Genomic DNA, 111,947 nt, shown 5'->3' on the forward strand with positions numbered 1-111,947 from the left:
GATGTTGATCTGCGACCGGATCGAGGTGCCGAGGATGATGGGCAGCACGATGAACAGCGGCAGCGAGGGGATCGCGTACAGCAGCGCGGAGGCGGTGCTGACGCCGCCGCGCAGCCAGCCCAGCGCCGTCGCGCCCTTCGCGATCGGCAGGGCGAGCAGGAAGGAGGCGAGGATCGGCGGCAGCGCCTGCGCGAGATGCGCAAGGGTGTGGGAGCCGATCAGGTCGATGTTGTCGAGGATCCAGCTCATGCGCCGCCCGCACCTGTCCCCGGATCGGAACCGGCGAGGACGCCGGCAGGACGGCCCGCGTCGTCCACGAGGATCTGCCTGCCGCCCTGCTCGACCAGACGCAGGCTGCGGCGTCCGCGCTCGGCACCGACGAACCGGGCGACGAAGTCGTCCTCGGGAGCGGCGAGGATCTCCGCGGCGGTCCCGACCTGTGCGATCGCCCCGCCGGGCCTCAGCAGCACGATGCGGTCCCCCAGCAGGAACGCCTCGTCGATGTCATGGGTGACGAAGACGATCGTCTTGCGCAGCTCGTGCTGGAGACGCTGCAGCTCTGCCTGCAGCTCGGCACGGACGATGGGGTCGACGGCACCGAAGGGCTCGTCCATGAGCAGGATGTTCGGATCGGCGGCGAGGGCCCGGGCGACGCCGACCCGCTGCTGCTGGCCCCCCGAGAGCTGCGCCGGGTAGCGCCGGGCGAGCTTCGCGTCCAGGCCCACGGTCCCCAGGAGCTCGAGCGCCCGCTCGCGGGCCGTCGCCTTCGCGGTCCCGCGCAGCAGGGGCACCGTCATGACGTTGTCGAGGACGGTGCGATGCGGCATCAGCCCGGAGGCCTGCATGACGTAGCCGATGCTGCGGCGCAGCGCGACCGGATCCAGGCCCGCGACGTCGTCTCCGTCGATGTGCACGCGGCCCGCGGTGGGCTCGACCATCCGGTTGATCATCCGCAGCAGCGTCGTCTTCCCCGACCCGGATGTCCCCACCAGCACGACCGATTCGTGGGAGGCGATCTCGAGGCTGAAGTCCTCGACCGCCACGGTCCCATCGGCGTATTCCTTGCGGACGTTCTCGAATCCGATCACGGTCCTGTCCCCTCGCTCGAGGTCGTCGGTGCGTTCGACCCTACGGCACGAGGCCGACGGACGAACGCGTCCCGGCGGTCGCCGCACCCGGAGATCGATCGCGGGTTGACAGACCGCCGTCGAGACCTGACCGGGACGCCGGCCGGTGATCGACCCCGCGCTCAGGCGCGCGCGGCCCGCTTCTGCATCCGCGCGTCCAGCAGCAGCGCCGCCCGCGTGAGCAGGAGGTTGATGACGATGTAGATCGCGGAGACCACCAGGTACGTCTGCACCAGGAAGCGGGTCAGGGAGACCATCGTCTTGCCCTGGAACTGCAGCTCGTTGTAGCTGACCACGTAGCCGAGCGTCGAGTCCTTCAGCAGGGACACGAGCGCCAGGATGAGGCTCGGCAGCACGAGGCGCACGGCCTGCGGCAGGATCACCGAGATCATCGTCTGAGATCCGCTCAGCCCGATCGCCGCGGCGGCCTCGTGCTGGCCGCGGTCCACCGCCCGGATGCCGGCGCGGAAGACCTCGGCGGTGGTCGCGGAGGACACGAGGATCATCGGCACGACGAGCATCCAGAAGCGGTCGAAGGTGACCCCGTAGGCGGGCAGCGCCAGCAGGAAGGCGTAGACCACCAGCAGCATGGGGATGCCGCGGAAGAACTCGATCCACGCCGTCGCGACCCAGCGCAGGAAGCCCACCCCGGACAGCCGCGCGAGCGCGAGGACCAGCCCGAAGGGGAAGGCGAACACGGCGGCGACCGCGGTCGCCCGCAGCGTCCCGCCGAGCCCCTCCAGGAGGAAGTCGATGTAGTCCCGTCGCAGGTAGGGCAGCCACTTCCCGGCATCGAGCTGGCCGTTCCTCGCGAACTGCCACAGCCCGGCGCCCAGCAGAGCCGCGATCGCCAGAACGCTGAGGATCGAGATCAGCAGGATGCGTCGCCGTCCCCGGGGGCCGGGGGCGTCGAAGAGGACCTGGGTCGCGGTGCTGCTCATGCCTGTGCTCCCATCGCCTGCGCGGTGGGGCTGGGCCGCGAGCGGCGCCCCGGGGCGATCGCCTTCTCGAGGGCGAGCCCGCCGTAGGCCGCGCCCAGCGACAGCACGAGGTAGACGGCTCCGGCCACGAGGAACAGCAGCACCGCCTCCGCCGTCTGGATGTTCAGCTTCTGGGTCACGTAGGTGATCTCCGCGACGGAGATCGCCGCGCACAGCGAGGAGCCCAGCAACGTCCCGATGAACACGTTGATCAGCGGGGAGATCATGGTGCGGAAGGCCTGCGGGAGCACCACGTAGCGGAGCACGCCGAAGAACCCCAGGCCGATCGACCTGGCCGCCTCGGCGTGCCCCACCGGCACGGTGTTGATGCCCGAGCGGACGTTCTCGCACACGAAGGCCGCGCTCGAGAGCGTCAGCGCGAGCACCCCGCACCAGAAGTACGGCAGCAGCAGGCCCGCATCCGGCAGCCCGAAGGCGATGAGGATCAGCAGGCTCAGCAGCGGGATGTTGCGGAAGATCTCCACGTAGACCGTCGCCGCCCCGCGCAGCGGCGGGATCGGGCTCACCCGGCACACCGCGAGCGCCGTGCCCAGGACGAGCGCGAACGCATAGGCGAGCAGGGTCAGGGCGATGGTCGTGCCGATGCCGCCCAGCAGCACCGCCCGGTTCTCGAGGATGATCTCCACGCGGATGCTCCGATCAGGCCGGCAGCTCGCCGATGGTCGGCGGGGAGGGGACCTCCCCGTCGATGACCTGGCCGATGGTCGCCTCGTACAGCTTCGCCCAGGTGCCGTCGTCGATGATCGCCTGCAGGAAGGCGTTGACGAACTCGAGGCCGTCCTTGTCCTTGTTCAGACCGATCCCGTAGGGGTCCTCGGTGAAGGGCTCGCCGACCACCGTCACGTCCGGGTCCGCCTTCGAGTTCCCCAGCAGCACGCCCTGGTCCAGCACGTAGGCGTCCACGCGCTTCTGCTTGAGAGCGGCGACGCAGGACTCGTTGTCCGCGAGGGTCTCGACGTTCCCCGGGTTCGGCACGTGCTCCTCGATCGCCTGGATCCCGGTCGAGTTCGACTGGGTGACGAGGTTCTTGCCGGAGAGGTCCTCGGGGCCCGAGATGCTCGAGGCGTCCTCGGTGCGGACCTGGATCGCGGTGCCGGAGAGGTAGTACGGGCCGGCGAACGCGATCTTCTCGAGGCGCTCGGGGGTGATCGAGTAGGTCGCGATGACGGCGTCGACGGTGTCGTTCTGGACCATCGTCTCGCGGGTCTCGACCGTGGTGTCGATGTACTCGACCTTGTCCTGTCCGCCGTCTCCGAGGATGTACCTCGCCAGCAGCTGGGTGATCCCGGCGTCGAAGCCGGTGACCTTCTCGGTGGCGGGGTCGATGATCGAGAAGACCTGGTTCGCGGTGGTGCCGCCGCGGGTGAACGTGCCCTTCTCCTTGATCGCGCTCGCCCACGCGCTGCCGGAGACGACGGACTCCTCGGCCACGGGGCCGGCGGCGATCACGGCGTCGTAGGCGGAGGTGCCGGCACCGCCTCCGTCGCTCGCGCCTCCGTCGCCGCCGAGGGAGGGCGCATCGCCCGTGTCGCTCGAGCAGGCGGCCAGGGCCGCGCCGACGGGCAGGGCGGAGGCGACGGCGAGGAGGGCCCGCCGTCCGGGGCGGTGGCTGGTGCTGGTCATCTGGGTTCTCCTGGGTTCAGATCCGGTGGACGGAGGTCCGATGGATGGGGCGGTGGATGGGAGGGAGTGCGGGCCGGTCCCCGGGCCCGCGGTCGGGAGCAGCGGAGCGTCCTGCGCCTCAGTGGGCGAGGATCTTGCCGAGGAAGTCCTTCGCGCGCTGGGAGCCCGGGTTCGTGAAGAAGGCCTCGGGCTCGGACGCCTCGACGATCTCGCCGGCGTCCATGAACACGACGCGGTCGCAGACGTGACGGGCGAAGCCCATCTCGTGGGTGACCACGAGCATCGTCATGCCCTGCTCGGCGAGCTCCGTCATGACATCGAGGACCTCCTTGATGACCTCGGGGTCCAGCGCGGAGGTCGGCTCGTCGAACAGCAGCGCCTTGGGGTGCATGGCCAGGGCCCGTGCGATCGCGACGCGCTGCTGCTGACCGCCCGAGAGCTGGGCCGGGAGGTTCATCTCCTTGCCCTGCAGCCCGACGCGGGCCAGCAGGTCCATGGCCTCCGCGCGGGCCTGCGCCTTGGGGACGCCGCGGACCTTCATCGGCCCCAGGGTCACGTTCTCGACGGCGCGCAGGTGCGGGAACAGGTTGAAGGACTGGAAGACCATGCCGACCTCGCTGCGCAGCCGCGCGAGGTCCTTGCCCTCCTCCGGCAGCAGCTCCCCGTCGATGCGGATCTCCCCGCGGGTGATGGTCTCGAGCCGGTTGATGCAGCGGCACAGGGTGGACTTCCCGGAGCCGGAGGCACCGATCAGCGCGACCACCTCGCCGCGATGGATGTCGAGGTCGATGCCCTTGAGGGCCTGGAAGTCGCCGAAGAGCTTGTCGACGCCCCGCACGGAGATGAGAGGCGCGCCGGAGCGGTCCGGGGCCGCGGTCCCCGCGGCGGGCTCGCGGCGTCCTGCGGGGGGCGTCTGCTCATCGCTCATGGACTTCACTATGGTTCCCTGCCCGGGCAGATGTCCACGCGGGCGGACATCTGCCCGGGCATCGGGACCCTTTCGTGACTCAGGGACGGTAGTTCCCCTGATAGACGGCGTCGAAGGGGGCGTGGCAGGGCTGGCGGTTCTCGATCGCGTCGGTGACCACGGCCTTCGCCGTGCGGGCGGCCTCGAGCGGGGTCGCGCCCTTGGCGAGCTCCGCGGTGACGGCGGCGGCGAGGGTGCAGCCGGCGCCGGAGACGCGCTCCTGGCCGACCTTGGGGCTGCGCAGCTCCACCACCTGCTCTCCGTCGTAGAACACGTCCACGGCCTCGTCCCCCGCGATGCCGACCCCGCCCTTGGCGAGGACGACCGCCCCGGAGGCGGCGTGGATCGCCTTCGCGGCCTCCGCGAGCTGCTCGACCGTCTCGATCGGGCGGATCCCGGAGAGGATCTCGGTCTCGGCGAGGTTCGGGGTCACGAAGGTCGCCTGCGGCAGGATCTGCGCCTTCAGGGCGGTGTCCGTGTCCAGGGCGAAGCCGCCCTCGGACTCGTCCTTGCAGATCAGCACCGGGTCCAGGACCACGTTCCGGAACTCGTGCTCCCGCAGGGCATCGGCGACCACGTCGATCGTCGCGGGGGTGCCCAGCATGCCGATCTTCACGGTGTCGATGTCATGGTTCGCGGTGGTCGCCTCGATCTGGTCGGCGATCACCTGCGGCTCGACGGGCACGAAGCGGTGGCCCCAGCTGTTCTTCGGGTCGAAGGAGACGATGCAGGTCAGCGCGACCGTGCCGAAGGTCCCCAGCTGGTGGAAGGTCTTGATGTCGGTCTGCGCGCCGGCGCCGCCGGTCGCCTCGGAGCCGGCGATGGACAGGGCGACATGCGTCATGGGGCATCTCCTCGAGAGGTGTCGGGAGCATCGGCCGATGGGTCCGATGCGCGTCCGAGCGCTCCCAGGACCGCCCTTCAGCGGGCAGGTCCGTCGCCACGGCGAGCATCGATCATACGCGGCATCCCGGGGCCCGTGCAGGGGCGGCCGGTAGAGTGCTCGGCGTGCTGCGCGGTCTGCTGAACCGCCACCTCGGTCCGAGCCTCAAGTTCCTGACCGTCGGTGGCCTCGTCTTCCTCCTCGACGCGGCCCTGTACAACCTCCTGGTGTTCTGGCAGCCCGGGCAGGGGTGGGGGCATGGCGTCCTGTTCGCGCACCCGATCTGGGCGAAGGTCATCACCGTCTCCGTCGCCTCATGCCTGACCTACCTGGGCAATCGGCTGTGGACCTTCGGGGATCGCGAGGTCCCCCGCACGACCCGCTCGGTCCTCGCGTTCGTCCTGGTCAACGTGATCACGACGCTCCTCCAGCTGGGTTGCCTCGCGTTCTCCCGCTATGTGCTGGGCCTGGACTCCCCGCTCGCGGACAACATCTCCGGCACGCTCATCGGGCAGGTCGTCTCGACCTCCTTCCGCTACGTGACCTACGGGCGCTTCGTCTTCCCCCACCAGGACGCCGTCGTGGAGCAGTCCCGGACCGCCGCCCCCACCACCGTCTGAGCACCGCCTAGAATCGGGCCGACGCCCCTCTCGTCCGCGCCGCCGGCGATCGGGGCCCGCTCCCCCGCGCAGCCCTGCCGCGCGCGGCCCATCGGGAAGGATCAGCGATGACCACCACGACCCAGGCCCGGCCGGGCTTCAGCCCCCGGGTCGCCCTGCAGAAGGTCGGCACGTCCCTGTCGAACATGGTGATGCCGAACATCCCGGCGCTCATCGCCTGGGGCATCCTGACCGCGTTCTTCATCCCGGACGGCTGGACCCCGAACGAGCCGCTCGCGAGCGTGGTCGGCCCGATGATCCACTACCTGCTCCCCCTGCTCATCGCGAACACCGGCGGGCGCATGGTGTACGAGGCGCGGGGCGCCGTGGTCGGCGTGATCGCGACGATGGGCGTGATCGGCGGCTCGGACTGGCTGATCGCGCAGGAGAACGCGCGCCTGCTCGAGGAGTGGGTCTCTCAGGGCAACGCCGCTGCGGACTACGCGGAGCTGGGCCAGGTGCACATGTTCATCGGCGCGATGATCATGGCCCCGCTCGCCGCCTGGGTCATGAAGAAGCTGGATGCGCTGTGGCAGGACCACATCCCCGCGGGCTTCGAGATGCTCGTGAACATGTTCTCCGCCGGGATCTTCGGGTTCATCATGCTGGTTCTCGGGTTCTTCGGGCTGGCCCCGGTGGTGAACGGTCTGATGAGCGCCCTGTCCGCGGGTGTGGAGGCGCTGGTGCTGGCGCACCTTCTGCCGCTCGTGTCGATCCTCATCGAGCCGGCGAAGATCTTCTTCCTCAACAACGCGATCAACCACGGCGTGCTCACCCCGCTGGGCCTGTCCGAGGCCAGCCAGCAGGGCAAGTCCGTGCTGTTCCTGCTCGAGGCGAACCCCGGCCCCGGCGTCGGCATCCTGCTCGCGTACACGATCTTCGGCCGCGGCGCCGCGCGCGCCTCCGCCCCCGGCGCCGCGATCATCCAGTTCTTCGGCGGCATCCACGAGATCTACTTCCCGTACGTGCTCATGAAGCCGATCCTCATCCTCGCCGCGATCGGCGGCGGCATGGCGGGCGTGGCCGTGAACGTCGCCTTCGGCACGGGCCTGATCGCCCCGGCCTCCCCCGGCTCGATCTTCGCGATCTTCGGCGTCGCCGCCCGTGACTCCTACCTCGGCATCGCCCTGGCGGTCCTGGCCGCCGCGGCCGTGAGCTTCGCGCTCTCCGCGATCCTGCTGCGCGTGGGCAAGCAGGACGACGGCGACATCGCCGCCGCGACCGCGAAGATGGAGCAGATGAAGGGCAAGAAGTCCTCGGTCGCCGGGGCCCTCACGGGCGCCGCGGCCGGCACCTCGGGCATCGCCGACTCCGGCCACACCGGCCCGATCTCCCGGATCGTCTTCGCCTGCGACGCCGGCATGGGCTCCTCCGCGATGGGGGCGACGGTGCTGCGCAAGAAGGTCCGCGCCGCGGGCTTCACGGACATCGAGGTCACGAACAAGGCGATCTCGAGCCTCGCCGACGAGTGGGACGTGGTCGTCACCCAGAAGGAGCTCGCCGACCGCGCCGCCGAGCGCACCGGCTCCGCGATACACGTCGCCGTCGACCAGTTCATGAACTCGCCGCGCTACGACGAGGTGGTCGAGCTGGTGACGGCCCGCAACTCCGGGGACGCCCCGGCCTCGGATGCCCCCGCGGCCGATGCCGCTCCCGCCGGAGCTGCCGCTGCGGGCGGCGCTGCGGGCGCTTCCGCAGCGGCCGCCTCCTCCTCGGGCTCCGCGGATGCGGCGCCGGAGATCATGCCGCTGTCCTCGATCCTCGTCGCGGGAACCGCGCGCGATGCGGGCTCCGCGATCGACGAGGCCGGGGCCCTGCTGGTCGCCGCCGGCGCGGTCGATGACGCCTACGTCGCGGCCATGCACGACCGCGAAGCCACGGTCTCGACGTTCATGGGCAACGGCCTGGCGATCCCCCACGGCACCAATGAGGCGAAGTCCTCGATCACCCGCTCGGGCATGTCCCTCGTGCGCTACCCCGAGCCGATCGACTGGAACGGCAACGAGGTCCGCTTCGTCGTCGGCATCGCGGGGGTCGGGAACGAGCACCTGGACCTGCTGCAGAAGGTCGCCATGATCTTCTCGGACCCGGCGCAGGTGCAGCGGCTCGAGGAGGCCGGATCCGCCCAGGAGATCCGCGCGATCTTCGAGACGAACTGATCACGGACCGCGAGGAGAAGGAGCATCTCATGAAGGCAGTGCATGTCGGAGCAGGCAACATCGGCCGCGGGTTCGTGGGCCTGCTGCTGCACGAGGCAGGATACGAGGTGGTCTTCGCCGATGTGCAGGAGGCCCTGATCGCCGCGCTCCAGCAGGCGGACTCGTACACGGTCCACGCGGTCGGCAGCGCCGGCAGCGACACCGTGGTCGACGGCTTCCGGGCCGTGAACTCCGCGAGCGAGAAGGACGCGGCGGTCGCGGAGATCGCCTCGGCCGACGTCGTCACGACCGCCGTCGGCGCGCACATCCTGCGCTTCGTCGCCCCTGTGATCGCCGAGGGCATCGCGGCCCGCCCGGCGGGCTCCCCCCGTCTGGCGGTGATGGCCTGCGAGAACGCCATCAACGCGACCGACATCCTCGAGGCAGAGGTGCGCAGGGCGTACACCGGGGAGGACCTCGACGCCAGGGCCGTGTTCGCGAACACGGCCGTGGATCGGATCGTCCCCGCCCAGGCGCCCGATGCGGGCCTCGATGTGACCGTCGAGACCTTCTTCGAATGGGCCGTGGACCGCACCCCCTTCGCGGGCGGCGAGCCGGACATCCCCGGGGTGACCTGGGTGGACGACCTCGAGCCGTACATCGAGCGGAAGCTGTTCACGGTCAACACGGGCCACGCGACGACAGCCTGGCACGGCTGGGCCGCGGGCATCGAGAAGATCGCCGACGCCATCTCTGATCCGGAGATCCGCGCGAAGGTCGCCGGGACCCTCGCCGAGACGGCGACCCTCCTCGTGGCCAAGCACGGCTTCTCCATGGAGCAGCAGCAGGCCTACGTCGCGAAGATCCTCGAGCGCTTCGCGAACCCGCATCTTCCCGACACCGTCGAGCGCGTGGGCCGCGCCCCGGAGCGGAAGCTCTCCCGCCACGAGCGCATCATCGCTCCCGCGGCGGAGCTCGCCGAGCGGGGGCTGGACCACGGCTCGCTCCTCCAGGCCCTGGCCGCGGCCCTGCGCTTCACCCCGGAGGGCGACGAGGAGGTCACGCGCGTCCAGGCCCTCCTCGCGGGCGGTGATGCCGATGTGACCACGGCGACCCTCACGGGCCTCGAGGAGGAGCATCCGCTCTACCCGGCGGCCCGCGCCGTCATCGCCGCCCGCATCGCCGAGCTCGCCTCCTGATCGGCGGGGGCCGCTCCCGATCGTCGGAGCACCTCTCCGGGCCCGGGTGGGGCGACTCGCCCGGGCCCTCTCGTCTCCGAGCGCGGCGCAGCGGGCTCCGGGCGGGACGAGTCCTGCCGACCTGCGCGCAGGGGCCGCATCGGCCGAGGTCCCGAGGTAGCGTTACCCCTACGACCATCGCTTCCGCCGCATCCCCCGGGGCGCGGCTCCGAGAAAGGCACTCACCATGGCAGAGCGCACCGTCAAGGTTGCCAGCGCATCCGGGCTCCACGCCCGCCCCGCCTCCATCTTCGCCAAGGCAGCGGGCGAGCAGCCCGCGCAGGTGACCATCGAGAAGGCCGGCGGCAACCCTGTCCAGGCCTCCAGCATCCTCATGCTCATGACCCTGGGCGCCGGCAACGGTGACGAGGTCACGCTGCGCGCCGAGGGCGAGGGTGCGGAGGAGTCGGTCGCCGCTCTCGCCGCCCTCCTCGAGAAGGACCTCGACGCCGAGGCCTGATCGGCCCCGCATCGGCATCCGCCGCATCGGGAGAGGGCGGTTCCGGTTCAGAACCTGCACGGTCTGACACGGAACCGCCCTCTCGCCATGTCGAGCGGGCCTGCGGCGGGGCCGATGGCGCGCCCGGCCGGCTCAGAGGCCCAGCGTCTCCAGGATCGGCAGACCCGCGCGGACGGCGTCCTTCGCCGCGGCGGCGGTGGGGGCGGCGACGGCCGCGGCCGCCAGGGCCTTGGCCTCCTCCAGCGACACCGACGCGAGCACCGTCGCGACCGCCGGCAGGGAGCGCGGCGTCATCGACAGGCTGTTCACGCCGAGGCCCACGAGGACCACGGCGAGGGCCGGGTCCCCGGCCGCCTCGCCGCACACCCCGACGGGACGGTTCGCGCTCTCCCCGTACGCCTCCGCGTCGCCGCCCGCGATCCGCGCGCCGCGGGCGGTGGCCTGCACGAGGGCGAGGACGGCCGGCTGCCACGGATCGTTGAGGTGGGCGAGGGAGCCCAGCTGCCGGTCCGCGGCCATCGTGTACTGGGTGAGGTCGTTGGTGCCGATCGAGGCGAAGGCCGCCGATCCCAGCAGCCGGTCCGCGGTGAGCGCCGCGGCAGGGGTCTCGACCATGATCCCCGCGGGGTCCAGACCCCGCTCGCGGCACTGCGCGACGACGTCCTCGGTCTCCTCGAGGGTCGCGATCATCGGCGCCATCACCCACGGCTTCGCCTCGGTCTGGGCGGCAGCGGCCGCGATCGCGTCCAGCTGGTGCGCGAGGACCTGCGGCTTCTCCCAGGAGGTGCGGTAGGCGCGCACACCGAGCGCGGGGTTGGGCTCATCGGCATCGGTGAGGAAGGGCAGCGGCTTGTCAGCACCCGCGTCGATCGTGCGCACGACGACCTTCTTGCCGGGGAAGTGCGCGAACACGTCGCGGTAGGCGGCGGTCTGCTCCTCGACGCTCGGCTCGTCCTCGCGGTCCAGGAACAGGAACTCGGTGCGGAACAGGCCCACGCCATCGGCATTCGCGGCGGCGGCCTTCTCCGCGTCCTTCGCGTTGCCGATGTTGGCGAGCAGCTGCATCCGCGTGCCGTCCTTCAGCACGGCGCCGCCGCCCTCGTAGGTGAGCGGGTTCTTCTGCAGCTCCGCCCAGGCCTCCGCCTGTCGGCGATGGTCATCGGTGACCTCCGTGGTGACGGTGCCGTGCGCGCCGTCGACGAAGACCTCGGTGCCGGAGGCGATCGCGTCCACGCCCCTGGCGGCGACGATCGCGGGCAGGCCCAGCTGGCGGGCGAGGATCGCGGTGTGGGACTGAGGGCCGCCGTCGGAGGTGATCAGCGCGATCACCCGCGCCGGGTCCAGGGTCGCGGTGTCCGCGGGGGCGAGGTCGACCGCCGCGAGGATGAACGGGGTCTCGTGCTCCGGGATGCCGGGGGCCTGCTCGCCGCGCAGCTCGGCGACGATGCGGGAGCGGACGTCGCGGACATCGGCCGCGCGCTCGGCCATGTAGCCGCCGAGCCCCTCGAGCATCGTCGCGACCTGGTCGCCGGCCTCCCAGACGGCGCGCTCGGCGCTGAGCCCGCCGGCCACGAGGGCCTGGGCGCTCTGCACGAGGGTCGGGTCCGATGCCATCTGCGCGGTCGCCTCGAGGACGGCCTTGCCGCCGCCGGTCGCGCGCTCGGCGCGCCGTTCGAGCTGGGCCTGCACCGATGCCGCCGCGGCGGGGATGCGCTCCGATTCGGAGGCGGCGTCCGCCCCCGCTGTCGGGGCCTGGCCTGCCGGCGGCTCCGCGACGGGCGGGGCCATGGTGAGCACCTCGCCCACGACCCGGCCGGCGCTGACGGCGACACCTGTGTATTCGGACATCGGGGTCCCTCCCTCGATCTGCAGGACGTGCTCCGGCCGCGGAGCCCCACCGGGGCCACCTCGGGCCGCAGCGGTGTGGCGCCGGAGCGCCCGGCCAGTCTAGCCGGGCGCGACCAGCCCGTCGGGCGGGCCGGCTCTCAGAGGAACTCGAGCGGATCGAACTCGTCGATCGGGATGATCCGGACGCGCGGCAGGCGGCTCGTGAACGCCTCGATGTCGTACTCGAGGTCGAAGATCTCGATGCCCGGCACGGCCCGCAGGCCCGCGGAGACGAACTCGCTGAAGCCGATCACCGCCGTGCGGCGCTCCGGGTCCTCGGCCAGGGCCGCCATCTGCGGGATGAAGTCGCCGTCGTGGCTGACCAGGGCGACATCGGCCGCGCGCTCCGTGAGCGCCTCGGCGGTGCGCTGGATCGCGATGTCGACGACCTTGCCCTCGCCCTGCAGAGGGATGGGCCGGTAGCCGATGGCCAGCAGCGCCTGCACGAAGGACACGGGGAGGTCCGCGCCGACCGCGAGGAAGAACAGGCCCGTGACGGGCTGCTGCCAGGACTCCTCCATGCGGGCCAGCAGCTTGTTCCAGCGGGGCCGCTCCTCGGGATGCGGGCGGCGGCCCAGCACGGATCCGCCGAGGGTCGCGTCGATGTTCTCGCCGTCGACGAGCAGGTAGGTGGCGCGTTCGCTCATGGGTCGACCCTACTGCGCATCGGCATCGTCCCCTACTCGCGCCGTCGCCCCCGCCGGGACGCCCGAGCAGGAAGGCCGACGCCCCGCCCCCGGCAGGACCGGGGGCGGGGCGTCGGGGCTGCGCTCTCAGCGCCTCACAGGGTGCTCGCGTAGGGGTCGAAGTCGACCGGCACCGGCGGGACCGGGGCGGAGATCGAGCTCTCGACGGTCACGAACTCGCCGGAGGCGGCGGACTCCTCCGCGGAGAGCATGACGTCCAGGACGTGGTAGCCCAGCTCGCCGCTGGCGACGTGCGGACGGTCCTCGGCGATCGCGCGGACCATGTCCAGCAGGCCCAGGCCGCGGCCGGCGACCGGACCCTCCTGCGGGACCTCGATCCACTCCTGCTCCGGCGGCCTCTCCCCGAAGGACTCGAAGGGGTGCACGTAGGCGATGCGGCCCTCGAACATGTTGGGGTCCGGGACGACGAGCGATCCCTTCGTGCCGTGGATCTCCACGACGCCCTGGCGGGCGAGCGGGGAGTCGAAGCTGAGCAGCGAGTTGCCCTGCTGCCCGCCCTCGAAGACGGTGAGGACGGAGATCGTCGAGGGGACCTCGACGGGGAAGGTCTCCCCCGCGTTCGGGCCGACCTGGATGGTGCGCTCCTCGGTCGCCTTGAGCCCGGTCGCGACGACCTTCTCGACCGTGCCGAAGAGGCTCACCAGGGTTGTGAAGTAGTACGGGCCGATGTCCAGCAGCGGGCCTGCGCCCTGGGCGAAGAGGAAGGCCGGGTTGGGGTGGAAGACCTCGGGGCCCTGCCACTGCATGGAGGTCTGCGCGAACAGGGGGCGGCCGATGGTGCCCTTGGCGATCTCCCGCTTGGCGGTCTGCACGCCGGCGCCGAGCACGGTGTCGGGAGCGCAGCCCACCCGCAGCCCGGCCTCCGCGGCCTGCTCCAGCAGGGCCGAGGTGGACTCGCGGTCCAGGCCCAGGGGCTTCTCCGTCCAGACGTGCTTGCCCGCGGCGATCGCGGCGGAGGAGATCTCCGCGTGGACGGCCGGGATCGTCAGGTTGACGACGACCTTCACGTCCGGGTGGTCCAGCACGTCCTGCGCGGAGCCCCAGGCGGGGACGCCGTGCTTCTCCGCCTGCGACTTCGCCCGGTCCTGGTCGAGGTCGCCGACGATCAGGACCTCGACGTCGGGGAAGGAGTTCAGGTTCTCGAGGTAGGTGTCGGAGATGACCCCGACGCCGATGAAGCCGACGCCGACGCTCATGCGGCGAGCCCGGAATCGATGAGGAAGCGGTAGCTGTCCTTGATGTCCTCGAACACGTCGCCGGGCACGTTGTCGTACTCGATGACGGCGTACTTGACGTTCGTCGCGGCCTTGAGCGCCTCGACGGTGGGGACGTCGCCCTCGCCCGCATGGCGCTGGTCGAGGTCCGAGGAGTTGAACTTGGGGGCGTCCGGCGCGAAGGGGTTCGAGGCCGGGGCGACGCCGTCCTTGACGTGGATGGCCACGAGGCGGTCGCCCAGCTCCTTGACCAGGCCCACGACGTCCTGACCGCCCACGAGCGCCCAGAACAGGTCGAGCTCGATCTCGACCGAGGGGTCGACGAGGGAGAGGAAGCGCTGGTAGGCGGTCTGCCCGTCGAAGTCCGCGAGGAACTCCTGGGCGTGGTTGTGGTAGCCGACGGCGAGGCCGAACTCCTTGGCCTTCTCGCTCGCGGCGTTCATGCGCTCGGCGATGTCCTTCACGCCGTCCTCGGTGAGCCAGCGCTCGGTGGGGACCATCGGGTCGATGACGGTCTTCATGCCGATCTGGGCGGCCGCCTCGAAGACGACCTCCTGGCTCGGGGTGGGGATGGAGCCGTCCGGGGTCCACAGCTCGTCGGAGAGCAGGGGGGCATGGCCGGTCGGCGAGCTCAGTCCGCTGGCATCGAGCGCGGCGCGGATCTCCGCGGGACGGCGCACGAAGTCGAAGGCCTCGACGTTCTTCAGCCCGATCGCGGCGAGCTTGTCGAGGGAGCCGTTCATGTCGGCGGTGAACTCCGCAGCCAGCGTGTACAGCTGGACGGATGCGATGGGGAGAGCCACGAGTGACCTGCTTTCGTACGTCGTCGTCAGGGTGAGGTCCGCACCCGCTTCGGGGTGCTGGGGGAAACGCTAGCACGAAGATTCCTCCATGTGGAGGTTTCCGTCTGATTAGATGGGGCCATGACAGCGACGCAGCATCCCGGACCCTCAGACGGCGCGGACACCGCCGAGCGCGATGCCGCCTCGCCGATCGGCCGGCTCGGCTCCTACTCCAAGGGCGTCGCCCGCCGCCAGGAGATCCTCGATCGGGCGATCGAGGTGTTCCGCGAGCGCGGTGCGGACGGCACCTCCCTGCGCCGCATCGCCGGCGCGATCGGAGTCTCCCACGCCGCGCTGCTGCACTACTTCGACTCGCGCGAGCAGCTTCTCGTCGCCGTGTACGAGCACGCCGAGGCGCAGCGGGGGACCCTCGCCTCGGACCCCTCCTCCGCCGTGGACGTCATGGTCCGCTCCGCGATCGCGAACGCCGAGGTCCCCGGCCTGGTCCAGCTCTACTCGACCCTCGTGGCCGCGTCCCTCGAGGCGGAGTCCGGACCGTCCAAGGAGTACTTCACCGGGCGTTTCGAACGGGTCCGCGGCGACCTCGAGAAGCGTCTGCGCGCCGAGCAGGCCGAGGGGCGGATCCGCGAGGACGTCGACCCCGAGCAGATCGCCGCCCTCATCGTCGCCGCCTCCGACGGCCTGCAGATCCAATGGCTGCTGGACCCCTCGATCGAGCTGCAGCGCTGCCTCGAGACGCTCTCCACGCTCCTGGCCCCCTGACCCGCCCGGCACCGGCGGACCCTCAGACGCGGCGGAGGTCGCGCGCATCGGCCTCACGGCGCATTCCGGCGCGGGCGTAGGCCGCGGGCGCCGGATCGTTGTCCGCCGGCGTGCCGACGAGCATCTCCGCCGCCCCCATTTCCCTCAGCTGGTCGGCGCAGGCACGGGTGATCGTCCTGCCATGGCCCAGCCCGCGGTGCTCGGCATGCACGCCCAGGGGCTCGATGATGCCGGGCAGGCCCGGACCCGCGGCCCAGATCCCGGCGGCGGCGACCGGACGGCCTTCCGCATCGCGCAGCAGCAGGAACCGCGAGCGCTCCGCCGCAGGGGCCGCGCACATCGCCGTCCATCGCTCCCGACGCTGCACCGCGCTGCGATCCGAGATCGCGAATGCCGAGTCGAGAACCGCCAGAAGGGCGTCGACGTCCGCGTCCCGGCGCGCGCCGGGCCGATGCCGGGACCCGGGCAGGATCACGGTGCAGGTGATACCGGCCTCCGGTCCGGTCCTCGTCCTCGGGGAACGCTCGAGCTCCTGGCGCAGGATCGCCCACGGCTCGTCCTCCTCCCACCCCCGCAGGCGCAGGAGCCGCGTCAGGGCGGGGGCGGCCCGCGCCTCGAGGGTCGCGGGGCCCGCGGGGAGCACCCCGTGCGCCGGATCGGCGAGGTGGTCCGCGATCGCCTCGGCGAGCAGAGGATCCTCGGCGGCGGCCGGGTCGACGGCGAGACGGACCAGCCCGGGCCCGTCCAGCAGGGCGATCGCCCGCGGGCGCGCCAGGCCGGGAGCCGCATCGGCGGGCCCCACGCCGCGCGGCAGTCTCGCGTCGGATCTGCCGTCCGGGGCACCGGCCGTCCAGATCCGCACCGCCGCCGCGGTCCGCGCCGCGCCCAGCCTCCCGTGCCAGCCCAGGTCACCGGCATGCAGCTGCAGCGGCGCTCCGGGAGCGGACCAACGACGCAGGGACGCGTCGAGGGCGGGAAGCTCCGCGACGGACGGGGTGTGCAGGCCGATGCTCATGGGCACAGCTCATCGCGGCTGCGCCCCGGACGCAACGGAATTCTCCCGGCGTACCGTGGGGACCATGACCACGATGCCGCCGCTGCACCAGAGCTACGCCGCCGCCGTGCCGGAGCTCTCGGCGCCGTGGCGCGCCGAGGCGATGCCGCGGCCGCGGCTGCTCCTGCTGCACGAGGAGCTGGCCGCGGAGCTGGGCCTGGACGCCGCTCTGCTGCGCTCCTCCGAGGGGATCCGCCTGCTCACCGGTGCCTCCGATCTCCCGACCACCGCGCAGGCCTACGGCGGTCACCAGTTCGGCGCCCCGAACCCGCAGCTCGGCGACGGGAGGGCGCTGCTGCTGGGCGACCTCGTCGACGTGGCGGGCCGGCGCCGCGACCTGCATCTGAAGGGGTCGGGGCGCACGCCCTTCTCCCGGGCGGGCGATGGCCGGGCACCGCTCGGCCCGATGCTGCGGGAGCTCGTGATCGGGGAGGCCCTGCACGCCAACGGGGTGCCGAGCACGCGGGCTCTCGCGGTGCTCGTGACCGGGGAGAGGATCCGGCGCCAGGCCGCGGAGCCGGAGCAGGGCGCGATCCTCGTGCGGGTCGCAGCGAGCCATCTGCGCGTGGGCACGGTGCAGCACGCCGCCTGGACGCAGGAGCCCGAGGTGCTCGCGGCGCTCGTCCGGTACGCGATCGGGCGCCATCATCCCTCCGCGGCCGAGGCGCCCGTTCCTGCCCTGGGCCTGCTCGAGGCCGTGATGACCGCGCAGGCGGAGCTCGTGGCGCGGTGGATGCTCCTCGGCTTCGTCCACGGCGTCATGAACACGGACAACATGACCCTGTCCGGGGAGTCGATCGACTTCGGCCCCTGCGCATTCCTCGACGCGCACGATCCGGGCGCCGTGTTCAGCTCGATCGACCGCGGCGGCCGCTACGCCTACCGCAACCAGCCCGGCATCGCCCTGTGGAACCTCGGCCGCTTCGCGGAGGCGCTGCTGCCGCTCATCGACGAGCGGCCCGACGCCGCCGTCGACGCCGCGACCGAGGTGCTCGAGCGCTTCGAGGGCGAGTACCGCCGCGCCTGGGCGTCGGGCATGCGCGCCAAGCTGGGGATCCCCGAGGGCGCGGGGGCCGATGCGGAGGTCATCGATCTGGGGGCCGATCTGCTGGATCTCCTCGCCGCCGAGCGGGTCGACCACACGGGCTTCTTCCGCGCCCTCGCCGAGGGACGGGCCGCCGCGATGCTCGACCGACCGGCGCCGGTCGATGTCGCCGCCGGCCTCGGCCTGCGCGCGGCCGAGGACCCGGAGGCCGACCCCCCGGCGGGGTCGCGCCCCGGTGCCGCCTGCGCCGGGCGGCTCGCGTCGTGGGAGCGCCGCCGTCGCGCCCTCGCCGGGGTGCCCGCGACCCCGGGCCGGAGCGATGCCGAGCGGGCCTCGCTCGCGCTCATGGCCCGCACGAACCCCGTCTACATCCCCCGCAACCATGCGCTGGATGCGGCGCTGCAGGCCGCGGAGGACGGAGATCTCGGCCCCGTCCGACGGCTCCTGGACGCCGTCCGCTCCCCCGCCGCGCGTCGCCCCGGCCTCGAGGACCTCGAGCTCCCCGCCCCGGACGCCTCTCCGTTCATCACCTTCTGCGGCACCTGAGACCCTCGGGTCGCCCGCGAGGTCAGGGAAGGGCGAGGATGCTGGACGGGCTGGGCACCGCGACGGCGTCGACCTGCTCGAGGCCGCCGTCCCCGGTGACGCGGAAGCGTGTGATCTCATCCGAACGGTTGTTCGCGACCAGCAGCCAGCGGTCCTCGAGGAGCAGGCAGAACCAGGGCCAGGTCCCGCCGCTGGGCACGATCTCCCGACGTCGTGGCACCCCGTCCGCGCCGACGTCGAAGATCGCGATCGAGTCGTGCCCGCGGTTGGTCGCGTACAGCCGCCTCCCGTCGCCGGAGGCGGAGAGGTGCGCGGCCCAGCTCTCCCCCGCCCAGTCCTCGGGCAGCGTCGAGGACGTCGACAGGTGCGCGAGCGCACCGTCGGGCCCGACGCGGACGGTCTCGAGCGTGTTGTCGAGCTCGCAGAGGATGTGGAGGACCCCGTGACCGGGGACGATGTGCCGCGGTCCGGCTCCGGGCGCGGTCCGGTGCAGCGTGCGGGCCCTTCCCAGCCCTCCGCCGGGCAGCACGTCGATCCCGAGGATCTCATCGGTCCCGAGGTCCGCGGCGTGGAGGGTCCGACCATCGGCCGTGAAGATGCCGCTGTGCGGGTGGCTGCGGGTCTGACGCCAGTGCGGACCGCTGCCGGAGCCCGCGTGCGCCCCCTGCAGCTGCGGGATCGGTCCGTTGCGGAACAGCGACCATCCGCCCGGCGGGGCGGTGACGGCGAGGTGCTGCCCATCGGGAGAGACGGCGAGATAGCAGCCTCCCTGCGCGCCCTCCACCACCCGCGCGGTGACCTCGCCGCGGGCGAGATCCCAGCGCAGCAGGGCCGAGTCCTCCTCCGTGCTGCGCAGCAGCAGCGCGCTGTCGCCGGCAGGGTCCAGCGCGGCCCAGAAGACCGCGTCCGGGGAGCCGGGGAGCCTCCGTGCGATCATCTCCTCCCCCGCCTCGAGGATCCACAGCCCCGCACGGAGGTCCTCGCCGCCCTCCCGGTTGCTCCACGTCGACACCAGACACCGCATGCGTCCTCGCTCCTTCGTCCTGTCCTCCGCCGGGTCCGGGCGGCTGTGGGAGCATCTCATGGCCCGGCCCGTCCGGGGACGGATCCTCGCCGTCTCTGCTCCTGGCCGGCTCCTGTCCGCTCCTCCGTCCGCGGCGCCTGATGCCGCGCTCCGGTGTCGTGTTCGTCCAAGCGCAGCCGCGCGGCAGGCGGCATGCTTCGTCCATGAGCACGAACTACCACGACACCTTCATCCAGGTCGCGGAGGACTGCCCGGTCGACCGCGGCGAGGCGCCGCCGGTGCGCGCGGCGTCCCCGACGGCGGCGCAGCTCCAGTTCGAGCTGCTCTCCGCTGCGCCGTACACCATGACCTCGGACGATCTGCTGTTCGCGGTGCATGCGCTGCGCCACGGCATCGCGCAGGAGGAGCGGGAGCGGGAGCGCTCGGCGTTCTTCGCCCGGTCCCAGGCCTGCCTGCGCGCCTCACCCCTCCCCAAGCGGTACGGATGGGGCCTCCACCACGACGACCGGGGCCGGGTCGCGCTGGTGGCGTCCGGCACCCCGGAGTACGCGCAGCTGGCGGCGGACCCGGCGATCGCCCAGGTCCGGGCGATGCGCTCCTCGCGCCGCTGAGCGGCGCCACGGGCGGGACCGCCTGCGGCGGCCCGGCGGGCGAGGAACCCGACGAGACCCCGGCGGCCCCGGAATGAGGGCGCCCCCGAGGACGTTGCCTCCGGCATGAGCACCTCCGCGGCGTCCCTGCGCTGGCACCTCTCCACCTCCGCCGAGTTCGGGATCCCGCACGGCAGGCTGCTGCCGATCCGGCGCTCCTCGCTGTGGCTGCTGCTGCGCTCGGGCCGTCTCGACGTCGTCGGAGCCGGAGCTCTCGCCCCCGGGGACGCGATCCTCCTGCCCAGGGCCGGGCGGCACCCGGCGACGGCCCTCGAGGACTCGGCCGTGCTGATCGCGGAGCTGCGTGCCGACGGCGCCGACGCACCCGAGGATCCGCTGCACGTGCCCGGCTTCGCGGACCGGCAGAGCGGGGTCCTCGCCCTGCTGACGCGCTGCCCGGTGACGGCGACCCTGCATCGGGAGCGCCCGGCCGTGGCCGCCTCCTACGCGCAGCTTCTGGGGGCCGCGATGATGAGCGAGGCGCAGGCTCTGACCGACCTCCGGGACGCCCCGGGCGGCCCGGCGCGCCCCGGCACGCCGGGCCCGGATCCGGCGGTGCGTGCCGCCCTACGGCTCATCGAGCGGTGCCCGGCCGAGGAGTGGACCCTGCCGCGGCTGGCCGCGGCCGCGCACCTGGGCACGACCGCCCTCGTGGACCGCTTCCGCCGCGCCACCGGGTCCACGCCCGGACGGTATCTGCGGCAGGTCCGGCTCGACCGCGCGATGGAGGAGCTCCGCAGCACCGATCTGCCCGTCGCGGTGATCGCGCGCCGCACCGGCTACGGCAGCGCGGAGTCCTTCGTGCGGGCCTTCCGCGCCCGCACCGGCTGCACGCCCGGCCGGTGGCGCCGGGCCTCCCCCGACGAGGAGCATCATCCGGCGGGTGCCGGGGCGGCTCAGGAGGCGGCGGGCCGGACCCTGATCGCCGCGAAGCCGACCGCGGCAAGGGCCGCGGACCCCGCGCCCAGCGCCATGGCCGCCGCCGGCCCCCGCTGATCCACGAGCACCCCGCCCACGACCGAGCCCAGCATGATCGCGATCTGGAACGCCGTGACCTGCAACGCGATCGCGGATTCGACACGGCGCGGCTCGAGCGCGGAGACCCATAGCTGAGTGGTCACCGGGACCATGTTGAAGCCCAGTCCCCAGGCGATCACGGCGAGGCCCAGCACCACCACGGAGCTGGTCGTCGCGACCGCGAGCAGAGCAGCCAGGAGGATCATGGGACCGGCGACGACGCCCCACCGGATCCAGCGGGCGGCCCAGCCTCCGGCGAGGTTCCCGACCAGCCCGCCGAGCCCCCAGGCCAGCAGCAGGGCGGCGACGGCCTGCACCTGCACCGCCTCGATCGCGAGGCGGATGTACGGGTAGGCGGCGAAGTTGGCGAAGGCCGCGACGCCGATGACCAGCACGCCCGCGACGAGTCGGCGGTTGCCGAGCGCGGCCCGCATCATGGCGAGGCCCGCACCGGGCTGCGCGGGCACCGGCGGCAGCAGGCGCCACAGCAGCACGCCCGAGCCGAGGGTGAGAGCGCTGATGAGGGCGAACACGGCCCGCCAGCCGATGAGGTCGCCGAGCACCGAGGACAGCGGCACCCCGACGATCGTGGCGGTGCTGGTGCCCAGGGCGACCGTCGTCGAGACGAGCGCGGGACGACCGGTGACCTGCACGCCCACGCCGAAGGCGAAGGACCAGAACCCAGCGATCGCGGCCCCCAGGAGGATCCGGGCGCCGAGCACGATCGGCAGGCTCGGAGCGACCATGACCAGCAGGTTCGACAGGATCGCGAGGCCCAGCAGCGACAGCATGACGGTGCGGCGGTCCGCACGCGGCAGCACGGTCGCGATCGTCGGGGCGGTGATCGCGCCGGCGAGCGCGGTCGCGGCGACGGTCAGCCCGGCCCGGCCCTCGCTGACGCCCAGGTCCGCAGCCATGGCCGGCAGCACGCCGGCCGGGATGAACTCGGCGCCGACGAGGGCCGCGGTCCCGGCGGACAGGGCGAGGGCGATGACGACGGAGGAGCGTCGCGAGCGGGACGGTCCCGGCGGCGCGGATGCGGGCGCGGTCTCCGCGGGTCGGTGTGCGGGCGAGGCGGGGTCGAGGACCTCGGGGCGGGAGGTGGTCATGGGCCCAGCTTCCCGCGGATCCGCCGACCGCGGTGGATCAGGCGACCGCGAGGATTGATCCTGCGACCGGATTCACGCCGCCGCGGCGACCCCGCAGACGGCGGTGCTCGCGCAGATCAGGCCGTCGCCATGACCTCCTCGTCGAGCTGCACATCGACGCCGCCCATCAGGTCCGCGACCCGGACGACGCCGAAGCAGGGCCCCTCGAAGGCGAGGTCGAAGACGAGGTCGACGTTGACGCCCTGGGCGTCCTCCACGACGGTGAAGCCGTGCTCCGGCAGGACGGTCCGATAGAACGAGACCACGGACTCCGCGTCCTCGGTCAGGACGGTGAACTGCCAGTTCCCGGAGAAGGCTCCCAGGTCCGATATCTCCGTCCCGGCGGGGATCGGGAACTCGGCGACCCCCTCGGGGCCGCCGTCGGGGACGGGGATCATCTCCGCCTCGGCGGCGCCCGCAGCGGTGTCCTCGGACTCGCCGCCCTCCTCGGAGGGTTCGGCCTCCTGCGCGGGCGTCTCCTCGTCGGCCGGGTCCGCGGCAGGTGTCGCCTCCGGCTCCTGTGCATCCTCCTTCTCGGAGGAGCCGCACGCGGCCAGCAGGGCCGCCGCCCCGCTCGCCGTGCCGATCAGGAACACCCGTCGTGTGCGTGTCATGGCTGCACGTCCTCTGCATCTGCCGCGGGTGTCATGCCCACCCGGGCCCGGCGCTCTGCCGGGAGCTGCGACCAGCCTCCCGTCGCGGCGATGCAACGGCAATGGGCAGAAGTCCCCACCCTGCCCGAGCATCCGGGGCCGCTCCTCTCCGTCCGCCGGGGCCGCGGCAGAAGCCCCGAGGCGGCGGGACGACGACGAGGGCCCCCGTCGTGGACGGGGGCCCTCGGGACCTGGAACCCCAGGTCAGGAGCGGTAGCGGCGGGATTTGAACCCGCGGTGCGGGGTTACCGCACACGACATTTCGAGTGTCGCACCTTCGGCCGCTCGGACACGCTACCGCCGACGATTCTAGGGGGCGGCGGGTGCCCCGGCCAAACCAGAGAGGGGCGGACGCGAGTCAGCTCACGTCGCCGCCTCCTCCTCCGGCGGCAGGGCGAGGTCCGCGAGCGCGATCCCCGCCCCCGAGTACAGGTTCAGCACCGAGCCCACCCCCTCGGCCTCGAGATGCTCGACCTGGTCCTGATGCTGGGCGACGGCGGCGACCGTCCCGTCGAAATCCGCCTCCCGCAGCTGCTGGAGCGCGAAGACGTTGGAGTCGTGGATCGGCATGGCGAGGATGACGGTCTGCACGAAGCCACCCGCCCGGATGCGATGCCAGAACTCGAGATCGGTCGCATCGCCCTCGAGCACCCGGTACCCCTCGGCGCGCAGCCGCTCCACGACGCCATGGTCGTTGTCCACGCCCAGCACCTGCCGCTCCCCGGTCTCGTGGAGGCGCTCGTAGGTGGCGCGGCCCACGCGCCCCATCCCGAAGACGACCACGTCCACGCCGGTCGTGTCGATGGGGCGGTCGGCTGGACGCAGCCGGGCGGGATCGGCGGCGGGAAGGCGTTCGGCGATGCGGCCCACGATCCCGGCCGCGCGGGCGTTGAGCAGCGAGGAGATCACCATGGATCCGGCGACGGCGATCGCGATCACGGCGAGCCACCGCTCCTCGAGCAGCCCGCCGTGCACCCCGACGGCTGCGACGATGACGGAGAACTCGGAGAAGTTCCCGAGCACCAGCCCGATCCGCAGGGCGGTGCGGTTGCGCAGCCCGAAGAGGCGGGACAGCGCGGCGAAGCCGAGGATCGTCACCGGCAGCAGCACGAGGCACAGCAGCAGGGCGAGCCCCAGGTCCGCGGGATGGGGCCGGGCCTCGAGGCCGATGGTGAGGAAGAACCCCACGAGGAGCAGCTCCTTCACCCCGAACAGCGCTTTCGACAGGTCCAGGGCCCGCGGGTGCGAGGCGAGGAGCATCCCCATGACCAGGGCGCCCAGATCGCCGGTGATGCCGACCAGCTCGAACAGCTCGTAGCCGGGCCCCAGCGCCGTCGCCACCCCGAAGAGGATCAGCAGCTCTCCCCATCCGACCCGCTCGAGCATCCGTCGCAGCAGCCAGGACGCGGGGACGAGCAGCACGAGGGCGAGCGCCCAGGGGCTGGGCGGACGGCCCTCGGCTGCGGAGAGGAACGCGACCGCCGCGATGTCCTGGATGACCAGGATCGCGATCGCGATCTGCCCGTAGAGGGAGCCGTCGTCGGAGCGGTCCTCGAGGACCTTCACGCACAGCACCGTGGAGCAGAAGGACAGGGCGAAGCCGATCAGGGCGAGCGTCCGCCAGGGGATCCCGGCCGGCGCGAGGCCCGCCGCCCCCGCGAGGGCGAGCGTCACCGCCCCGGCGAGGACGCTCAGGACCATGTGGATCAGGGCGGTGCCGAAGGCCTCGGGGCGCCAGATCGTGCGGACGTCGAACTTCAGGCCGATCGTGAACAGCAGCAGGGTCACGCCCAGCTGCGAGGCCTCCGCGAGGCCGGGGAACGGCCCGACGCCGAAGCCTCCCAGCAGGAAGCCCGCGACGAGGAACCCGACCAGCGGCGGAATCCGGAGCAGGTGCGCGAGGAGTCCGAGGACGAGGGCGGCGCCGAGCGTGGTGGCGATCTCGACGACCATGGCTGCGCCTCCGCTCCCGCGTGCCGGGATGGACGTCCCGGCCCTGCTGGGAGCGTAGCCCTGCCGGAGGCGGCGCAGAGGCCGCCTCGCGCGCCGCAGAGCGGCAGGAGCAGCATGTGCGCCGCCCTGATCACGGGGTCCGACCGCCCGCGTCCCGGGCACGCTCCGATCAGGCTCTGCTCATCGCCCGGTCGCGGCTGCGGATCTCGTGGATGATCTCGCAGACCTCCTCGATGTCCCGGGCCGAGGAGGCCGGGGAGCTGGGCACGGCGAGGCACCGGTCGAACAGGTCCTCCGCCTGCCCGGTGATCCGGTGCGGGGAGCGGTCCCGGTCGGCGAACAGCGGCTGCCGGTGCAGCGGGGTGAACAGCCGGCGCGTCTCCACCCCGCGGGCGGCGAGCTCGCGGCCCAGCGCCAGCACGGCGTCGGGTCCGGGAGCCGCGTCGTCCAGGCGCAGCACGGTCAGCCAGCAGCTGTCCTCCGCGTCCGCATCGCCGTCCCCGCCGAGGATCCCGAGCCCGGGCTCCTGCAGACACAGAGCGCGGTAGCGGTCGCGGTGGGCGCGCCGCGCCGCGAGGAACTCGTCGAGCCGGCCGAGCTGGGCCCGGCCGAGCGCGGCCAGGACGTTGGAGAGCCGGTAGGCGAAGCCGATCTCGCGGTGCAGATAGTGGGGCACGGGCTCGCGGGCCTGCGTGGCGAGATGGAGGACCCGGTCGGCGAGCTCCTCGTCATCGGTGAGGACCGCGCCGCCTGCGGAGGCGGTCACGATCTTGTTCCCGTTGAAGGACAGGGCGGCCGCGAGCCCGTGGGACCCCGCCGGGGCGCCGTCGCGGCGCGCTCCGAGGGACTCGGCGGCGTCCACGAGCAGCAGGGCGCCGTATCGCCGCGCGATCCCGGCCAGCCGCGCATGATCGGCGACCTTGCCGTAGAGGTCCACGGGCAGGAGCGCCCGGATCGGCCTGCCGTCGCGCCGCGCCTGCGCGCAGACCTCCTCGGCCAGCTCCGCGTCGAGGTTCCCCGACCGGTCGCAGTCCACGAGCACGGGCACGGCGCCGGTGTAGGAGATCGCGTTCGCGGTCGCGACGAAGGTGAGGGTCGGGCAGAGGACCCTGTCCCCCGGGCCGATGCCGGCGGCGAGCAGCTGGAGGTGCAGGGCGGCGGTCCCGCTCGCGACCGCGACCGCGCGGGCCCGCCCGGTGCGGGCGGCGAGCTCGTCCTCGAAGCGGTCGAGGTCCGGGCCCGCCGGGGCGATCCAGCCGTCGGCGAGGACCCGGGCGAGCGCCTCCTCCTCGCAGGGTCCGACGAGCGGGACCGACAGCGGGATCCTCATCGCGGGGCCGCCCCGAGCAGGAGGGGTGCCGCACGCCGCTCGGCGTCCGCCGCCGGGGGCGCGGCCGAGGCACCGGGGACGGCAGGTCCGGCACCGACGAGGGCGCGCACCTCATCGGACCAGGCGTGGATCCCCGGCAGCCGCGCCGGGTCGACGCTCTCGCAGCGCACCCGGTGGATCCCGTCGCGGGCCGAGCGGCCGATCGTCTCCCGCTGCGAGATGAGCGCCTCATGGAGCTTCTCCCCGGGACGCAGCCCGGTGATGCGGATGTCGCAGGCGACGCCGGCGATGGCGGCCACCTGCTCGGCGATGTCCAGGACCCGCACCGGCGCCCCCATGTCGAGGACGAGGGTCTGCCCCGCCGCGCCGACGGCGAGCGCGCTCAGCACGAGCGAGCAGGCCTGCGGGATCGTCATCACGTAGCGGGTGACATCGGGGTGGGTGAGGGTGAGGGGGCCGCCGCGGCGCACCTGCTCGACGAAGGTGGGCAGCACGGAGCCCCGCGATCCGATGACGTTCCCGAAGCGCACCGACAGGAACCGGCGGCCGGTGCGAGCCGCGGCGTGGGCGGTCAGCCCCTCGGCGAGCCGCTTCGAGACGCCCAGGACACAGGCGGGATCCGCCGCCTTGTCGGTGGAGACGTTCACGAGGCGGGCCGTGCCGCAGCGGATGGCGGCGTCGAGCACGTGCCGGGTCCCGTGCACGTTGGTCATCCAGGCCTCGCGCGGATAGCGCTGCAGCAGCGGGAGATGCTTGAGCGCGGCCGCGTGCAGGACCACCTCGGGCCGGTGCTCGGCGAAGACCGCGTCGACCGTCCGGGCGTCGCGGATGTCGGCGAGCACGGTCTCCGCGGTGTCCAGCAGCCCGTGCCCGTGCAGGCTCAGCTCGAGCTCCTGGAGCGCGGACTCGTCCCGGTCCAGCATGATCACGCGCTCGGGGCCGAGGCCGCGCACCTGCCGCGTCAGCTCCGCGCCGATGGAGCCGCCGGCCCCGGTGACGAGCACGCGCCGTCCGGCGAGCAGCGTCCGGGCGGGGCCCAGGTCGACGGGAGGACGTCCGTGCCCGAGCCGCCGGAGCACGGCGGTCGCGAGCTCCGTGAGATCCGGCGCCCAGCGCGAGGCGGCGGACGAGGCGCAGGGCGCCCGGGTCTCGGGGGGACGGGGTGCCGTGGTCGTCATCGGATGCTCCCTCTCTCGCGGCGCAGGGTGGTCGGGCGTGCACCGGCCGGGCGCCGCGGACGTCGGCGGCGCCTGCTCGGCTCTCTGGCGGCGACGCTGTCATCCTCCGACCAGGTGCGGAGCATGCCGGAGCGGACTTCACCCCGGCTTTCACCCTCCCCTGCGAGCCCCGTCCGCGCTCCCTGTCCCCGCTCCCCGTCCGCCCTCTCCGAGGGTCCCCAGGAGGGTCCCCGAGGCCGCGCCGGAGGTGCTCCGGGGGGCAGTTCCAGGGACCCCCGCCGGGGACAGGAGACGGGCGCGGGGCCCGCCCCTACAGTGAGATCCGTCCCACGAGGCGAGGATGGCTCGGGACCGCGCACCGGACCAGCTCTGCGCGTCCCTGACACCCGCACCCCGACCGGCGGCCCGCGCGGCCGCCGAGTCCGAGCGTCCGACGGCGAGGAGGGACTCGCCCCCGGGGGCTCCAGCACGCGTCGCGGGGCGACCGCACCGGGAGGGGCCTCATTCCGATGGAACGCACAGCACGCATGCTCCGACAGATCCCCCGCATCGCGCCGGGGGCGATCGACCGACCCCGTCTGCTCGCCCGTCTCGACGGCCCCGCGCCGCTGGTGATCGTGCGCGGACGCGGCGGCACCGGCAAGACGACCCTGCTCGCCCAGTGGGTGCGCTCGCAGGAGCCCGAGGGCGGCACCGCCGCCCTGTGGATCGACGCGGACGAGGGCACCCGCTCGCGCACCGGCTTCTGGATGCGGATGCTGGGACGGATGCATGCGCAGCGGCTGATCGACGATGCGGAGCTGTACCGCGAGTCCGCCTCGATCGCCGATCGTCCCGAGACCCTCGTCGCGACGCTCCTGCGCGTGCTCGACGCGCAGGAGGGCCCGGTCGCGGTGGTGCTCGACGACACGGCAGCGCCGGGACGCGCGCCGTGGTGGGACCAGGTGTGCGCGGACCTCGTGGAGGTTATGCGCCGGTCGTCGATGCTGCGCTGCGTCGCGGCGGGGCGCTGCCGCACGAGCCTCGAGGACCCTGCCGTGCGGACCGTCCTCGACCTCGACGTCCTCGACGACGAGGCGCTCGCCCTCGAGGACGAGGACGTCGACCGGTTGATCCGGGCCGTCGCCCCGGACCTGCCGGCCCGGCTCCCGCGGGTCCTCGTCCGGCGGGAGGCTCTCTCCGGGCCCGCGGCGCGACGCATCGCGACCGTCCGCTTCGCCCTCGAGTCGCTGCAGCGCACCCCCGAGCTGCACGGGCTGGAGGAGCTCCCGCGGCTGGACCGTCTCCTGCGCAGCGCGGCCCGGCGCGAGCTCCAGGTCGAGATCCCCGATCCCGGGCTGCGACGCTTCCTCGCCCTCGTCGCCCGCGCCCCGATCATGGACGCGCCGCTGGCCGAGCGCGTGAGCGGCCGGGCCGATGCTCCCGCGCTGCTGGACCGGCTCGAGTCCGCGGGGGCGGGCCGATGGGAGGAGGACGCCGAGAGGTCGCAGGCCCCGGTCTTCCGCTTCGGGGAGCATCTGCGCGCCGAGGTGCTCGCCCAGCCCTTCCCGGGCGATGCCGCGCAGGCCCGGCGCGTGCACGCGGAGATCGCGCTGTGGCTGGGCACCGTGCGCGGCGAGCACCTCGCCGCGGTCCAGCTCGCCCTCCGCGCAGGCGACCATGCTCTCGCGGACACGCTCCTGCTGCGGGCCTGCCCCCTCGGGGACGAGGAGTCCGCACAGGTCGCGGAGCTGCTGCGGGAGCTTCCCGAGGCGGCCCTGCACGAGCACCCGATGCTCGCCCTGTGGCACGGGCTCGCGCTGCACGCCGATGTCTCCGCGCAGGATCGCGCCGTCCCCTATCTGCGCGCGGCCACCGCCCTGGGGCGCCGCGCCGGCACGGGGCCGGTCGTGGACGCTGCGATCCGCGACGCCTTCGAGAGCACCGCGCACCGGCTCCTGGGACGGCACGAGCGGATGCTCGAGCTGGCCCGGCGCACCCTCCCGGCCCTCGCCCGGATCGCGGAGCAGCCGGAGCGGGACCCGGAGCTCGACGCGCTCGTGCTCACCGCGATCGACCAGTGCGCCCTGGGGCTGCTGGCCGCGGAGGACCTCGACCTCGCCCGGCAGGCCCGGCAGCTGCAGCTGCATCTCGCGCGCCGGCAGGAGCGCGGTCCGCAGCAGCATGACGCCCTCGCCCAGCTCGCGCTGATCGGCGTGCTCTCCGGGGACTTCGCCGAGGCCCGGGAGGCCCTCGACCGGATCGGCCCCGAGGACCGCCCGCCGTCCCGGGGCACCCGGGGGCCCGGCTCTGCCGAGCGCATCGCCCGCGCCTGGATCCTGCTCAGCTCGGGACGCCCCGGGGAGGCCCTCGATCAGCTCGAGGGGGCCGGTCCGCCGCGCGAGTCGGCCGAGCACTGGGACCTCGCCGTGGGGGCCGAGGCGTTCGCCCTGGTGATGCTGGGCCGCGGCCACGATGCGGAGCAGCGCTTCCATCGGACGGTGCAGGAGCGGCTGTCCGTCCGAGCTCTGCCCGCGACCCGCCGACGGCTCCGCATCATCGGCGGCATCCTGCAGATCTCCACGGGCCGCGCCCCGGACCCGCCGGCCCGCCGCGGGAGCGCGGAGACCTCCTCGACGCTGTGCGCCCTGGCCGCGCTCGCGGAGCTCGCCGCCGGCGACGTGCACGAGTCCGTGTCGCTGCTCGGCGAGGCGGGCCTGGCGGCGACCACCCTGCTGCAGCGCATGATCGTGGCCGCCGTGACCGCGGTGGTCGCCGCTGATCCCGCCTCCGAGGTCGACCTCGGGGACGCCGTGCTGCGGATGGCCGCGATCCTGCGGGACTCGGGGGCGGCGTGGCCGGTCATGCTGATGCCCGCGGACGTGCGGGACCGCGCCCTCGCGGTGGACGGAGCCCGCGACGTGCTCGGCACCGCCTTCGCGGCCGTGCCCCCGCTGCTGCAGCGTCCCGTCATGGCGCTGCGGCCCGTGCCCCGGCTGACCGCCCGAGAGCACGAGATCCTCGTGCTGCTGCTGGAGACGGACCGGCGTGCGGAGATCGCCGAACGGCTCTTCGTCTCCCTCAACACGGTCAAGTCGCAGCTGCGCGGCCTGTACGGCAAGCTCGACGCGGGCAGCCGGGACCAGGCCCTGTCCCGGGCGCTGGACCTGGGGCTGCTGCAGCGGCACGATCACCTCTCCACGCGGATCGCGTCATGACCGCGCGACCGACCGCACGACCGGGCATGCGGTATCTCGCCCTCGAGGACGCCGGAGGCTCCTCCGACGCGGCCCGCGCGCTGCCCGTCGACGGGTCCGCGGGGCGGGGGCCCCTGACCCCGCAGCGCTTCCCGGGCGTCCTCCGGGAGCGGTGGCGCGCCGCACTCGTCGCCGCCCTGCTCGTGGTCGCGGCGGTGACGGCGGCGACCCTCCTGCCGGCCCCGCAGTACGAGGCGAGCGCGAGCCTGTTCGTGCGGACGACGACGAGCGGGTCGATCTCCGACCGGTCCGTCGCCGCGGACTACGCGCGAGGGCAGATCACGACCTACGCGGACCTCGCCACGACCCCGCTCGTGCTCGACCCGGTCATCGAGGAGCTGGCGCTGCCGACGAGCTCCCCGGCCCTGGCCCGCAGCGTCTCCGCCGCGGTTCCCCAGGACACGTCCCTGATCGTCGTCACCGCCCGCGCCGGCACCCCGGGGGACTCCGCCGCTCTGGCCGATGCGGTGGCCGCGAGCCTGCGCACGCAGGTCGAGGATCTCGAGGGGCCCACATCCGTGGAGCTGACCGTGGTCACGCCCGCGACCGTCCCGGACCGGCAGGCCTCCCCGGATGTGCTGCAGAACATCGTGCTGGGGGCGGTCGCCGCGGTGCTGGCCGCGCTGCTCGCCGCCCTCGTGCGGGACCTCCTGGACACCCGGGTCCGCACCGCGGAGGACATCCGCCGGCTGACCGACGCCCCGCTGCTCGCGGCCGTGCCGACGGTGCGCCGTCCCGAGGCCCTGGTCGCGCTCACCGACCGGGACGCCCAGGGGATCCTCGCCGAGGCCTACCGCGAGCTGCGCACGAACCTGCGCTTCCTCGAGATGCGGGGCCGCAGCCGCTCGCTGCTGGTCACGTCCTCGCGCGAGGGGGAGGGCAAGACGACCACGGCGATCAACCTCGCGGCCGCCCTCGCGCGCGCGGACCAGCGGGTCCTCCTGGTCGATGCGGACCTGCGCGATCCCTCGGTGCATCGTCGGCTGGGCCTCGAGGGCGGGGCGGGGCTGTCGACGCTGCTGATCGGCGATGCGGAGCTCGAGGACCTGGTCCAGCCCCTCGCCCTGGCGAACCTCACGGTCCTCGCGAGCGGCCCCGTGCCCCCGAACCCGAGCGAGCTGCTGGACAGCGACCAGATGACGGCCTTCCTCGCCGAGGCGACCGGACGGTACGACATCGTCGTCCTGGACTCCGCCCCGCTGCTCGCGGTCACCGACGCCACCGCGATCGCGCTGCGCGTCTCCGGCACCGCCTTCGTCACCGGGAGCGGGTCCGTCAGCCGGGCACAGCTCGCGCTCGCGCTGCACAAGCTGCTCCTCGTGCAGGCCCGCGTGCTCGGGATCGTCCTGAACCGCACCCCGCGCAGCGAGCGCACCCCGTACGAGGACGTGTACGGCGCCGCCGCGGCCCGCTCCTCGCGTCCCGAGGACGCATCCGGCCCACGGACCGGGCCATGAGCACCCTCCTGGTGGTGTGCACCGCCAATATCTGCCGCTCGCCGGTCGCCGAGGCCGCGCTGGGCCGGGCGCTCAGCGGGACCGGCATCACGGTGCGGAGCGCCGGCACCCGCGCCGTGCCCGCAGCGCCGGCCTCCCCGGAGACCGCGGCCCTCCTGCGAGAGCGGTTCGGGCAGGAGCAGGAGCATCGCGCTCACGTGCTCACCGCGTCCCTGGCCGCCTCTGCGGACCTCGTGCTGACGATGACGGTCCCGCAGCGCGGGCAGGTCATCGCCCTCGAGCCCCGCACGGTGCGGCGCGTCTTCACGCTGCGCGAGCTCGCCCGCATCCTGCCCCGCCTCCCGGAGGCCGCCCCCGCGGGCGAGGAGCCGGGGCTGCGTTCCCTCGCCCAGCGCTGCGCCCGTCTCCGAGCCGCGGAGCCGCTGCCGGTCTCCGCGCTCGACATCGAGGACCCCTACGGCGGGACGCCCGCCGCGTACCGGATGGCCTTCGCGCAGATCCTCGAGGCCTCCGGGATCATCGGCGCCGGCCTCGCGGCCCGGCTCCGCGGACGGGAGCCGGCATGAGCGCCGTCCCCGTCCGCCGCGCCCCCGTCCGTCCCGCGGCCCCGTCCCGCGACCGGACCGCCCCCCGCGGCCTCGGCCCGCCGGCCGCGATCCTCACGCTCGCCCCCGCCCTGCTCGTCCTCGCCGCCCATCTGTGGGCGACCACGGATCCGCAGGCCATGATCCATGCGAGCCTGCTCATCGCGGCGATCGGCATGGTCCACGGCATGGCGCTGTTCGTCGTCCTCGGCGGGGACCGCATCAGCCTGCCCGGATACTTCCAGGTCGGCAGCGCCGTGATCGTGGGGGCGAGCGGGCTGCTGGTCGCCCCGGACCCGTACTTCCTCGAGGTGCCGCAGCCGGACCGCTGGGTCCACGCGGCCCTGTTCGCGGCGACGTCCGCGCAGATCGGCATCGGCGCCCTGTCGCTGCGCACGGACCCTCCCGCGCCCGCTCCCCCGGCGCTGCTGCCGGATGCCGCCGCCCTGCGGGCCCAGCTCGCCGGCACGCTCCTCCTGGCCGGCAGCCTCGTGCTCGGCGTGCGCCTCGGCCCCTTCCTGGACGGCTTCGGCTTCGCGGCGATCCTGCTCGTCTGCGTCGCCGCCCTCCTCAGCCGGAAGGGGCTGCGCAGTCCGCTGAACGTCGTCCTCGTCCTGGCCGGGCTCGCCGCCTATCCGGTCCTCGTGATCTCCGGGACCGGCCGTCTGCGGGCGATCGCACTGGCCCTCGCGGTCGGCTACCTCGCCTTCCTCCGGTACGGACGGCGCTGGATGAAGACCCTCGGAGTCCTCGCCGCACCGGTGATCCTCGCGGCGCTCGGACTGTGGCGGCGCGAGTACGAGGAGGCGATGACGGGCCAGCACGGCAACGACACGGGGCTCTCCTCGATGTTCGTGGCGATCGGCAACCTGGGCTCCCTGATCCACGACTCGGAGCACGGCCTCGCACCGACGCTGGGCACCTCCCTGCTGTCCCCGCTGGGGGCCGCCCTGCCCGATGCCCTGCGCCCGGCCTGGATCCCCGAGGCGACGGGATACGAGCTGGCCGCGTTCACGGACCCGGAGCTGTACGGCACCGGATTCTCGACCGTCGCCTCGGTCTACGGGGACCTGTGGTGGAACCTGGGCCTGCTGGGCCTCGTGGCCGGGACACCGGTCCTCGCCCTGCTCCTGGGCCGGATCGACGCCGAGGCGGTGCGGGCCCTGCAGCGCGCCGACGGGGCCCCGCACCGCCTGCTGCTGGCCGTGCTGCTGCTGGCGCTGCTGGGCGGGGTCGGGGACCTGGTCTGGTCCGGCTTCCACACGTGGATCGTGCGGATGTACGCCCGCGCGGCGGCCCTGCCGCTGCTGGGCCTGGGGATGCTGCTCCTGCCGGTGCGCTCCACGCCGACCTTCGTCTCCCTCGCGGCCGTCTCCCCCGCGGACGACCTCCGCCCTGCCGCGGCACCCCGTCGCGCGGAGCGCTGAGCGATGCCCGGCCTCCGCCGACGAGCCCTCGACCGGCTGCGCGCCCCGTTGCGGGAGGTGGGCCTGAACACCGTCGCCTTCGCGATGATCATCGCGATCCAGCAGCTCCTCGTGTTCCCGGGGCTGGGCCGGATGCTGCCGCCGGCCGGGTTCTCTCAGGTCATCCTGCTCATCACGATCTCCACGATCGCGGTCAACGTGATCGGCGGGGAGGCGTCCAAGGTCGCGCTGATCCGCGGGGAGGCCTATCGGAGCCGGGCCCTGCCCTGGGATGCGCCGCGGATCGTGCTGGGCGGGTGCGCCCTCATCATCCTCGCCGTCGTCGTCCTCGCTGTCGCGCGCCTGCTGCCGGTGCCGATCGCGGCCCCGTACGCGCTGATCACCGTGCTGGGGATCCTCCGCACCTTCGGCACCACCCCGGACAAGCACCGCGGAGCCTTCCACCGGGTCGTGCTCGCCCATGCGGCCTACGCGGTCGGGGCCGTCGGCGGGCTGCTGCTCGTGCCGGCGACGGGCAGCCCGTTCACGCCGTTCCTGCTCGCGGAGTCGCTCTGCGTCCTCGTCGTGCTGATCATCCGGCGCCGGCACCGGGAGGTCCCGCTGACCCTGCGCCGGACCCGCGCCTTCCGCGGCACGCTGCGACCCTACCTGGGGCTCGCGCTGATCGCCCTGCTCATCAACGCCGTGACGTACCTGGATCGGCTCCTCATCACCCCGCTCCTCGGCGCGGAGGCGCTCGCGATCTACTACAGCGCCTCGGCCCTCTCGAGCAGCCTCGCCCTCGTGACGAACCCGGGCGGCAACGCACTGCTCGCACGGCTGGGCCGCATGCCCGATGCGCGGCGCCGACAGGTCTTCGCCCGCGGCGCCCTGGTCGCCCTGCCCCTCGTCCTGCTGTGCTGGGGAGCGAGCCTCGTGATCGCCGCGGCCGGGCTGTTCGCGCTGTACCCGGGCCATGCGCGCGCGGCGCTCCCGCTGCTGCTGCCGGTCTCGCTCGCCGCGGCGTTCTCCAACGCGTCCTCCCTGCTCGCGCCGCTGCTGCAGAGGTTCCTGCCGGTCCGCCGACTGCTCGGGTTCACGGCCTGCTACGCGGCCGTGTACCTCCTCGCCGTGATCGTCCTCAGCGCCCGCTGGAGGCTCCCGGGCTTCGCCTGGGCGACGGCCATGGCCGCCGGGGCGCTGTTCGCCCTCTACCTCGCGCAGGTCCGCGCGACCGCCCGCACCGGCTTCCGCCGTGCCGGCCCTCCGGGTTCGGCCCGGACCGCTCCCGCCGATCCCGTCGCCCCCGCGACCCCTGCGAAGAGGTGATCCCGCATGTCCTCGCACCCGGCCGGTCGCCCCCCGGCGATCCTGCGCGTCATGATCGTCGCGAACTACAGCGCCGACGCGATCACCAGCAACAACCGCTTCAACGACCTGGCGCGCCGCTTCGCCGCCCGCGGCGCGGACGTCGAGCTGGTCACCTCGCGGTTCTCCCATGCGCGCAAGGTCCCGCGCACCGACGGCTTCGGACCCACCCCGTACACGCTCACCCGGCTCCACGAGCCCGGGTACGCACGCAACATCTCCCCCGCACGGCTGCGCAGCCAGGCCGTCTTCGCCCGGGAGGTCACCCATCACCTCGACGGACTCGCCGCGCCTCCGGACCTGCTGCTCGCGGCGGCGCCCCCGCCGGCCGTGGCCGCCGCCTGCGGCCGCTACGCGCGCCGGACCGGCTGCACCTTCGCGATCGACGTCCAGGACCTGTGGCCCGAGGCCTTCGCGATGGTGGCCCGCTTCCCGCGGCTGATCGGTCTGGCCTTCAGCGGCATGCGGCGCCTGTCCCGGGAGGCCTACACGAGCGCCCACCGGGTCATCGGCGTCTCCCGCACGTACACGGAGGCGGCCGTGCGGGACGGCGCCGATCCCGCCCGGACGCGAGTCGTCCTGCTGGGCACCGACCTGGGCGGCTTCGATGCGCACGCAGACGCGCCGATGCCGCCCCTGCTCACGGCGGCGGGTCCGCTGTCACCGCCCGTGATCGGCTACGCCGGCGGGCTCAGCGACAGCTACGACCTGGGGCTCGTGATCGACGCCCTCGCCCTGCTGCACGCCGCTCCGGACGCCCCGCCCCGCCCGACCCTCCTGGTGATGGGCGACGGGGCGCGACGGGAGGAGTTCACCGACCGTGCGCGCCGCGCCGGGGTCGACGCCCGCTTCACCGGGAACCTGCCCTATGCGCAGATGGCGCGGGGCCTCGCGGCCTGCGAGATCGCCGTGAACCCGATCGTCGCCGGTTCCGCGGGCAGCATCCTCAACAAGGCCGGGGACTACGCCGCAGCGGGACTGCCGGTGGTCAGCTCCCAGGAGTCCCCCGAATACCGCGAGCTCCTCGCCGCCCATGGGGCCGGGATCTCCTGCGCCCCCGGGGACGCGCCCGCGATGGCGGAGGCGCTCGGCCGGCTCCTGCGGGATCCGGGGCTGCGCTCCCGTCTGGGCCGAGGCAGCCGCCGCATGGGCGAGGAGCTCTTCGACCGGGCCGTCACCTATGAGGCGATGATCGACGATCTGCTGGAGGCGGTCCATGAGACGCGCGGACGCTCCTGAGGCCCCGACGGCCCCGCCGCACGGCGCGGCGAGGGCGCCGCGCGGATCGGCGAGGACCACGGCACGGCGGGCCCGGTCAGCCGATCCGGCCCGTGACGCGCACGGCCTCGTGCTTCGCGCAGACGGTCCCGGCCCTGTAGTCCTGCCAGCCCTCCTCGAGGGGAAGACCGAAGGCCTGGGCGAGGCAGAAGCGCGGGACGTCGGCGCCGGCCAGGTGCATGACGGGATAGCCGCCGCCGAACCGCGGATTGATGTCGACCACCGTCGCGGTCCCGTCCTCCTCGAGGAACACGTCGAGGTCGATGAGGCCGCTCAGCCCGCCGGCCGCGGCGAGACGCTCCGCGAGCAGGCGGAACGGCCCGGGAGCGACGGTGACCGCCTTGTCCGTCTCTCCCGCGCGCATCCGCAGCTTGCGTCGAGCCAGCACCGCCCGCAGCGTCCCCGGATCCCGCAGGTCGCCGACCAGGTCGACGCCGTGCTCCGTCCCCCGCAGACGGGGCTGGACGATGACATCATCCGCATCGGCGTCCCCGTCCCCGCGCGGGGGTGCGCCACGGATCGCCCGGGCGAGCGCGGCCTCCAGGGCGGCGTCGTCGGCGGCGGGCACGAGCACGAGACCGGACGAGCCGCTGCCCCGGCGATGCTTCACGACCAGCTGATCGTTCCGCGCAGCCAGAGCCGCGATCCCTTCCCGGTCCCCGCCCAGCACGGTCACCGGGACCTGCACTCCGATCTCCCCGAGCATCTGCGTCATCTCGTGCTTGTCCGCGCAGGCGCGCTGCCAGGCCCGATCCAGTCCGGGCACGAGCACGCCGCGGGCACGCAGCTGCGCGGCGAGGTCGGTGCGCCCGTGCAGCCGGTCGAGCTCGTGGTCGTTCAGGGAGAGGAACAGGCGCGGTCGCAGCTCCCGGACGAGCGCGAGCAGGGCCGCGGGATATGCGGGGTCGGTGCAGAGCGGCAGCTGCCGGGCGAGGTCTCCCGCGCCGGCCGCCGCGCTCGTGGGGTCGTGCTCGGCGACCGCGACACGCCCGGGCAGACCGAGCGCGGCGAAGGCCTCCCGGAACCAGTCGACCAGGTAGACGCGCCGTCCCGCGGAGCTGATGAGGATGGTGGGGACCTCGTTCATCGCAGGCTCCCGGCGAGGCTGCGCATGAGGATCGGAGCATCGGACCCCTGCCCGGGTACGGGCCGGAAGCCCAGCCGGGCCCAGGGCCCGTCCGCGGGCGGGCCCGCGACGGCGGGGGGATCCGGCAGCCGCATCCGGATGGCGGCGAAGCCCTCCTCGCGGGCGACGCCCAGCATCATCTCCGCCGCACGGGAGCGCACCTCCGGCGCCGCGGAGCCGTCGACGCAGACGTCGATCGCGAGCTCCGCCGTGTCCGAGCCCGCCTCCAGCGGCCGCAGCGCGCAGCGGGCGAGCACCTCCCCGGATCCCGCCGTGCGGACGCTCCACCCCGCGCCGTCCCGGTGCAGGGCGTGCCCGCCGATGCGCCGCGGACCGAAGAAGTCGCTCATCGTCGCCCGTCCCTCCTCCGCGATGCCCTCCCGACGCAGGAGGGCGGGCACGGTCGCCAGCAGGATCCGCAGATCCGTGGCGGGTCCGCGGCGCTGTACGTACTCCACATCGAGCGCGAGACGATCGTCCCAGCTCACAGCATTGCGCCCGGAGATCTGTGCGAGCCCGGTCAGCCCGGGCAGGACCTCGTGCCGGCGCGACTGCTCCTGCGAGTACCGCTCGAGGTACCGGATGCGCAGCGGCCGCGGCCCGACGAGGCTCATCTGGCCGCGCAGCACGTTCACGAGGCTCGGCAGCTCGTCGAGGCTCGTCGAGCGCAGGCCGCGACCCAGCGTCGTCATCCGGTCCTCGTCGGTGACGCGTCCCCGGACAGGGTCGACGTGGTGCATCGTGCGGAACTTCAGCAGCGTGAACTCCTCGCCGTGCCGGCCCGGACGCGCCTGGCGGAACAGCACCCCGGGGCCGAGCCTCCATCGCACGAGCACCGCGATCTCCAGGATCAGCGGCCACAGCGCGAGCAGCGCTCCCCCGGCCGCCAGCACGTCCCCGACGCGCTTGGCCCGTTCGTACATCGCCGATGGAACGTCCGACGTCGTCCTGCGCATGGAACCGCCCTCCTCCTGGCCGACGAGCGACCCTCCCCCGCACGACGTCGCGGTCCGGTCGCTCTCCGGCAGAGCAGCCCTGCACGCCGTTGACGGATTCCCCGGCGATGCTATCGGCCCCGCCCGGCGCGAGCCATGGAGGACCCCCCGACTGCATCCCCGCTTGCCCACCGACGGCGAGCGGGCCCCACACCGCGCAGGCACCTCGGTTCCCGCGTCACCACCACTCGAGAGGACGAAGGACCATGGTCACCTCCACACCCCGGGTCATGCCCGCAGCACCGGCCGTCTCCGCAGCTCGCCGCGCCCTGGCCGCGGCGATGAGCCGCGGCCGGACCGAGCGGGGCGCGCGCTCGGTGCGCCGCGCCCTGGAGCAGCCGGGCTCCCAGGCCTCCCCCGACCGGATCGCGCGGATCCTCGCCCACGCGAGGGCGCACGTGCCCTTCTACCGTGCTCTCGCGGGCACCCCGTTCGCACAGCTTCCGGTGGTCTCCAAGGCGATGATCCTCGAGGATCTGCCGACGTTCCTGGCCGAGGGCGCCCGTCCCGGCCGTCTTGCCTCGCGCATGTCCTCGGGCACGTCGGGGGTGATCTTCACGTCCTACTTCGACGCGCGGCGGATCGCGCATCATCGGGCGGAGCTGGTGGGCGCCTACCGCTTCCTGGGCGCGGATCCCTTCGGCTCCTTCCTGCACTGCCGGGACTGGTTCGAGGTGACGCGGACGCAGCGACGCTCCGCCGCCCTGCGCGGCCAGTTCCTCTACGCCGCCGAGGAGGACGAGCGGACCGTCCTGGAGGTGGCGAGCTGGCTGAGCAGGCGGCGCGGGAGCGTGGTCATCGGCCTGTGCTCCTACCTCGAGATCCTGCTGCGCCGCTTCGAGGACCTCGACGTGCGGATCGAGCCCGGGGCCGTCGGCGTGGTCCTCGGCACGGGCGAGCCGATGACCGCGGAGCTCCGCGCACGCACACGGCGCCAGCTGGGGGTGCCGCTGTCGATGCGCTACTCGAACACGGAGAACGGCCTGCTGGGCTTCACCCGGCCTGGGGAGAGCGTCTACTCGCTGAACACGCACGCCTTCCACGTGGAGATCCTGCGGGACGGCTCCGATGCTGCGGCCGCCCCCGGGGAGGTCGGTCGGATCGTGGTCACGGATCTCGAGAACCGGGCCCTGCCCTTCCTCCGCTACGACACCGGCGACATGGGCCGCTTCGCCCTCGACGCCTCCGGCACGGTCCTGCCGGGGACCCTCGCGGAGCTCTCCGGACGCACGCGGGACTTCCCCCTCGCCGGCACCCCCTCCGCCCCGCGGCGCGTGACGCACATCGTGGTGTTGAACGCCGTCGAGCACATCCCCGGGATCCGGCAGTTCCAGCTGCGCCAGCACGACCTGGGCCGCTTCACCTGGGTCGTCAACGCCGTCCCGGATCCGGCGATCGACGCCGGGCTGCGGGCGGTCCTCGATGCGGAGATCGGCGACATCGTCTCCTGCGAGGTCGTCTACACCGACGGTCCGCTGCGCACCGGCACCGGGAAGCGGCAGACCTTCGTCAGCGAGATCCCGGATCCGGAGGCCCTGCTGCGCGCGGCCCGCGCCGCATGAACGGCGCCCCGCCGCGACGGAGGATCGTCGCGACGGGGCGCTGCGGGGACGGCTCAGACCAGCTCGAGGCGCGAGCCCTGCCGGTTGAGGGCGATCACCGGGGTCACCGTCGGGTGGCCGGCCGCGCGGATCCTCTCGAGATCGGCGACCAGCAGCGCGGTGCCGGCCTCGACGCGGTCGCCCGGGGAGACGAGGGTCGTGAAGCCCTCGCCCTTCATCTGGACGGTGTCCAGGCCCACGTGGATGAGGACCTCGGTGCCGTCGTCGAGCTGGAGCGCGACCGCGTGTCCGGTCGGGAACACATGGGCGACGATGCCGCTCGCGGGAGCGACGACGTGGCCGTCGCTGGGCTCGATCGCGATGCCGGGGCCCATGATGCCGCCCGCGAAGGTGGGATCCGGGACCTCCTCGAGCGGGATGACCCTGCCCTGGAGGGGCTGGCGCAGACGCACGATCTCGGTCAGGAAGCCTGCCCCGGCGGGAGCGGTCTCGGCCGGGGCGGTCTCCGTCACGGGGGCCGCGGCCTCGGCGGCGGACGGGGCCTGGATGCGCCCGGCCATGAGGTCGTCCATGGCGTCCTTGATGAACTGGACGTTCAGGCCGTAGATGACCTGGAAGGACTTCCCTCCGGGCTTCATGACGCCGGCGGCGCCGTGGCGCTTGAGGGCGCCCTCGTCGACGATCGAGTGATCGGCGATCTCCATGCGCAGGCGGGTCGCGCAGTTCTCGAGCTCGAGGATGTTGGCCTTGCCGCCCAGGTCGTCGATGAAGTGCGCGGCGATGCCGACGAAGCCGGAGTCCGCGGAGCCCTCGGCGCCGTCGGCGCCGTCCTCCAGGTCCTCGTCGTCCTCGCGGCCCGGCGTCTTGAGCCGGAACTTGAGGATCATGAAGCGGAACACGAGGAAGTAGACCACGAACCAGAAGACGCCCATCACCGGGATCGCCCACGGGTTCTGGGCCATCGGGTTCACCCAGCCCAGCACGAGATCGATGAAGCCGCCGGAGAACCCGAAGCCCATGCGGACCGGGAGCAGAGCGCTGATCGCCATCGAGATGCCCATGAACAGCGCATGCACGACGTACAGCGCAGGCGCCAGGAACATGAAGGAGAACTCGAGGGGCTCGGTGACGCCCACGAAGAACGAGGACACCGCCCCGGAGAGCAGGATGCCGGCGGCGATCTTCCTGCGGGTGTCCTTCGCGGTGACGTACATGGCCAGGGCCGCGCCGGGCAGACCGAACATCATGACCGGGAAGAAGCCGGTCATGTACTGGCCCGTGACGCCGTAGGTGCCCTTGCCCTGCTGGAAGTTGATGAGGTCGTTGATGCCTGCCACGTCGAACCAGAACACGGAGTTCAGGGCGTGGTGCAGGCCCAGCGGGATGAGCATCCGGTTGAGGAAGCCGTAGATGCCGGCGCCGATCGGCCCCTGGGTGACGATGAACTCGCCGAAGAGGACCAGGCCCGTGTACACGAGAGGCCAGACGAGGAACAGGACGAGGGCGATCACCAGGGACATCCCCGCGGTGACGATCGCGACCGAGCGGCGGCCGGAGAAGAAGGACAGCGCATCCGGCAGCTTCGTGTCCTTGAACTTGTCATAGGCGAAGGCGCCGATGAGGCCGCAGATGATGCCGACGAACACGTTCTCGACCTTGGTGAAGGCCGGGTCCACGTCCGCGACGTCCGCGAGGCCCTGGAACTTCGCGATGTTGTCCGGGCTCAGCAGCGTGGTGACCGTGAGCCAGGAGACGAGGCCGGCGAGGGCCGAGGTGCCGTCCGCCTTCGAGGCCATGCCGATGGCGACGCCGAGCGCGAACAGGACGGGCATGTTGTCCAGGAGCGCCCCGCCCGCGGCGGAGAGGAACACCGCGACGACGTTGCTCTGGTCGCCGGTGGCGGTCGTGATCCAGTAGCCGATGCCGGAGAGGATCGCGGCGACCGGCAGGACGGCGACCGGCAGCATGAGCGATCTGCCGAGTCGTTGGAAGAACTTCATCGATACCTCCGAGTGCGGGTTTCGCGGAGCGGGCGCCACCGGGTGCGGCCGCGGGTGTGGGGAGCTGCTGTGACACGGGGTCTGCGTCACGGGACAGACGTGAGGCTACCGCCCACAGAATGTTCCCAGTGACCAGATGTGACGCATTTACTGTGCAATCTGCCACGTTCGATCAGAACCTGCAGGTGAGCGCAGCGGACCCGGGGCCCTTCTCAGCCGATGGGGTAGGACACGAAGGCGAACCGGTCCGAGGCGGGTGCCCAGCTGTTGACGTTGATGGTGCCCTGGCCCCCGGGAATCGCGTACGCGCGCACGGGCCGCGACCAGTCCGGCAGCTCGACGAGCTTCACCACCACCTCGCGGTCCTCGGGGTGCCCCAGGGTGCCCGGCGGATACGTCAGATAGCTCGCCCAGCGGCCATCCGGGGAGGGATGGGGGAACCAGTCGACGGTGCCGCTGATGAGGACGTGCTCGGGCCCGTCCGCTGCGGGCTCTCGCATCCCCGCCCCCGCGTGCCGCGCTCCAGCGCCGTCTCCGATCCTGCCCGGGGCCGGCACCCGGGTGATCTGCGCGTGCCCGGGCGCGCTCGTGAAGGCCTCGCTGGAGCAGAGGAGCCAGCGGCCGTCAGGCGTCCACTCGGGGCCGTCGACGTGACCGGTGCCGGTCGGCACGTGCGCCCGCTCCCCCGTGGCGAGATCCTGGACGACGAGCCTGCCCTGCCAGTGCGTGTCCACGTCGACGTAGGCGAGCAGCGCCCCGTCCGGGGAGATGCCGTGCAGGAAGTGCCCGCCCTCACCGGTGGTCACCGCCTCGACCGGGCCGCCGTCCAGACGCCCGCGATGGATCTGCCCGTCGGCGGCGGACATGTAGATGTGCGCCCCGTCCGGGTGCAGGACGTGGTCGTTGTTGATGGGCGGCAGGCCGTCGAAAGGGATCTCCCGCAGCCGCGGCCCCGTCCGGACCTCCGCACCCCGTGGGGAACCCGCAGCGGCCTCGGCCGCAGGAGCGGGAGCCGTCGGAGCCGCTCCCTCTCCGCAATCGGCCACGGGCGGGAGGTCGAGGGAGAACAGCCGCCCCTCGCCGTTCAGGAGCAGCCGTCCCCCGGCGGTCCAGTTCGGGGCTTCGAGCAGGATCTCGTCGGTCTCGAAGACGATCTCCGGCTCGGCCAGTTCAGGTCCGCCGATCATGACGACGGTCCGCTGGCCCGGTCGCAGGGTCCGCATGGGCATGTCTCCTCGCGATGCTCCGGCGGGCCCGGCCCGCCTGGCCGACGGCAGCGGCGTCCGCGACGCCGCGCCCGGGCCGCGCCGTCACCTGCGGCGGGTCCTTCCCGTACTCTCTCACCTCCGGCAGGCCGGTGCAGCGGGATCCGCGACGGGCCTCGGCCCGGCGTGCCCCGACGGATCCGGCGGCACGCCCGCGCTGCACGCACACCACCACCCACTCCCCCGCGTCGTCCGTGTCGGACCCGCTCGCGCGCCGAAGACTTCTGGAGCCTCAGTGCGGGAAAGCGCGTGCTCGCCCGAGTCACGGCCGACTGGCTCCAGAAGTCTCCGATCTGCGACCGGAACGCGGACGGCCCGGGCGGCGCGCCCCCGCTCATGCAGGGAGCGCGCCGCCCGGGCCGCCGGGGGTGACCGCCGCGTGCCGCTCCGGGCCCGGCGGCATCGGCTCAGCGGTGCTTGAGGCTGCCGCGGAGGTCCGGGACGTCCGCGAGCAGCCGGCGCGTGTACTCCGCCTGGGGATCGAAGATGACCTCCTCGGTGGCGCCGCGCTCGACGACCTTCCCGTGCTCCATCACCGCGACCCGGTCCGCCAGGTACGTGGCCTGGCCGATGTCGTGGGTGATGAACAGGACCGTCAGGCCCAGATCGGCCTTCAGATCGTGCAGCACGTTCAGGACGTTGACGCGCAGCGAGGCGTCGAGCATCGAGGTCGCCTCATCGGCCAGCAGCACCTTGGGGCGCATCATGAGCGCCCGCGCGACCATGATCCGCTGGCGCTGCCCGCCCGACATCTGGTGCGGGTACTTGTGCAGCGCCTCCTTCGGTGTGAGCCCGACGTAGCCCAGGCATTCCTCGATGAGGGCGTCCGCCTCGTCCCGCGGGACCGAGGCGAGCTTGAGGCTGCGCCGCAGCAGGGAGCCGACCGTGAAGAACTGGTTGAAGGAGGCGAAGGGGTCCTGGAAGACGGCCTGCACCTCCGTCCAGTACTTGCGCAGCTCCGCGCCCTTGATATGGGTGACGTCCTGCCCGCGGAAGGTGATCGTGCCGGAGGTGACCGGCATGAGCCGCAGCAGCATCCGGGCGAGCGTGGACTTGCCGGAGCCGGACTCGCCCACGACGGCGAGGACCTTCCCCGCGGTGAACTGGAGGCTCACGTCCTGCACGGCGTGGACCTTGTTCCCCGCCACGGAGAACACCTTGTTGACCTTCTCGCAGGCCAGCACCGCCTCTCCGTCATCGGGGGCGCTGTGGGAGATCATGCCGTCCTCGGAGACGACGATCCCGCCGGAGGTCCCCGCGGGGACCTCCGCCGCACGCCGTCCAGGGGTCTGCTCGTTCACGGCTTCGCTCCTTCGGTCGAGGAGGGACGGACCAGGCCCGAGCTCCCCTTCAGCCATTCCTTGCCCTTGCGGCGGGTCTCCGCCGTCGGATCGAGCACCGCGCCGAGCAGCTTCTCGGTGTAGGGGTGCTGCGGGTCCTCGACGAGCTGGGCGGTCGGGCCCATCTCCACGATCTCGCCCTTGTTCATGATCGCGAGCTTGTCGGAGATCTGGGAGAGCACCGGCAGGTCGTGGGTCACGAAGACGACGCCCGACATGATCCGCTGCTCGACCATGGCCAGCAGCATCTCCACGAGCATGCGCTGGCTGGACACGTCCAGGGCGGAGGTCGGCTCATCGGCTATGAGCAGGCGCGGGTTCAGCAGCGTGGAGATCACCGTGATGACGCGCTGCTTCATGCCGCCGGAGAGCTGATGGGCGTACGAGTCCAGCACCCGCACCGGCATCTCCAGCATCTTCAGCCGGTCCCGGGCGAGGTCGAGGGCCTCGTCCTTGTTCGCGTTCTTGTCGTGGGCGCGCATGACGTCCACGACGAGGCTGCGGATCCGGACCGTGGGGCTGATCGCGTTCATGGCGCCCTGCGGGAGCATGGACACGGTCTTGCCGCGGTAGGGCCGATGCGCCCGCACATCGGCCGCGTTCAGCGTTGCGAGGTCGATGACCTTCCCGTCGATCTCGAGGCTTCCGGAGAGCACGTACAGCGGCGGCGTCGCGATCATCGCGAGCGCGTTGCCGAGCGTGGTCTTCCCGCACCCGGACTCGCCGGCGAGGCCGATGATCTCCCCTTCGTTCAGCTCGAGGGACACGTCATGGACGGCGGTGAAGTCCTGCTCCCCGCCTCCGTAGACGCAGCGGATGTTCGAGGCGCGGGCGAGGATGCCCGGGCCTGCCCCGGGCTGCGGGGCGGACGCGGCGGTCATGCGCTGTCTCCTGCCGTGCTGCGGGTGGTGCCGATCGCGGTCCGCGCCGTGGCCGCGAGGGCCTTGGCCTCCGCGGCGCGCCGTGCGGCCGCCTTCTTCATCTGCTTCTTCTTGCCGCGCCGGAGCCTCGGGTTGAACACCTCGTCGAGGCTGGCCTGCAGCAGCAGGAAGCCGAAGGAGACGAGGGTCAGCACGATCGTCGGGGGGAGGAACGCCCACCAGGCGCCGCTCGCGACGGCCTGGAAGGCGAGCGCCCAGTGCAGCTGGATGCCCAGGGAGTCCGCTCCGGCCGGGCCCAGGCCCAGCATGGACAGGGCGGATTCGGCGAGGATCGCGCCCGAGACCTGCAGCACGAAGGCCATGACCGTGTAGGACAGGATGTAGGGCAGCACGTCCTTGACGAGGATCTCCGGCAGCCGGGCGCCGGAGAGCCGGGCCACGTCGATGTGCTCGCGGGTCGCGACGGAGGACGCCTGGGCGCGCACGGCACGGGCCGTCCACGGCCATGAGGTGATGCCGATGACGATCGCGAGCGACCAGATGGTGCTCTGGGGGATCGAGATCGAGATCAGGATCAGCACGATGATCGAGGGGATCGCGAGCACCACGTTGGTGACGCCCATGAGGAGCTCCTCGAGCCAGCCGCCGACGAAGCCGGCGAGCAGACCGATCCCCACCCCGATGGTGGTCGCGACCGTGCCTGCAACCAGGCCGATGATCAGCGAGGTGCGGGTGCCGGCCATGAGCACGGCCAGCACGTCGTGGCCGAAGTTGTCGGTGCCCAGCAGCAGTCCGTTGCCCGGGGCGTCGTACAGGGAGCCGACCTTCTCGCCGGAGCTCGTGGGATACACGAAGCCGGCCAGGCCCAGCAGGACGACGATCACGACGATCACGAGGGCCACGTAGAACCGGGCCGACAGGTTCATCGTCCGCAGCGGGTTCAGCCGGGTCAGCAGCGACGCCTTCTTGGGATCGCTGAGGGTTGCCATCTCTGCGGTCATGTCACTTCTCCCCGGACTGTGCAGCGCGGATGCGCGGGTCGACGATGCCGTAGACGATCTCCACGCAGTAGTTCGCGAGCAGCACGGCCACCGTGATGATCAGCGTGATCGCCTGGATCACGGGATAGTCGTTCCCGGTGATCGCGGCGAACAGGAGCGTGCCCACGCCCGGGTAGCTGAAGACCAGCTCGGTGATGAGCGCGCCGCCCACGAGCGTGCCGATCGAGAGCGCCAGACCCGTGATCTGCGGAAGCATCGCGTTGCGGAAGATGTACTGGGTGATCTTGTTGTCGCCGATGCCCATGGCCCGCGCATAGTTCACGTAGTCGCCGCCCAGCTCGTAGATCGCCATCGAGCGCATGCCGACGGCCTGGCCGCCGATGAACACGACGACCAGCGAGAGGAACGGCAGCCAGTAGTAGCTGAGCGCGTCGGAGAGGAACTCGAAGCTCCACTCCGGGGTCATGCCCAGCGAGTAGGCGCCGCCCACGGGGAAGACCCCTGCCACGACGGCGAGGCCGTACAGCAGCAGGATGGACAGGCAGTAGTACGGCATCGAGGACAGGAACAGCGCGCTGGTGAACACGCTGCGATCCCAGTTGCCGCCGCGGAAGGCCGCGATCGCGCCCACCAGGTTGCCGAGCACCCAGCCGATGAGGATCGCGGGCAGCTGCACGGCGATCGACCAGGGCAGGGCGTCGGCGAGCAGGTCGTTGACGGAGGCCGGGTACGAGGCGAAGGAGGTTCCCAGATCGCCCCGGAACACGTTCCCGAGGTAGGTGAAGAACTGCTGCCACAGGGGCTGATCGAGGCCGAACTCCTTGGCGAATCCGTCGTAGATCTGCTTCTGCTGCTCACCGGTGATCGAGCCGCCGCGGGCGAGGTTCGAGACGATGACGTCGACGGGATTGCCGGGCACCAGCCGCGGCAGCAGGAAGTTGAGCCCCACTGCCGCGAGCAGTGCCACGACGTACCATGCCGTCTTCGTGGCGATGTAGCGTCCGAGCTTCATCGCGTCGCCTCAGGAACCGATCTTCTTGATCTGGAAGATCCACTCGTTGCCCGCGGCGCGGAAGGCCGGCGGCGCGTAGTCGTTGTCCTCGGTCGGGAAGTTGTACCAGTTCGACGCGTTGAACTCGAAGAACTCGTCCGGACGGTACATGAGCGGGAAGGCCGGGACCTCGGCGCGGTAGAGATCGTCCAGCGCGGTGAGCGCCTCCTTCTTCGCGGCGTCGTCCGGCGCCGCGGCGGCGGCGTCGAGCATGTCGTTGACCTTGTCGTTCTTCCAGCGACCGTAGTTGCGGAAGGCGGCCTGCCCCACCGGGGGCACGTCGACGTTGGTCATGACGTCGGAGAAGCGCTGCCAGGGGGTCGCGGGGTTGGTGCCCGAGACAGACCAGAGGGCCATCTCGAAGTCGCCGTTCTGGATGGAGGTCGTCACCTGGGCCTGCTGCGGGAAGTTCGTGGAGGCGTCCACGCCGATCGCCTGGAAGTTCTTGGCCACGATCTCGAGAGCCGCGTTCCAGTCGGTCCAGCCCTGCGGGCAGATGAGCTTCCAGGGCCCCAGCTTCTTGCCGTCCTTGGCGTAGAACCCGTCCGATCCCTTCGCGTAGCCGGCCTCCTGGAGGAGCTCCTCCGCCTTGGCGGCGTCGAACGACCAGCCGTCGGCCTCGGCCTTGGCCTTGTCGAACCATGCGTCCTCGGCACCGCCGGGGATGATCAGCGAGGCCATGACCTGGGAGGAGTAGCCGGACATGGCGGTCTCGGCGATCGAGGCGTAGTCGACGGCCCAGGCGAGGGCCTTGCGCACCTTGGCATCGTCCAGGCCCGGCAGGGTCGTGTTCATCATGAACATCGGCATGGACCCGGGGATGAAGTAGGGGGCGTCCTGCAGATAGGTGCCGACCGGCTTGCCGGACTCCCACATCTTCGAGATCTGCGGGATGAACTGCTGCATGACGTCCAGCTCGCCGTTCTGGAACTTGATGTTGCCGTCCTCGTTCGACTTGAAGATCGGGTGGATGATCTTCGTCATCGGCGGGAGGTTCCCGTAGAACGACTTGCCCCAGTACTCCTCGTAGCGGGCGAGGATGATCTGGGTCTGGTCGAACTTCTCGAGGGTGAAGGGGCCGGTGCCGATCGCCTCGGTCGTCTCCCAGGTGGCGAGCTTGTTCCCGGTCTCCTCCGCGGCCTTGGAGTAGATCGCCTTGTTGACGATGAACTGCTGCGAGAGCTGCATGAGCACGGCGCCCACGTTCTTGCGCTCCTGGTTGATCGCGATGGAGATCTTGTTGCCGTCGGCGGTCATCTCGTCGACGTCCTGCCAGATGGAGGCGATCGCGAGGCTCGGGTCGATCTTGCCCAGCTCGAAGGTGTAGAGGATGTCGTCGACCGTGAACTCGGAGCCGTCGTGCCAGCTGACGCCCTCCTGGAGGGTGAGGGTGATCGACTCGGTGCCGTTGACCTCGTGCGTCGTCAGACCCGGGAGGATCTCGCCGGTGATGATGTTGAAGCGCACGGCGGTCTCGAACACGTACTGCGCGACGTTGGACGCGGCGGGCCAGGCCGGAGCGGCGGCGAAGGTGTTGTAGTTGGTGGGCGGGCTCCACTGGAAGCCGGCGATGAACAGCTGGTCCGCTGCGTCGCCCTTCCGTCCTGCGCCGGCCTTGCCGTTGTTGCCGATGCCGACCATGTCTCCGGTGGCGGTGCCGCCGCTGCCGCCGTCCTTGCCGCCGCAGGCCGCGAGGGCCGCGGCACCGCCGACGGCTCCGGTCGCAGCCATGAAGGCGCGGCGCGAGGATCCGCGCGGAGCCTCCGGACGATCGTCGCGATGACGCGAAACGAGCTCAGTCATGTCTGGACTGCCTCTCTGTGTGCGCTCCCCCGTTGGAGCATCGGATCTGCACTGATCCGTACTCGGATTGAAGCATCCGACCCGGGATCCCACCACCACCGGCGAATCACGAAGTGGTCACGATATGAACCGGTTCACCTTCCAGCGGTCACTTCTTGGGGCCGCTGCGCGGTGCTCTCGCGGACCAGGACCGTGCTCGGACCAGCGGCGGCATCGACCGCCGGTCCTTCCACGCTCTGGGCGAGCAGGTCCACGAGCCGGCTCCCGTCCGCGGCGATGTCCCGGCCGAGCGCCGTCACGGGCGGGGACGTGAGCGTGCACAGCAGCGAGTCCTCCATCGCGGCGACCGCCAGATCGCGCGGCACCCGCACCCCCACGTGCGGCAGCTCGACCATGAGCCGGACCGCGAGCAGATCGTTGTCGCAGACGACGGCCGTGGGCCGGCGCTCCGGCTCCCGGACGCCCTCCTCGGCGAACTCCGCGGCGAGGGCGCGCGCGGCCCGCACCGAGTAGTCGGTGACCCGCACCTGTGCGCGTCCGCCCGCCTCGGCGAGCATCCTGCGGAAGGCCGCGGTCCGGTTCCGCACGTGCAGGAACTCCTCCGGCCCGCTCAGGTACCGGATGCTCCGATGCCCCTGCGCCAGCAGATGCTCCAGGAGCAGCCGCATGCGGCCGCAGTCATCGGTCACCAGCGTCGAGATCCCCCGCCCGAGCGGCTCGGGCGCGATCGCCGCCGTCGGCAGGTCGAGCCGGGCCAGCGCCGGGATGCGCGGGTCCTCGAGACGCAGGTCGATGAGCATCACCCCGTCGACGCGGTGCTCCCCCGCCCACTGCTCGACGACCTGCGTCTCGTGCGCGGGATCGTCCACGAGCTGCAGCAGGAGCGCCCGGTCGTGATCGGCCAGGCGCCGCTCGATCCCCGCGAAGAGGGACATGAAGAAGCTCTCCGCGCCGACGGTCTCCGCGCTGCGGGCCAGCGCCATGCCGAAGGCGCCGGTCCGCGAGCGGGACAGGGCCCGGGCCGCATAGTGCGGCCTCCAGGCGAGGCGTCCGGCGACCTCCCGCACCCGCATCCGGGTGTCCTCGCTGACGCCGGGCTTGTCGTTCAGGGCGAGCGAGACGGCCGTCTTGGAGACACCCGCCTCGCGGGCGATGTCGGTGATCGTGACGCGTGGTGGCATGCCGACTCCCCTCAGATCCCGGGACGAGGGAGGACCGCCCGGGGGACGATGCGCGTCATCGCGCATCAGCGCACCGGCGCACGTCCGTGTGCACCGCGCTGCGCTCACTGTAGACGGCCGCCGACCGCCGCGCTCGGACTCCGAGCGCATCGATCTTCGCGGATGGATGTTCGCCCGCCCTTGACAGATCCGCTCGCCGCTCTCGAGTCTTGGTCTGTCCACCCGGACGGAACGTCACCCTGGACATCGACACAGGAGCCGGCATGTCCACCCAGGTCTTCGTCAATCTCCCCACCACCGACCTCGAGCGCAGCAAGGCGTTCTACACAGCCCTCGGCTGCCAGATCAACCCCCTGTTCACGGACGAGAACGCCGCATGCGTCGTATGGAGCGAGGACATCTTCTTCATGGTCCTCACCCGCGAGTACCTCGCGACGTTCACCGACAAGCCGATCATCGACCCCAGGCAGTCCCTCCAGACCTCCGTCTCCTTCAGCCGCGACTCGCGCGAGGCCGTCGACGAGATCCTCGCCCGCGGGCTCGCCGCCGGCGGCACGGAGCCGCGCCCGCCCCAGGACCTGGGATTCATGTACTCGCGGGACCTCGACGATCCCGACGGCAATGCGCTCGGATTCCTCTTCATGCCTCCGCAGGCCGCGCAGGAGGGGCCGGACGCCTTCCTCGCCGACCAGAACCCGCAGGGGGATCCCGCCTGATCGGGCGTGCGACGGCCGGAGGAGCACCGAGGAACGAGGCGCCCCGCAGGACGACGCACGGTCGATCAGGCAGACGGCACAGACTGATCGGGCGTGCGACGGCCGGAGGAGCACCGAGGAACGAGGCGCCCCGCAGGACGACGCGGGAGGACCCTGCCGGGCCCGATAGGCTCGGTCCATGACCCGCGAGAACACCGCACCGGCGCCCCAGCCCGCCCGCCGCCCCACCGAGCGGACCTTCCACGGCGACACCGTCACCGACCCCTACGAGTGGCTGCGCGACAAGGAGGACCTGCAGGTCATCGCGCACCTGGAGGCGGAGAACGCCTACGCCGACGCGCGCACCGCGCATCTTGCGCCGCTGCGTGAGAAGCTCGTCGCCGAGTTCGTGGGGCACACGCAGGAGACGGACCTGTCCGTGCCCGTGCGACGCGGCGACTGGTGGTACATCACCCGCACCACCGAGGGCCTGGACTACCCGTGCTTCACCCGCCTGCCCGATGCTGCCGACGTCCCCCGCGGCCCCGGCGGCGTGCCGCAGATCGAGCCGGGGACGCTGCTCCCCGGGGAGCAGGTCATCCTCGACGCGCAGGCCCAGGCACAGGGGCACGAGTTCTTCTCCCTCGGCGCTCTGCGTCCCTCCCCGCGCCATGACCTCCTCGCCTACGCCGTCGACGTGGCCGGGGACGAACGGTTCTCGCTCGTGGTCACGGACCTCGGCAGCGGCGAGGTGATCGACGAGGCCGTCACCGGGATCGGCTACGGGCTCGCCTTCTCGGCCGATCAGGAGTGGTTGTTCTACGCCCGCGTCGACGACGCGTGGCGCCAGCACCAGATCTGGCGGCACCGCATCGGCTCCCCCGCCGCCCAGGACCAGCTGGTCCTCGAGGAGACCGACGAGCGCTTCAGCATCGGCTTCGAGTCCTCCCGGGACCAGTCCACGCTGGTCATCCAGTCCGGCTCGACCACGACGAGCGAGGGCTGGCTGCTGGACCTCGCCGATCCGACCTCCGCCCCCGTCCCCGCGGGCGGGCGCCGCCCCGGCGTCGAGTACACGCTCGAGCACGCCGGCGACCATCTGCTGGTCGTCCACAACGACGGCCATGAGGGATTCGCGCTCGCGACCGCCTCCCTCGAGGACCCCGCCTCGTGGACGACGATCCTCGCCGCAGGCGAGGGGGAGCGCTTCGAGAGCGTCGACGCCTTCGCCCGCGCGGCCGTGCTCGAGCTGCGCTCCGGAGGCCTCGCGACCGTGCGGGTCATCCCCCGCGGCGCCGGCGGCTGGGACGTCGACGGGGCCTGGGACATCTCCCACGGCGGCGAGCTCGACTCCGTATGGATGCTCGAGAACCCCGGCTGGGACCAGGATGCGATCCGCTACCAGCTGACGAGCCTCCTGACCCCGCCCACGGTCGCCCAGGCGGACCTCGGCAGCGGTGAGCGGACCGTGCTGCGGGTGACCCCGGTCCCCGGCTACGACCCCTCGCTGTACGTCGAGCGCCGCGCGTGGGCCACCGCCGAGGACGGCACCCGGATCCCGCTGTCCATGGCGATGCGGCGCGAGGTCGCCTCCGACGGCACGAACCCCGGCTACCTCTACGGCTACGGCTCCTACGAGGTCTCGATCGACCCGTCCTTCGTCGCGACCCGCCTGTCGCTGCTGGACCGCGGGGTGGTCCTCGCGATCGCGCACATCCGCGGCGGCGGCGAGATGGGCCGGCCCTGGTACGAGCACGGGAAGCTGCTCGAGAAGAAGAACACCTTCACCGACTTCGTCGCCGCGGGACGGCACCTCATCGCCGAGGGCTGGGTCTCGCCGGAGCGGCTGTCCGCGGAGGGCCGCAGCGCAGGCGGCCTGCTCATGGGGGCGGTCGCGAACCTGGCCCCGGAGACGTTCCGCGCGATCATCGCGGGGGTCCCCTTCGTCGACGCGCTCACCACGATCCTCGACCCGAGCCTGCCGCTGACCGTCGGCGAATGGGAGGAGTGGGGCGATCCGCTGCACGATCCCGAGGTGTACGCGTACATGAAGACGTACACGCCGTACGAGAACGTGCGGGCTATCCCGTACCCGGCGGTCTTCGCCTCCACCTCGCTCAACGACACGCGCGTGTTCTTCGTCGAGCCCGCGAAGTGGGTGGCCCGCCTGCGCGAGACCGTCACCTCCGACCAGGAGGAGCGGCCGATCGTGTTCCGCTGCGAGATGGTCGCCGGACACGGCGGGCGCTCGGGCCGCTACGCCAAGTGGGAGCAGCGAGCCGATGAGCTCGCCTGGCTGCTCGACCAGATCGGCGCCGTGGAGCTCCTCTGACCCAGGTCCCGGGCTGCGACGGAGCCTTGGCGAGATGACCACCGTTCGGTACCGTGGCGGCGTGGATGCCCGCGACCGGCCGACCCTGGACGAGATCGAGGAGCGCTTCGCGGAGCTCGTCGCAGGTCGGCTCTCCAGGCACGAGGCCGACCGCTGGGCGGCGAGGTGGGTCATGGACGACGGGATCGTCTGGGACGACCTCTCCTGGTGGGCGCTGTCCCTCCTCCACGGGATCGACCTCCCCGCCGGCCCGAACGGCGGTTACCTGCATGACGACGACCAGGTGCGGGCATGGCTCGCGGAGCTGAGGACGCGCGCGTCGAGATGAAGCGGCCGCGCCCCCGGCCCCACGCCCCGATCGCCGCCACGATGAAGCGCTGACCGCCGTGGAGACACAGCAACCCGGTTCTGCTCCCCCTGCGGTCAGCCATAGCGGACGTGCAGCATTCTGACACGACGACGGTCATTCGAAGCGGGACGAGGGCCCGGCCCCAGCCTGCCCCGATGTGCCACGGCGGGCTCGCATCGCGTCGATCCGGATCCCCCTGCGGACCACCGCGGTCCCCTGCCCGCGAAGACGACGGGGTCGTACCGCAGGGACGACGGGGCGCGACGCAGGGACGACCTCAGCCCAGGAAGACGAGCAGAGCCGAGACGAGGGCGATCAGGCCCAGGGTGACGTTCACGCGTCCCGCCCAGCGGCAGGGCACGGCCATCGCCGCGATCCAGCCGAGGGCGGTCAGGCCCGCGCTGCCGATATAGATGACCGCCAGAGGCACATGCAGCGTCGTGGACCACCAGCCACCCACCCCGGACGTCCACAGCGCGCCCGCCATCACGAGGAGGGATGCGACCGGCATCGCCCAGGCGATCGCCCTGACCGCAGGACGATGCCGCGCGGGAGCCTCGATCGGAGCCCCGTCCCGCACGACCTGTCCGCTCGAGCCGCGTGGCGCTGCCATGGGTCCACGCTACCGGCGGCCCGCGCAGCCGTCCTCCCCCATGCGGAGGAGATGCTCCCGGACCGGCGCGCGGCTCTAGCGTCCGGTCGCCTCGTACCGGCGGGCACGGCCCTGGATGCCGGCGAAGCGGAAGGGCGCACGGGTGACGCGGGGCGTCTCCGCGTCCTCCTCGCTGGACAGGACGCGCCGGTGCAGGGCCATGTACTCCTCGACCCCGACCGGGACGCGGTCCTCGATCACGGCGCGATCCGCCTCCGGGCGGCGCACCGCGAGATAGTCCTCCCCCACGATGCCGGTGAAGAACTCGCCGACGCTGCCGGAGCCGTAGCTGAACAGGCCCACCCGCTTCCCGGCGAGGTCGTCCTCCGCGTCCAGGAGCGAGGCCAGGGCCACGTACAGCGAGGCCGTGTAGGAGTTACCGAGCTCGCGGTTGTAGGCGAGCCCGCTCTCCATCTGCGCGCCGGACAGGCGCACGCCGGTGTGCCGTGCCAGGGTCATGTGCGCCTTGCGGGCCATCTTCGTGAACGGCTGATGGTGCACGAAGCGGTCGATCTGCTCGATCGGCGCGCCGCCGCGGGCGGCGAAGTCGTCCCATGCGGCGGTGAGCGAGTTCTGGTAGGCGCCCATGGACAGGGCGCCGTCGACGACCGCGGTGGTCGAGTCGTTGGGGCGCCAGAAGTCGTCGACGTCGATGGTCGCCAGTCCCGAGACCGGCTCGATCGCGAGCAGCGCCGGTTCCGCGGTCACGAGCATGGCCACGGCGGCGGCGCCCTGGGTGGGCTCCCCCGGCGTCCCCAGCGCGTAGCGGGCCACGTCCGTGCTGATCACGAGCACCCTCGCGGAGGGCTCCCGGGCGACGATGCCGAGGGCCATCTGCAGGGCGGCGGTGCCGCCGTAGCAGGCCTGCTTGAGCTCGACCGAACGCACCGAGCTGGGCAGGCCCAGCATCCCGTGGACGAAGGTCGCCACGGCCTTGGACTGGTCCACGCCCGTCTCCGTCGCCACCAGCAGGGCCCGCAGGTCCTCCGTGCCGTGGCGCTCCAGCAGCCGGGAGGCCGCGGTCGCCGCCATCGTCACGACGTCCTCGTCCGGGGCGGGCACGCTCATGCGCGACTGGCCGATGCCGACCAGGTACTTGTTCGGGTCGACCCCGCGGGCCGCGGCGAGATCGGCCATGTCCAGCACGTGATGGGTGGTGGCGAGCTCGAGGTCGTGGATGCCGGCGGTGCTCATGCCCGCTCCTCCCCCGTGGTCCCGGCGGGTCGCTGGGTGGCGGACCCGCGGCCGCGCTCCATCGACCGGTGGGCGCGCATCAGCTCCCCCTGGTTGGTCTGCGCCGCCAGCAGCGACAGCTCGCCGCACAGCACGGTCGCGGCGATGATCGCGGCGAGACGGTTCGCGTTCGCCCCCGGCTCCCGCTCCTCGCGGCAGCCCATGGCCTCGAGGGCCTCGTCCACGTGCGAGAGATGCTTGCCGTTGCCGACGGTGCCGACGATCAGGTGCGGAAGGCTGCACGAGAAGTACAGGCCCTCCTCTCGCTCCTCCGCATAGGTGATGCCCTGCGAGCCCTCGACGATGTTCGCGGCATCCTGTCCGGTGGCGAGGTAGATCGCCAGCAGCATGTTGGCGTAGTGCGCGTTCGCCGAGCGCAGCGAGCCCGCGATCGTGCCGCCCACCAGGTTCTTGCGCACCACCAGATCCACCATGCGCCCCGCATCGGTGCGCAGGGTCCCCTCGAGGACCTCGTGCGGGATGAGGATGTCGGCGACCACGCGGCGGCCGCGCCCCAGGTCGCCGTTGACGGCGCTGGGCTTCTTGTCGGTGCAGTAGTTGCCGCTGATCGAGCCGTACTCGAGGTCGAGGCCCCAGGAGAGGATCTCCGCCTGCAGCGCCTCCGCGGCGTTCGTGACCATGTTGTGGCCGGAGGCGTCGCCCGTGAACAGCGCGAAGCGCACGAACAGCAGATTGCCGACGATCTCGGTGTGCAGGTCGATCAGCCGGGCGAAGCGGCTCGTGGAGGCGACGACCTCCGCCAGCTCCGGCTCCCGGGCATGGAGGGCCTGCTCGGCGAGGTGCGCGGCCGCCGCATCGGGGGCGACAAACAGGCTCGACCGGGCCATGCGGGCGTCGATCAGGGTCGCGCGGATGCCGCCCTCGATCATGCGGGAGACGCGGGCGCCGCGTCCCACCGAGGGCCACAGCGGCGACTCGTAGGTCGCCAGCGGCACCTCGACGGAGTCGTCGATCGCATTGCCGCTGATGCGCAGCGGCCCCACCCAGCGGGAGGGGATCCGGACGTCGAGCGGGCTGCTGGTGCTCATGCTTCCTCCGTGTCGGTCCCGTCGGGGCGGGACGAGGGGACGGCCCCGGAGCCCAGGGGGCGGGAGTCGGTCCGATGGGTCAGGGCGGTCAGGTCGATGCCGCGCAGCTGGGCGCCCTCGCGGGCGGCGCCGCGGACGAGGACGTCGGTGCTGAGCGCCTCCTGCGCGCTGCGCGCTCCGACCAGGGCGAGCAGCTCGGCGATGCGGGCCAGCCATGCCGTGATCTCGTCGACGGCTCCTTCGGCGCCGCCCTCGAGGGCGACCGTGAGGAACGGTCCGGCGACCCCGGCGGCGCGGGCGCCGAGCGCGTAGGAGCGCACCGCGTCCAACGGGGTGCGCACCCCGCCGGAGGCGAGCAGGTCGGGTCCCTCGGCCGGTGCCTCGAGCAGGCATGCGACCGCCGACTGGCCGAAGGTGCCGAGGTAGGAGACGTCATCGCTGCGACGGGCCGCCTCGATGCGGGCGAAGTTCGTGCCGCCCCGGCCGGAGACGTCCGCGACCTGCACGCCCGCCTCCGCCAGCCGGCGCAGGGTGCGGCCGGACAGCCCGAAGCCGACCTCCTTGACGATGACGGGCACGCCCGCCCCCGCGACGACCTCCTCGAGGCCGCGCATCCACCCGGAGAAGGAGCGCTCCCCCTCCGGCATGATCGTCTCCTGCACCGCGTTCAGGTGCAGCTGGAGGGCGTCGGCCTGCAGCAGGTCCACGGCGCGACGGGCGTCCTCGGCGCTGCGTCCCGCGCCGATGTTCGCCATCACGAAGCCGTCCGGGTTCTCCTCGCGGATCACCCGGAAGCTCGCGGCGGCGGCCGGGTCGTCCAGGGCGATGCCGACGGAGCCGGAGGCCATCGGCACCCCGGTCTCGCGGGCCGCGATCGCGAGCGCGCGGTTGACGGTGTGCGCGGTGCCGGTGCCACCGGTCATCCCGTTGATGTACAGGGGCGCGGACCAGGTCCACGGGCCGACGCGCGTCTCGAGCGACACGTCGTCGATGTCGATGCCGTCGAGGGCATGGTGGACGATCTCGACGTCGTCGAAGTCGTTGCGGGCCGCTGGCCCCCGCCGCTGCTCATGGGCCAGGCGGATGTGGTCCTCCTTGCGGGAGGCGGCAAGCCCCGCGGGCGGGACCGGGGCGGCGACACGGCCGGGGGCGTTCTCAGCGGCCATCGGCCTCTCCTTCGGCGGGGTGGACGGCGAGGTCCAGCAGACGGATTCCCTGCTCGCGCCAGGCGGATTCGATCCCGGCCTCGACCAGGCCGCCGCCCTCGCGCGGGACGAGCACGATCCCGCAGTCGCCGCCGCCGGCCCCGGAGGGCTTGCCCGCGGCACCGGCCGATTCGGCGATGTCGCACAGAGCTCGCAGCTTCTGCGTCTCGATGAGGATCCCGGAGATCGCGCCGAGGCGCTGCAGCAGACGCCGGGCCCGGCGGACCAGGACGAGCACCTGCTCGGGCTGCTCCGATGCGAGGGCGGCCACGAGCGCGTCCAGGCAGTCGCGGCTCGCGGCGAGGAAGGCGGGATAGTCGGCGGGCTCGTCCGCAGGCGCGTCCTGGTCCTCGCGGGCATGCTGCACGCCGTCGCTGCGGGTCACGCCGTCCACGAGGCGCTCGGTGGAGGCGGGTGAGCCGGTCCAGCCGACCAGGAGCGAGAGCGCCTTCGGCTCGCGCAGATGCGCGATCGAGAACTGCTCCCACGGGCCGCGGGCGAGGGTCGCCTCGACGCCGTGGGCCCGCAGATGCGCCCGCAGGGCGGCGCGGTCAGGCGCGGTGTAGCGGATCCAGCCGCCGAAGGTGGAGGCGGCGAGGTCCCCGCCGGAGGCGCGCGGGGACACCTGCACGGTCGCGAGCAGCGCGAGCTGGAAGCGCTCGGTGCGCGTGAGCCCCAGGCCGTAGAACTCGTCGATCGCGGCGATGGTCGCGACGACCACCGCCGCGGAGGAGCCCAGACCGAACTTGCGGCCGCTGGTGTCGTCCAGCTCCGTGGAGATGTGCAGGTCGTAGTAGCGCGGGGCGAGGCCGCGGGTGCGCCGCAGCTCCTCGAGGGTGGCCAGCGCGCTGATCACGTAGTCGTAGGGCGTGTGCTCGAGGACGATCCCGGCGTCCTCGGCGTCGCGCGTCCACACCACCGGCAGCTTGCCGTAGGCGCTCGAGTGGACCCGCCCGGCCTCGGCGCTGGCCGCGAGCTCCTCGAGCCGCACGGAGATGAACCGGTCGACCGCGACGAGGACGGCGGGCTGGCCGGGCTCGACCACGGCGTACTCGCCGGCGATGTAGAGCTTCCCGGGGGCGCGCTTCTCGATCATCGGGCCTCGCTCCCGGCCGTCGCGGCGGGGACCGCGTCGGCGGGGTCCTCGAGCAGGCGGGCGCCCGGGCCGGGCCGGACCACGCGCACCTCTCCGTGCGAGGTCAGCGCCTCCGCCACGGCGGCGGCATCGGCGGGACGGGTGATCGCCACGACGTTGGGCCCGGCATCGGCCGTTCCCCAGACGCCGATGCCGTCAGCGCGCAGGCTCTCGATCCCGTCGAAGACGTCGAGGCTGCGGCCGCTGAGATAGCGGACCGAGGGAGAGGTCGACTGGATCACCGCATGCATGCGCAGGGCATTGACCTCCGCGAGCTCGCCGATCCGAGTCACGTCGCCCTCGCGGCAGGCCGCGAGCATGTCCTCGAGGGTCCGCGCGGTCGACTCGCGCCAGGCCGCGGCGAAGGGGCTGGTCGCGGCGGTCAGGCGCATGGCCTCGCGGCTGCTGACCTTCTTGCGGCCGGAGTCGAGGACCACCACGACCATGGCGAGCTCTGGGGCGTCGATCCGCTCCGCGTAGGAGGACTCGTCGTCGGTGCCGGCATGCCACACGGCCATCCGGTCGATGATCGAGCGGCAGGCGGAGCCGGAGCCGCGGCGAGCCAGGCGGCTGCGCGAGGTGGTGTCCTGCGGGAGCTCGTAGACGGCCGATGCCGCGGTCGCGAGCGCCGCGAAGCCCGAGGCGGAGGAGGCCAGGCCCGCCCCGGTCGGGACCTCGTTGCGGCTGCGGACGATCGCCCGGGCCTCGGAGCCGGCGCGCTCGCGCACGAGGTCCAGGAAGCGGGTCACGCGCGCCGCGGCGTCCCCGCCCGCGACGACGCCGTTCAGCTCGAGGACATCCGGGCCGCCGTCGGTGCGCAGACGCACCGTCGTCGTGGTCGGGAACTCGTCGAGCGTCATGGAGAGGCTGCCGGTCGAGGGCAGCATGAGCTGCTCGTCCCGTTTGCCCCAGTACTTCACGAGCGCCATGTTGGGGTGCGCGCGCGCCGTCGCCTCGATGGTCATGCATCGCCTCCCAGGAGGTCGGGGGTCTTCGGAAGGGTCATGGTCCAGGTGCGCGGCGCTCCCGCCGCACGCAGCGCGGCGGCGAGGGCACCGGCGCTCCCGGGGGTGCGGGCCAGGGCGAGCACGCAGCCCCCGCCGCCGCTCCCGGTGAGCTTGGCGCCCGCGGCTCCCACGCCGAGCGCGGCCTCCACGAGGTCGTCCAGGACGGGCGAGCTGACCCCGATCTCGCGCAGCAGGTGGTGGGCGCGAGTCATGCCCGCGCCCAGGGCGGCGGCCTCGCCGGTGGCGAGGGCGTCCGCGACCGGGTCGACGAGCGCCCCGAGCTCCTCGATCACGCCGTCGATCACGGCGGGCGCCGCCTCACGGCGGGCACGGACGGTCGCGACGGCGACCGCGGTCGAGGCGGAGACGCCGGAGTCGGCGATCACGAAGGAGACGGGGGCGCCGACGGGCACGGCGCCCTGGGGGCGTCGGCGCAGGAAGCGCACGGGGGCGTCGGCGACGACGGTGCGGGCGTCCAGGCCGCTGGGGTTGCCGTGCGCGACCCGCTCCGACTCCTGGATCAGCTCATGGCGGACCTCCGGGGAGAGGGTGCGTCCGGCGGCGTCGGCGACGGCCGCGACGACGGCCGCGGCGACCGCGGCGCTCGAGCCCATGCCGCGTCCGATCGGGACCTCCGAGTCGATCCGGACATGCAGGCGGTCGGGGTCCAGGCCCACCTCGATCGCGGCGGCGTGGACGGCGGCGGCGACGGGCATGAGCTCCGCCGGGACCGTGGCGAGCGGGCCGGTGTGCAGACGGCTGGTGAGGGATCCGGGGCTGCCCGCAGGCAGCAGCTCGACCTGGGCGATCGCCTCGACGCTGGGCACGGGCAGGGCGATCGCGGCCGCGCCGTAGACGACGGCGTGCTCGCCGATCAGGATCGCCTTGCCGTGCGCGCGCCCGGTGCCGTCGACGGGGGTCGGGGACAGGACGGGCAGGTGCGCGGGGAGCGGCCTGACCAGCCCGCCGGCGACCCGCTCCGCCGGACGCACGGACGTCAGGACGCGGCCGGACCGAGCGGGCTCGCGGCCGCTGCTCGGGGTGCGGGAGGCGTCATCAGACGGGAGAGGCAGGGTGAGATCCATTCCTGAACGTCCATGGAGAAGGGACTGGGTACGACCGGCGTGTCGCCGCCTGCCACAGTATCGGGAAAGGGGCGTGACTGGCGTCGCTTCCCCCGGTCAGCGTGCGCATCCGCACGCTTTCTGCACATCACCTGCGCGCGGGGCCCACCCCCTGATTCTGTCGCTGCGACGGGGGTCTCCCCGGGACGGAGGTCCCGGGCCCTGTGGCCCCTCGCGGAAGCACGGGACCAATACGGGGACATGACCCCGATATCACGGTCATGTCCCCGTATCGGTCCCGTGGAACCGTGCCGCCCTCGCCTCCGGCCCCGACCGGGGCCGGAGGCGAGGGCGGCATCCGGCCCCGGTCGGCGTCAGAACGCCGGGATCACCGCACCGTTCGTGTACGTGTCCGTGATGAAGGTGCGCACCTCGTCGGAGTGCAGCAGCTCGTCGAGCTTCACGAGCGCCGGGTTCTCGGCATCGGCCGCGCGCACCACGAGCATGTTCGCGTAGGGGCTGTCCTCGGCCTTCTCGAGGATGAGCGACTCCTCCGCCGGGTTCATCCCGGCCGTGAGGGCGTAGTTGCCGTTGACGACGCCCGCGGCGAAGTCACCGAGGGCCCGCGGGATCTGCGCGGCCTCGATCTCACGGAACGCCAGATTCTTGGGGTTGTCGACGACATCGGCGGTCGTCGCGACCGTGAGGTCGACGCCCTCGGTGAGGGAGATGATGTCGTAGCTCGCGAGCAGGCCCAGCCCGCGGCCGCGGTTGGCGGGGTCGTTGGCGATCGCGATCTCGCCGCCCTCGGGCAGCTCGTCGATGCTCTTCAGCGTCTCCGAGTACAGGCCCAGCGGCTCGATGTGGATCCCCGCGAAGGCGTGGAGGTCGAAGCCCTTCTCCTCCTCCTGGGACTTCAGGAAGTTCGGGGTCTGGAAGTAGTTCGCGTCGTCGTCGCCGTCCACGAGGGCCTGGTTGGGGATCTGGTAGTCCGTGTACGGGGTGATGACGAGCGACAGCCCCGCGGCCTCGGCGAGGTTGTCGCTGACGAACTGGAGGATCTCGGCATGGGGCTTCGGCGAGGCGCCCACGCGGATCTCGGTCACGCCGTTCTCCTCAGCGGGGCCCTCGGCTCCTCCGCCGCAGGCGGCGAGGGTGGTGAGAGCGGCGAGGCCGGCGCCGGAGGCGAACAGGCTGCGGCGGTTCAGGATGGTCATGGAGGTCTCCTTGCAGATGGGATCGAGTTCGGGAGGTGCGGGCCGGGGGTGTCAGCTGCGGGCGCGATGGTCGACGGCGCGCGCGGCCGCGGAGCCGAGCGCCTGGACCCCGATCACGATCGCGATCAGCAGCACGACGGTCGCGACCATGACCACGTCGTCGTAGCTCTGGTAGCCCATGCGGTTGGCGAGGTCGCCCAGGCCCTTGCCGCCGACCACCCCGGCCATGGCCGTGTAGCCGATGGTCGCGATCGTGGTGGTGGTGACGGAGCCGACGATGCCGGGAAGCGCCTCCGGCAGCAGCACCTGGCGGATCAGCTGCCAGCGGCTGGCGCCCATCATCTGCACGGCCTCGATCTTCCCGGCGGGGATCTCCCGGAGGTTGATCTCGATCAGCCGCGCGAGGAACGGAACGGCGGCGACGGTCAGCGCGAAGATCGCGGCGTTCGGGCCGGTCACCCGCCCCACGATCACCCGGGTCACGGGCATGAGCGCGATGATCAGGATGATGAAGGGGAAGGACCGTCCCACGTTGACCACGAAGCCCACCACGCGGTTGACCCAGCGGACCCAGGGGGTGCGCGAGCGCTCGGTCTCGAACAGCAGCAGCCCCAGCGGGACGCCCACGAGCACCGTCAGCACCATCGTCGCCAGCGTCATGTACAGGGTGATGAGGGCGTTGGACCACAGGCTCGTGTTCGAGTCCCAGGTGGTGAACACCGGGTTGCTCAGCCATTCGCTCATGCCACGACCTCCCTCGCGACGACGCCGCGGTCCTCGAGCTCGGCCAGCAGGGCCTCGAGCTGCGCGCGGCCGATGCCGCCCGAGGCGGGCGGTGCGCCGGAGCCGTCCGTCGCGGCGGAGCCGGTCCCGGCGGGCCGCAGGGCGAGCTGCACGCGCCCGACCTGCCGACCGCCGATGGTCTCGATGGTGCCCGCGACGATGCTCGCCGCGGCGCCGCGGCTCGCGGCCAGGCGCACCAGGTCCTCGCTCGTGCGCAGCGTCTCCGAATCGCCGTAGTCGCAGTTGACGACGGTGGCGTCGATGCCGGTGGGCACGGGCGGCAGAGGGATCAGCTCCGCGGACAGCGGGCCGTGCGGGTCGGCGGCGACCTCGAGGAGGGAGCCGCTCTGGCGCACGCGCCCGTCCTCCAGCAGCGTCACGTCGTCGCAGATCTCGCGGACGACGCTCATCTCGTGGGTGATGATCACGACGGTGATGCCGAGGCGCTCGCGCAGGTCGGCGATGAGGCGGAGGATCTGCCGGGTGGTGCCGGGGTCCAGCGCGCTGGTGGGCTCGTCGCACAGCAGCACCTTCGGCTCCGCGGCGAGGCCGCGGGCGATGCCGACGCGCTGGATCTGCCCGCCGGACAGCTGGGCGGGGTGGTTCCTCTCGCGGCCGCGGAGTCCGACGAGCTCGACGAGCTCCGCGACCCGGGCCTCGCGGCGCGCCCGCGGCACGCCCGCGATCTCGAGGGGGTGGCCGATGTTGCGGGCGGCCGTGCGGGAGTCGAGCAGGTTCGCGTGCTGGAACACCATGCCGATGTTCCGTCGTGCCGCCCGCAGGGCGGCGCCCTCGAGGGAGGCGATGTCCGTGCCGTCGACCTCGACGCGCCCGCGGGTGGGCTTCTCGAGGCCGGTCAGACAGCGGATCAGCGTGGACTTCCCGGCGCCCGAACGCCCCACGATGCCGTGGATGCGGCCGGGGTCGACGGTCAGGTCGATGCCGTCGAGCGCGACGACGGGGTCTCCCCCGTCCGGTGCGGGGAAGACCTTGGTCAGGCCGTCCAGAGTGATCACAGCTAGAAGTGAAACAGAGCCGCCGCGATATGCCGACCTTTCGTGACACAGAACGTCACCTTCGGGCGGCGGCGCGTGCGCCATCTCACCGGGGCGCCTTTCGCCCTACGCTGGTCCGATGGAGACACCGGTCGCCGACACCCGCCCGCTCACCGCCTCCCCGCCTGTCGTGATGGCCCCACGCGAGGACGGCTTCGAGGTCGTCTGGGCGGTGCGGGAGCGCGCCCTCGGCCAGGTCGAGATCGTCCCCGCGGATGCCCCGGGGGCGGAGCCGCTGCTGATCGGCGAGGACCGCTACGGCTTCGTCCCCCAGGGCGCGGAGGTGCTGCGGGTGCGCGTGGAGGGGCTCGAGCCCGGCCGCCTCCATCTGCTGCGCACCCGCACCCGCGCCGCCGTCGACGGTCGGTGCGAGACCTCGCCGTGGCGGGAGGTGCGCACCCTCGATCCCGCCGCGGACACGGCGCGCTTCGTGCAGTGGAACGACACCCACCAGCACCCGGACACCCTGGCCCTGCTCGATGAGCGCTCCCCGCGCGCCGACGTCCTGTTCTGGAACGGCGACGTGTGCAACAACTGGACGGATCCGGCGCAGCTGGTCCCCACGATCCTCTCCCCCGCCGGCCGCGACATCACCGCGGGCCGCCCCCTCGCCTTCAGCTGGGGCAACCACGACGTGCGCGGCCCCTTCGCGCACCGACTCCCCGAGGTCGTCGCGACTCCGCAGGACCAGCCCTACTACGCGCTGCGGATCGGCCCTCTCGCGGTGATCGTCCTGTCCACCGGCGAGGACAAGCCCGACTCCCACCCCTCCTTCGAGGGGCGGGCCGCCTTCGCCGCCTCCCGGGCACGGCAGGCCCGCTGGCTGTCCCGGCAGATCCGGGAGCCCGGATTCGCTGATGCCCCGTACCGGCTGGTGGTCTGCCATATGCCGTTGCGCTGGCTGGTCGAGGAGGAGCTGGGCGAGGAGGATTACGCGACCGGGCGGTGGGACGAGTTCAGCCGCGCCAGCCGGGAGCTGTGGCATGAGCACCTCGTCGCCTGGGGCGCGCAGGTCGTCCTGTCCGGGCACACGCATGTCCCGGCGCTCGTCGATCCGGCCCCCGGCTTCCCGTACGCGCAGGTCACAGGCGGCGGGAACACCCCGGAGGAGGCCACCTGTATCGAGGGGGACGCCGGGCCCGGACAGCTGCGGATCGCGGTCCGGGATCTCGAGGGGACCGTGCTCCACGAGCTCCGGCTCGCGCCGCTGACCGGCGCGCCGTAGCCCCGATCGCGGCCGGGGCGGTGAGCGCCTCGCCGCCTCAGGAGGCCTCCTCGCGCAGCCGCGCGGCCTCCTCCGTGCGGCCCAGCTCCTCGAGGACCTCGGCGAGCTCGAGCCCGATAGCGGTACGGGGCTCCGATCCGGCGGGGAAGCGGTCCCGGGAGGTCTGCAGGATCGCGGCCGCCTCCTCGGGCCGCTCGGCAGCCTGCAGCGCACGGGCCGCCATCGTCTCGCCGCGCGCGGCCGCGATCAGATCGCCCTGCCCGGCGTAGCCGTCGGCCGCTCCGAGGAGGGCGGCCACGCCCGCCTCGAGCTGCCCCGTCTCCACCAGGATCTGCCCCTTCGTGTCGAGGGTGTCCGCGGCCACCCATGCCTGTCCCTGGGCGGTCGCCCGGGCGATCGCCCGGTCCAGGTCCTCGAGGGCGGAGGGGTCCTCGGCGGCGAACCGGGCGCGGCCCAGGCCGTGCAGCGCGGAGGGCAGACCCGGCGTCTCCGGGACCCGGGAGGCCAGGTCGACGGCCCGTTCGAAGGCGGCGACCGCGTCCGCGTCGCCGAAGCGCAGCAGCAGGAAGGCGAGGGAGAGCGCAGCCTCCGTCGCCAGCGGGAGCGCCTCGCCCTGCTCGGCGAGATCGGTCGCCTCCTCCCATGCCCGATACGCCATGCCCGGCTCGTCGCAGGCCATCGCCGCGCGCCCCAGATGCAGAGCGGTCTCCGCGAGCGCCGAGGGCGGGGCCTGAGCGGCCTTCTCCTCGAGATACAGGGTCTCCAGGTTCTCGAGCGCCGGGCCCGGCATGCCCCCGTCCAGCTGGAGGCGGGCCAGCTGGAAGCGGGTCGAGGCCGTCGGGATCTCCGCGCGCTCGGCGTGGCGCAGCGCGAACTCGAGCCGGGCCGCGGCATCCTCGGGACGCTCCAGGTCCTGGAGCAGCATGGCGGTCAGGTGCGCGGCCTGCACGAGGATCCCGGCATCATCGGCCTGGATCGCGTCGGCGAGCATGGCCTCCGCGTGCGGGAGCCCCTGGGCGTACTCTCCGCGGCTTCCGCGGATCTGCGCGGCCCGCGCCTGCAGCGCGAAGCGTGGGAAGCCCTCGTAGCGGGGATCGGCGAGGACGGGCTCGACGACGGCGAGCACCTCCTCATTCCGGCCCAGGCGCGCGAGGGCCTCGGCGCGCAGCTGCGCGATCCCGATCCCGAGCAGCTCGGGGTCCGCGGGATCGAGCGCCGCCGCGGCGGCCTCGGCGGCGGCGAGCACCCGCTCGGCGGCGGCCGCGGCCTCCATCTCCTGCTCCTCCTGCCGGCCCGGCTCCGGTGCGCTCTCCTCGCCGCCGAGGTCGGGCTCCGCGAGGTCGTCCGGGGTGCGCAGATGCAGGGCGGCGATGCCGGTCAGCAGCATGGACCGGGCGCCGCGTCCCTCGGCTTCCCGGAGCTCGGCCTCGAGCCGCGGCAGGTCCTCGGCCCGGGCCCCGCCGAAGAGCAGCCGGCCCAGACGCTCCTCGATCCGGGCCTGCTCCTCCTGGCCGCAGGCCCGCAGCACGGCGACGCGCTCCGCGATCGCGGCGTCCTCCGCGGCGCGCCCGGTCCCGCGCTCCTGCTCCTCCTGCACGAGGAGCTGGACGCGGATCCGGTGCAGCACGGCGCTCAGGTGCGTCGGGCCGCCTGCCGCGTCCTCGGCCGCCGCGAGCGCGAGGCCCTCGGCGACGGCCGCGCGGGCCGCGGGGCCGTCCTGGCCGTGCTGGTGCATCCGGGCCCGCGCGATCCAGCCGAGCACATCGGTCGGCGCCGACCGGTCGACGGGGGCGGGCGTGAAGTCGGCGCCGCCCAGCGGCACGTCCAGGTGCAGGTCCACGAGCTCCCGCTTGGTGCGCACGAGTCCGCTCATGTGGCCGTTCCCGTTGCGGGTATCGAACCGGGCGGCGATCGCCTCGGCCGCGGCCCAGGCTCCCTCGCACAGGGCCTGGGCGGTGCGCGGCCCCTCGGGCTCGCCCAGCAGCGGGGTGAGCGTCGGATCATCGGATCCGCGCACGCGGGTGGCGCCCTGGCCTGCCGCGATGACGCCCTCGAGGAGGACGGCCGCGCTCGCGAGGCCCTCGAGGTGGTCGGCCTCGCGGTAGGGGTCGTGGGCCAGCAGAGGCAGGTGCCGCTCGAGCAGCTGCAAGCCCCGCGCCAGGTTCCCGGTGACGGCGCAGAACACGAGGTGCCGGGCGATGATCGGGAAGCCGTCGGGGTTGCCGCGGGCCGCGCGGTAGCTGCGCCCGTGGGCGGCGAGGGCATCCTCCGTCCGGCCGGCACGCAGCAGCGGGAGCAGCGCCCGGGCCTCCGCGAACTCCGGCTCCTCGCCGCAGCTGAGATCCTGGTCGAGGATCTCCTCCCACAGCCGGATCGCGGTCGCGTCGTCGCCGGTCAGCGCCGCATAGGAGGCGTCATCGGCCCTCACACAGGCCTCGCAGTGCGAGTACCTGTCCCGGTCGAGGACCGATCGCTCCCGGATCAGCCGGCCGGCCTCCTCGACGTCCCCCAGCATCAGGGCCGCCTCGTGCCGGGACTGGAGGACGCCGCTCATGCCCGCTCCGGCCGCTCGGTAGCGCCGCTCCATGTCCGCGTGCAGGCTCGCGATGCGCTCGCGGGGGAAGCCGCTGTGGGACGCGAGGGTCGAGGCCATCCACTTGTACTGGAACAGCAGGTCCGTGTGGACGCCGGGATCGATCGGGAAGCGCACGGGATCGGTGTCGTGGCGGCCCACGCACCAGCCGAAGGACGCGATCATCGCCTCCGTGTCCCCGGCCATGAACTGGGAGGACGTGAGCAGCATGCGAGCCCGGTAGGCGAGCTCCTCCGCGCCGTCCTCCTCCGCGCGGCGGAAGGCCTCCTCGAGGAGGGATCGCTCCTCGGGGCCGATGGGGAGGACCTCCGCCTGTGCGATCAGGTCCTCGATGGTCCGGTCCGATGCGCTCATGCGGCGCCCCCTTCGTCGATCTGGTCCAGGTCTGCGGTGATCCCCACGCTGAGCGTCACCATGTCACTCATGGCGGCGGTGAGCATGCGCCGGTCCGCGGGGCGCAGCGGTCGGTGCGAGGCGAGCAGCGCCTGCACGTACAGGAGCTTCGCGGTGCGATCGAAGACGAGGTCGTCCCGCAGGTGCGAGAGCCGCTGCACGAGGGGGCTGCCCCAGTTCAGGCACAGCCGGGAGGTCCCTGCCTCGCGCTCCTCGCCCGCGCGCCGCTGCGCGATGAGGGAGCTCACGTCGCCCAGGACCTCGCCCCAGATCCCGCCCGCGGCCTGCTCCTGCGCATCGTCCCGGTCCAGGCGGCGGACCACGTCGGGGTCCACGACGCACAGAGCCGGCAGCTCCGCGGGCCGGAATCCGCGGACGGAGACGGTGCAGCCGGCCTCGGCGAGCGCAGCCGTGGCCCGCTCCTCGAGAGCCATCGCCCGGGCCCGGTCGACGAGGGAGGGCGGGGTCAGCTCGTCGACCAGCTCGCCCACGCCGACGCGGGTCACGGGAATGCCCAGGAGGTCCGGGAGGCGGCGCAGCAGCGGGGCGTCGTAGACGTAGCCGCCGTTGACGACCGGGGACTCGTCCGGGACGATCGCGGCGACCTGCCGGAACTCGTCGAGCGTGTCCGTGTAGCGGATCGAGGGGACCTCGTGGACGAGGTCCCCGATGCGCATCGGCCCGACGGAGGTCTCGACGCCCAGCCAGGGCACGACGGTCCCGGCGAGCTCGTCGTCATGGACGGCGAGAGCCTTCAGGGCCAGCTCGTGGACGGCCAGGAACTCCTCGAACTTCCACGGCCGCAGCGCCGCCTGCTCGAGGACCCAGGAGCGCACGGCGTTCCCGAGCTGCTCCCGCGTGTGCTCCAGCAGCAGGTCCTCGACGAAGCCCTCGCGAGAGGCGGTCGGCGTGAGCCCCTCGGTGTCCAGGACGCAGCGCACGAAGAACGCCCAGTCCGGGAGCATGCCGTCGACCTTCTCGGACACGAGCATGCGCCCCAGGTGCACGGCGCTGGACTGACGACCGCCCGGCGGCGGCGCGTACGGCAGGACGAAGGCGACGCCCTCGGTTCCGGTGGCGGGCACGGTCAGCGGGATGACCGCCATCGGACGGGCGCCCAGCAGGGACGTGCCCAGCGCCAGGAGCTCCTCGGACGGGTCCTGCGGGTCGACGTCGAGGAAGGCGGGGCGCTCGGTGAGGGTCTCCGCGGCGCCGCCCTCGCCGATCAGCCGGACCGCGAGGGGCAGGTAGCGGCCGAACCGGCGGGCCAGCGCGCGCACCTGCGCCGGCCCCAGCAGGGCGTCGTCCTCGGGACGCGGCTCGAGAACGACCTCCGTGCCGATGCTCAGCCCCGCGGACTCCTGGTCGGACAGCTCGCGGATCCGGAAGGAGCCGCTGGCCTCGCCGATCCATTCGATCGCGGGTCCGCCTTTCGCGGAGCGGCTGCGCACGAGGATCCGGTCCGCGACCATGAAGCAGCTGAGCAGCCCGATGCCGAACTGCCCCAGGTAGTCGGCGCGGCGGGCCTGCAGCAGCTCGTCGCGCTTGGAGGACCGGCCGACCGTGGCCAGCAGATCCGTGGCCTCCGCGGCGGTCAGCCCCACCCCGTTGTCGCGCAGCACGAAGGGGCGGCCGTCGCGGACCGGCTCGATCTGGAGCAGACCCGTCGGCGAGGCGGGGTCCAGCTCACGACGGGCCCGGACGGCGTCACGCCCGTTCTGCAGGAGCTCGCGCAGATAGATCTGCGGGCTCGAGTAGATGTGGCGGCTCAGCAGGTCGACGACCCCGCGCAGGTCGACATGGAACGGGCGGGCTGCGAGGCGTTCGGATGTCACGTCCCCGAGCCTACGGCGTGGTCCGGACAGGCTCCTCCGAATTCGCCGCGGCGGCACCGGCGCACCGGAATCTTCCGGAGCCGCAGCGACACGACCCGGAGATGGAACCGGTCCCTCGGCCGTACGGCTCCAGAACTTTCAGCGTCCCTGCTACGGTCGCCAGATGGCCCGTTCCTGATCCGATGCGCTGTCGCTGCCTGCGCGCACGGCCCCACCCGCCCGGTCCCACAGGCGCCGGACCTGCCCCGCCGTGCAGAACCCTGCCCGCCGGAACTCCGCGTTCCACCGGGTCCCCTCGAATCATCGACGAACGGATCCTCCATGCCTTCCGACCTGCTCTCCTGCCCCCTCTCTCGCGGATCCTCCCTCGCCCCTCCCCGCGGCCTCCCCGAGCTCTCCCTGCACCGGACGACCTCCGCGGACCATGAGACCCTTGCCGAGCTGTATGCCCGTTCCTATCCGCCGGAGATCGGCGCGGCCGATGTCGAAGCGGCTCGTGCGGAGATCGCCGCGACCTTCGCCGGGGAGTACGGAGAGCCGCTGCCCGGCGCCTGCCTGCTCGCCCGCCGCGATGGTCACCCTGCCGGAGCGGTTCTGACCACGACCCGGTCCCTGTGGGATCCGCACCTCGCCGGTCCTTTCGTGATCGACCTGTTCGTCGCTCCCGAGCATCGCGACCGCGGCATCGGCGGAGCCCTGATCTCCACGGCGATGCAGACCTGTGCCGCAGCAGGACATGCCGCGCTCAGCCTGCGCATCGGTGCGGGGACGAGCCCCGCCGCACATGCGCTCTACCGACGGCTCGGCTTCACGGAGGTTCCGGCCCCTCCGGGCCCCCTGACCCCGGCATGGTCGAGTCGGAGACGACGCGGCGCACCCTTTTCGCGGATGCATCGTCGCGGTGCTGCCGAGGGGCAGTGCCGGCGCTCCCCGAGCACCCCCGCATGACAGATGTCATGGCCGATGCGTGGACACCGCATCGGAGCCTGTGATCCCCCGCCCTACCTGCGACGTCACGGGCTCGGAAGACTCAAGGGCATGAACTCGACGCAGCCCTCCCCCTCCCCGCGGCACGACCGCGGCGTCCTCGCCGACGTCCTCGGATTCCGCCCCGCCCCGACCCTGTCCCGCGAGCTGTTCGCACTCGTCGTGAACGCGCTCCTGGTCGCCGTGGTCCTCGTCGTCTTCCAGCCGCCGCTGCTCGCGGTCGTGCTGATCGCGGTGCTCTGCGGAGCCTGGCTGATCGGCCGTCTGGTCATCGGCGCCCGGATCCACGGCTACGGCCGCGACGCGGGAGCGGGCCGATGACCGCCCGCCCGGGAGCCTCGACCCTCGCGGCGTCCTGCCCGGCCGCTCCCGCCCCGCGGTCCCCGGTGCTCATCAGCGCCCGCGGGCTCGTGCGCCGCTATGGCGCGGGCCCCGGTGCCTTCACCGCGGTCGACGGGATCGACCTGGAGATCCGGCGCGGGGAGCTCTTCGGCCTGCTCGGGACGAACGGCGCCGGCAAGACCTCGACGCTCGAGGTGCTCGAGGGCCTGGCCCGACCCAGCGCCGGCACGGTCCGCGTCCTCGATGCGGATCCGTGGCGGGAGCGTCGCACCGTGCGTCCGCGGCAGGGGCTCATGCTGCAGACCGGCGGCTTCCCCGCGGACCTGACCGTGCTCGAGGCGCTGCGCATGTGGACCTCGACCCTGTCCACGCCCCGGCCCGCCGCCGAGGTCCTCGCGGAGGTGGACCTCGAGGGCCGCTCCGGCACCCGCATCTCCTCCCTCTCCGGCGGGGAGGTGCGCCGCCTCGACCTCGCCTGCGCGATCGCGGGCGATCCCGAGCTGCTGTTCCTCGACGAGCCGACCACGGGCCTGGACCCCGAGTCGCGAGCCCGCGCCTGGGGGCTCATCGGCCGGCTCAAGGACCGGGGCACCACGATCGTGCTGACCACGCACTACCTCGACGAGGCGGAGTCCCTCGCCGACCGCCTCGCGATCATGCACCGCGGGCGGATCGTCCGCGAGGGCACCGTCGCCCAGGTCGTCGCCGGGCACCCCTCGCAGATCCGCTGCACGCTGCCGTCCGCCGCGCCTCCGCTGCCGGAGCTGCGCGGGGAGGCGAGCCTCGAGGGCACCACCTTCGAGCTGCGGACCCTGCACCTGCAGGAGGACCTCACGACCTTGCTGACCTGGGCCGACACCCACTCCCTGCCGCTGACGGGCCTCGACGCCCGGGCCGCGAGCCTCGAGACCGTCTTCCTCTCCCTCGCCGAAGGAGCCTCCGCATGACCGTCCCCGCCGCCCACGGTTCCGCTCCCACCGCCCACGGCTCCGCTCCCGCCACCCACCCTGCCCCCATCCCCGGGCGCCGCCTGCTGGGCCTCGCCCGAGCCGAGCTGACCATGCTGCTGCGCAACCGCATGCAGCTGGGCACCGCGCTCGCCCTTCCGGTCGCGATCCCGTTCCTGTACCTTCCGATCGCGCGCTCCGGGGTGGGCGCGGCCCAGCTCGCCGGAGCGCTCGGCATGATGTTCGTGATCGCGCTGCTCTTCGTCGTCTACTACAACCTGCTGTGCGCCTACGTGGCACGGCGCCAGGACCTCGTGCTCAAGCGTCTGCGCACCGGCGAGGCATCCGATGCGACGGTGCTCGCCGCGAGCGCCGTCCCCGCCCTGCTCATCGCCGCGGTCATGATCACCGTGATGAGCGCGATCGCGATCCCGCTGCTGGATCTCCCCGCGCCGCGGCACGCGCTGCTGCTCGTGGCGGGGCTCGTCCTGGGCGCCGTGCTCATGGTGCCGCTCGCGCTCGCGACCGCGAACATCACCCGCACCGTCGAATCCGCGCAGGTCACCTCCCTGCCGCTGATGGCGATCGCGATCATCGGCACAGGGGCCGCCGTCCCGCTGACGATGATGCCGGACTGGTTCGGGCGCCTGGTCGCGCTGATCCCCTCGGCCCCGATCGTCGCCCTGGTGCGGATGGGCTGGATGGGCGTGGACGCGGAGGGCGCCGCGCTCGGGACCGGCGAGATCTGGGCCGCGGCCGCCGGCCAGATCGGGATCCTGCTGGTGTGGCTGCTCCTCGCCTGCGCATTCGTCGCCACCCGCTTCCGCTGGGAGCCGCGCGGGTGAAGCTCGCCGCGTCCCGGCCCCGCCGCTCGAGGCGAGAGCGGCCATGGGAGGATCAGGCATCATGAGCACGCCCGATCCCCCGCCCGCGCCCGGCCCTGCCGGAGGTGCGGAGGCAGACCGCTCCTGGGCGGTGTTCCGGCTCTACACGGTCTGGTCGGTGGCCCTCCTGCTGGGGATCCTGGGGCCGATGATCGTGGCGATCTCGCGGCAGGAGTCGCTGCACGCACTCGCCGCAGAGCCGTCGGTCCTGGCGCTGATGGTGCTCCAGGCGCTCTGCGGCGCGGCCGCCGCGCTGCGCGTGTGCCGGGCGTGGTCGACGGGCCCCGCGCCGTCCCATGACCGGTGGGACCTGCCGCGGCTGGGCGTGATCCGGCCCGGCCCGGCGGTGCTCGTCCTGGCCCTGGTCCCGGTCGCGGCCGCCGCGGCGGCGGCCCGGATCACGCCCTCCGTCCTGCACGAGCAGGCGCTGCTGGCCTCCGTCGTCGTCCTCGGCGCCGCGCTGCTCCTGTGCGTCCCGGTGCTGCCGGCCCTCGCGGGCGGGGCGGTGCTGCTGCTGGTCTCCGACGCCCTCGGGCTCGTGGCCGGGCAGCGCTGGGCGGTGCTGGCCCTGCTCCTGGGCGTCTACGGGGCGTGCCGCAGCAGCCTGTGGCTCGGCGCGATGGTGCGGGAGCTCGAGCAGGCCCGGGAGGCGCGGGCCCGGCTCGCCGTCGCCGAGGAGCGTCTGCGCTTCGCCCGCGACCTCCACGACGTGACCGGGCGGGACCTGTCCGTGATCGCGGTGACCGCCGAGCTGAGCGCCCAGCTGGCCGAGCGCGGAGACGCGCGGGCCGCCCACCATGCCCGCGAGGTCGCCCAGATCGCCCGCACCTCCCTGGCGCAGATGCGCGCGCTCGTGCGCGGGTACCGGGAGGCGGATCTCGCGGCCGAGCTGCGCGGCACCCTCTCGCTCCTGCGCTCGGCCGGGATCGAGACAGAGGTCCGGGGAGAGCCGGCGCTCGTGCCGGCGGCGCATGCGCAGACGGCCGCCTGGGTGCTGCGCGAAGCAGGGACGAACCTGCTGCGCCACGCCCAGCCCGCACGGGTGCGCATCGAGGTGAGCGCGACGCGGCTGCGCGTGGCCAACGACGGGGCCCCGCCCTCCCCGGAGGGCACGACGCACGGCAGCGGCCTGCGCGGCCTCGCCGAACGACTCGGGCAGGACGGACGCCTCGAGACCACCAGCGCGGACGGCTGGTTCACCCTCACCGCCCGCTTCGGCACCGACGCCCCGGAGGACGCATGACCCGCTCCATCAGCCCCGACGCGATCCGCCTGGTCCTCGTCGACGACGAGCATCTGATCCGCTCCGCGCTCGCGACCATGCTGAGCCTCGAGGAGGACCTCGAGGTCGCCGGGGAGGCGGGCGACCTCGCGCGGGGAGCGGATCTCGCCGGGGAGCTCCACCCGGACGTCGCGGTGGTGGACCTGCAGCTCCCCGATGGCGACGGCCTCGAGCTGTGCGCGCGGATCGCGGAGCTCAGCCCGGGCACGCGCTGCCTGATCCTCACCTCACATCCCCGGCCGGGGTACCTCAAGCGGGCCCTCGCGCAGGGGGTGCTGGGGTTCCTGCCGAAGACCTCGGGCGCAGGCCAGCTCGCCGAGGCGGTCCGGGCCGTCGCCACGGGCCGCCGCGTCATCGACCCGGAGCTGGCCGCGGAGACGATCGCCTCCGGCGACAGCCCGCTCACACCGCGGGAGGCCGACGTCCTCGAGTTCGCGGCCGATGGCGCGGGCATCGCACAGATCGCCCGGCGCGCCCACCTCGCCGAGGGCACGGTGCGCAACTATCTCTCGAGCGCGCAGGCCAAGCTGCAGGCGCAGAACCGGCACGAGGCCGTCGCGATCGCCCGCCGGCACGGCTGGATCTGAGCGCGCGGGACGCGGAGCGCAGCACGGGGCCGGCGGCTCGTCGAAGGGCTCCAAGCGCGCGCCCGTGCGATCCCGCTCGGCCGGGCCACGGCCTAGGCTGGGCGGATGAGCCCCGCCCCTGCCGAGCAGAGTCCCCGTCTCCGACTGCGCAGGATCACCCGGCAGGACACCGATCGCTTCCACGCATGGACGGCGCGCCCGGAGGCCTCCCGCTATCAGGCCTGGGGCCCGAACACGCGGGAGGACGCCGAGGAGTTCGTCGCGACGGCGCTGTCCGTGTGGGAGGAGCCGGAGCAGTCCCGGTTCATCTGGGGCGTCGCCGCAGGCACCGACGACCTGCTGCTGGGCATCGGCGAGCTGAGCCTGGTGTCCCGGACGACCGCCGAGATCGGCTACAACGTCCACGTGGACCTGTGGGGCCGCGGGATCGGCACCGGCATCGGGCAGCTGCTGGTGGACGAGGCCTTCGGCCGCTTCCCCGCGGTCGAACGGGTCCAGGCCACGTGCGATCCGCGGAACATCGGCTCCCGCACGATCCTGCAGCGCCTGGGCATGACGTACGAGGGCCGGCTGCGGCGCACGATGCTGGTGGAAGACGGCTGGCGGGACTCGGACATGTTCTCGATCCTGCGGCCGGAGCACGCGGCCGTCCGGGCCTGACGGACCCGCGGCGCGTCATGCTCAGGCCCGGGGTCCCACGGCCCCGCGGACGAAGACGATCGCGATGCCGAGGGATCCGAGGGCCTGGGCCAGCAGCCAGATCCCGCCGCCCGCCCGGCCCTCCCCGATGCCGATGAGCGCGGCGCCGACGGTGACCAGCAGCCACCCTCCGTCGTAGACGATCAGGTAGCGGGTGTGGGAGCCGGCACCGCTGCGCACGGCGTAGACGACCTCTGCGACCCCGCTCGCCGCGACGAGCACAGCCGTCAGCAGGAGCAGCCCCGCCGAGGCCCCCAGCAGCTGCGCGAGCGGCACCCGGAGTCCGCCATAGGCCGAGGCGACCAGGAGCTTCACCACGCCATCCGCCAGGAACCCGATGCGCAGCAGCCCCGTCATGCTGCGCTCGGCACGGGCCGTCCGCGGCGCAGTCCGTAGGAGCGGCCGATGGCGGACTCGTCCGTCGCCAGCGCGAGGAGGGCATCGGCGAGGTCCGTGCGGCTGGCGGAGGTGGGCGCATTGGCCTCGGGGACGAGCCGGTAGTCGGTCGGTCCCGCATCGACCAGGTAGCCGGGGCGCACGATGGTCCACGCGCAGTCCGGGCCGCTCGCGCGCAGCAGCGCCTCCATCGCGGCGATGTCGTCGTAGAGCGCCCGCCCGATCCGGCGCACCAGCGGACGGACCACGCGACGGTGCCAGAAGGGCTCGCCGATCCCGGTGGTGAGGACAGGGGTCGCGGAGACGACCACGAGCCGGCCGCGCCCGCCGCGCCGGGCGAGCGCCTCGACGAGGTGGCGCGTCCCGGTGGAGCAGACCGGTTCGGTCGAGCGCAGCGAGCGACCGCCGATCGCGGAGATCACGACGTCGACGTCCGCGGGCAGCTCCAGATCCTCGTCCTCGACGACCTGGGCCGGACGGACCTCTGCGCCGGGCGGGGCCGCGTACGTCCGCGGGTCCCGCACGAGTGCGGTGACGCGGTGACCCGCGGCGGCGGCCTGGCGGACCACGAGGCTGCCGGTCGCACCGGTGGCTCCTGCGACGACGATGTGCATCGGTTCTCCTTGCGCGTCTCCGCGGGTCCGGGGCGAGACTAGTCAAGCTGTACTAGTGGACGTCTCGACCGTAGAGTGGATGCTCCGGCCTGTCAACACATCCGGCGCAGGCACCCGGGACGGGCCCGGACGGAGGGAGGCGCATGTCCGCGACACGACTGCTGGTGCTGGGCGCGATCGTCCAGCGCGGCACCGCGCACGGCTACCGGATCCGCAAGGACCTCGACTCCTGGGGGGCGCAGCTCTGGGGACGCATCGGGCAGGGCTCGATCTACCACGCGCTGCGCCGGCTCGAGGCGGACGGGATGATCGTCGCGGACAGCCCTGGAGAGGCCTCCGGCCCGGCGCGCACCCGCTTCTCCCCGACCCCGGAAGGGAGCGAGCACTTCCGGGACCTGCTGGAGCGGACCCTGCGCAGCGACGAGCAGGACATGGCCTCGACCATGGCGGGGATCGGATTCATGACGACCCTCCCCCGCGCACGGGTGATCACCCTCCTGCGCGAGCGCCTCGCCGCGCAGCATCGGCGCCGCGCCCGGGTGATGGACGAGCACGCCCGCCACCCCGGGGCGGACTGGGAGCATCACATCGAGGCGATCCGCTTCTGGGAGCAGTCCGCCGATGCCGCGATCGCCTGGACCGAGGGGGTCGTCGCCCGGCTCGAGGCCGGGGAGCATGCGATGGCCGATGACGAGGAGCGCCCCCTGCTTGCCGACTGATTCGACATCGGTCAATATAGAGCCATGTCGATGCACGCGCCCGCGCCGGCGCACCCCCGGAGACTGTCCACCCTCGACCGCTGGCTCCCGCTGTGGATCGGCCTGGCGATGGTCGCCGGTCTTGTGCTCGGCCGCTTCGTGCCGGGGCTCTCCGGCGTCCTGTCCCGGCTCGAGGTCGGCGGGATCTCGCTGCCCATCGGCCTGGGCCTGCTGGTGATGATGTATCCGGTACTGGCGAAGGTGCGCTACGACAAGGTCGGCGCCGTGGCCCGGGACCGGCGACTGCTGGTGTCCTCGCTGCTGCTGAACTGGATCCTGGGCCCGCTGCTCATGTTCGCGCTCGCCTGGATCTTCCTGGCGGACCTGCCGGAGTACCGCACCGGATTGATCATCGTGGGCCTGGCCCGCTGCATCGCCATGGTCGTGATCTGGAACGACCTGGCCTGCGGGGACCGCGAGGCCACCGCCGTGCTGGTCGCCGTGAACTCCGTCTTCCAGGTCCTCGCCTTCGCCGGGATGGGCTGGTTCTACCTCACCGTCCTGCCGGCCTGGCTGGGCCTGGACACCCAGGGCCTCGAGGTCTCGATGGCGCAGATCGCCTTGAACGTGCTGGTCTTCCTCGGGGTGCCGCTGATCGCGGGCTTCGCCTCCCGATGGATCGGCGAGCGCCGTCGCGGCCGCGCCTGGTACGAGGAGCGCTTCCTGCCGCGCATCGGCCCGTGGGCCCTGTACGGGCTGCTGTTCACCATCGCGCTGCTGTTCGCCCTGCAGGGCGAGGCCATCGCCGCCCGCCCCGGCGACGTCGCCCGGATCGCGCTGCCGCTGCTGGTCTACTTCGCCCTGATGTGGTGCGCGGGCATGGGGCTGGGTCGCATGCTGGGCCTGGGCTACGCCCGCTCGACCACCCTCGCGTTCACCGCCGCCGGCAACAACTTCGAGCTGGCGATCGCCGTCGCGATCGGCACCTTCGGCGCCGCCTCCGGGCAGGCCCTGGCCGGGGTCGTCGGTCCGCTGATCGAGGTCCCGGTGCTGGTGGGGCTGGTCTACGTCTCCCTGCGCCTGGCCCGCTCCTGGTTCGGCACCGACCCGTCCGCGACCACCGCCGCGACCACCTCGAAGGCCGGTGCCGCCGCCTCCGAGGTCCCCTCCGCCCCGCCCGCCTCCTCCCTCGCCGCCGAGGAATCGAGGACGTCATGACCCTCATCGAACCCCTCCCTGCCGCCGACGTGCCCTGCGCGCCCGCGGCAACCCACGCCATCGGCCCCGAGGCGGCGAGCTCCGTCGCCGCCGCTCTCAAGGCGCTCGCCGATCCGCTGCGCCTGCGCATGCTCTCCGCCATCGCGACCGATCCGCGCGGCGAGTCCTGCGTGTGCGACCTCGCCGCGCTCGCCGAGGTCTCCCAGCCCACCGTCTCCCACCATCTGCGGACCCTGCGCGAGGCGGGCCTGCTCTCCTCGGAGCGCCGCGGCACCTGGGTCTGGTACCGCATCCCGGCGCCGCGCCGCAGCGCGGTGGCCGCGCTGCTGGACACCTTCGCCCCTGCCTCCGTCGAAGGGCTCGACCAGCCGGCCGGTCCTCCTGCCGAGCCCGTCGCCCCTGCCCCGGCCGATCTCGACGATCGGGTCACGCGCCTCGCCGGGGAGCTCGCCGCCGAGATGCCCGAGCTCGAGGACCATCTGGTCCTGGCGATCGTGCGGGAGTCGTTCACGGCGCTGGCCCGCACGGCGCGCATCACCGCCCATCTGGTCCCGCTCACCGAGCGCTTCGCCCGCCAGCGCCTGGCGGACATCGCCCGCGAACGCGGCGCCGCAGCGCCCCAGGTGCTGTTCGTGTGCGTCGCGAACGCCGGGCGCTCGCAGCTCGCCGCCGCGCTGATGGACCAGCTCTCCGGCGGCCGGGTGGTGGCCCGCTCGGCCGGCTCGGCCCCGGCCGCCGACGTCCACCCGCACGTGCGCTCGCTGCTGGTGGAGATCGAGGGCGAGGGCGCCACCGCAGAGCGCTTCCCCAAGCCGCTGACCGACGACGCCGTCCGCGCGGCCGACGTCGTGATCACGATGGGCTGCGGCGACGTCTGCCCGGTGATCCCCGGCGTGCGCTATGAGGACTGGAACGTGGGCGACCCGGCCCTCGCCTCCGCCGAGGGCGCCCGCGCGATCCGCGACGAGATCCGTCGCCGGGTGGTCGAGCTCATCGCCTCCCTGGAGCCGTCGGCATCGGCCGAGGGGGCCGATGCGGCCGAGGAGGCAGCACCGCAGATCGGCCCGAGGCCGTCCGTGCTGTTCGTGTGCGTGAAGAACGGCGGCAAGTCCCAGATGGCCGCGGCCCTCATGCGCCGGCACGCCGGGGACGCGGTGGGGGTCCACTCGGCCGGCACGAAGCCCGGCAGCGCCCTGAACGCGCTGTCGGCGGCCTCGGTGGCCGAGGTCGGCGCGAGCATGGACGGCGAGCACCCCAAGCCCCTCGACCCCGAGCTGCTGCGCCGGGTGGACCGCGTGGTCGTCATCGGCGAGGAGGCGCAGGTGGATCCGGTCCCGGGGATGGCCGGCATCATCGACACCTGGATCGTCGACGAGCCCTCCGCCCGCGGGATCGAGGGCGAAGAGCGGATGCGTCTGATCCGGGACGCGCTGCGCGTCCGCGTCGAGGGTCTGGCTGCGGAGCTCACGTCGCCGTCCTGACGCGCGCTCCTCGCAGGAGACGGCCTCACGCCTCCTCTCCCCTGCTTCTCCCTTGCGCCGGACCACCCTCTCCCGGCACCGACCGTTCAGATCCCGGCGCCGCCGAGCAGCATCCCGCCTCCGGCGCCGAGGAGCACGACGACCCAGGACGGAGCCCTCCAGGCCATCAGCAGCACGAAGCAGACCGCCGCGAGGCACAGCGGCGCGGGCCCCGTGATCGCGCTCGTGAACACGGGCGTGTAGAGGGCGGCGGCGAGGATGCCGACGACGGCGGCGTTCGCGCCCCGTATCAGGGCGCGCACGCCCGGCCGGCCGCGCAGCTCCGTCCAGAACGGCAGCACCGCGTGCCCGCCGCCGAAGGATGTCAGCCCGAGGCCCAGGAAGACCCGGAGGACCTCGGTCGCGGAGGATGCCCCGGCGGCAGGGGCATCGGCCGTCGCTGTCGCACGTGGGTCCATGGGGGATGGTAGACGTCGGGCCCGGGGGCGACGCCTCGTCCGGAGCACGGCGCCCTCCGGGGAGCTCCCCGCCCCCCGTGCCTCAGGAGTGCAGGGCCCAGAAGTCCAGCAGCGCAGGTCCCAGGCTCTCCTTCTCCTCCATCGGCAGGGAGTGGGTTGCGCCGGGCCAGACGGTGACCGTCGCCTGCGGGAGGAGTCCGCGGATCCTCTCGGCGGCGGCCGGTCCCCCGGCGAGCTGGGAGTCCTCTCCGATGTCGAGCCGCACCGGCATCGACAGCGCGCTCCACTGCGCGTCGGTGAGCTTGCGCGGAGTGGGGAGCGCGGCCGCGTAGCCCGTGGTCGCCTCGTCGATCATGCGGGACATGGGGCCGCTGTCGCGGACCTCCTCGGCGCTCGCCCCGCCGATCCGACCGAGGGCCTCGTCCTTCCAGGACTGCGGCGCGGGCAGGAGCAGCAGCGCCGACCACAGGTACATCGAGGCCGGCAGCGGACGGACGACGATCACCGGCTCGAGGAGGCCGAGGGTGCGCACGAGCTGGGGCCGATGCAGGGCGAGCAGAGCGGCGCTGGCTCCGCCGAAGCTGTGCCCGACCACGTGGGCCTGCTCCGCGCCGAGGCCCTCCGCGGCGTCCGCGATCCAGACGGACTGGTCATCGGGCGAGGCCATGGGGAGGTTCTGCGTCGAGAAGCCCGCATCGCCGATGGGGTCCAGCGCATGCACGGTGCGGCGCCCGATCCAGCCCGGGAGGTTCTCCGCCCACATGGGTGCGCCGCTGCTGCGCCCGGGCAGGAGCAGCACGGGCGGGCCCGGTGCCTCGCCGATCCAGGTGAGCGCGCGGACGCTGCCGAAGCGGGTGGGGAGGTCGCGCACGGCATCGGGCTCCGGGAGCGGGGCGAGCGTCTGGGCATAGGCGGCCTCGTAGCGCTCCTTGGCCCCGGCGGACCTCCAGTGGCCGACGGAGGGGTCCGGGACGGCGATGTCGACGACCTTCGCGGCGGCGAGCAGGCTCATCGCCCCGAGCCCTGCCCAGCGCAGCACGCGGCGTCTGCCCGGGCGGGCACGGTGAGGCGAGGGCGATCCGATACGTTCGTATTGCATGCCACCGACGATACAGTCGTATCGGTACGCTGTCATCCATGGACAGCCCTCAGCGCACTCAGATCCTCGAGGCCGTGTGGGCGGTCGTGGCCCGACAGGGGCTCGAGGCGGTCAGCGTCCGCAGCGTCGCCGCCGCGGCGCAGGTCTCCCCCGGCCGCGTCCAGCACTACTTCCGCAGCCGCAGCGAGCTCGTGCTCGCGAGCGCGCAGGAGCTCATCGACCGCGCCGCATCCCGCCACGAGGCGGCGCTGGGGGACCCGGGCTCGCCCCGGACGCTCGAGACGCTGCTCCTGCACGCGGTCGTCCCGGGAACCGCCGCGAATCCGGGCGTGGCGCTCTCCTTCTCCTACATCGCCGCCGCCGTCGGCGATCCGCGCATCGGCGACGTCCTCGCCTCCGCGCAGCGCGGCCGGATCGAGGCCGTCGCCGCCTGCCTCGCGACGCAGGCCCCCCGCGTCACGGACCCCGCGCGCACCGCCCGGGAGCTCGTCCTCCTCGCCGAGGGGGCGACACAGGCGGTGTTCCTCGGCTGGGCGACGGCCGCGCAGGCCCGCACGAGCATCCTCGCGGCAATCGCGCGCACGACGGCGCCGGGCGGCTGAGCTCCCCGCTGTGTCAGACTTCTCCCATGCCCACACGAGCGGTGATCCTTCAGCACGGGGAGAAGGACCGCACACCGGGCGACCCGGGGCTGACGGCCCGGGGACGGCGCCAGGCCGATGACGCCGCCCATGCCATCTCCGCTCTCGCCCCGGTCGCCCTTCTCAGCAGCCCTCTGCGCCGCGCCATCCAGACGGCGACCCCGCTCTCGGAGCTCTGCGCGCTCCCGCTCCGTATCGACCCCCGTCTGCGCGAGAGGATGAACCTCGAGCACGGCGAGGACGTCGAGCGATTCACGCGGAACTGGGCGCGCACCTCGACGGATCGGGCCTGGGCTCCGCCCCAGGGCAGATCGTCGGCGCGCACGGCGCAGGACATGCTCGAGGCGCTCGATGACGCCGCTGTCCAGGACGGCACGATCGTCGCCGCGGGACACGGAGGAGCCACGGTCGACCTGCTCCGGGATCTTCTCGGTGACATCGCGCTCGAGGAGTGCGCTCCGGGGCTCATCGAGCACGGTGTGCCCGGCGGCGCGATCACGACGCTCGAGCGGGCGGGAGGCCGATGGGTCCCGGTCGCCATCGCGAGCACCGCCCATATCGCCGCGAGCGATCGCTCGGGTCACGCCCCGGCCTGAGGCCGCACGGTCTCGGCTGGGCGGGGCCGTTCTGGGCTGATCGTCCTCGCGCTCGCCGCTGCTAGAGCAGCACCCCCACCACCAGCACGGAGCCGAGCAGCGCGATCACCGCCGCGACGACGATGCCGACGAGCCCGGCAAGGACCCCGGGCCACCGCGTCCAGCGCAGCAGCGCGGCGATCGCGAAGAGGCCCAGCACCAGCGTCGCCAGCAGCGCAGGAGGACCGATGATGATCCCGAGCAGAGCCAGCGTGTCCTTCGGGGAGGGGACGCAGCCCCAGCCGATCCCCGTGCACTGACCGCTCGCGTTCTCCGTCGGCGCGATCGCCCAGGCGATCAGGTAGGCGCCGATGGCGAGGACGAGCACCGCGGCCGCAGAGAGCATCGCGAGGCGGCGCCGATGAGCGGGCGGCGAGGCGGGGGCCGAGGTCTCGTCCATCGCCCCATGATGCCCCGATGCCGACTGCCGAGGTGACCCGGAGGAGCCTCGGCTCTCCGCGACCGTCGTGGAGAGGTCGTCATCGAGCATCGCGAACGACGACATCGCAGCGCTCTCGCGCGCCGACCTCTCCGTCAGGCGCCGGCACCCTCCGCGAAGCTCGTGTCGACGACGGCCGCACGTGCCCTGCCGACAGCGCAGGGTCACCTGCACGATCACGTCCGCAGCGTGATATCCACAGAGCCCCTGGGCAAAGAAGAACCCCGGTAGCATCGTCGAGAGGCCCACCGGGGTATTTCGTAGGCACCCAGGATACAGCTATCCCCTACTCCCCACAAGCAGAGGATCCGAGGCCATGCCACCCGACGTACCAACACCCCCGATCGCGTACAGCGATCTCGAGACGCTCCTCTCGGCGCCACGGCTGGCCCCCTTCCTCCGGGAAGCATCCGGCGATGAGGCGCGAGCCCTGGAGTACTACGAGTGGAACGGTCGGATGGCCTCGGAGGCGATGGTCTCCGTGGCCCAGCTCGAGGTGGTCGTCCGGAACGCGATCGATCGCGAGCTCCGCACACACTTTCGGGAGGACGCACGCGGGATCCCCTGGTTCATGCTGGGATGGATGAACGAACGGCAGCAGAACGGCTTCGACCAGGTGCGAAGTCGCCTCCGACGCGATGAACGCCCGAACCGGATGCGCGATACCCGGGATCAGATCATCGCAGGCCAGAACTTCGGCTTCTGGGACTCGCTGCTGGACAGGGCGCACCAGGAGCTCTGGAACGCGTGCCTCCACCACGCCTTCCCGCACTCCGGGGGCAATAGAGGCCGCGTGCAGGATGCCCTGAAGAAAGTGCGCACGTTCCGCAATCGCCTGGCGCACCACGACTCCCTGCGTCAGATCAACATCCTCGCGGAGATGGAGAGGATCTTCGCGATCGGCGGATGGGTCTCCCCGGCCGCAGAGACATGGATGCGCCAGGCGACCCGGTGGGACGATGTCCACTCCGAGTGCCCCGTGAAGAACAAGGACGTCGTCGTCGTGGCGGCCAGGACTGCCTGGGAGCTCTACCTCAGCCGAGGGTTCTACGTCTGCCGGTCGGGTCGCTACTTCCGGGACGTCACGCACATGGCCTTCTACGAGAGCCTGAGCATCCGACGCGACGTCGCCAAGATCCTCTGGATCCGCGACGACGTCGCATGGACGCTGGCCAACGCGACCCGGCTGGTCGAGTCGGAGTCCCGGGACGACAGGCAGCTCGGAGGATTCATCGCGTGGGCTCTGAGCGAGGAATCCGGCTTCAGCTGGGAGCGATCCGACTACCAGGTCTTCAAGCTCACCCGGGTCGGCGAGGAGGCTCGAGGACATGTTCAGCTCCCCTCCGACATCCCGCACCTGACCAGCGGCCGCGGCAGCGCCTTCACCCAAGGGCAGCGCTATGTGTCGATGAGATCGCTTCACACCGCCCGGAGCACGACCGACCTCGTCGAGGAGTAGACCGCGACCGTCGTGGAGAGGTCGTCATCGAGCGTCGCGAACGACGACATCGCAGCGCTCTCGCGCGCCGACCCCGCCGTCAGGCGCCGGCACCCTCCGCGAAGCTCGTGTCGACGACAGTGGACACGTCCACGGGCGTCTTCTCGGTGATCTGCCCGGCCTCGATCCACACCTGCTGCATGTTCTCGAGCTGCTCGGGCTGCGGGGCGAGATCAGGCAGGTAGGAGTACATCGGCGAGGTCTTCAGGACCTCGATGTCCTGTCCGAGGGTGTCGGCCAGGATCTGATAGACCTCGTCGCTCTGGGGCCCGGACTCGGCGAGCTCCTGCGCGCCCTGCGCGAGGGCGGTGAAGAACGGCTGGGCGAGCTCCGCCCCCAGGAACGTCTCCGAGAACAGGACGCCCGTGCCGGTGACGCCCTTCGCCGGCACGGCGAGCGGGGAGGCGGCACCCGCCTCCTCCATCGACGTCGAGAAGGGAGCCGAGGGCGTCGCGGCATCGACGGAGCCGTTGGTGATCGCGGGCTCCTGGTCCGGGGTCGAGAGGTTGGAGATCTCGACATCGGCGAGAGTGAGACCGCCCTCCTCGAGCATGGTCGCCAGCAGGTAGCCGCCGGTCGCGCCCTCCCCTCCGGCGACCGCGATCTTGCGGCCCTTGAGGTCGGCGACGGTCTTCACGCTGCCGTCGTCCAGCAGGGCCTGACGCACCTCGAGAGCCGTCGGCGAGTTCTCCGGATCCCCCGGGGAGATGCCCATCGAGCCCACGACCTTGAAGGCCAGCCCCTGGTTCAGGGCGTTGAACATGCCGGCGCTGAAACCGGCGATCATGACGTCGAGCTGGTCGTTGGACAGCATCGGGATGCCGTCCTGACCGGACTTCAGCGGGGTCAGCTCGAGGGTGATCCCGGCCTTCTCGAAGAAGCCCTTCGCATCGGCGACGTACAGCGGCGCGAACAGGGAGGAGGGGACGTGGCCCACGCGGACCGTGCCGGAGGCGGAGCCGGCATCGGCCCCGGGGTCCTTGCCGGTGACGGCGGGACCGCAGGCGGCGAGCGCGCCGCCGATCGAGGTGGCGGCGGCGAGGGAGAGGAGGGTGCGACGGCGCATGGGGTGCTCCTGGGGTGAGGGCCGATGGCTCCGGGGCGGGCTCGGCGGGCGGGTGCGGGCGACAGACAGGACAGGCGGGGCGGGCAGGGAGGACGGGCGGGAAGAGCAGGGAGGACGGGCGGGCGACGGGTCAGCCGCGGCGACGCCAGGGCAGCAGCAGGGTCTCGCAGCGGGCCAGCAGCCAGGTCAGCACCGCGCCGATGACCCCGATGACCAGCAGGCCCACGTACAGCTTCTCGGGGATGAACAGCTGCCACGAGTTCCAGATGAGGTAGCCGAGCCCGGTCGTGGACGCACCCGTGAACTCGACGGCGGTGACGACGACGACCGCGGTGCCGGTGGCGGTGCGCAGGCCGGAGAACACGAAGGGCATCGCGCCCGGCAGCACCACGAAGCGGAAGCGGGACAGGCCCCGGGCGCCGTAGGCGGCACCGGCCTCGAGCAGCCGGGCGTCGATCGCCCGGACGCCGGAGACCGTGCTGATCTGCAGGATGAAGAAGGTCGTGATGAACACGGCGATGATCTTCGGCAGCTCCGTGGGCCCGAAGATCATGAGCAGGATCGGGAAGATCGCGATCTTCGGCAGCGGGTACAGCGCGGAGAACAGCGGGCCGACGGCGGCGTTCAGCGCCCGGGAGGATCCCATCAGCAGACCCACCGCGATCCCGAGGATCGCGCCGAGCCCGCCGCCGACGAGCAGGCGCAGGAGGGTGGGGCCGGTGTGCGTCCACAGCTCGCCGCTGCGCAGCATCTCCCAGCCGGCCAGGAGGATCTTGGTGGGCGCCGGGAAGAAGCGGGGATCGATGATCAGCAGCCGCGCGCACACCTCCCACAGGAGCAGCAGGACGATCGGCGCGGCGATCGAGAGCACCAGGTCGCGGGTGCGCAGCAGGTTCTCCCGGGAGCGATGGGCACGGGCCGCGACCAGCGTCCGCTCCTCGCGGTCCTCGACGCGGACGGACGGGACGGGGGTGCTCATGCGGTCTCCTCGGCCGCGCGGACGTCCTCGCGCAGCAGGTTCCAGATGCGGGAGCGCAGCTCGCCGAACTCGGCGCTGCGCTCGATGTCGAAGCTCCTCGGCCGCGGGAAGGGCACGGCGATGTCCTCGCGCAGGGTGCCGGGGCGGCCGGACATGACGATCACCCGATCCGAGAGCAGGATCGCCTCGTCGATGTCATGGGTGACCATGAGGACGGTCTTGCGCTCCTGCTCCCACAGGGCGATCAGCTCCTCCTGCATGAGCAGACGCGTCTGCGCGTCCAGCGCCCCGAGCGGCTCGTCCATGAGCAGCAGCGGCGAGCCGGTCGCGAAGGCGCGGGCGATCGCGACCCGCTGCCGCATGCCGCCGGAGAGCTGGTGCGGGTACGAGCCGGCGAAGTCGGCGAGCCGCACCCGGTCGAGCCAGACGCGGGCGCTCTCCTCGCGCTCGGCGCGGCCCACCCCGGCCATGCGCAGGCCGAAGGCGACGTTCTCGAGGATCGTCATCCACGGGAAGACGCCATGCTCCTGGAACACGTACGCGGCCGGGATCGGATGTGCCGCCCCGTCGATCTCGACCTCACCCACGGTGCGCTCCTCGAGCCCGCCGACGATCCGCAGGAACGTCGACTTCCCGCAGCCGGAGGGGCCGACGATGCAGGTGAAGGAGCCGGGCTCGAGCGAGAGGGAGAAGTCCTCGAGCGCCCAGACCGGATCCGCGCCGGAGAAGAAGACCTTGGAGACGTCCGCGGCCCGGACGGCGGCCTGGGGCGTACCTGTGTGCATACGTGAGCTCCTCGGCGCGTCCAGGTGGCGGGGGACGGCGATGTCGACGACGGGTGACCGGGGGTGTGCAGGGGGTGGTGCGGGGGTGCACGGAGGGTTCATGCTACGACGCCCGCGGGCGCGCGGAGCCTTCCGTCTCGCCGGACGGCGGGCAGGTCGCGGGGAGCACCCCCGGCCCGCGGGATCAGCGGCGGCGGCGCTCCCGGAAGAAGCCCCGCAGCAGGTCCCCGCATTCCTGCGCGCGCACTCCGTCGGTCAGCTCGACCCGATGGTTCAGCCGCGGCTCGCGCACCAGGTCGTAGAGGGATCCGGCGGCGCCGGCCTTCGGGTCGGGGGCGCCCACGACGAGGCGGTCGATCCGGGAGAGGACGATCGCGCCCGCGCACATGGTGCAGGGCTCGAGCGTCACCACGAGGGTGCATCCGGTGAGGTTCCATCGGCCCCGGATCCGGGCGGCCTCCCGCAGCGCGAGGATCTCCGCGTGCGCCGTCGGGTCCTCATCGGCCTCCCGGCGGTTGGCGGCGCGGGCGATCACCGTGTCCTGCTCGTCCACGACGAGGGCGCCGATGGGGACATCGGCCGGCTCCCGCATCGCAGCCGCGGCCGCGTCCTCGAGGGCCAGCCCCATCAGCTCGTGATCGTCCATGCCCCTATTGTCGCGGGCCGAGCACCCGGTAGCGCGCGCAGAGGAAGGCCCGGTTGCGGGCGTGCTCGACCAGGTCGAGGTCGAAGGCGCCGGTGAACAGGGGCTTGCCCGCACCGAGCGTGACCGGGGCGATCGAGACGATGATCTCGTCGAGCATGCCGGCCCGGGCGAACTGCGCCGCGAGATCGCCGCCTCCCACGATCCACACGTCCCCGTCCCCGGCGGCCTCCTCGAGCTGTCCGCGCAGGGCCTCGACGGGCCCGGAGACGATCCGGACCGAGGCGGCGGCCGGCTCGAGGGCACGATGGCTGAGCACGAAGGCGGGCTGCTCGTAGTCCCAGCCGTCCCCGCCCTCCTCGGTCCCGGAGGTGCCGTGCTCGAGGATCCAGGCGTAGGTGCTCGAGCCCATGACGATCGCTCCGATCCCGGCGATGAACTCGGCGTAGCTCATCGGCCCGTCCTGGTCGATGGGCTGGGACAGCAGCCAGCCGAGGTCGTCGTCCGGGGTGGCGATGAAGCCGTCCAGGCTCGTGGCGGTGTAGAAGCGGTAGGCGGTCATGAGGGATCGGTGCCTCCTGCGAGGGTCCTGCGTCGCCACAGGATCGGATCGGGGTCGGGCGGAGCCGCCGCGGGGCCGGCGCCCGCCTCGGCGAGCATCCAGCGGGCGAGCTGGCGGCGATGGGCGGAGAAGGTCAGCTCGTGGGCGAGGATCTCCGCCAGGAGGAAGGACTCGGGCGGATCGCAGAGGGCGTCGATGATGCGGTCCTGCCAGGCGCCGCGCCGCTCGATGTCCCGGACCAGGGCGAGCCAGCGCGGGGCGGTCGTCCGATGGCGGGCCTGGAGCGAGGGCACGTCGACGGGCCCGTCGAGGTCCGGGGCCGGTTCTCCCTCGATGCTCGCGAGCCATGGCTCCTTGCTGAGGACCAGATGGCGCATGACCTGTGCGAGCGACTCGTCCGGGCCGTCCCAGGCGCGCGGCGCGCTGCCGGGCAGGCGGATCCGGCGGTACGCCTCGTCCTCGAGGCCGGCGGCGGATCCCAGCAGCGCGTCGATGTCGTCGAGGTCGTGCGCGATCAGCAGGGCGAGGACGTCGCCGGCGGCGTGCTCGCGGACGGCTCCGGAGTCCACGTAGAGCACGGTCGGCGAATGGAAGTGGATGCCGTTGGGGGCGGGCAGCCAGTGCCCGCGCTCGTGGGCGGGCGGCATGGCGGTGGGCGGGTGGCCGTAGGCGCGGCGGAAGGCGCGGGAGAAGCCCTCGAGGGAGTCGTAGCCGGCCGCGAACGCCGCGTCGGTGACGCCCATGCCCCGCTGCAGGTTCCATGCGGCCTGCTCGAGGCCCACGCGCCGACGCAGCGCCGCCGGGGTCTCCCCTGTGCCTCGGCGCACGCTGCGGTGGAAGTGGTAGGGCGAGAGATGAGCACCGGCGGACATCTCCTCGAGAGTGCCGGACTCCGGGTCGAGCACCGCATCCAGCATGCGGCGCAGGGGATCGATGGTGCTCATGCGGCCAGTATCCGCGCCGGCTCCGCCCCCGCGCCTGACCGATCTTGCGGTGCTGGTCCCGGGGGATGGTCCTGGGACCGGACTGCTCCCGCGTCCGGGCCGCTCCGGGCGGCGGCGCGTGAGAACGGACTCGCCCGCCGCGGGAGCAGGCGGTTCGGCCCGTGCGCACGGGGCCGCTCCGGTAGATTCACCCCATGCGCGTCCTCGAGATCGACCACCCCCTCGTCGCCCACAAGCTCACCGTGCTGCGCGACCGCACCACGCATTCCTCGACGTTCCGCCAGCTCGCCGACGAGCTGGTGACGCTGCTGGCGTACGAGGCGACCCGGCAGGTGCGCGTCAGTCCCGTGGACGTGGAGACGCCGGTGACGCCGATGACCGGTGCCAAGCTCTCCAATCCCAAGCCGATGGTCGTGCCGATCCTGCGCGCGGGCCTGGGCATGCTCGACGGCATGACCCGGCTGCTGCCCACGGCGGAGGTCGGCTTCCTGGGGATGGTCCGCAATGACGAGACCCTCGAGGTGACCACGTACGCGAACCGTCTTCCGGAGGATCTCACGGGCCGCCAGTGCTTCGTGGTGGACCCCATGCTCGCCACGGGCCACACGCTCATCGCCGCGGTCGAGTACCTGATCGAGCGGGGCGCGAGCGACGTCACCTGCGTGACCCTGCTGTGCGCGCCGGAGGGCCTCGCGGCGATGGAGACGGCGATCGACCCGGCGGTCGACCTCACGATCGTCACGGCCTCGATCGATGAGAGGCTCAACGAGAAGGGCTACATCGTCCCCGGTCTGGGGGATGCGGGGGATCGCCTCTTCGGCGTCGTCGACTGACCGGCAGGCGGCCTCGGCCGCCGCCCGGCGAGCCCCGGTCCTGCGTCTCTCGCGAGGTGCCGCGTCCGGGGCTCGTCGCATGCCGGGACCGGCGCGTCCGCGCATCCGGGCATGCTCCGCGGTCGGCTCGGCGCGGAGCGTGCATCGTCATGCAGAGACATCCGCGGAGACCTCGGGGCCGATGCTCTCGACGGAGCGCCGGACATGACCGCGGATGAACGCGTGTGTCGGGAGGACATGGCCCTGATCCCACATCGTGGAAGGGTGCTTGCGCGTCTCGACGCGAGCGGGCAAGGTTGCCGACATGACAGCTCTCGCTCATCGCTCCGAGGCCGCCCGCCGGGTGGCCCGCTCGATGATGCGCTCGATGCACATGATGATGTGCATGTGCATGCAGATGTGCATGTGCATGATGCACCGTCAGCCGAGCCTCTGAGCGCTCGAGAATCCTCCGGGGTCGGCTGACAGGAGCCGGCCGAGAGGCGCGGGCTCCAGGTGCCACCGGGAGCACAGCCCGCAGATCCGCCCACCACAGGCGTCGATCTCCATGGGATCCCGGGCCCACCGTCGCTCGCGCCCCGCGCATCGCATCCTCGGAGTTCACCATGACTGTCACCCTCGATCGTCCCCTCGCCCAGTCCCGTCCCGCCCGCGGCCTCTCCTCCCCCGACTCGGCCTCCCCCGCCCCCTCGGCGCAGGCGGTCACCGTCACGCTGACCGTGGTCCTGCCCTCGGGCACGGCCGATGTCGAGGCGGCCAACCTCGCCGACTCGCTGCGGGCGCATGCCCAGCGTCTGACCTCGGGCCGTCGCGCCCGGGCCATCGTGCAGGTCTCCTCGCCCCACCCCTTCACCGCGACGGCCCAGGGGTCGGCTCGCACCCTTCCCCCCACCGCGCAGACTCCGGCGGTCTCACCGCTGCGTCCCCGGCGCGGCGGGATCGTCTCCCCCACCTCGCCGGCTCGCCGTGACGCGGAGGCCGCACGCCGCCGGGTGCTGCGGGCGACCGCGGTGAGCCCGTCGTCGGCCGCGGCGGTGCCCACGGGTGCCTCGCTGGTGATCGACCTGTACGGCCGCCGGGTGCGGATCGACGGACAGGATGTCGACTTCACGTACAAGGAGTTCGAGCTGCTCGCCCATCTGGCGCGCAACGCCCGCACCATCATCACGCGCGATGACCTCATGGCGTCGGTGTGGTCCGGCGCGGGGGCGGAGACCGGCGAGCGCACCGTCGACGTGCACGTGCGCCGGGTCCGCAGCAAGCTGGGCGAGTACCGGAAGCTGATCAGCACGGTCCGCGGCTCCGGCTACCGTCTCGACCCGGGCAGCGACGTCGCGATCCTCAGCTGACCGGCCGCGCGGGGCCGGAGGTGCCGCGCGGCGCGATCCGGCCCTGCAGGGCCCTGCGCGCGATCGGCCGGTTCCCGCACCGCCGGCCGGTCCCCGCGCGGCCGGCCGGTCCCTGTGCGGGCATCGGCTCCGGCATGTGCGCGCACCCCGTCGCCAGGTCGAAGGAACCCCGCCGCCAGGTCAAAGAATCCGTCGCTGCGCGGACATCGGCTCTGGCGTGCGGCGGAACTGCGGCTTTCCGGTCGGTATTGCCTCACGTTCCCCGCACGCCCACGTCGATCGACCGGTGGGGATGGCCCTGGCGACGACGCGCGCGAACCGGGACAGCCGCCGCGGGCGAACCAGCGGGGACAGCGACAGGCGAACCGCCGGGGACAGCCGCGGGTGAACCGGGACAGGAGACGTCGGGAAAAGTGACGAGCGGCCCGGAACTCTCGCTCGGCTTGCGCCGGGGGCTCACGGACCGCTCGTCGTGCCTGTCGTCCGTCAGGGGTGGGTGCGGGCGACGAGGCTGGACGGGGCCTAGCAGGGGGGGACCATTCGGCTCCCGTCCGGCCGCTTCCTTCGAGGGGGGATCGGTGGAAGCGGCACATCTCAGAGGTATTCGGTTATCGATGCGCGCACAGTGCAGGGCCATCCTTCAGGATCACCCCCGCGACCGTTCGCCGCACATCGACAGTCTAGGGCGCCTCCCGCCCCGATGTAAATCCCTCGGGGTGCCCGCCCGGGCATCTGGCAGGAGTTTTGTTCTTTCCACCCCTCGTGCCACACGGAGGGATCAATACAGTAAAGAGCGCACCAAGTCCCGCTGGGTGCTCCACGGTTCCTCCCTGTTCACTGCAGGGGAGGCCTGTTCACCGCAGGGGAGGCGGCGCGAGGCGACCTGCCCGGCAGCATCGGGATCCCGATCCCACCCGCACGCGTGCGCGCGACAGGAGGCCCCCACGCCCGTAGAGTGATATGCAGCCCGCGCACAGCATGTCTGTGCGCGTCATCGTGTCGTGGAACAGAGAAGGGGTCACCGCATGATCGCGCAGGCGCGCATCACTTCCGACACTCGGGCCGCCGTGCATCTGGCGTCCGAGACGATCGAGCTGCACGGTGCGAACCTCGCCGAGGTCCGGGCCCGGGTCAAGCAGGTCTTCATCAATGCCTCCCGCCGCGAGACCGCGCCCGTGGACGTCGTGATCATCGAGGGCGACATGCGCCATCACCTGCGGGTGGAGCCCAGCGGGAGGATCGCGGCGAGGCCCGCGGACGACCGACCCCTCTTCGGCCCGGATCCGGCGACCGCTCCCGTGCGCCCCGTGCGATCCGCCACGACGGCGGCATCGCCCGCCCCCGCACCGCCCGCGGCCGGCGAGGACATGGAGGATCTCGAGGCGACCGTGCTCCGGCCGGCGGGCCCCGGCGCGCCATCGGCCCCCGCCGACCCCCCGGCGAGGATCTCCGAGATCCCGGAGGACTCCGACGCCGGCTCCCCCTGGGGCCCTCCCGGCCAGCGGCCCGTCCCCGAGGAGACCGGGACCTCGCCCTCCGCGCCGGATGCGGCGGATCCGGCAGCGGAGAGCGCCTCGTCCCAGCACATCGAGGGCATCGAGGACCTCGAGGCCACGCGCCTCGTCCCCCGTCGCTCCACCGAGGTCGAGCCCGATGACGGCGCGACCCTCCTCATCTCCCTGGATCAGGGCGAGACCGACGCCCCCTCCGGCCGTCGCCGGGCCGCCGCCTCGACGGAGGACCTGCTCCCCTCGGAGGACACCGCGCCGTCGGCACGCGCCGCGGTCGCGGCCGAGGCTCCCGTCGTGCACGCTCTCCACACCCCGCAGACCGCTCCCGCCGCGGATCCCGCACCGCCGGCGCCGCCCACCGCCCCTCCCATGCCGGCCCCCGGCGTCCCGACCCCCGAGCAGGACATGCCCCAGCAGATCACCCCCGCCCCCGTATCCGCCGATCCGGCCGCACCTGCGCAGGTCGCCGTGCCCGCCGCCCCGGTCGCACCACAGCCGAGCGCGGACCCCTTCGCCCTCGCCCCCGCTCCGGATCCTCTGAGCGGCACGGCTCCGGCCCCCGCGCAGACCGATCCGTCAGCCGGTTCCCCGGCGCCGCCGCGGCCGACCCTCGCCGATCTGCAGTCTGCGACATCGCAGCCGACCCGTGTCCCGGCGACCCGTGGGTGGCAGGGGGCGATGCACCGCCTGACCGGCGGCGCGATCTCGCCCGGGCCCGGGCGTGCCGAGGCCGTCGAGCGGGAGCAGCTCTCCCGCGTGCGCAAGGTCCTGGACGGCCCGAAGAACATCGCGGTCGTGAACCTCAAGGGCGGAGCGCACAAGACCACCGCCTCCCTGATGATCGCGGCGACCCTGGGCGTCGCTCGCGGCGGCAGCGTGCTGGCCTGGGACAACAACGAGACCCGTGGCACGCTGGGCTGGCGCGGCGCGCCCGCCGCCCACCATCACACCGCCCTGGACCTGCTGCACGATCGCGCGCGTCTCCACTCCCCGCAGGCGACCGTCGCGGACCTCGACGGCTACGTGCGCCCCCAGGAGGAGACGCGCTTCGACATCCTCGCCTCCGATGAGGACGCGGGATCCGCCGCTCTGATCGACGGCGAGGCCTTCGACCAGATCAACGAGACGCTCTCGCGCTTCTACCGGCTGAAGGTCATCGACACCGGCAACAACGTGCGCGCCTCGAACTGGCTGGCGGCCGTGCGCAGCGCCGATCAGCTCGTGATCATCTCGACGGTCCGCGAGGACACGTTCAACGCGGCCGCCTGGATGATCGACGAGCTGCGGGCGACGGGCCTCGCCGAGCAGGTCGATCATGCGGTCACGGTCCTGTCGCACTCCTCGAAGGGGAAGTTCGACCCGGTGCTGCGCAACCGCCTGATCTCCCATTTCGGCGCGCACACGCGCGCCGTCGTGGAGGTCCCCTTCGAGCAGCAGTTCGTCGACGGATCCCCGCTGGACTGGAATCGGATCAGCGCGGCGACCAAGGCGGCCTGGCTCTCGGCGACCGCGCAGATCGTCGACGGGCTGTGACGGCGCCTCGGCCGTGAGCCGGGTCCTCATCGGTCCCGGTGCCGCTCCTCCCCAGCGGCCCGTCGTCCCCATCGGCGGCTTTGTCCGCGTGGATGGTCCGTGGTCCCGCCTACCCTGGTGGGCATGTCTCTGTACCGGCTGGACCTGCACCTGCGTGAGGGCGATGTTCCCGTCCTCCATGCGGCGGTGCGGACGGAGCGGGGCAGCTGGCTGCAGCTGCAGGACCTCGACACGCTGCGGGCCGATGTGCCCGGGCCTCTCGCCGAGGCCCTGGGTCCGGGCGGGCCGCTGAGGCACCGGGTCACCGTTCCCCGCCCCGGCGGGCGCCAGGCGCAGGTGCGGGGCCTCGCCCTGCGCGGCGAGCAGCTGATCGCCGTGCTGGACGCTCTGGTGCAGCTTCTGCGGGCCTCGTCCCGCGCGGAGGATCCCCTCGCGGCGCTGCTGCCCGTGCTCGAGGCGGGTCGCGGCGCGCAGATCGACGAGCAGGTCATGATCACGCCGGAGCTGATCGCGGCGCTGATCCGCGATCTCCATGCCCAGCGCCTGGTCCGCACCCGCCGTCTCCGCATCGACCTGGGCGAGCAGTTCGGGGAGATGCGGGCCCGCTGGCTGCCGCTCGAGGAGGAGCCCGGACCGCTGCTGGGACAGCTCGTCGATGCCCGGGCCCGGCGCGCCTTCGCGCATCACCTCGCCCGCGCCCCCTTCGCGGCCGACGGTGAACCGCTCGACCTCCTGCCGGGCCTCGCGGGCAGCTCGGCGCTGCGCGCGGACCTGCCCGCCCTGCGCGCGGCGGAGCGCGCCGTGGATGCCTATCTCGACTCCGGGAGGGCCCGGGTGGCCCTGCAGTCGACGGACAACGAGCTGGTGGTCCGCCTGTTCGAGCCCTCGCCGGGTGCCGCGGGGGCGGGCAGCCTCTGGCCCCTGCAGACGTGCCTGCGGGAGGCGGACGGGACCGTGCATCCCGTCGCCGTGCTCCAGGCGCTCGGCGATGTGAGCGCCACCGGGGCGATCGAGGCCTCGGCCGAGGTGATGCGGCTGGCCCCCGTCGTCCGGCAGGCCGCGGTCGACGAGACCGGGGTGGACTGGCTGCTCACGACCGCGCAGGCCTCCGACTTCCTCAGCCACGACGCCCCCGCTCTCGAGGCGGCCGGGGTGACGGTGCTGCTGCCGCGGGAGTGGACGAGGATGCGCACGACCCTCATGGCGGAGGCGAGCGAGGAGCCGCCCGAGCGTCGCCCGCAGGGGACGGGCGTAGGCATCCAGGCGATGGCGTCCTTCCGGTGGAAGCTCGCCGTCGGCGACCTCGAGCTGACCGAGGAGGAGATCGAGGAGATCCGCGAGGCGCAGGCGGAGCTCGTGCAGCTGCGCGGACGCTGGGTGCGGCTGGACCGGACGACTCTCCGGGCCGCGGAGACGTTCCTCGACCGCTTCGCCGCACAGGCTCGTCGGCGCGGCGATGTCGACGGTCTGCCGGCCTTCGACCCGGAGCGCCTGCAGCGCCTCCACCCACGGGCCGGGAAGCCGGTCGCCCCCGGCTCCGCGGACCTCTCCGCGGGGGTCACCGGCTCCCCCGGGGCACGGGCCGGCGACGAGGTCCGCACCGACTGGGCGAGCCTGTTCGCCCTGCTGATCTCCGGGGAAGCCGATCAGGTGGATGTGTCCGTCTCCCGTGTCGTCCACGGGGGCGGCGGCCGCTGGTCCAACAGCCTGGGACGACTGCTCCCCGGCGGCGCGGGCGCCGTCGGCTTCCCTCCCCCGCCCACCCTGCGCGCCGTGCTGCGCCCGTACCAGGTGGCAGGGCTGAACTGGATGTGGGCGCTGCACGAGCTGGGCCTCGGAGGGATCCTCGCCGACGACATGGGCCTCGGCAAGACGATGCAGGTCCTGGCGCTGCTGGTGCGCGAACGCGAGGACATCGCCCTGCTCGCCCAGGCCGGGACCGGCGCGGCCGGGCAGCCCGAGGAGGGCCCGGCCCTGCCGATCGCGCAGGACGACGCCCTCCATGAGCGTCTGCTCGCGCGGCATCGGATCGACGAGGAGCTGCGCCCCGGGCCGACGCTCCTCGTCTGCCCCATGTCCGTGGTCGGCTCCTGGCAGCGGGAGGCCCGCACCTTCGCCCCGCAGTTGGCGGTGCATGTGCATCACGGCGGCGACCGGATCCGGGACGAGTCCTTCGGCGAGGGGGCGATGGACATGGACCTCGTCATCACCACCTACTCCCTGCTAGCGCGGGACCTGGCCGTCCTCCAGCAGGTGCCGTGGCAGCGGATCGTGTTCGACGAGGCGCAGCACCTGAAGAATCGCGGGACCGCGGTGTCCGCCGCGTCCCGGAGGATCGAGGCCCGGCATCGCCTCGCCCTGACGGGAACGCCTGTCGAGAACAGGCTCGCGGACCTCCATTCGCTGATGGACGTCGTCAACCCGGGGGTCCTGGGGCCGTCCCGGACATTCCAGGAGGCGATCGCCCAGCCCATCGAGGACGAGGGCGACAGCTCCGCGCTCAGCCGTCTGCGCTGGGTGACCGCCCCGTTCATCCTGCGTCGCGTCAAGACCGACCGCTCGATCATCTCCGACCTCCCGGAGAAGGTGGAGATGACCACCCTCGTGAACCTCACCGCGGAGCAGGCGGGTCTGTACGAGGCACTCGTCGCCGAGCTCATGACCCAGATCGACGGGGCCGATGAGAAGCAGCGCCGCACCCTCGTGACCTCGACCCTCACCCGGCTGAAGCAGGTGTGCAACCACCCTGCCCACTACCTGGGCGACGGCTCCGCGATCCTGCGCGCGGGCGAGCACCGCTCCGGCAAGCTCGAGGTCGTCGACACGCTGCTGGAGAACGCCTTCGCCGAGGGCGAGAAGGTCCTGCTGTTCACGCAGTTCACGACGTTCGGGCACATGCTCGTCCCGTACTGGCGCGAGCGCTTCGGCCTGGACATCCCGTTCCTGCACGGAGGGGTCGCCAAGCAGGACCGCGACACCATGGTCGCCGAGTTCCAGGCCGCCCCCGATGCTCCCGGCGCCATGCTGCTGAGCCTGCGCGCCGGCGGCACCGGGATCACGCTGACGGCGGCGAACCACGTCGTGCACCTGGACCGCTGGTGGAACCCTGCGGTCGAGAACCAGGCGACGGACCGGGCCTTCCGGATCGGGCAGCGCAAGGACGTCCAGGTGCGCAAGCTCGTCTCCGCCGGCACCGTCGAGGAGAGGATCGACCAGGTGCTCGCGGACAAGCAGGGCCTCGCGGATCTCACGATCGCGCCCGGGGAAGGCTGGCTCGCAGACCTCGACGACCGCAGCCTGCTGGGGCTGCTGGCGTACATCGACCCCGAGGCCCCTCCGCAGGGAGGCCGGGAAGGACGACGCGGATGAGCATCACCCTGCGTTCACGCCGCGGAGCGATCGGCACCGCCTGGCATGCGGCCGCGTTGCGCACCGCCCTCGAGCAGCTCCTGGGAACCCGCACCCTCGCCGCGGGCCGGCGCATCGCCCGTGCCGGAGGCGTCCAATGGCTCGACGTCAGCCGGGGAGAGGCACGTGGCGACGTGGTCGGCGGGGACGGCGCACCCAGGCCGGCCCGGATCTCGATCCGTCCTCTGCGACCCGAGGAGCACGCCGCGGTCCTCCGGATCGCGGGCGGCGTTCCCGGTCTGGTGCTGCGTCTCGCGGCGGGCGAGTATCCGGAGGAGTTCGAGAAGGCGCTCGGGGCCGAGGACATGTCCCTGCTGCCCGTCGAGGTGCGGGATGCGAGCTTCGACTGCTCGTGCCTGGACTGGCCCGGCCCCTGCGAGCACGTCTCGGCTCTGCTGTACGTGCTGGTCGAGGCGGTCGAGGAGGACCCGCTCCTGCTCGCCCGGCTCCGCGGGATCGGCCTCGAGGAGCTCGGCGGCCGCACGGCCGCACGGGGTGCCCCTGATCCCACCGCCCTTCGGGAGGTCGCGGCCGGTCACGGTGATCGGCAGCAGCCGGCCCCGGGCACGGTGCTCCCCGAACCGGAGCAGGAGCTCGGGGTCGACGAGTCCTCGCCGGAGGCCCCGGCCGCGACGGCTCCCGCGGCAGGCTTCGACCCGCACATCGCCGACCCCTCGCTCCTGGTCGAGGCGATCGGACCTGAGGCCGCCCGCATCATCGGCGACTTCTATCGCGCCGCCCGCGACGAGGGATGAGCGGGGACGACCGCGGCGCGGCCTCCGCTCACGGCCATTCGGACAACGGGGTGGTGCGCAGGGCCTCGATCCGGGACACGAGCTCGACGCGCTCGTCCTCACCCATCGCCTCGATCCTCTGCTCGTTGCGGGCGCGCAGGCCTCCGTCCTCCTCGTCCCCGGTCGACAGCGCACGGGTGGAGCGCCCCGTCCCGCAGTACCCGACCAGCACGCCCAGGAACGACACGCCCGACAGGCTCGCCGAGGCGGAGTCGTTGCCCAGCTCATCGTTGCGATTGATGAGGATGTTCTCGACCGAGAGCGTGTAGTAGCGCAGGGCCTGGGCGGATGCCATTCCCGTGACCCGGATCGTGGCCGATCCTCCGGCCGGGATCTCCTCGGATATCGTCACGCGGATGGAGTTCCCTCCGATCACCTCGAAATCGAAGAACCCGCCCATCCCGCCGATGGTCAGATTCCCGAGGCCCGTTCCAGAGAGGAGGAACGTGGAACCGGCCCCGATCGGCGCTCCCACCGCGGTGATCGTGAACTGCGGGAACGACATCCCGATGCCGAGGATCGTCACGCCGTAGCAGCTGGAGTCGACGATGACGTCCTGTGGGGTGCCTGAGCTGGCGATGGCCGGCGCCGAGACCGCGACGACCGCCGCGGGCACCGTCCACGCGGCGCCGCGGAGGAGAGCACGCCGCGTGCGAGGATTCGAGGAATCATTCCTGTCGACCACTGAGATCCACCCATCTGATCCGAGACCCGCCAGTCCCTCGCGAAGACGACTTCCGTTCTCCGACGATATCGACTCGCTCATCTTCGCTGCAATTTCCACCACCCGGATCGGATGACCCGGTTCATCGATCGAATCTATATCGGATATCGATGGGACACATCCCGTGGAGGTGCTGATCTTCGGACCCGTTCTGCTGAGCTCCGGGCCCCGAGTACGCAGGGCCCGCCGGTCGCCCTGCCGCCCCGATCAGCCCCCCGGGCGCCGCGGGCGCAGGAGCCCGGGGATGTCCCTCTTCCGACGAGCACCGAGCTTCGCGCGTGCGGAGAGCACGTGCGAGTCCACGGTGCGCGGGGAGATGAACAGCTTCATCGCGATCTGCGTGTTGGTCAGGCCGTCGCCGATCAGCTTGCAGACCGCGAGCTCGCTCGGGGAGAGCGCCGCGGCGCCATCCGCTCCCCCTGCCGAGGCCCCGGCGGGGACGGCTCCGGATCCGCCCTCCAGGTCGGCGAGGAGCTCGGCCGCCTCGGCGGCACGGGCCGCGGCACGGATGTCGATGAAGCCCGCGCGGGCCTGCTGCAGCGCGTGCCGGGCAGCCTCGAGCATCCCGGCCTCCCGGAGCTCTCGTCCGATGAGCAGGAGCCCGTCGGCGTCCCCGGCGGCGGCGGCCCGCAGGTGCCGGCGCAGGAGCGTCTCGAGGGGCAGCAAGGGCTCCTTCCCCGGCTCCGGCAGCGTGGCGAGGGCCTCGCCGGCGGTGATGGCGCCGCGCAGGAACACGGTGTGCAGACGCGCCGTCCGCAGCCATGAGGCGCTCTGGGCGAGCTCCTGCCCCAGCTCAGGGAGGTACTGCTGCGGGGACATGGAGTCGGGGATGACCGTGGCGGGGCCTTCCTGCGTCCACGAGGCGGCGAGCGCCTCGGCCCCGTGGCCCTCCGGGGGCTGCACGGCGGCGGTCGCACGGATGAACCAGTCGACCGAGGTGATCGCTCGTGTGAGGAACAGCGGGATCGCCGGACGGAAGATCTGCCGAGCGGCGGCCATGGCGGCGCGGGAGAGCTGGTCCTCGCCGGCGCGGTGACGCCGTCTGGCGACGACGAGCGCTGCGGCGAGCTCCTGGTGCCAGTCCGCGTGCAGGGACGGCTCCGCCGCCCGGTGGAGGAGCTCATCCTCCGCGGCGAGCGCCTCCTGAGGAGCGAGACCGGCATGGCGCAGCGTGATCGTCCGGATGACGTCGAAGTAGTGGATGCAGGTCATGTCGAACACGGTCGGGGAGCCGCCGCTGCGGCTCTGGATCCGGTGGACGAGCTCCATCCCCTGCGCCAGGTCCTCCACCAGCTCCGGCTCCCGGGCGCTGCGCTGCCGCGCGAGCGCCGCGAAGGTCGCGCTCAGGAGGCGGACGCAGAGGTCCGCGCCCGCGTCCGCGGCCGTCTGCTCGAGGCGGATCAGGAGCTGGGCCCCCGGCTGCTCGGAGGTCGCGAGCGCCTCGAGCACCGGGAGCATCTCGGGCAGGCCACCGCAGACGGTGCTCTCCTGCAGCTCGCGCCATGCCTGCTGGTCCGCCTGCGACCAGGACAGGGCGAGCCCGGCGTGGAAGACCACGTCGGCGCCGGGACTGCCGGGACTCCTGTCCGCGGCGTGCGCCAGGAGCGTCCGTGCGAGCTCGGCGGCATCGATGTGACGCCCGGACAGGACCAGTGCTCTCAGCTGCTCGACATGCGCCTGCTGACGCATCGTGGGGTCCGTGCAGCGATCGAGGAGCCGGGCGCAGTGGCCCAGAGCGGCATGCGGGTCCCCCAGGCGGTTGGCGATCCGCGCACCGTCCAGCACGAGTGCGGCCTCGGGACCGGTGAGCCGGTCGGCGTCGGGGATCGCGCCGACCAGGCGGAGGGTCGCCCCGGGGCCGAGCCCGCTCCCTCGGCGCCACTGCCGCTCGAGGTCCGGGTCGCCGCGGTCGCGCGCCCGTTCCTCGGCAGGGCCGTCCAGGGCGATGACGGCCGCGGCGTGCAGGGGCGAGACGGTGATCAGCTCGATCCCGTGGGCCCTGCCGGTGGTCGCGAGCCGTCGCGCCAGGAGCTCGGCGAGGGTCGCGGCGCCGACGAGCTGCATCGCGGTGCCCCGCGGGAGCGTTCCGAGGAGGCTCAGGCGGCAGGCGGCGGCCCGCAGGCCGGGGCTGATCCCTGCATGACGGGCCTTCAGCAGGGCGAGGGCACGCGGCCCGGGCGCGAAGGGATCGACCCCGGCGACCGGGTACCGGCGAGGCACGCCCTCGGGATCCTCGAGAGCATCGGCGACGAGGGCCCTGGCCAGCAGCGGGGCACCCTCGGCGAGCCGGACGAGCACGGAGCGCCGGAGGTCCTCGAGCGCCGTCCCCTCCGCCTCCGCGTCGACGATCGCCGCGATCTCGCGATCGGGGAGGCGCGCCAGCCGGATCAGGTCCGCTCTGCCTCGCTGCCATGCCGCGAGAAGGGCCCCGGCGCTCGTGCCGTCGTCCGCCACGGCGTCACGGAATCGGTCGTCGTCGAGGAGGAAGACGTGCCCCGCGCCGGGCTGTGCGGAGCAGGCCATCAGCTCGGCGATCGCACCCGCGGGCAGCCGCTCCGGGTCCGGGACGAGCTGGGACCCGCCGTCCGGCTCCGGCGCTGCGCCGCGCGAGGCGCCGGCGGGGAGCTCCGTGCCCGGGCCGCCTCGGTGGGCGGCGAGGATCTACTCCAGCTCGAGGGCGAGCTCGCCGAGCGCGTCTCCGGCGGTCCCGAGGACGATGACGTGCCGCCCCTGGTCGCGGCGGGCGATGACGAGGTCGGTCTCGCGGTGACGGGGCACGGCTCCTCCTGGCGGCTCGGCGGACGGGCCCTCCGATGATCCGTGACACCTGTCCATTTTCTTCGAGTGTATGGTCCGCCCGCTGACATCGCAGGCGGTCGGGTCCATTCCCCGGCCCTAGAGTGGAGCCATGCCCCGAAGCTCCGTCCCTGCCGCCTCCCTGCCCGACGCCCGCCCGGACGAGGAGGTCCTCGCCGAGGTCGGCACTCTGTTCGAGACCGCGGTGGCGGACCATCGCACCTCGGGCGTGAGCTGGGCGATCATCGGCGGTCACACGCATCGGGAGGCGGTGCTCGCCCATGGCGCCGCCGGCGCCGCGCACCTCGAGGCCGGGGCGCCCGCTCCCGGCAGCGCCCCGATGGCCCGCGACTCCATCTCCCGCATCGCCTCCATGACGAAGTCCTTCACCGCTGCGGTCGTCCTCGCGCTGCGCGACGAGGGCCGGCTCCGCCTGGACGACGAGGTCGCCCAGCACGTGCCCGAGGCGGCAGGTCTGCTGCGCGGCACGCAGGACCCCCTGCTGGCCGATGCTCCGGCGCTCACGATCCGGCACCTGCTGACGATGAGCGCCGGCATGGTCACCGACAACCCGTGGGGGGACCGGCAGGAGGCGATGACCCGCGAGGACTTCGCGCACCTGCTCGCGGACGGCCTCGGCTTCGTGCACCGGCCCGGTACGGGGTTCGAGTACTCCAACACCTCGTACGCCCTGCTGGGGCGGGTGATCGACGAGCTCGAGGACGCCCCGTACCAGCAGGTCATCCGCGAGCGCTTCCTGACTCCGCTCGGGATGGCCGCCACGGCCTTCGACCGGGCGGAGCTGCCGGCCGATCGCATCGCCACCGGCCACCGCCTCGCCGACCGGGACGATGCGACCCGATTCGAGGCCGAGCCCTTCGACTCCCCCGGCGTGTACGGCGCGATGGCGGGGCTGTTCTCGAGCGTCGACGACGTCGCCGCCTGGGTGCGCTTCCTCGCCGCCGCCGATGCGCCCGCCACCGCCCCTGCCGTCGGCGACGGCCCGATGCTGGCGGCCGCCTCGCGCCGCGAGATGCAGCAGGCGCACCGGCTGCAGACGACCCCGCCCCTCCCCGCCGGACCCGACGGCATCTCCCCCGGCTTCGACCGCGTCCGCGCCTACGGGATGGGCCTCGTCGTCGAGCGCTTCGCCGACCTGGGCGAGATCATCTCCCATTCCGGCGGGTATCCGGGCTTCGGCTCCTTCATGGCCTGGCACCGGCCCAGCGGGGTCGGGATCGTCGCACTCGCGAACTCCAAGTACGCCCCGGCCGTGCCGCTGTCGATGCAGGCGCTGCGGATCCTCGCCGCCGAGGCCCCGGCGCTGTTCGCCTCCCCCGCCCTGCAGGCCGATGCACGCACCGTCCAGGCCGGGGCCGCGATGCTCGCCTGGCTCACGACCGAGGACGACGCCCACGCCGATGCCTGGTTCGCGGACACCATGGATCCGGACCAGGGCCGCGAGGAGCGCCTGCGCCGCCGCGATGCCGCTCTCGCCGCCGCAGGGCTCGGGATCGGAGACCTCGCCGGCCTGGACGGGACGCAGGCGAGCGTCGTCTCCCGTGCGCATCTGCGCTGGACCCTGGCCGCGGGCGAGCATGCCGCGGACGGGGTCACCGGCCTGCGCATCGACCTCGAGATGGACCCGCGGCGAGCCGCGCTCGTGCAGGCGCTGACCTGCACGCCCGTGCGCGGCTGAGGCGTCGGGGCCGGGCCCGCTCCCCGCGTGGTCGACTCCTGGGGCCGTGGCACGGCGCCGGCGCTCCCGCCGGGCCCGCGGCCGGTGCGGTCAGCCGGCGGCCGGCTCGAGGACGCCGGCGGAGCCCTCGGCCCCGCCCGGCATCCGCACGCTGCTGAGGCTCGCCGCGACGGGAGCGGAGGAGCTGTCCGGCTCCGGCATCGCGCTCGTGCTGAAGCTCCTGACCAGGATGATCGCGACCACGGTGCCGAGCACCGCGGCCGCGAGGGCGCCGATCACGATCGCGGCGAGCATCATGGTCCGGCCTCCCCCGCCCTGCTCCCCGGTGCGGCCGGTCGTCCCGGTGCTGCCGGTCCCGCCCGTGCCAGGGCTCGTCGGGTAGCCCTGGCCCCCGGCGGCCCACTGCGGGCCGGTGCGCGGGGACGAGGCGGATCCGGGCTGCTGAGGGCTCGCCGACTGCGGCCCCGACCCCGGCCCGGGATGCCAGCCCGTCCCGGGGGTGGAGGCATGCTGCGGGGAGGCCGCCTGGCCTCCCGCCCCCGTCGGCGCAGGAGATCCCGCGCCTGCGGAGTGCGGGACGTGCGTGGCCATGCCGTAGGCCTGCTGCACCTGGCCCTCGCGGATCGCCTCGAGCGCTCCGGTCGCCGCATGCGCGGTGCGGGGGGCGCGGTCGCGGCCGGGGGCATCGGCCGGGAGCGGCGAGAGGGTGTCCACGAACTCGAGCGGGGCGCCGTCGGCGAAGGTGAGCGGGTAGCCGGGAGGGACGCGCGGCAGATCGCGGCGCACCGCCTCCGCGTCCTGGTAGCGCTGATCGGGCTGCGCCGCAAGGAGTCGGCGGATCACGGCGGCGAGCTTCGGGCTCACCCCGCGCAGATGCGCGTCGAGCTCCTCACGGCGGAAGGCGCCGTCACGCAGCTTGATCGGCCCGGCGAGGGCGACCAGCGCCACGACGCCGGCCGCGTAGAGGTCGTGGGAGGGCGCGGGCTCCGCCATGGAGAACAGCTCCGGCGCCATGTATCCGGGGGTGCCGTTGACCATGCCGACGTGGGTGAAGCGGACATCGGAGTCGTGCACGGCGATGCCGAAGTCGGCGAGCCGGGAATGCGGCCGCTGCGCGCCGAGCGGCTCGAACATGATGTTCGCCGGCTTCACGTCCCGATGGATCCAGCCGTGGGAATGGACATGGGCGAGGCCATCCAGCAGCTGGTCGAGGATGACGACGACCGCCGGCTCCGCGAGCGGGCCGCGCCGCTTCACGACCCCCTCGAGCGTTCCCCCGCTCACCAGCGGCATCGCGATGACGACGTGCTCGTCCTCCGCGCCCCACCCGTAGGGGGTCAGCAGATGCGGGTGATCGAAGCTGACGCCCTTCTCGCGCACGAAGCGCATGAGGTCCGCCGAATCGCGCTGGCGCAGCACCTTGGCGGCGCAGTCCTGCCCGGTCTTCATGTCGTAGGCGCGCCAGACGGACCCCGAACCGCCCTTGGCGATGAGGTCGATCAGGGCGAAGCGCCCCACGATCACGTCTGCCATAGCCGCCTTCTGTCCTCGTGAACGGTGCCCCGGGCCGCCGCGCGGGAAGGCGCTGGGCACGGCCCGACCGCCCCACAGTACGATGGATGCAGGCCCCGCGCATCCGAGCCGCACCCGCCCGCACCCCGGACGGCGCATCCCGGGACGGGCCCGTGCCGATGGGAGGAGAGGTCGATGGGTGAGCTGTGGACGACCGCTCCGTCCCTGTCCCCGCTCGCCGTGGTCGTGCTCATCGCCGGCACGATCCTGCTGACCATCGGCTTCCTGATCTGGCTCGCGCTGACGCCGGACGAGCCCGCGGACACGACCCGCGAGGCGCGACGCCGCCTGTCCGAGCGGAGCCGCGCCGAGGCCGCCCGCAACCGCCGTCGGCTCGACGCGGATGCCGGACGTGCCGACCACGTCGCCGGCGACCTGTCCTGAGCAGGCTCCGACGCCGCAGCCACCATCTGGAGCGCCGATGATCCCTCTCGACCATGTCGTCGTCACCGCGGAGCTGGAGGGCCTGCGCACGCTGGCACGCCTGGACCGCCCGAAGATCGCCGTCCGCCACGAGGACCTCCCCGGCGCGTCATGCCACTGGATGCCGTCCTCGGGGCCCGGCCAGCGGGATCTGGTACGTCTGCGACCGGGCTCCCGCATCCCCCTTCCGGAGATCCTGCGCTCCCTGGTCGCCTCCCGCCGACGAGCGCGCGGGACGGGTGTGGAGCTGCGCGGTGCGGAATCGTCGTTCGTCGGTGCCGCGGATCTGATGGCGCGGATCGGAGCACGACGGAATCTCGGCCTCCCCCGCGCCCTGATGCTCCTCGATCTCGACGACCTCGACGCCGAGGCAGCACCCGTCCCGGGGATGGCCGTCGCGGTCGCCGATGACGAGGAGTCCCTGCGCGCGCTGCGCCGCGTCGTGAGCCAGGTCTTCGCGGACACCTCCGCCGAGCAGGCGGCGGACATCGACGTCGAGGCCGACTTCTACCACGCGCCCGGCGAGATGACCTATGTCGCCGTCCGCGACGCCGAGGATCGGATCATGTCGACCGGCAGCATCCTGATCTCCGGGGGCGTCGCGAGCATCTGGAGCGTCGCCACCATGCCCGAGCAGCGCGGCCGAGGCGCCGCGTCGGCAGCGACCTGGGCGGCATGCGTCGAGGCCCGTCGCCGCGGCGCGCATGCGGCGGCGCTGCGCACCGACGACGATCTCGCCTCCGACGGCGGACTCTACGCCCGCCTCGGGTTCGCCCTCGTCGGCCACGAGCAGATCTGGGACATCGACGACCTCGATGCGATCGGAGACCTGCTCGAGGCGTGACCGCGAGGTCCGGCTCCGCGGTGCCGGGGCGGCACCGCGTGTTCACCGGGTCGTGTCCGCCTGCTCATCGGTCCCTCCCGCCGCGGCCACGCCCCCGCCCTAGGGTTCCAGATCACGTCGCTGCCGTCCGGCACCGGCGCTGATGGACGGGGACCGGAGGGGTGCCGATGACGAGGGGACGGACGCTGCTGATCGCCGTCGACGCGCTGGGCGCGGAGGGAGCCCGCCATCTGAGAAGGCTGCCGGGGCCTCTCGCCTCGGCCGCATCGCTGCGCGTGCTTCCGGGCGGCCCCGCCGAGGCCGCGCCGTCGCTGGTCTGCCTGGGCACGGGGGCCTCCGTGCGCCGCACGGGAGTTCCCACGCAGCACGCCCCCGATCCGCAGGACCCGTCCGCGAGCAGGCCCTGGTACGCGCAGGCGCTGCGGGTGCCGACCCTGTTCGACGCGGCCGCGGAGGCGGGGCTGCGCACTGCGGCGCTGCAGTGGCCGGCGACGGCGGGAGCGCGCATCGATCTGTGCCTGCCGCTGGTCGAGGACCTGCACCGCTACGGGGACCGCTGGACCATGGCCCGCGAGACCAGCTCCCCCGCCATGTGGGAGCGGCATCTGGCGCCGCGACGGGCAGCCGGCGTGCATCTCTCGAGCGCGCCGCCCGATGCGCTCGTCGCGGAGATCGCCGCCGAGGCCCTGCACCGCAGCACGCGGGCGGATCCCCTGGATCTGCTCGCGGTGCGGATGACCGGATGCGCCGCGGCGCAGCATCGCGCGGGGCCCGGCTCGCCGACGGCGCAGCGCGCCCTCGCCGACCTGGCCGAGCGGTGCGGGCAGGTCCTCGACGCCTTCGCCGCCGGTCCGCAGGACCGCGTGCTGCTGGTCCCGGGCCGGCCCGGCGCGCCGGTGCGGATGCTGCTGCATCCGAACACGGCGCTGGCCGCGGCCGGCCTCCTGCACGCCGAGGATCCGCGCTCCCTCGACGGCGACGCGGTCGTGCTCCCGGACGGGCCCTGCGCGATCGTGCACGTGCGACGGGGCTCCGCGGCGAGGTCACGTGCCCTCGAGGTCCTGGCCGGCTTCGCCGAGGAGCACGGCCTGGCGCTGCGCGAGATCCTCGAGGGGCAGGGCGCGTCCGCGACGACCGATGCGGTCGCGGTGCTGACCGGGCCTCGCGGCATCCTGTTCGGCGCCTCCGCGACGCAGCGCCCCGCGATCACGGGCGAGGACCCGTACTACGCCGGGCCACGCGCGGTCGCAGATCCGGGGGCGGCGGTCGAGGTCCTGGCCTGCGGCCCGGACCTGCCCGGCGACAGCTCCGAAGGCTCCTGGGCGGATCTGGGCGCGTCGATCGCGGCGGCGATGGGGCTCGCCCTGCGCGGCGCGACGGCCCGTGGTCTGGCCCTGCCCGCAGATCGGCTCCGGGCCGGCTGAGCGCGCCCGTGCCCCCTCCCTCCGCCGGGTGGTCGCGCGGGCGCGGAGGCGCCCGCAGCACGTACTGTGCGCTCATGTCCGTCACGACCCCGACCGATGCCGCCTCCGTCCCCCGGATCAGGCCGGCCCTCGCCGCCGATGCCGCCGCCGTCGGCGCGATCCGCGCCGCCGCGATCGCGGAGTCGACGGGCCTGTGGACGGATCATCGGCCCACCCCCGCGGAATCCGCGGCCTGGGCGCAGGGGCACCGCGAGCGGGGCACCATGCTCGTCGCGGAGGATCCCGGCGGCGACGTCCTCGGCTATGCGACGATCAGCCCTCTGCGGGACTACTCCGGCTACTCCCGCACCGGCGAGGTGTCGATCTACCTCGCGCCCTCCGCGCAGGGACGGGGGATCGGGCGCCGGCTGCTCACCGCGCTCGTCGCGCTGGGCCAGGAGCAGGGATGGCATTCGCTGCAGGGCTGGATCGAGGCCGGCAACGCGGCCTCGATCGCCCTGCACGAGCGCTGCGGCTTCACCGAGGTCGCGCGCATCCCCGAGTCGGGGTTCAAGTTCGGTCGCTGGTGGGACCTGGTGATCCTCCACCGTCTGCTGTGAGAGCGGCCTCTGCGTCGGCCGTGTGCGCGAGCCAGCCGGCGTAGCTGCCGGCGAGCTCGGCGACGTCGAACCCGGCCCGGCGCAGGGCGGAGGCGACCACGGCGGCGCGCAGCCCGGACTGGCAGTGCACGAGGATCCGGCCCTCCCGCGGCAGGCGGTCGAGCTCCCAGAGCACGCGGCCGCCATGCAGCTGCACGGCCCCGGGGATGCGGCCGGCCTCGTGCTCGCCGCGGGAGCGCACGTCCAGCAGCAGAACGTGCTCCGCGGTCGCGAGCTCGGCGGGGTCCACCATCGGGGGCACCGCGGCGGGCAGGCCGTCGACGGCGGTGATGTACCCGGCGACCTCGTCGATCCCGACGCGCAGGAGGTTGTCCGCGAACTCGGCGGCCTGGGCCCCGTCCTGTGCGAGGAGCAGGATCGGCAGGTCCTCGTGATCGGGGTCGTAGACCCAGGCGGCGAAGGTGGAGCGGCTCGCGGCGGCGGGCACGTGCAGGGCGCCGGGGATCGCCCGCTCGTGCACGGCCTCGACGCCGCGGGTGTCCAGCAGCACCGCCTCGCCCCGGGCGAGCAGGGCGGCGGCCTCCGCGGGGGCGAGCGGTGCGGGCGGGGCGACGTGCCCGCGCACCGCCGGGCCCAGCCGGTTCTGGCGCTTCATGCGGGAGAAGTAGGCATGGGGCTCGGGCTGGCCGTGCAGAAGCCGGTCGACGAAGGCGTCCTCGTCGTCGGCGGCCAGCAGCGGCGCCCACCACGCGAAGCGCCGCTCATAGCCGACGGTCGTCTGGGGGACCGCTCCGGGGGCCTTCCCGCAGGCGCTGCCGGCCCCGTGGCCGGGCAGGACCTGCACCCAGTCCGGGAGCGGCACGAAGCGGTCGCGCAGGCTCGCGAACATCGCGCGCGCCGATTCCTCGCGGGTGCCCGTCCCGCCGCCGATCTCGTCGAGCAGGTCGGGGCGGCCCAGCTCGCCGGCGAACACGAAGTCGCCGGAGAGCAGGTAGCCGGGTTCATCGGCCACGGAGAGGTCCGTGACCAGGAAGGACAGATGCTCGGGCGTGTGCCCGGGAGTGTGCAGGGCGCGCACGCGCACGTCGCCGAGGTCGATCTCGTCGCCGTCATGCAGCCGCGCCGCGTCGAAGCCGTACTGCCCCTCCTCGCCGCCCTCCCCGGAGACGTGGATGCGCGCGCCGGTGGCGGCGGCGAGCTCGCGGGTCCCGGAGAGGTAGTCGGCATGGATGTGGGTCTCGGCGACGTCGGTGATCGCGAGGCCGTGGCGGGCGGCCAGGTCGAGGACGGCCCGGACGTCGCGGCGGGCGTCGACCACCAGGGCTCGCCCGCTCGCCTGCGCGCCGATCAGGTATCCCGCCTGGGCCAGGTCGGTGTCGTAGATGCGTTCCAGAAGCATGCCGGCCTCCTGTGCACGGCCCGGTCGCGGGCCCTCGCGTCCGGTCCGCGGACCGGTCCCTGATCGTCCCATGGTCACATGCCGACATGAACGGTCACGGAGCTCCCGGTGGACGGGGCGGAGCCGATGCGGGACCCGCAGGGGCCGGACCCGGCGGCGCGGATGCCGCGGCATCGCCCGGGGCGGGGGCCGGATCCGAGGCGGCGGACCTCGCGGGAGAGGTCCGGCCCCTCGGGGCCGGGAGGACGCGCACCGCGATCGTCACCCGCGGCAGGACGAGGTGGACGATCGGCCCGATCGATGCCGCGTACAGCACGGTGCCGAGGCCCACGGGACCGCCCAGCAGCCAGCCGGCCGCGAGCACGACCGCTTCGAGGGCCAGGCGCACCGGGCCGATCGGCAGCCCCCAACGATGGTGGATCCCGGTCATGAGCCCGTCCCGCGGGCCGGGACCCAGCTGGGCGCCGATGTAGACGGCGTCGCTCACCGCGTTCAGGACGATCCCGCCGATCAGCAGGCCCAGGCCGCCCGCGGGCGTGGCGGCCTCGGGGATGAGCCGCAGACCCGCGTCCGCGGCGACGCCGATCCACAGCGCGTTGGCGAGGGTTCCGAGGCCCACGTGCTGGCGCAGCGGGATCCAGGCGAGCAGGACCAGCACGCTCGTGGCGATGATGACGGTCCCGACGCTGAGGCCGCTGCGCTCGGCGAGCGCGACGTGCAGCACGTCCCAGG

98 protein-coding genes, 1 tRNA gene and 2 pseudogenes (2 of these 101 running past the window's edge) are annotated in these 111,947 nt (G+C 73.0%); 44 read left to right on the plus strand and 57 right to left on the minus strand.

All coding sequences use genetic code 11. From position 1 onward, the window contains the following. From ACFFF6_RS02260 to ACFFF6_RS02290, 7 genes are all read right to left on the minus strand, one after another. Positions 1–249 carry the 5' portion of an ABC transporter permease gene (locus ACFFF6_RS02260; RefSeq protein ID WP_376977827.1) on the minus strand. Its footprint begins 435 nt before the window's first position, so 249 of the gene's 684 nt are visible here — the first part of the coding sequence; it begins with the start codon at positions 247–249; the stop codon falls past the left edge of the window. Beyond that, positions 246–1,088, minus strand: coding sequence for an ABC transporter ATP-binding protein (locus ACFFF6_RS02265; RefSeq protein WP_376977829.1), 843 nt, complete (start codon positions 1,086–1,088; stop codon positions 246–248). The genes ACFFF6_RS02260 and ACFFF6_RS02265 overlap by 4 nt, the downstream gene beginning before the upstream one ends. 161 nt (positions 1,089–1,249) lie before the next feature. Next, positions 1,250–2,068 (minus strand): amino acid ABC transporter permease, encoded by an 819-nt coding sequence (locus ACFFF6_RS02270; RefSeq protein ID WP_376977831.1) that lies wholly within the window; start codon positions 2,066–2,068, stop codon positions 1,250–1,252. Continuing rightward, positions 2,065–2,754, minus strand: a complete 690-nt coding sequence (locus ACFFF6_RS02275) for an amino acid ABC transporter permease (RefSeq protein ID WP_376977833.1) — start codon at positions 2,752–2,754, stop codon at positions 2,065–2,067. Before ACFFF6_RS02275 ends, ACFFF6_RS02270 begins: the two co-directional genes overlap by 4 nt. A 13-nt stretch (positions 2,755–2,767) precedes the next feature. Further along, a complete protein-coding gene (locus ACFFF6_RS02280; protein WP_376977835.1) occupies positions 2,768–3,751 on the minus strand; it encodes a glutamate ABC transporter substrate-binding protein in 984 nt (327 codons plus the stop codon). 118 nt (positions 3,752–3,869) lie between these two features. After that, a complete protein-coding gene (locus ACFFF6_RS02285) occupies positions 3,870–4,679 on the minus strand; it encodes an amino acid ABC transporter ATP-binding protein (RefSeq protein WP_376977837.1) in 810 nt (269 codons plus the stop codon). A gap of 79 nt (positions 4,680–4,758) precedes the next feature. After that, complete coding sequence (locus tag ACFFF6_RS02290; protein ID WP_376977839.1) at positions 4,759–5,562, minus strand: hydroxymethylpyrimidine/phosphomethylpyrimidine kinase; 804 nt, start codon at positions 5,560–5,562, stop codon at positions 4,759–4,761. A 164-nt stretch (positions 5,563–5,726) separates the two neighbouring features. On the opposite strand from ACFFF6_RS02290, the gene ACFFF6_RS02295 reads away from it, so the two are divergent. From ACFFF6_RS02295 to ACFFF6_RS02310, 4 genes are all read left to right on the plus strand, one after another. Continuing rightward, positions 5,727–6,221, plus strand: coding sequence for a GtrA family protein (locus ACFFF6_RS02295; RefSeq protein WP_376977841.1), 495 nt, complete (start codon positions 5,727–5,729; stop codon positions 6,219–6,221). Positions 6,222–6,328: 107 nt separating this feature from the next. Further along, positions 6,329–8,419, plus strand: coding sequence for a PTS sugar transporter subunit IIA (locus ACFFF6_RS02300; protein WP_376977843.1), 2,091 nt, complete (start codon positions 6,329–6,331; stop codon positions 8,417–8,419). A gap of 29 nt (positions 8,420–8,448) precedes the next feature. Then, positions 8,449–9,597 carry a mannitol-1-phosphate 5-dehydrogenase gene (locus tag ACFFF6_RS02305; RefSeq protein WP_376977845.1) on the plus strand — a complete coding sequence of 383 codons (1,149 nt, stop codon included), beginning with the start codon at positions 8,449–8,451 and terminating at the stop codon, positions 9,595–9,597. Positions 9,598–9,823: 226 nt separating this feature from the next. Continuing rightward, positions 9,824–10,096 carry an HPr family phosphocarrier protein gene (locus tag ACFFF6_RS02310; protein ID WP_376977847.1) on the plus strand — a complete coding sequence of 91 codons (273 nt, stop codon included), beginning with the start codon at positions 9,824–9,826 and terminating at the stop codon, positions 10,094–10,096. Positions 10,097–10,228: 132 nt separating this feature from the next. On the opposite strand, the gene ptsP is transcribed toward ACFFF6_RS02310, so the two are convergent. The 4 genes from ptsP to ACFFF6_RS02330 form a co-directional block, all read right to left on the minus strand. Then, positions 10,229–11,944, minus strand: a complete 1,716-nt coding sequence (ptsP, locus tag ACFFF6_RS02315) for a phosphoenolpyruvate--protein phosphotransferase (RefSeq protein ID WP_376977848.1) — start codon at positions 11,942–11,944, stop codon at positions 10,229–10,231. A gap of 137 nt (positions 11,945–12,081) precedes the next feature. Next, positions 12,082–12,630, minus strand: coding sequence for an NYN domain-containing protein (locus ACFFF6_RS02320; protein WP_376977850.1), 549 nt, complete (start codon positions 12,628–12,630; stop codon positions 12,082–12,084). A gap of 134 nt (positions 12,631–12,764) precedes the next feature. Next, positions 12,765–13,886 (minus strand): Gfo/Idh/MocA family protein, encoded by a 1,122-nt coding sequence (locus ACFFF6_RS02325; protein WP_376977852.1) that lies wholly within the window; start codon positions 13,884–13,886, stop codon positions 12,765–12,767. Beyond that, positions 13,883–14,707, minus strand: coding sequence for a sugar phosphate isomerase/epimerase family protein (locus ACFFF6_RS02330; RefSeq protein ID WP_376977853.1), 825 nt, complete (start codon positions 14,705–14,707; stop codon positions 13,883–13,885). The genes ACFFF6_RS02325 and ACFFF6_RS02330 overlap by 4 nt, the downstream gene beginning before the upstream one ends. A 120-nt stretch (positions 14,708–14,827) precedes the next feature. Here ACFFF6_RS02330 and ACFFF6_RS02335 point away from each other — a divergent pair, with 120 nt between their 5' ends. Further along, positions 14,828–15,469, plus strand: a complete 642-nt coding sequence (locus tag ACFFF6_RS02335) for a TetR/AcrR family transcriptional regulator (RefSeq protein WP_376977854.1) — start codon at positions 14,828–14,830, stop codon at positions 15,467–15,469. Between the two features lie 22 nt (positions 15,470–15,491). Here the strand turns inward: ACFFF6_RS02335 and ACFFF6_RS02340 are convergent, their stop codons facing one another. After that, a complete protein-coding gene (locus tag ACFFF6_RS02340; RefSeq protein ID WP_376977855.1) occupies positions 15,492–16,484 on the minus strand; it encodes a GNAT family N-acetyltransferase in 993 nt (330 codons plus the stop codon). Between the two features lie 64 nt (positions 16,485–16,548). Here ACFFF6_RS02340 and ACFFF6_RS02345 point away from each other — a divergent pair, with 64 nt between their 5' ends. Then, positions 16,549–18,114, plus strand: coding sequence for a protein adenylyltransferase SelO (locus ACFFF6_RS02345; protein ID WP_376977857.1), 1,566 nt, complete (start codon positions 16,549–16,551; stop codon positions 18,112–18,114). 22 nt (positions 18,115–18,136) lie between these two features. Here the strand turns inward: ACFFF6_RS02345 and ACFFF6_RS02350 are convergent, their stop codons facing one another. Then, positions 18,137–19,138 (minus strand): lactonase family protein, encoded by a 1,002-nt coding sequence (locus ACFFF6_RS02350; protein WP_376977858.1) that lies wholly within the window; start codon positions 19,136–19,138, stop codon positions 18,137–18,139. A 203-nt stretch (positions 19,139–19,341) separates the two neighbouring features. On the opposite strand from ACFFF6_RS02350, the gene ACFFF6_RS02355 reads away from it, so the two are divergent. Both ACFFF6_RS02355 and ACFFF6_RS02360 read left to right on the plus strand, forming a co-directional pair. Next, positions 19,342–19,749, plus strand: coding sequence for a DUF6157 family protein (locus tag ACFFF6_RS02355; RefSeq protein ID WP_376977859.1), 408 nt, complete (start codon positions 19,342–19,344; stop codon positions 19,747–19,749). A 105-nt stretch (positions 19,750–19,854) separates the two neighbouring features. Further along, on the plus strand, positions 19,855–20,784 hold the full coding sequence (locus tag ACFFF6_RS02360) for an AraC family transcriptional regulator (RefSeq protein ID WP_376977861.1): 930 nt from the start codon (positions 19,855–19,857) through the stop codon (positions 20,782–20,784). On the opposite strand, the gene ACFFF6_RS02365 is transcribed toward ACFFF6_RS02360, so the two are convergent. From ACFFF6_RS02365 to ACFFF6_RS02390, 6 genes are all read right to left on the minus strand, one after another. After that, positions 20,685–21,914, minus strand: coding sequence for an MFS transporter (locus ACFFF6_RS02365; RefSeq protein WP_376977863.1), 1,230 nt, complete (start codon positions 21,912–21,914; stop codon positions 20,685–20,687). The two genes, ACFFF6_RS02360 and ACFFF6_RS02365, sit on opposite strands and share 100 nt — an antisense overlap. A gap of 116 nt (positions 21,915–22,030) precedes the next feature. Continuing rightward, on the minus strand, positions 22,031–22,567 hold the full coding sequence (locus ACFFF6_RS02370; RefSeq protein ID WP_376977864.1) for a hypothetical protein: 537 nt from the start codon (positions 22,565–22,567) through the stop codon (positions 22,031–22,033). Between the two features lie 250 nt (positions 22,568–22,817). Further along, positions 22,818–22,905, minus strand: a tRNA-Ser gene (locus ACFFF6_RS02375). A gap of 64 nt (positions 22,906–22,969) precedes the next feature. Continuing rightward, on the minus strand, positions 22,970–24,559 hold the full coding sequence (locus tag ACFFF6_RS02380; RefSeq protein ID WP_376977866.1) for a cation:proton antiporter domain-containing protein: 1,590 nt from the start codon (positions 24,557–24,559) through the stop codon (positions 22,970–22,972). Positions 24,560–24,728: 169 nt separating this feature from the next. Next, a complete protein-coding gene (locus ACFFF6_RS02385) occupies positions 24,729–25,889 on the minus strand; it encodes a DegT/DnrJ/EryC1/StrS family aminotransferase (RefSeq protein WP_376977867.1) in 1,161 nt (386 codons plus the stop codon). Beyond that, positions 25,886–27,067: a polysaccharide biosynthesis protein gene (locus ACFFF6_RS02390; RefSeq protein ID WP_376977869.1), complete on the minus strand. Its 1,182-nt coding sequence runs from the start codon at positions 27,065–27,067 to the stop codon at positions 25,886–25,888. Before ACFFF6_RS02390 ends, ACFFF6_RS02385 begins: the two co-directional genes overlap by 4 nt. A 509-nt stretch (positions 27,068–27,576) precedes the next feature. Here ACFFF6_RS02390 and ACFFF6_RS02395 point away from each other — a divergent pair. From ACFFF6_RS02395 to ACFFF6_RS02420, 6 genes are read left to right on the plus strand one after another with little or no spacing between them, the layout of a single operon-like run. Then, a complete protein-coding gene (locus ACFFF6_RS02395; protein WP_376977870.1) occupies positions 27,577–30,264 on the plus strand; it encodes a LuxR C-terminal-related transcriptional regulator in 2,688 nt (895 codons plus the stop codon). Beyond that, the gene (locus ACFFF6_RS02400; protein WP_376977871.1) at positions 30,261–31,760 is read left to right on the plus strand and encodes a tyrosine-protein kinase domain-containing protein; all 1,500 of its coding nucleotides are present in this window, start codon (positions 30,261–30,263) and stop codon (positions 31,758–31,760) included. The genes ACFFF6_RS02395 and ACFFF6_RS02400 overlap by 4 nt, the downstream gene beginning before the upstream one ends. Then, on the plus strand, positions 31,757–32,326 hold the full coding sequence (locus ACFFF6_RS02405; RefSeq protein WP_376977875.1) for an arsenate reductase/protein-tyrosine-phosphatase family protein: 570 nt from the start codon (positions 31,757–31,759) through the stop codon (positions 32,324–32,326). Before ACFFF6_RS02400 ends, ACFFF6_RS02405 begins: the two co-directional genes overlap by 4 nt. Beyond that, complete coding sequence (locus ACFFF6_RS02410; RefSeq protein ID WP_376977878.1) at positions 32,323–33,771, plus strand: hypothetical protein; 1,449 nt, start codon at positions 32,323–32,325, stop codon at positions 33,769–33,771. The genes ACFFF6_RS02405 and ACFFF6_RS02410 overlap by 4 nt, the downstream gene beginning before the upstream one ends. A 3-nt stretch (positions 33,772–33,774) precedes the next feature. Then, positions 33,775–35,079 (plus strand): polysaccharide biosynthesis protein, encoded by a 1,305-nt coding sequence (locus ACFFF6_RS02415; RefSeq protein WP_376977880.1) that lies wholly within the window; start codon positions 33,775–33,777, stop codon positions 35,077–35,079. 6 nt (positions 35,080–35,085) lie between these two features. Further along, positions 35,086–36,357: a glycosyltransferase family 4 protein gene (locus tag ACFFF6_RS02420; RefSeq protein WP_376977882.1), complete on the plus strand. Its 1,272-nt coding sequence runs from the start codon at positions 35,086–35,088 to the stop codon at positions 36,355–36,357. Positions 36,358–36,433: 76 nt separating this feature from the next. Here the strand turns inward: ACFFF6_RS02420 and ACFFF6_RS02425 are convergent, their stop codons facing one another. Both ACFFF6_RS02425 and ACFFF6_RS02430 read right to left on the minus strand, forming a co-directional pair. Further along, entirely contained in the window at positions 36,434–37,483 is a 1,050-nt protein-coding gene (locus ACFFF6_RS02425) for an ATP-grasp domain-containing protein (protein ID WP_376977884.1), read from the minus strand. Then, positions 37,480–38,478 (minus strand): sugar transferase, encoded by a 999-nt coding sequence (locus ACFFF6_RS02430; RefSeq protein ID WP_376977886.1) that lies wholly within the window; start codon positions 38,476–38,478, stop codon positions 37,480–37,482. The genes ACFFF6_RS02425 and ACFFF6_RS02430 overlap by 4 nt, the downstream gene beginning before the upstream one ends. 269 nt (positions 38,479–38,747) lie before the next feature. Here ACFFF6_RS02430 and ACFFF6_RS02435 point away from each other — a divergent pair, with 269 nt between their 5' ends. Next, positions 38,748–40,079 carry a phenylacetate--CoA ligase family protein gene (locus ACFFF6_RS02435; protein ID WP_376977888.1) on the plus strand — a complete coding sequence of 444 codons (1,332 nt, stop codon included), beginning with the start codon at positions 38,748–38,750 and terminating at the stop codon, positions 40,077–40,079. Between the two features lie 53 nt (positions 40,080–40,132). Here the strand turns inward: ACFFF6_RS02435 and nagE are convergent, their stop codons facing one another. From nagE to ACFFF6_RS02475, 8 genes are all read right to left on the minus strand, one after another. Beyond that, positions 40,133–42,079, minus strand: coding sequence for an N-acetylglucosamine-specific PTS transporter subunit IIBC (nagE, locus tag ACFFF6_RS02440; RefSeq protein ID WP_376977890.1), 1,947 nt, complete (start codon positions 42,077–42,079; stop codon positions 40,133–40,135). 212 nt (positions 42,080–42,291) lie between these two features. Continuing rightward, a complete protein-coding gene (locus tag ACFFF6_RS02445) occupies positions 42,292–43,308 on the minus strand; it encodes a TolB family protein (protein ID WP_376977892.1) in 1,017 nt (338 codons plus the stop codon). 443 nt (positions 43,309–43,751) lie between these two features. After that, the gene (locus ACFFF6_RS02450) at positions 43,752–44,645 is read right to left on the minus strand and encodes an ABC transporter ATP-binding protein (protein ID WP_376977894.1); all 894 of its coding nucleotides are present in this window, start codon (positions 44,643–44,645) and stop codon (positions 43,752–43,754) included. Further along, positions 44,642–45,565: an ATP-binding cassette domain-containing protein gene (locus ACFFF6_RS02455; protein WP_376977896.1), complete on the minus strand. Its 924-nt coding sequence runs from the start codon at positions 45,563–45,565 to the stop codon at positions 44,642–44,644. Before ACFFF6_RS02455 ends, ACFFF6_RS02450 begins: the two co-directional genes overlap by 4 nt. Next, a complete protein-coding gene (locus ACFFF6_RS02460; protein WP_376977898.1) occupies positions 45,562–46,566 on the minus strand; it encodes an ABC transporter permease in 1,005 nt (334 codons plus the stop codon). The genes ACFFF6_RS02455 and ACFFF6_RS02460 overlap by 4 nt, the downstream gene beginning before the upstream one ends. A 1-nt stretch (position 46,567) precedes the next feature. Continuing rightward, complete coding sequence (locus ACFFF6_RS02465; protein WP_376977900.1) at positions 46,568–47,578, minus strand: ABC transporter permease; 1,011 nt, start codon at positions 47,576–47,578, stop codon at positions 46,568–46,570. A 9-nt stretch (positions 47,579–47,587) separates the two neighbouring features. Further along, on the minus strand, positions 47,588–49,420 hold the full coding sequence (locus ACFFF6_RS02470) for an ABC transporter substrate-binding protein (RefSeq protein ID WP_376977902.1): 1,833 nt from the start codon (positions 49,418–49,420) through the stop codon (positions 47,588–47,590). A gap of 134 nt (positions 49,421–49,554) precedes the next feature. Next, positions 49,555–50,601, minus strand: coding sequence for a LacI family DNA-binding transcriptional regulator (locus ACFFF6_RS02475; protein WP_376977904.1), 1,047 nt, complete (start codon positions 50,599–50,601; stop codon positions 49,555–49,557). A gap of 263 nt (positions 50,602–50,864) precedes the next feature. On the opposite strand from ACFFF6_RS02475, the gene ACFFF6_RS02480 reads away from it, so the two are divergent. From ACFFF6_RS02480 to ACFFF6_RS02490, 3 genes are all read left to right on the plus strand, one after another. Then, complete coding sequence (locus ACFFF6_RS02480) at positions 50,865–51,317, plus strand: VOC family protein (protein ID WP_376977906.1); 453 nt, start codon at positions 50,865–50,867, stop codon at positions 51,315–51,317. 178 nt (positions 51,318–51,495) lie between these two features. Beyond that, positions 51,496–53,628: a S9 family peptidase gene (locus ACFFF6_RS02485; protein WP_376977908.1), complete on the plus strand. Its 2,133-nt coding sequence runs from the start codon at positions 51,496–51,498 to the stop codon at positions 53,626–53,628. A 34-nt stretch (positions 53,629–53,662) separates the two neighbouring features. Further along, positions 53,663–53,956: a YxzC family protein gene (locus tag ACFFF6_RS02490; RefSeq protein WP_376977910.1), complete on the plus strand. Its 294-nt coding sequence runs from the start codon at positions 53,663–53,665 to the stop codon at positions 53,954–53,956. Between the two features lie 298 nt (positions 53,957–54,254). Here ACFFF6_RS02490 and ACFFF6_RS02495 read toward each other — a convergent pair whose 3' ends face one another. The 10 genes from ACFFF6_RS02495 to ACFFF6_RS02540 form a co-directional block, all read right to left on the minus strand. Then, positions 54,255–54,590, minus strand: coding sequence for a hypothetical protein (locus tag ACFFF6_RS02495; RefSeq protein ID WP_376977912.1), 336 nt, complete (start codon positions 54,588–54,590; stop codon positions 54,255–54,257). Positions 54,591–54,665: 75 nt separating this feature from the next. After that, on the minus strand, positions 54,666–55,823 hold the full coding sequence (locus tag ACFFF6_RS02500) for a hydroxymethylglutaryl-CoA synthase (protein ID WP_376977914.1): 1,158 nt from the start codon (positions 55,821–55,823) through the stop codon (positions 54,666–54,668). Continuing rightward, complete coding sequence (locus ACFFF6_RS02505) at positions 55,820–56,911, minus strand: hydroxymethylglutaryl-coenzyme A reductase family protein (protein ID WP_376977915.1); 1,092 nt, start codon at positions 56,909–56,911, stop codon at positions 55,820–55,822. The genes ACFFF6_RS02500 and ACFFF6_RS02505 overlap by 4 nt, the downstream gene beginning before the upstream one ends. Next, complete coding sequence (gene fni, locus ACFFF6_RS02510; RefSeq protein WP_376977917.1) at positions 56,908–58,077, minus strand: type 2 isopentenyl-diphosphate Delta-isomerase; 1,170 nt, start codon at positions 58,075–58,077, stop codon at positions 56,908–56,910. The genes ACFFF6_RS02505 and fni overlap by 4 nt, the downstream gene beginning before the upstream one ends. After that, positions 58,067–59,212, minus strand: coding sequence for a phosphomevalonate kinase (locus ACFFF6_RS02515; protein WP_376977919.1), 1,146 nt, complete (start codon positions 59,210–59,212; stop codon positions 58,067–58,069). The genes fni and ACFFF6_RS02515 overlap by 11 nt, the downstream gene beginning before the upstream one ends. Continuing rightward, positions 59,209–60,216, minus strand: coding sequence for a diphosphomevalonate decarboxylase (gene mvaD, locus ACFFF6_RS02520; protein ID WP_376977921.1), 1,008 nt, complete (start codon positions 60,214–60,216; stop codon positions 59,209–59,211). Before mvaD ends, ACFFF6_RS02515 begins: the two co-directional genes overlap by 4 nt. Further along, the gene (mvk, locus tag ACFFF6_RS02525; protein WP_376977923.1) at positions 60,213–61,343 is read right to left on the minus strand and encodes a mevalonate kinase; all 1,131 of its coding nucleotides are present in this window, start codon (positions 61,341–61,343) and stop codon (positions 60,213–60,215) included. The genes mvaD and mvk overlap by 4 nt, the downstream gene beginning before the upstream one ends. 353 nt (positions 61,344–61,696) lie before the next feature. Then, entirely contained in the window at positions 61,697–62,539 is an 843-nt protein-coding gene (locus ACFFF6_RS02530) for a MetQ/NlpA family ABC transporter substrate-binding protein (protein ID WP_376977925.1), read from the minus strand. Positions 62,540–62,590: 51 nt separating this feature from the next. Further along, complete coding sequence (locus ACFFF6_RS02535) at positions 62,591–63,283, minus strand: methionine ABC transporter permease (RefSeq protein ID WP_376977927.1); 693 nt, start codon at positions 63,281–63,283, stop codon at positions 62,591–62,593. Next, positions 63,280–64,338 carry a methionine ABC transporter ATP-binding protein gene (locus ACFFF6_RS02540; protein ID WP_376977928.1) on the minus strand — a complete coding sequence of 353 codons (1,059 nt, stop codon included), beginning with the start codon at positions 64,336–64,338 and terminating at the stop codon, positions 63,280–63,282. Before ACFFF6_RS02540 ends, ACFFF6_RS02535 begins: the two co-directional genes overlap by 4 nt. Before the next feature lie 118 nt (positions 64,339–64,456). Between ACFFF6_RS02540 and ACFFF6_RS02545 the strand changes: the two genes are divergently transcribed. After that, positions 64,457–65,602 (plus strand): metallophosphoesterase family protein, encoded by a 1,146-nt coding sequence (locus ACFFF6_RS02545; protein WP_376977930.1) that lies wholly within the window; start codon positions 64,457–64,459, stop codon positions 65,600–65,602. Between the two features lie 37 nt (positions 65,603–65,639). Here ACFFF6_RS02545 and ACFFF6_RS02550 read toward each other — a convergent pair whose 3' ends face one another. Continuing rightward, on the minus strand, positions 65,640–68,549 hold the full coding sequence (locus ACFFF6_RS02550) for a hypothetical protein (RefSeq protein WP_376977932.1): 2,910 nt from the start codon (positions 68,547–68,549) through the stop codon (positions 65,640–65,642). Further along, positions 68,546–70,423: an HSP90 family protein gene (locus ACFFF6_RS02555; RefSeq protein ID WP_376977934.1), complete on the minus strand. Its 1,878-nt coding sequence runs from the start codon at positions 70,421–70,423 to the stop codon at positions 68,546–68,548. The genes ACFFF6_RS02550 and ACFFF6_RS02555 overlap by 4 nt, the downstream gene beginning before the upstream one ends. A 321-nt stretch (positions 70,424–70,744) precedes the next feature. Here ACFFF6_RS02555 and ACFFF6_RS02560 point away from each other — a divergent pair, with 321 nt between their 5' ends. From ACFFF6_RS02560 to ACFFF6_RS02590, 7 genes are all read left to right on the plus strand, one after another. Further along, positions 70,745–71,371 carry a GNAT family N-acetyltransferase gene (locus tag ACFFF6_RS02560; RefSeq protein WP_376977936.1) on the plus strand — a complete coding sequence of 209 codons (627 nt, stop codon included), beginning with the start codon at positions 70,745–70,747 and terminating at the stop codon, positions 71,369–71,371. Between the two features lie 90 nt (positions 71,372–71,461). Further along, entirely contained in the window at positions 71,462–71,731 is a 270-nt protein-coding gene (locus tag ACFFF6_RS02565) for a hypothetical protein (RefSeq protein ID WP_376977937.1), read from the plus strand. Further along, complete coding sequence (locus tag ACFFF6_RS02570) at positions 71,728–72,699, plus strand: ABC transporter ATP-binding protein (protein WP_376977939.1); 972 nt, start codon at positions 71,728–71,730, stop codon at positions 72,697–72,699. The genes ACFFF6_RS02565 and ACFFF6_RS02570 overlap by 4 nt, the downstream gene beginning before the upstream one ends. Next, positions 72,696–73,544, plus strand: a complete 849-nt coding sequence (locus ACFFF6_RS02575; protein WP_376977941.1) for an ABC transporter permease — start codon at positions 72,696–72,698, stop codon at positions 73,542–73,544. The genes ACFFF6_RS02570 and ACFFF6_RS02575 overlap by 4 nt, the downstream gene beginning before the upstream one ends. Before the next feature lie 61 nt (positions 73,545–73,605). Beyond that, positions 73,606–74,826: a sensor histidine kinase gene (locus tag ACFFF6_RS02580; protein ID WP_376977943.1), complete on the plus strand. Its 1,221-nt coding sequence runs from the start codon at positions 73,606–73,608 to the stop codon at positions 74,824–74,826. After that, the gene (locus ACFFF6_RS02585; protein WP_376977944.1) at positions 74,823–75,452 is read left to right on the plus strand and encodes a response regulator transcription factor; all 630 of its coding nucleotides are present in this window, start codon (positions 74,823–74,825) and stop codon (positions 75,450–75,452) included. The genes ACFFF6_RS02580 and ACFFF6_RS02585 overlap by 4 nt, the downstream gene beginning before the upstream one ends. 105 nt (positions 75,453–75,557) lie before the next feature. Beyond that, a complete protein-coding gene (locus tag ACFFF6_RS02590) occupies positions 75,558–76,112 on the plus strand; it encodes a GNAT family N-acetyltransferase (protein WP_376977945.1) in 555 nt (184 codons plus the stop codon). Positions 76,113–76,133: 21 nt separating this feature from the next. On the opposite strand, the gene ACFFF6_RS02595 is transcribed toward ACFFF6_RS02590, so the two are convergent. Continuing rightward, positions 76,134–76,508, minus strand: coding sequence for a hypothetical protein (locus ACFFF6_RS02595; RefSeq protein WP_376977947.1), 375 nt, complete (start codon positions 76,506–76,508; stop codon positions 76,134–76,136). Beyond that, on the minus strand, positions 76,505–77,161 hold the full coding sequence (locus ACFFF6_RS02600) for an NAD(P)-dependent oxidoreductase (protein WP_376977949.1): 657 nt from the start codon (positions 77,159–77,161) through the stop codon (positions 76,505–76,507). The genes ACFFF6_RS02595 and ACFFF6_RS02600 overlap by 4 nt, the downstream gene beginning before the upstream one ends. A gap of 143 nt (positions 77,162–77,304) precedes the next feature. Here ACFFF6_RS02600 and ACFFF6_RS02605 point away from each other — a divergent pair, with 143 nt between their 5' ends. From ACFFF6_RS02605 to ACFFF6_RS02620, 4 genes and pseudogenes are all read left to right on the plus strand, one after another. Beyond that, the gene (locus ACFFF6_RS02605; protein ID WP_376977951.1) at positions 77,305–77,880 is read left to right on the plus strand and encodes a PadR family transcriptional regulator; all 576 of its coding nucleotides are present in this window, start codon (positions 77,305–77,307) and stop codon (positions 77,878–77,880) included. Positions 77,881–77,904: 24 nt separating this feature from the next. Beyond that, entirely contained in the window at positions 77,905–79,077 is a 1,173-nt protein-coding gene (gene arsB, locus ACFFF6_RS02610; RefSeq protein WP_376977953.1) for an ACR3 family arsenite efflux transporter, read from the plus strand. Continuing rightward, a pseudogene (locus tag ACFFF6_RS02615) lies at positions 79,074–80,081 on the plus strand (metalloregulator ArsR/SmtB family transcription factor); the annotation flags it as partial. The gene arsB and the pseudogene ACFFF6_RS02615, both read left to right, overlap by 4 nt. Before the next feature lie 81 nt (positions 80,082–80,162). After that, positions 80,163–80,558 (plus strand): annotated as a pseudogene (locus tag ACFFF6_RS02620) (arsenate-mycothiol transferase ArsC); the annotation flags it as partial. Positions 80,559–80,644: 86 nt separating this feature from the next. Here the strand turns inward: ACFFF6_RS02620 and ACFFF6_RS02625 are convergent. Then, entirely contained in the window at positions 80,645–81,016 is a 372-nt protein-coding gene (locus ACFFF6_RS02625; protein ID WP_376977955.1) for a chromate transporter, read from the minus strand. Between the two features lie 82 nt (positions 81,017–81,098). Continuing rightward, positions 81,099–82,115, minus strand: a complete 1,017-nt coding sequence (locus tag ACFFF6_RS02630; protein ID WP_376977957.1) for an alpha/beta fold hydrolase — start codon at positions 82,113–82,115, stop codon at positions 81,099–81,101. A 38-nt stretch (positions 82,116–82,153) separates the two neighbouring features. Here ACFFF6_RS02630 and ACFFF6_RS02635 point away from each other — a divergent pair, with 38 nt between their 5' ends. Together ACFFF6_RS02635 and ACFFF6_RS02640 are read left to right on the plus strand one after the other, a co-directional pair. Next, positions 82,154–82,717 (plus strand): TetR/AcrR family transcriptional regulator, encoded by a 564-nt coding sequence (locus ACFFF6_RS02635; RefSeq protein ID WP_376977959.1) that lies wholly within the window; start codon positions 82,154–82,156, stop codon positions 82,715–82,717. A gap of 26 nt (positions 82,718–82,743) precedes the next feature. Next, a complete protein-coding gene (locus ACFFF6_RS02640; RefSeq protein ID WP_376977961.1) occupies positions 82,744–83,352 on the plus strand; it encodes a histidine phosphatase family protein in 609 nt (202 codons plus the stop codon). A 61-nt stretch (positions 83,353–83,413) separates the two neighbouring features. Here the strand turns inward: ACFFF6_RS02640 and ACFFF6_RS02645 are convergent, their stop codons facing one another. Next, complete coding sequence (locus ACFFF6_RS02645) at positions 83,414–83,791, minus strand: hypothetical protein (RefSeq protein WP_376977963.1); 378 nt, start codon at positions 83,789–83,791, stop codon at positions 83,414–83,416. 355 nt (positions 83,792–84,146) lie between these two features. Here ACFFF6_RS02645 and ACFFF6_RS02650 point away from each other — a divergent pair, with 355 nt between their 5' ends. Then, positions 84,147–85,289, plus strand: a complete 1,143-nt coding sequence (locus tag ACFFF6_RS02650; RefSeq protein ID WP_376977965.1) for a hypothetical protein — start codon at positions 84,147–84,149, stop codon at positions 85,287–85,289. 79 nt (positions 85,290–85,368) lie between these two features. On the opposite strand, the gene ACFFF6_RS02655 is transcribed toward ACFFF6_RS02650, so the two are convergent. The 6 genes from ACFFF6_RS02655 to ACFFF6_RS02680 all read right to left on the minus strand — a co-directional run bounded on the left by ACFFF6_RS02655 (position 85,369) and on the right by ACFFF6_RS02680 (position 90,307). Then, positions 85,369–86,394 (minus strand): ABC transporter substrate-binding protein, encoded by a 1,026-nt coding sequence (locus ACFFF6_RS02655; RefSeq protein ID WP_376977967.1) that lies wholly within the window; start codon positions 86,392–86,394, stop codon positions 85,369–85,371. Positions 86,395–86,524: 130 nt separating this feature from the next. Then, entirely contained in the window at positions 86,525–87,373 is an 849-nt protein-coding gene (locus ACFFF6_RS02660; RefSeq protein ID WP_376977969.1) for an ABC transporter permease, read from the minus strand. Further along, positions 87,370–88,158 (minus strand): ABC transporter ATP-binding protein, encoded by a 789-nt coding sequence (locus ACFFF6_RS02665; protein ID WP_376977970.1) that lies wholly within the window; start codon positions 88,156–88,158, stop codon positions 87,370–87,372. Before ACFFF6_RS02665 ends, ACFFF6_RS02660 begins: the two co-directional genes overlap by 4 nt. Positions 88,159–88,342: 184 nt before the next feature. Next, positions 88,343–88,804: a tRNA adenosine(34) deaminase TadA gene (gene tadA, locus ACFFF6_RS02670; protein ID WP_376977972.1), complete on the minus strand. Its 462-nt coding sequence runs from the start codon at positions 88,802–88,804 to the stop codon at positions 88,343–88,345. A 4-nt stretch (positions 88,805–88,808) separates the two neighbouring features. Next, positions 88,809–89,363, minus strand: a complete 555-nt coding sequence (locus ACFFF6_RS02675) for a dihydrofolate reductase family protein (protein WP_376977974.1) — start codon at positions 89,361–89,363, stop codon at positions 88,809–88,811. Then, entirely contained in the window at positions 89,360–90,307 is a 948-nt protein-coding gene (locus ACFFF6_RS02680) for a helix-turn-helix domain-containing protein (protein ID WP_376977976.1), read from the minus strand. The genes ACFFF6_RS02675 and ACFFF6_RS02680 overlap by 4 nt, the downstream gene beginning before the upstream one ends. Positions 90,308–90,501: 194 nt before the next feature. Here ACFFF6_RS02680 and upp point away from each other — a divergent pair, with 194 nt between their 5' ends. The 6 genes from upp to ACFFF6_RS02710 all read left to right on the plus strand — a co-directional run bounded on the left by upp (position 90,502) and on the right by ACFFF6_RS02710 (position 99,696). Further along, the gene (gene upp / locus ACFFF6_RS02685; protein WP_376977978.1) at positions 90,502–91,140 is read left to right on the plus strand and encodes a uracil phosphoribosyltransferase; all 639 of its coding nucleotides are present in this window, start codon (positions 90,502–90,504) and stop codon (positions 91,138–91,140) included. Between the two features lie 304 nt (positions 91,141–91,444). Further along, a complete protein-coding gene (locus tag ACFFF6_RS02690) occupies positions 91,445–91,576 on the plus strand; it encodes a hypothetical protein (protein WP_376977979.1) in 132 nt (43 codons plus the stop codon). A 169-nt stretch (positions 91,577–91,745) separates the two neighbouring features. Continuing rightward, positions 91,746–92,489, plus strand: coding sequence for a winged helix-turn-helix domain-containing protein (locus tag ACFFF6_RS02695; protein ID WP_376977981.1), 744 nt, complete (start codon positions 91,746–91,748; stop codon positions 92,487–92,489). 1,067 nt (positions 92,490–93,556) lie between these two features. Beyond that, positions 93,557–95,533 carry a chromosome partitioning protein gene (locus ACFFF6_RS02700; protein ID WP_376977982.1) on the plus strand — a complete coding sequence of 659 codons (1,977 nt, stop codon included), beginning with the start codon at positions 93,557–93,559 and terminating at the stop codon, positions 95,531–95,533. A gap of 123 nt (positions 95,534–95,656) precedes the next feature. Next, the gene (locus ACFFF6_RS02705) at positions 95,657–98,902 is read left to right on the plus strand and encodes a DEAD/DEAH box helicase (RefSeq protein ID WP_376977984.1); all 3,246 of its coding nucleotides are present in this window, start codon (positions 95,657–95,659) and stop codon (positions 98,900–98,902) included. Further along, complete coding sequence (locus ACFFF6_RS02710; RefSeq protein ID WP_376977986.1) at positions 98,899–99,696, plus strand: SWIM zinc finger family protein; 798 nt, start codon at positions 98,899–98,901, stop codon at positions 99,694–99,696. Before ACFFF6_RS02705 ends, ACFFF6_RS02710 begins: the two co-directional genes overlap by 4 nt. A 28-nt stretch (positions 99,697–99,724) precedes the next feature. Here the strand turns inward: ACFFF6_RS02710 and ACFFF6_RS02715 are convergent, their stop codons facing one another. Continuing rightward, positions 99,725–100,351 (minus strand): hypothetical protein, encoded by a 627-nt coding sequence (locus tag ACFFF6_RS02715; RefSeq protein ID WP_376977988.1) that lies wholly within the window; start codon positions 100,349–100,351, stop codon positions 99,725–99,727. 315 nt (positions 100,352–100,666) lie between these two features. Continuing rightward, positions 100,667–102,982, minus strand: coding sequence for a LuxR C-terminal-related transcriptional regulator (locus ACFFF6_RS02720; RefSeq protein WP_376977990.1), 2,316 nt, complete (start codon positions 102,980–102,982; stop codon positions 100,667–100,669). 385 nt (positions 102,983–103,367) lie between these two features. Here ACFFF6_RS02720 and ACFFF6_RS02725 point away from each other — a divergent pair, with 385 nt between their 5' ends. Beyond that, positions 103,368–104,954, plus strand: coding sequence for a serine hydrolase domain-containing protein (locus ACFFF6_RS02725; RefSeq protein ID WP_376977992.1), 1,587 nt, complete (start codon positions 103,368–103,370; stop codon positions 104,952–104,954). A gap of 90 nt (positions 104,955–105,044) precedes the next feature. On the opposite strand, the gene ACFFF6_RS02730 is transcribed toward ACFFF6_RS02725, so the two are convergent. Continuing rightward, on the minus strand, positions 105,045–106,487 hold the full coding sequence (locus tag ACFFF6_RS02730) for a serine/threonine protein kinase (protein ID WP_376977994.1): 1,443 nt from the start codon (positions 106,485–106,487) through the stop codon (positions 105,045–105,047). Positions 106,488–106,661: 174 nt separating this feature from the next. On the opposite strand from ACFFF6_RS02730, the gene ACFFF6_RS02735 reads away from it, so the two are divergent. From ACFFF6_RS02735 to ACFFF6_RS02750, 4 genes are all read left to right on the plus strand, one after another. Beyond that, positions 106,662–106,910: a hypothetical protein gene (locus ACFFF6_RS02735; RefSeq protein ID WP_376977996.1), complete on the plus strand. Its 249-nt coding sequence runs from the start codon at positions 106,662–106,664 to the stop codon at positions 106,908–106,910. A gap of 37 nt (positions 106,911–106,947) precedes the next feature. Then, on the plus strand, positions 106,948–107,793 hold the full coding sequence (locus tag ACFFF6_RS02740; protein WP_376977998.1) for a GNAT family N-acetyltransferase: 846 nt from the start codon (positions 106,948–106,950) through the stop codon (positions 107,791–107,793). A gap of 167 nt (positions 107,794–107,960) precedes the next feature. Next, positions 107,961–109,217 (plus strand): alkaline phosphatase family protein, encoded by a 1,257-nt coding sequence (locus ACFFF6_RS02745; RefSeq protein ID WP_376978000.1) that lies wholly within the window; start codon positions 107,961–107,963, stop codon positions 109,215–109,217. 74 nt (positions 109,218–109,291) lie between these two features. After that, positions 109,292–109,816: a GNAT family N-acetyltransferase gene (locus ACFFF6_RS02750; RefSeq protein ID WP_376978002.1), complete on the plus strand. Its 525-nt coding sequence runs from the start codon at positions 109,292–109,294 to the stop codon at positions 109,814–109,816. On the opposite strand, the gene ACFFF6_RS02755 is transcribed toward ACFFF6_RS02750, so the two are convergent. Both ACFFF6_RS02755 and yczE read right to left on the minus strand, forming a co-directional pair. Next, positions 109,767–111,215, minus strand: coding sequence for an MBL fold metallo-hydrolase (locus ACFFF6_RS02755; RefSeq protein WP_376978004.1), 1,449 nt, complete (start codon positions 111,213–111,215; stop codon positions 109,767–109,769). The two genes, ACFFF6_RS02750 and ACFFF6_RS02755, sit on opposite strands and share 50 nt — an antisense overlap. A gap of 94 nt (positions 111,216–111,309) precedes the next feature. Beyond that, positions 111,310–111,947, minus strand: partial view of a membrane protein YczE gene (gene yczE / locus ACFFF6_RS02760; RefSeq protein ID WP_376978006.1) — the 3' portion only. It continues 139 nt past the right edge of the window; 638 of the gene's 777 nt are visible here — the last part of the coding sequence; its start codon lies off the right edge, out of view; its stop codon occupies positions 111,310–111,312.

The organism is Brachybacterium hainanense (genome assembly GCF_042434575.1).
Taxonomy (GTDB): Bacteria; Actinomycetota; Actinomycetes; order Actinomycetales; family Dermabacteraceae; genus Brachybacterium; species Brachybacterium hainanense.

Excerpts from the sequence above, each read along its gene's own strand:
- ACFFF6_RS02425 (WP_376977884.1), bottom strand. The coding sequence starts at position 37,483 with ATGAACGAGGTCCCCACCATCCTCATCAGCTCCGCGGGACGGCGCGTC.
- ACFFF6_RS02575 (WP_376977941.1), top strand. The coding sequence starts at position 72,696 with ATGACCGTCCCCGCCGCCCACGGTTCCGCTCCCACCGCCCACGGCTCC.
- ACFFF6_RS02695 (WP_376977981.1), top strand. The coding sequence starts at position 91,746 with ATGACTGTCACCCTCGATCGTCCCCTCGCCCAGTCCCGTCCCGCCCGC.
- ACFFF6_RS02490 (WP_376977910.1), top strand. The coding sequence starts at position 53,663 with ATGACCACCGTTCGGTACCGTGGCGGCGTGGATGCCCGCGACCGGCCG.
- ACFFF6_RS02675 (WP_376977974.1), bottom strand. The coding sequence starts at position 89,363 with ATGACCGCCTACCGCTTCTACACCGCCACGAGCCTGGACGGCTTCATC.
- ACFFF6_RS02285 (WP_376977837.1), bottom strand. The coding sequence starts at position 4,679 with ATGAGCGATGAGCAGACGCCCCCCGCAGGACGCCGCGAGCCCGCCGCG.
- ACFFF6_RS02655 (WP_376977967.1), bottom strand. The coding sequence starts at position 86,394 with ATGCGCCGTCGCACCCTCCTCTCCCTCGCCGCCGCCACCTCGATCGGC.
- ACFFF6_RS02635 (WP_376977959.1), top strand. The coding sequence starts at position 82,154 with ATGGACAGCCCTCAGCGCACTCAGATCCTCGAGGCCGTGTGGGCGGTC.
- ACFFF6_RS02360 (WP_376977861.1), top strand. The coding sequence starts at position 19,855 with ATGAGCACCTCCGCGGCGTCCCTGCGCTGGCACCTCTCCACCTCCGCC.
- ACFFF6_RS02370 (WP_376977864.1), bottom strand. The coding sequence starts at position 22,567 with ATGACACGCACACGACGGGTGTTCCTGATCGGCACGGCGAGCGGGGCG.
- ACFFF6_RS02720 (WP_376977990.1), bottom strand. The coding sequence starts at position 102,982 with ATGGCCTGCTCCGCACAGCCCGGCGCGGGGCACGTCTTCCTCCTCGAC.
- ACFFF6_RS02430 (WP_376977886.1), bottom strand. The coding sequence starts at position 38,478 with ATGCGCAGGACGACGTCGGACGTTCCATCGGCGATGTACGAACGGGCC.
- fni (WP_376977917.1), bottom strand. The coding sequence starts at position 58,077 with ATGGCCGCTGAGAACGCCCCCGGCCGTGTCGCCGCCCCGGTCCCGCCC.
- ACFFF6_RS02545 (WP_376977930.1), top strand. The coding sequence starts at position 64,457 with ATGGAGACACCGGTCGCCGACACCCGCCCGCTCACCGCCTCCCCGCCT.
- ACFFF6_RS02710 (WP_376977986.1), top strand. The coding sequence starts at position 98,899 with ATGAGCATCACCCTGCGTTCACGCCGCGGAGCGATCGGCACCGCCTGG.
- mvaD (WP_376977921.1), bottom strand. The coding sequence starts at position 60,216 with ATGACCATCGAGGCGACGGCGCGCGCGCACCCCAACATGGCGCTCGTG.
- ACFFF6_RS02755 (WP_376978004.1), bottom strand. The coding sequence starts at position 111,215 with ATGCTTCTGGAACGCATCTACGACACCGACCTGGCCCAGGCGGGATAC.
- ACFFF6_RS02300 (WP_376977843.1), top strand. The coding sequence starts at position 6,329 with ATGACCACCACGACCCAGGCCCGGCCGGGCTTCAGCCCCCGGGTCGCC.
- ACFFF6_RS02400 (WP_376977871.1), top strand. The coding sequence starts at position 30,261 with ATGACCGCGCGACCGACCGCACGACCGGGCATGCGGTATCTCGCCCTC.
- ACFFF6_RS02455 (WP_376977896.1), bottom strand. The coding sequence starts at position 45,565 with ATGACCGCCGCGTCCGCCCCGCAGCCCGGGGCAGGCCCGGGCATCCTC.
- upp (WP_376977978.1), top strand. The coding sequence starts at position 90,502 with ATGCGCGTCCTCGAGATCGACCACCCCCTCGTCGCCCACAAGCTCACC.
- ACFFF6_RS02345 (WP_376977857.1), top strand. The coding sequence starts at position 16,549 with ATGACCACGATGCCGCCGCTGCACCAGAGCTACGCCGCCGCCGTGCCG.
- ACFFF6_RS02705 (WP_376977984.1), top strand. The coding sequence starts at position 95,657 with ATGTCTCTGTACCGGCTGGACCTGCACCTGCGTGAGGGCGATGTTCCC.
- ACFFF6_RS02665 (WP_376977970.1), bottom strand. The coding sequence starts at position 88,158 with ATGCACACAGGTACGCCCCAGGCCGCCGTCCGGGCCGCGGACGTCTCC.
- tadA (WP_376977972.1), bottom strand. The coding sequence starts at position 88,804 with ATGGACGATCACGAGCTGATGGGGCTGGCCCTCGAGGACGCGGCCGCG.
- ACFFF6_RS02470 (WP_376977902.1), bottom strand. The coding sequence starts at position 49,420 with ATGACTGAGCTCGTTTCGCGTCATCGCGACGATCGTCCGGAGGCTCCG.
- ACFFF6_RS02680 (WP_376977976.1), bottom strand. The coding sequence starts at position 90,307 with ATGAGCACCATCGATCCCCTGCGCCGCATGCTGGATGCGGTGCTCGAC.
- ACFFF6_RS02580 (WP_376977943.1), top strand. The coding sequence starts at position 73,606 with ATGAGCACGCCCGATCCCCCGCCCGCGCCCGGCCCTGCCGGAGGTGCG.
- ACFFF6_RS02570 (WP_376977939.1), top strand. The coding sequence starts at position 71,728 with ATGACCGCCCGCCCGGGAGCCTCGACCCTCGCGGCGTCCTGCCCGGCC.
- ACFFF6_RS02290 (WP_376977839.1), bottom strand. The coding sequence starts at position 5,562 with ATGACGCATGTCGCCCTGTCCATCGCCGGCTCCGAGGCGACCGGCGGC.
- ACFFF6_RS02690 (WP_376977979.1), top strand. The coding sequence starts at position 91,445 with ATGACAGCTCTCGCTCATCGCTCCGAGGCCGCCCGCCGGGTGGCCCGC.
- ACFFF6_RS02750 (WP_376978002.1), top strand. The coding sequence starts at position 109,292 with ATGTCCGTCACGACCCCGACCGATGCCGCCTCCGTCCCCCGGATCAGG.
- ACFFF6_RS02280 (WP_376977835.1), bottom strand. The coding sequence starts at position 3,751 with ATGACCAGCACCAGCCACCGCCCCGGACGGCGGGCCCTCCTCGCCGTC.
- ACFFF6_RS02740 (WP_376977998.1), top strand. The coding sequence starts at position 106,948 with ATGATCCCTCTCGACCATGTCGTCGTCACCGCGGAGCTGGAGGGCCTG.
- ACFFF6_RS02625 (WP_376977955.1), bottom strand. The coding sequence starts at position 81,016 with ATGGACCCACGTGCGACAGCGACGGCCGATGCCCCTGCCGCCGGGGCA.
- ACFFF6_RS02320 (WP_376977850.1), bottom strand. The coding sequence starts at position 12,630 with ATGAGCGAACGCGCCACCTACCTGCTCGTCGACGGCGAGAACATCGAC.
- ACFFF6_RS02585 (WP_376977944.1), top strand. The coding sequence starts at position 74,823 with ATGACCCGCTCCATCAGCCCCGACGCGATCCGCCTGGTCCTCGTCGAC.
- ACFFF6_RS02340 (WP_376977855.1), bottom strand. The coding sequence starts at position 16,484 with ATGAGCATCGGCCTGCACACCCCGTCCGTCGCGGAGCTTCCCGCCCTC.
- ACFFF6_RS02325 (WP_376977852.1), bottom strand. The coding sequence starts at position 13,886 with ATGAGCGTCGGCGTCGGCTTCATCGGCGTCGGGGTCATCTCCGACACC.
- ACFFF6_RS02605 (WP_376977951.1), top strand. The coding sequence starts at position 77,305 with ATGTCCGCGACACGACTGCTGGTGCTGGGCGCGATCGTCCAGCGCGGC.
- ACFFF6_RS02500 (WP_376977914.1), bottom strand. The coding sequence starts at position 55,823 with ATGAGCACCGCCGGCATCCACGACCTCGAGCTCGCCACCACCCATCAC.
- ACFFF6_RS02385 (WP_376977867.1), bottom strand. The coding sequence starts at position 25,889 with ATGAGGATCCCGCTGTCGGTCCCGCTCGTCGGACCCTGCGAGGAGGAG.
- ACFFF6_RS02410 (WP_376977878.1), top strand. The coding sequence starts at position 32,323 with ATGAGCGCCGTCCCCGTCCGCCGCGCCCCCGTCCGTCCCGCGGCCCCG.
- ACFFF6_RS02445 (WP_376977892.1), bottom strand. The coding sequence starts at position 43,308 with ATGCCCATGCGGACCCTGCGACCGGGCCAGCGGACCGTCGTCATGATC.
- ACFFF6_RS02495 (WP_376977912.1), bottom strand. The coding sequence starts at position 54,590 with ATGGCAGCGCCACGCGGCTCGAGCGGACAGGTCGTGCGGGACGGGGCT.
- ACFFF6_RS02535 (WP_376977927.1), bottom strand. The coding sequence starts at position 63,283 with ATGAGCGAATGGCTGAGCAACCCGGTGTTCACCACCTGGGACTCGAAC.
- ACFFF6_RS02365 (WP_376977863.1), bottom strand. The coding sequence starts at position 21,914 with ATGACCACCTCCCGCCCCGAGGTCCTCGACCCCGCCTCGCCCGCACAC.
- arsB (WP_376977953.1), top strand. The coding sequence starts at position 77,905 with ATGTCGATGCACGCGCCCGCGCCGGCGCACCCCCGGAGACTGTCCACC.
- ACFFF6_RS02515 (WP_376977919.1), bottom strand. The coding sequence starts at position 59,212 with ATGATCGAGAAGCGCGCCCCCGGGAAGCTCTACATCGCCGGCGAGTAC.
- ACFFF6_RS02335 (WP_376977854.1), top strand. The coding sequence starts at position 14,828 with ATGACAGCGACGCAGCATCCCGGACCCTCAGACGGCGCGGACACCGCC.
- ACFFF6_RS02565 (WP_376977937.1), top strand. The coding sequence starts at position 71,462 with ATGAACTCGACGCAGCCCTCCCCCTCCCCGCGGCACGACCGCGGCGTC.
- ACFFF6_RS02485 (WP_376977908.1), top strand. The coding sequence starts at position 51,496 with ATGACCCGCGAGAACACCGCACCGGCGCCCCAGCCCGCCCGCCGCCCC.
- ACFFF6_RS02630 (WP_376977957.1), bottom strand. The coding sequence starts at position 82,115 with ATGCAATACGAACGTATCGGATCGCCCTCGCCTCACCGTGCCCGCCCG.
- ACFFF6_RS02465 (WP_376977900.1), bottom strand. The coding sequence starts at position 47,578 with ATGAAGCTCGGACGCTACATCGCCACGAAGACGGCATGGTACGTCGTG.
- ACFFF6_RS02640 (WP_376977961.1), top strand. The coding sequence starts at position 82,744 with ATGCCCACACGAGCGGTGATCCTTCAGCACGGGGAGAAGGACCGCACA.
- ACFFF6_RS02350 (WP_376977858.1), bottom strand. The coding sequence starts at position 19,138 with ATGCGGTGTCTGGTGTCGACGTGGAGCAACCGGGAGGGCGGCGAGGAC.
- ptsP (WP_376977848.1), bottom strand. The coding sequence starts at position 11,944 with ATGTCCGAATACACAGGTGTCGCCGTCAGCGCCGGCCGGGTCGTGGGC.
- ACFFF6_RS02595 (WP_376977947.1), bottom strand. The coding sequence starts at position 76,508 with ATGACGGGGCTGCTGCGCATCGGGTTCCTGGCGGATGGCGTGGTGAAG.
- ACFFF6_RS02530 (WP_376977925.1), bottom strand. The coding sequence starts at position 62,539 with ATGACCATCCTGAACCGCCGCAGCCTGTTCGCCTCCGGCGCCGGCCTC.
- ACFFF6_RS02590 (WP_376977945.1), top strand. The coding sequence starts at position 75,558 with ATGAGCCCCGCCCCTGCCGAGCAGAGTCCCCGTCTCCGACTGCGCAGG.
- ACFFF6_RS02745 (WP_376978000.1), top strand. The coding sequence starts at position 107,961 with ATGACGAGGGGACGGACGCTGCTGATCGCCGTCGACGCGCTGGGCGCG.
- mvk (WP_376977923.1), bottom strand. The coding sequence starts at position 61,343 with ATGGATCTCACCCTGCCTCTCCCGTCTGATGACGCCTCCCGCACCCCG.
- ACFFF6_RS02310 (WP_376977847.1), top strand. The coding sequence starts at position 9,824 with ATGGCAGAGCGCACCGTCAAGGTTGCCAGCGCATCCGGGCTCCACGCC.
- ACFFF6_RS02480 (WP_376977906.1), top strand. The coding sequence starts at position 50,865 with ATGTCCACCCAGGTCTTCGTCAATCTCCCCACCACCGACCTCGAGCGC.
- ACFFF6_RS02355 (WP_376977859.1), top strand. The coding sequence starts at position 19,342 with ATGAGCACGAACTACCACGACACCTTCATCCAGGTCGCGGAGGACTGC.
- ACFFF6_RS02650 (WP_376977965.1), top strand. The coding sequence starts at position 84,147 with ATGCCACCCGACGTACCAACACCCCCGATCGCGTACAGCGATCTCGAG.
- ACFFF6_RS02390 (WP_376977869.1), bottom strand. The coding sequence starts at position 27,067 with ATGACGACCACGGCACCCCGTCCCCCCGAGACCCGGGCGCCCTGCGCC.
- ACFFF6_RS02505 (WP_376977915.1), bottom strand. The coding sequence starts at position 56,911 with ATGAGCACCAGCAGCCCGCTCGACGTCCGGATCCCCTCCCGCTGGGTG.
- ACFFF6_RS02270 (WP_376977831.1), bottom strand. The coding sequence starts at position 2,068 with ATGAGCAGCACCGCGACCCAGGTCCTCTTCGACGCCCCCGGCCCCCGG.
- ACFFF6_RS02730 (WP_376977994.1), bottom strand. The coding sequence starts at position 106,487 with ATGGCAGACGTGATCGTGGGGCGCTTCGCCCTGATCGACCTCATCGCC.
- ACFFF6_RS02735 (WP_376977996.1), top strand. The coding sequence starts at position 106,662 with ATGGGTGAGCTGTGGACGACCGCTCCGTCCCTGTCCCCGCTCGCCGTG.
- ACFFF6_RS02435 (WP_376977888.1), top strand. The coding sequence starts at position 38,748 with ATGCCCGCAGCACCGGCCGTCTCCGCAGCTCGCCGCGCCCTGGCCGCG.
- nagE (WP_376977890.1), bottom strand. The coding sequence starts at position 42,079 with ATGAAGTTCTTCCAACGACTCGGCAGATCGCTCATGCTGCCGGTCGCC.
- ACFFF6_RS02560 (WP_376977936.1), top strand. The coding sequence starts at position 70,745 with ATGCCTTCCGACCTGCTCTCCTGCCCCCTCTCTCGCGGATCCTCCCTC.
- ACFFF6_RS02475 (WP_376977904.1), bottom strand. The coding sequence starts at position 50,601 with ATGCCACCACGCGTCACGATCACCGACATCGCCCGCGAGGCGGGTGTC.
- ACFFF6_RS02405 (WP_376977875.1), top strand. The coding sequence starts at position 31,757 with ATGAGCACCCTCCTGGTGGTGTGCACCGCCAATATCTGCCGCTCGCCG.
- ACFFF6_RS02380 (WP_376977866.1), bottom strand. The coding sequence starts at position 24,559 with ATGGTCGTCGAGATCGCCACCACGCTCGGCGCCGCCCTCGTCCTCGGA.
- ACFFF6_RS02415 (WP_376977880.1), top strand. The coding sequence starts at position 33,775 with ATGCCCGGCCTCCGCCGACGAGCCCTCGACCGGCTGCGCGCCCCGTTG.
- ACFFF6_RS02550 (WP_376977932.1), bottom strand. The coding sequence starts at position 68,549 with ATGAGCGCATCGGACCGGACCATCGAGGACCTGATCGCACAGGCGGAG.
- ACFFF6_RS02460 (WP_376977898.1), bottom strand. The coding sequence starts at position 46,566 with ATGACCGCAGAGATGGCAACCCTCAGCGATCCCAAGAAGGCGTCGCTG.
- ACFFF6_RS02645 (WP_376977963.1), bottom strand. The coding sequence starts at position 83,791 with ATGGACGAGACCTCGGCCCCCGCCTCGCCGCCCGCTCATCGGCGCCGC.
- ACFFF6_RS02420 (WP_376977882.1), top strand. The coding sequence starts at position 35,086 with ATGTCCTCGCACCCGGCCGGTCGCCCCCCGGCGATCCTGCGCGTCATG.
- ACFFF6_RS02725 (WP_376977992.1), top strand. The coding sequence starts at position 103,368 with ATGCCCCGAAGCTCCGTCCCTGCCGCCTCCCTGCCCGACGCCCGCCCG.
- ACFFF6_RS02305 (WP_376977845.1), top strand. The coding sequence starts at position 8,449 with ATGAAGGCAGTGCATGTCGGAGCAGGCAACATCGGCCGCGGGTTCGTG.
- ACFFF6_RS02395 (WP_376977870.1), top strand. The coding sequence starts at position 27,577 with ATGGAACGCACAGCACGCATGCTCCGACAGATCCCCCGCATCGCGCCG.
- ACFFF6_RS02600 (WP_376977949.1), bottom strand. The coding sequence starts at position 77,161 with ATGCACATCGTCGTCGCAGGAGCCACCGGTGCGACCGGCAGCCTCGTG.
- ACFFF6_RS02660 (WP_376977969.1), bottom strand. The coding sequence starts at position 87,373 with ATGAGCACCCCCGTCCCGTCCGTCCGCGTCGAGGACCGCGAGGAGCGG.